General features: G+C 66.6%; 119 protein-coding genes and 4 pseudogenes (1 of these 123 cut by a window edge). 61 read left to right on the top strand and 62 right to left on the bottom strand.

Annotation, left to right across the window (positions count from 1 at the left end; translation table 11 throughout):
* Positions 1-99, bottom strand: partial view of a thioredoxin domain-containing protein gene (locus tag MU521_RS11960; protein ID WP_092692973.1) — the 5' end (the start) only. Its footprint begins 2,043 nt before the window's first position; 99 of the gene's 2,142 nt are visible here — the first part of the coding sequence; the start codon lies at positions 97-99; its stop codon lies beyond the left edge, outside the window.
* Positions 100-201: 102 nt separating this feature from the next.
* Between MU521_RS11960 and purD the strand changes: the two genes are divergently transcribed.
* Entirely contained in the window at positions 202-1,491 is a 1,290-nt protein-coding gene (gene purD, locus MU521_RS11955) for a phosphoribosylamine--glycine ligase (protein ID WP_092692977.1), read from the top strand.
* A gap of 149 nt (positions 1,492-1,640) precedes the next feature.
* Complete coding sequence (locus MU521_RS11950) at positions 1,641-2,216, top strand: acyltransferase (RefSeq protein ID WP_092692980.1); 576 nt, start codon at positions 1,641-1,643, stop codon at positions 2,214-2,216.
* Here MU521_RS11950 and MU521_RS11945 read toward each other — a convergent pair.
* Positions 2,213-2,992, bottom strand: coding sequence for a mechanosensitive ion channel domain-containing protein (locus MU521_RS11945; protein WP_092692983.1), 780 nt, complete (start codon positions 2,990-2,992; stop codon positions 2,213-2,215). The two genes, MU521_RS11950 and MU521_RS11945, sit on opposite strands and share 4 nt — an antisense overlap.
* The gene (dacZ, locus tag MU521_RS11940; RefSeq protein ID WP_092692986.1) at positions 2,992-3,804 is read right to left on the bottom strand and encodes a diadenylate cyclase DacZ; all 813 of its coding nucleotides are present in this window, start codon (positions 3,802-3,804) and stop codon (positions 2,992-2,994) included. The genes MU521_RS11945 and dacZ overlap by 1 nt, the downstream gene beginning before the upstream one ends.
* 151 nt (positions 3,805-3,955) lie before the next feature.
* On the opposite strand from dacZ, the gene MU521_RS11935 reads away from it, so the two are divergent.
* Positions 3,956-4,780 carry an alpha/beta fold hydrolase gene (locus tag MU521_RS11935; protein WP_175452878.1) on the top strand — a complete coding sequence of 275 codons (825 nt, stop codon included), beginning with the start codon at positions 3,956-3,958 and terminating at the stop codon, positions 4,778-4,780.
* A 9-nt stretch (positions 4,781-4,789) separates the two neighbouring features.
* Here MU521_RS11935 and MU521_RS11930 read toward each other — a convergent pair whose 3' ends face one another.
* From MU521_RS11930 to MU521_RS11920, 3 genes are all read right to left on the bottom strand, one after another.
* Positions 4,790-5,590: an SDR family NAD(P)-dependent oxidoreductase gene (locus MU521_RS11930; RefSeq protein WP_092692989.1), complete on the bottom strand. Its 801-nt coding sequence runs from the start codon at positions 5,588-5,590 to the stop codon at positions 4,790-4,792.
* Positions 5,591-5,678: 88 nt separating this feature from the next.
* Positions 5,679-6,983: a cobyrinic acid a,c-diamide synthase gene (locus tag MU521_RS11925; RefSeq protein WP_092692991.1), complete on the bottom strand. Its 1,305-nt coding sequence runs from the start codon at positions 6,981-6,983 to the stop codon at positions 5,679-5,681.
* A complete protein-coding gene (locus MU521_RS11920; RefSeq protein WP_092692994.1) occupies positions 6,980-8,008 on the bottom strand; it encodes a nicotinate-nucleotide--dimethylbenzimidazole phosphoribosyltransferase in 1,029 nt (342 codons plus the stop codon). The genes MU521_RS11925 and MU521_RS11920 overlap by 4 nt, the downstream gene beginning before the upstream one ends.
* A 123-nt stretch (positions 8,009-8,131) precedes the next feature.
* Here MU521_RS11920 and MU521_RS11915 point away from each other — a divergent pair, with 123 nt between their 5' ends.
* From MU521_RS11915 to MU521_RS11890, 6 genes are all read left to right on the top strand, one after another.
* Positions 8,132-8,767: a class I SAM-dependent methyltransferase gene (locus tag MU521_RS11915; RefSeq protein ID WP_092692999.1), complete on the top strand. Its 636-nt coding sequence runs from the start codon at positions 8,132-8,134 to the stop codon at positions 8,765-8,767.
* Positions 8,764-9,240, top strand: a complete 477-nt coding sequence (locus MU521_RS11910) for an Rpp14/Pop5 family protein (protein WP_092693001.1) — start codon at positions 8,764-8,766, stop codon at positions 9,238-9,240. Before MU521_RS11915 ends, MU521_RS11910 begins: the two co-directional genes overlap by 4 nt.
* A 2-nt stretch (positions 9,241-9,242) precedes the next feature.
* Positions 9,243-10,028, top strand: a complete 786-nt coding sequence (gene psmA / locus MU521_RS11905; protein WP_092693003.1) for an archaeal proteasome endopeptidase complex subunit alpha — start codon at positions 9,243-9,245, stop codon at positions 10,026-10,028.
* A 114-nt stretch (positions 10,029-10,142) separates the two neighbouring features.
* Positions 10,143-10,868: a ribosome assembly factor SBDS gene (locus MU521_RS11900; protein ID WP_092693006.1), complete on the top strand. Its 726-nt coding sequence runs from the start codon at positions 10,143-10,145 to the stop codon at positions 10,866-10,868.
* A gap of 126 nt (positions 10,869-10,994) precedes the next feature.
* Positions 10,995-11,927: a S49 family peptidase gene (locus MU521_RS11895; RefSeq protein ID WP_092693008.1), complete on the top strand. Its 933-nt coding sequence runs from the start codon at positions 10,995-10,997 to the stop codon at positions 11,925-11,927.
* Positions 11,920-12,990 (top strand): DUF4350 domain-containing protein, encoded by a 1,071-nt coding sequence (locus tag MU521_RS11890; RefSeq protein WP_092693010.1) that lies wholly within the window; start codon positions 11,920-11,922, stop codon positions 12,988-12,990. Before MU521_RS11895 ends, MU521_RS11890 begins: the two co-directional genes overlap by 8 nt.
* Positions 12,991-12,999: 9 nt before the next feature.
* Here the strand turns inward: MU521_RS11890 and MU521_RS11885 are convergent, their stop codons facing one another.
* Positions 13,000-13,335: an FUN14 domain-containing protein gene (locus MU521_RS11885; protein WP_092693012.1), complete on the bottom strand. Its 336-nt coding sequence runs from the start codon at positions 13,333-13,335 to the stop codon at positions 13,000-13,002.
* 167 nt (positions 13,336-13,502) lie between these two features.
* Here MU521_RS11885 and hflX point away from each other — a divergent pair, with 167 nt between their 5' ends.
* Positions 13,503-14,813: a GTPase HflX gene (hflX, locus tag MU521_RS11880; RefSeq protein WP_092693015.1), complete on the top strand. Its 1,311-nt coding sequence runs from the start codon at positions 13,503-13,505 to the stop codon at positions 14,811-14,813.
* On the opposite strand, the gene MU521_RS11875 is transcribed toward hflX, so the two are convergent.
* From MU521_RS11875 to MU521_RS11850, 6 genes are all read right to left on the bottom strand, one after another.
* Positions 14,810-15,034 carry a hypothetical protein gene (locus tag MU521_RS11875; RefSeq protein ID WP_217630160.1) on the bottom strand — a complete coding sequence of 75 codons (225 nt, stop codon included), beginning with the start codon at positions 15,032-15,034 and terminating at the stop codon, positions 14,810-14,812. The two genes, hflX and MU521_RS11875, sit on opposite strands and share 4 nt — an antisense overlap.
* Positions 15,034-15,852, bottom strand: coding sequence for a M48 family metallopeptidase (locus MU521_RS11870; protein WP_092693021.1), 819 nt, complete (start codon positions 15,850-15,852; stop codon positions 15,034-15,036). The genes MU521_RS11875 and MU521_RS11870 overlap by 1 nt, the downstream gene beginning before the upstream one ends.
* A 114-nt stretch (positions 15,853-15,966) precedes the next feature.
* Complete coding sequence (gene moaC, locus MU521_RS11865; protein WP_092693025.1) at positions 15,967-16,527, bottom strand: cyclic pyranopterin monophosphate synthase MoaC; 561 nt, start codon at positions 16,525-16,527, stop codon at positions 15,967-15,969.
* Complete coding sequence (locus MU521_RS11860; protein WP_092693171.1) at positions 16,520-17,956, bottom strand: NAD(P)H-hydrate dehydratase; 1,437 nt, start codon at positions 17,954-17,956, stop codon at positions 16,520-16,522. Before MU521_RS11860 ends, moaC begins: the two co-directional genes overlap by 8 nt.
* 2 nt (positions 17,957-17,958) lie before the next feature.
* Entirely contained in the window at positions 17,959-18,237 is a 279-nt protein-coding gene (locus MU521_RS11855) for an acylphosphatase (RefSeq protein WP_092693027.1), read from the bottom strand.
* A 36-nt stretch (positions 18,238-18,273) separates the two neighbouring features.
* Positions 18,274-19,182, bottom strand: coding sequence for a DNA-3-methyladenine glycosylase family protein (locus tag MU521_RS11850; RefSeq protein WP_092693029.1), 909 nt, complete (start codon positions 19,180-19,182; stop codon positions 18,274-18,276).
* Between the two features lie 142 nt (positions 19,183-19,324).
* Between MU521_RS11850 and MU521_RS11845 the strand changes: the two genes are divergently transcribed.
* Positions 19,325-19,819: a DUF555 domain-containing protein gene (locus tag MU521_RS11845; protein WP_092693032.1), complete on the top strand. Its 495-nt coding sequence runs from the start codon at positions 19,325-19,327 to the stop codon at positions 19,817-19,819.
* Between the two features lie 110 nt (positions 19,820-19,929).
* On the opposite strand, the gene MU521_RS11840 is transcribed toward MU521_RS11845, so the two are convergent.
* Positions 19,930-20,166 carry a UPF0058 family protein gene (locus tag MU521_RS11840; protein ID WP_092693034.1) on the bottom strand — a complete coding sequence of 79 codons (237 nt, stop codon included), beginning with the start codon at positions 20,164-20,166 and terminating at the stop codon, positions 19,930-19,932.
* A 223-nt stretch (positions 20,167-20,389) separates the two neighbouring features.
* On the opposite strand from MU521_RS11840, the gene MU521_RS11835 reads away from it, so the two are divergent.
* Positions 20,390-20,794: a translation initiation factor IF-2 subunit beta gene (locus tag MU521_RS11835; protein WP_092693037.1), complete on the top strand. Its 405-nt coding sequence runs from the start codon at positions 20,390-20,392 to the stop codon at positions 20,792-20,794.
* On the opposite strand, the gene MU521_RS11830 is transcribed toward MU521_RS11835, so the two are convergent.
* The 7 genes from MU521_RS11830 to MU521_RS11800 form a co-directional block, all read right to left on the bottom strand.
* A complete protein-coding gene (locus tag MU521_RS11830) occupies positions 20,791-20,970 on the bottom strand; it encodes a DUF7836 family putative zinc-binding protein (protein ID WP_092693039.1) in 180 nt (59 codons plus the stop codon). The two genes, MU521_RS11835 and MU521_RS11830, sit on opposite strands and share 4 nt — an antisense overlap.
* 82 nt (positions 20,971-21,052) lie before the next feature.
* Entirely contained in the window at positions 21,053-22,033 is a 981-nt protein-coding gene (locus MU521_RS11825) for a transcription initiation factor IIB (protein WP_092693042.1), read from the bottom strand.
* Positions 22,034-22,275: 242 nt separating this feature from the next.
* The gene (locus MU521_RS11820) at positions 22,276-23,082 is read right to left on the bottom strand and encodes a DUF4397 domain-containing protein (RefSeq protein ID WP_217630162.1); all 807 of its coding nucleotides are present in this window, start codon (positions 23,080-23,082) and stop codon (positions 22,276-22,278) included.
* A gap of 114 nt (positions 23,083-23,196) precedes the next feature.
* Positions 23,197-23,499 carry a DUF8036 family membrane protein gene (locus tag MU521_RS11815; protein ID WP_092693044.1) on the bottom strand — a complete coding sequence of 101 codons (303 nt, stop codon included), beginning with the start codon at positions 23,497-23,499 and terminating at the stop codon, positions 23,197-23,199.
* 54 nt (positions 23,500-23,553) lie between these two features.
* Positions 23,554-23,829, bottom strand: coding sequence for an ArsR/SmtB family transcription factor (locus MU521_RS11810; protein ID WP_092693047.1), 276 nt, complete (start codon positions 23,827-23,829; stop codon positions 23,554-23,556).
* Between the two features lie 96 nt (positions 23,830-23,925).
* On the bottom strand, positions 23,926-24,672 hold the full coding sequence (locus tag MU521_RS11805) for a DUF4397 domain-containing protein (RefSeq protein WP_245681186.1): 747 nt from the start codon (positions 24,670-24,672) through the stop codon (positions 23,926-23,928).
* A gap of 135 nt (positions 24,673-24,807) precedes the next feature.
* Positions 24,808-25,092, bottom strand: coding sequence for a DUF357 domain-containing protein (locus tag MU521_RS11800; RefSeq protein ID WP_092693049.1), 285 nt, complete (start codon positions 25,090-25,092; stop codon positions 24,808-24,810).
* A gap of 130 nt (positions 25,093-25,222) precedes the next feature.
* Here MU521_RS11800 and MU521_RS11795 point away from each other — a divergent pair, with 130 nt between their 5' ends.
* Positions 25,223-26,275 carry an NAD(P)/FAD-dependent oxidoreductase gene (locus MU521_RS11795; protein WP_092693052.1) on the top strand — a complete coding sequence of 351 codons (1,053 nt, stop codon included), beginning with the start codon at positions 25,223-25,225 and terminating at the stop codon, positions 26,273-26,275.
* Positions 26,276-26,297: 22 nt separating this feature from the next.
* Here MU521_RS11795 and MU521_RS11790 read toward each other — a convergent pair whose 3' ends face one another.
* Complete coding sequence (locus MU521_RS11790; protein WP_092693054.1) at positions 26,298-27,311, bottom strand: hypothetical protein; 1,014 nt, start codon at positions 27,309-27,311, stop codon at positions 26,298-26,300.
* An 84-nt stretch (positions 27,312-27,395) separates the two neighbouring features.
* Complete coding sequence (locus MU521_RS11785) at positions 27,396-27,533, bottom strand: hypothetical protein (RefSeq protein WP_175452880.1); 138 nt, start codon at positions 27,531-27,533, stop codon at positions 27,396-27,398.
* Positions 27,534-27,684: 151 nt separating this feature from the next.
* On the opposite strand from MU521_RS11785, the gene MU521_RS11780 reads away from it, so the two are divergent.
* Positions 27,685-27,975 carry a DUF7545 family protein gene (locus MU521_RS11780; protein WP_092693057.1) on the top strand — a complete coding sequence of 97 codons (291 nt, stop codon included), beginning with the start codon at positions 27,685-27,687 and terminating at the stop codon, positions 27,973-27,975.
* Positions 27,976-28,112: 137 nt separating this feature from the next.
* Here MU521_RS11780 and MU521_RS11775 read toward each other — a convergent pair whose 3' ends face one another.
* The 6 genes from MU521_RS11775 to MU521_RS11750 form a co-directional block, all read right to left on the bottom strand.
* Positions 28,113-28,385, bottom strand: coding sequence for a hypothetical protein (locus MU521_RS11775; RefSeq protein ID WP_092693060.1), 273 nt, complete (start codon positions 28,383-28,385; stop codon positions 28,113-28,115).
* Positions 28,382-28,621, bottom strand: a complete 240-nt coding sequence (locus MU521_RS11770) for a hypothetical protein (protein ID WP_092693062.1) — start codon at positions 28,619-28,621, stop codon at positions 28,382-28,384. Before MU521_RS11770 ends, MU521_RS11775 begins: the two co-directional genes overlap by 4 nt.
* A gap of 69 nt (positions 28,622-28,690) precedes the next feature.
* Positions 28,691-28,936 carry a hypothetical protein gene (locus MU521_RS11765; RefSeq protein WP_092693065.1) on the bottom strand — a complete coding sequence of 82 codons (246 nt, stop codon included), beginning with the start codon at positions 28,934-28,936 and terminating at the stop codon, positions 28,691-28,693.
* A gap of 122 nt (positions 28,937-29,058) precedes the next feature.
* Positions 29,059-29,721 carry a 2,5-diamino-6-(ribosylamino)-4(3H)-pyrimidinone 5'-phosphate reductase gene (locus tag MU521_RS11760; RefSeq protein ID WP_092693068.1) on the bottom strand — a complete coding sequence of 221 codons (663 nt, stop codon included), beginning with the start codon at positions 29,719-29,721 and terminating at the stop codon, positions 29,059-29,061.
* 70 nt (positions 29,722-29,791) lie between these two features.
* Complete coding sequence (locus tag MU521_RS11755) at positions 29,792-30,052, bottom strand: DUF7513 family protein (protein ID WP_092693071.1); 261 nt, start codon at positions 30,050-30,052, stop codon at positions 29,792-29,794.
* The gene (locus MU521_RS11750; protein ID WP_092693073.1) at positions 30,049-31,626 is read right to left on the bottom strand and encodes a Na+/H+ antiporter NhaC family protein; all 1,578 of its coding nucleotides are present in this window, start codon (positions 31,624-31,626) and stop codon (positions 30,049-30,051) included. The genes MU521_RS11755 and MU521_RS11750 overlap by 4 nt, the downstream gene beginning before the upstream one ends.
* Positions 31,627-31,752: 126 nt before the next feature.
* Between MU521_RS11750 and MU521_RS11745 the strand changes: the two genes are divergently transcribed.
* The 7 genes and pseudogenes from MU521_RS11745 (at position 31,753) to MU521_RS11715 (ending at position 39,835) form a co-directional block, all read left to right on the top strand.
* Positions 31,753-33,027 carry a Single-stranded DNA binding protein gene (locus MU521_RS11745; protein ID WP_092693076.1) on the top strand — a complete coding sequence of 425 codons (1,275 nt, stop codon included), beginning with the start codon at positions 31,753-31,755 and terminating at the stop codon, positions 33,025-33,027.
* Positions 33,024-34,751: a hypothetical protein gene (locus MU521_RS11740; RefSeq protein WP_092693081.1), complete on the top strand. Its 1,728-nt coding sequence runs from the start codon at positions 33,024-33,026 to the stop codon at positions 34,749-34,751. Before MU521_RS11745 ends, MU521_RS11740 begins: the two co-directional genes overlap by 4 nt.
* Positions 34,751-35,497: a metallophosphoesterase gene (locus MU521_RS11735; RefSeq protein WP_092693085.1), complete on the top strand. Its 747-nt coding sequence runs from the start codon at positions 34,751-34,753 to the stop codon at positions 35,495-35,497. Before MU521_RS11740 ends, MU521_RS11735 begins: the two co-directional genes overlap by 1 nt.
* Before the next feature lie 67 nt (positions 35,498-35,564).
* On the top strand, positions 35,565-38,390 hold the full coding sequence (locus MU521_RS11730) for a DEAD/DEAH box helicase (protein ID WP_092693088.1): 2,826 nt from the start codon (positions 35,565-35,567) through the stop codon (positions 38,388-38,390).
* A 30-nt stretch (positions 38,391-38,420) separates the two neighbouring features.
* A complete protein-coding gene (locus tag MU521_RS11725; RefSeq protein ID WP_092693091.1) occupies positions 38,421-38,918 on the top strand; it encodes a macro domain-containing protein in 498 nt (165 codons plus the stop codon).
* A 69-nt stretch (positions 38,919-38,987) separates the two neighbouring features.
* Positions 38,988-39,573, top strand: a pseudogene (locus MU521_RS21930) (DUF8121 family protein).
* Between the two features lie 25 nt (positions 39,574-39,598).
* Positions 39,599-39,835 (top strand): DUF8145 family protein, encoded by a 237-nt coding sequence (locus tag MU521_RS11715; protein ID WP_092693095.1) that lies wholly within the window; start codon positions 39,599-39,601, stop codon positions 39,833-39,835.
* Here MU521_RS11715 and MU521_RS11710 read toward each other — a convergent pair.
* Genes MU521_RS11710 through MU521_RS11690 form a run of 5 tightly spaced genes read right to left on the bottom strand, consistent with a single transcriptional unit; the run spans position 39,818 to position 45,737 of the window.
* Positions 39,818-40,924: an alpha/beta fold hydrolase gene (locus tag MU521_RS11710; protein WP_092693097.1), complete on the bottom strand. Its 1,107-nt coding sequence runs from the start codon at positions 40,922-40,924 to the stop codon at positions 39,818-39,820. The genes MU521_RS11715 and MU521_RS11710 overlap by 18 nt on opposite strands.
* Positions 40,924-41,898 (bottom strand): aldo/keto reductase, encoded by a 975-nt coding sequence (locus MU521_RS11705; RefSeq protein ID WP_092693099.1) that lies wholly within the window; start codon positions 41,896-41,898, stop codon positions 40,924-40,926. Before MU521_RS11705 ends, MU521_RS11710 begins: the two co-directional genes overlap by 1 nt.
* Before the next feature lie 44 nt (positions 41,899-41,942).
* Positions 41,943-43,001 carry an ABC transporter permease gene (locus tag MU521_RS11700; RefSeq protein WP_245681187.1) on the bottom strand — a complete coding sequence of 353 codons (1,059 nt, stop codon included), beginning with the start codon at positions 42,999-43,001 and terminating at the stop codon, positions 41,943-41,945.
* Positions 42,988-44,865: a PrsW family intramembrane metalloprotease gene (locus MU521_RS11695; RefSeq protein WP_092693101.1), complete on the bottom strand. Its 1,878-nt coding sequence runs from the start codon at positions 44,863-44,865 to the stop codon at positions 42,988-42,990. The genes MU521_RS11700 and MU521_RS11695 overlap by 14 nt, the downstream gene beginning before the upstream one ends.
* Positions 44,862-45,737: an ABC transporter ATP-binding protein gene (locus MU521_RS11690; protein WP_092693103.1), complete on the bottom strand. Its 876-nt coding sequence runs from the start codon at positions 45,735-45,737 to the stop codon at positions 44,862-44,864. Before MU521_RS11690 ends, MU521_RS11695 begins: the two co-directional genes overlap by 4 nt.
* A 93-nt stretch (positions 45,738-45,830) precedes the next feature.
* Between MU521_RS11690 and MU521_RS11685 the strand changes: the two genes are divergently transcribed.
* Positions 45,831-46,253, top strand: a complete 423-nt coding sequence (locus tag MU521_RS11685; protein WP_092693105.1) for an SRPBCC family protein — start codon at positions 45,831-45,833, stop codon at positions 46,251-46,253.
* Between the two features lie 21 nt (positions 46,254-46,274).
* Here MU521_RS11685 and MU521_RS11680 read toward each other — a convergent pair whose 3' ends face one another.
* The 5 genes from MU521_RS11680 to MU521_RS11660 form a co-directional block, all read right to left on the bottom strand.
* Positions 46,275-46,511 (bottom strand): HVO_2901 family zinc finger protein, encoded by a 237-nt coding sequence (locus MU521_RS11680; RefSeq protein WP_092693107.1) that lies wholly within the window; start codon positions 46,509-46,511, stop codon positions 46,275-46,277.
* Between the two features lie 193 nt (positions 46,512-46,704).
* Positions 46,705-48,891 (bottom strand): PAS domain S-box protein, encoded by a 2,187-nt coding sequence (locus MU521_RS11675; protein WP_175452881.1) that lies wholly within the window; start codon positions 48,889-48,891, stop codon positions 46,705-46,707.
* A 118-nt stretch (positions 48,892-49,009) separates the two neighbouring features.
* Positions 49,010-49,879: a succinate--CoA ligase subunit alpha gene (gene sucD / locus MU521_RS11670; RefSeq protein WP_092693111.1), complete on the bottom strand. Its 870-nt coding sequence runs from the start codon at positions 49,877-49,879 to the stop codon at positions 49,010-49,012.
* Positions 49,876-51,021, bottom strand: a complete 1,146-nt coding sequence (gene sucC / locus MU521_RS11665; protein WP_092693113.1) for an ADP-forming succinate--CoA ligase subunit beta — start codon at positions 51,019-51,021, stop codon at positions 49,876-49,878. The genes sucD and sucC overlap by 4 nt, the downstream gene beginning before the upstream one ends.
* A gap of 327 nt (positions 51,022-51,348) precedes the next feature.
* Positions 51,349-52,002, bottom strand: a complete 654-nt coding sequence (locus MU521_RS11660) for a DUF7979 domain-containing protein (protein WP_092693115.1) — start codon at positions 52,000-52,002, stop codon at positions 51,349-51,351.
* A 177-nt stretch (positions 52,003-52,179) separates the two neighbouring features.
* On the opposite strand from MU521_RS11660, the gene MU521_RS11655 reads away from it, so the two are divergent.
* Positions 52,180-53,148 (top strand): transcription initiation factor IIB, encoded by a 969-nt coding sequence (locus MU521_RS11655; protein ID WP_092693117.1) that lies wholly within the window; start codon positions 52,180-52,182, stop codon positions 53,146-53,148.
* 15 nt (positions 53,149-53,163) lie between these two features.
* On the opposite strand, the gene MU521_RS11650 is transcribed toward MU521_RS11655, so the two are convergent.
* Both MU521_RS11650 and MU521_RS11645 read right to left on the bottom strand, forming a co-directional pair.
* Positions 53,164-53,883 carry a bacteriorhodopsin gene (locus MU521_RS11650; protein WP_092693120.1) on the bottom strand — a complete coding sequence of 240 codons (720 nt, stop codon included), beginning with the start codon at positions 53,881-53,883 and terminating at the stop codon, positions 53,164-53,166.
* Between the two features lie 2 nt (positions 53,884-53,885).
* Positions 53,886-56,189 carry a methyl-accepting chemotaxis protein gene (locus MU521_RS11645; RefSeq protein ID WP_092693122.1) on the bottom strand — a complete coding sequence of 768 codons (2,304 nt, stop codon included), beginning with the start codon at positions 56,187-56,189 and terminating at the stop codon, positions 53,886-53,888.
* Between the two features lie 180 nt (positions 56,190-56,369).
* Between MU521_RS11645 and MU521_RS11640 the strand changes: the two genes are divergently transcribed.
* Together MU521_RS11640 and MU521_RS11635 are read left to right on the top strand one after the other, a co-directional pair.
* A complete protein-coding gene (locus MU521_RS11640; RefSeq protein ID WP_092693124.1) occupies positions 56,370-57,911 on the top strand; it encodes a protein kinase domain-containing protein in 1,542 nt (513 codons plus the stop codon).
* Entirely contained in the window at positions 57,908-58,663 is a 756-nt protein-coding gene (locus MU521_RS11635) for a hypothetical protein (RefSeq protein WP_092693126.1), read from the top strand. The genes MU521_RS11640 and MU521_RS11635 overlap by 4 nt, the downstream gene beginning before the upstream one ends.
* 155 nt (positions 58,664-58,818) lie before the next feature.
* Here the strand turns inward: MU521_RS11635 and MU521_RS11630 are convergent, their stop codons facing one another.
* A complete protein-coding gene (locus MU521_RS11630) occupies positions 58,819-59,481 on the bottom strand; it encodes a glycerophosphodiester phosphodiesterase (RefSeq protein ID WP_092693127.1) in 663 nt (220 codons plus the stop codon).
* Between the two features lie 126 nt (positions 59,482-59,607).
* On the opposite strand from MU521_RS11630, the gene MU521_RS11625 reads away from it, so the two are divergent.
* Positions 59,608-60,315: an SDR family NAD(P)-dependent oxidoreductase gene (locus MU521_RS11625; RefSeq protein WP_092693129.1), complete on the top strand. Its 708-nt coding sequence runs from the start codon at positions 59,608-59,610 to the stop codon at positions 60,313-60,315.
* Positions 60,316-60,378: 63 nt separating this feature from the next.
* On the opposite strand, the gene MU521_RS11620 is transcribed toward MU521_RS11625, so the two are convergent.
* Positions 60,379-60,762 carry a helix-turn-helix domain-containing protein gene (locus tag MU521_RS11620; protein ID WP_092693131.1) on the bottom strand — a complete coding sequence of 128 codons (384 nt, stop codon included), beginning with the start codon at positions 60,760-60,762 and terminating at the stop codon, positions 60,379-60,381.
* Positions 60,763-61,180: 418 nt separating this feature from the next.
* Here MU521_RS11620 and MU521_RS11615 point away from each other — a divergent pair, with 418 nt between their 5' ends.
* The 3 genes from MU521_RS11615 to MU521_RS11605 all read left to right on the top strand — a co-directional run bounded on the left by MU521_RS11615 (position 61,181) and on the right by MU521_RS11605 (position 64,434).
* Positions 61,181-61,528, top strand: a complete 348-nt coding sequence (locus tag MU521_RS11615; protein ID WP_217630163.1) for a DUF7509 family protein — start codon at positions 61,181-61,183, stop codon at positions 61,526-61,528.
* A gap of 124 nt (positions 61,529-61,652) precedes the next feature.
* Positions 61,653-62,993, top strand: coding sequence for a sodium-dependent transporter (locus MU521_RS11610; RefSeq protein ID WP_092693133.1), 1,341 nt, complete (start codon positions 61,653-61,655; stop codon positions 62,991-62,993).
* 43 nt (positions 62,994-63,036) lie between these two features.
* Complete coding sequence (locus tag MU521_RS11605; protein WP_092693135.1) at positions 63,037-64,434, top strand: sodium-dependent transporter; 1,398 nt, start codon at positions 63,037-63,039, stop codon at positions 64,432-64,434.
* Here MU521_RS11605 and MU521_RS11600 read toward each other — a convergent pair whose 3' ends face one another.
* Entirely contained in the window at positions 64,435-65,055 is a 621-nt protein-coding gene (locus tag MU521_RS11600) for a uracil-DNA glycosylase family protein (RefSeq protein WP_092693137.1), read from the bottom strand.
* 107 nt (positions 65,056-65,162) lie between these two features.
* Here MU521_RS11600 and acs (MU521_RS11595) point away from each other — a divergent pair, with 107 nt between their 5' ends.
* The 7 genes from acs (MU521_RS11595) to MU521_RS11565 all read left to right on the top strand — a co-directional run bounded on the left by acs (MU521_RS11595) (position 65,163) and on the right by MU521_RS11565 (position 74,315).
* Positions 65,163-67,127, top strand: a complete 1,965-nt coding sequence (acs, locus tag MU521_RS11595) for an acetate--CoA ligase (RefSeq protein WP_092693138.1) — start codon at positions 65,163-65,165, stop codon at positions 67,125-67,127.
* A 124-nt stretch (positions 67,128-67,251) separates the two neighbouring features.
* Positions 67,252-69,075, top strand: a complete 1,824-nt coding sequence (locus MU521_RS11590) for a bacterio-opsin activator domain-containing protein (protein ID WP_092693140.1) — start codon at positions 67,252-67,254, stop codon at positions 69,073-69,075.
* Between the two features lie 243 nt (positions 69,076-69,318).
* Positions 69,319-71,298 (top strand): acetate--CoA ligase, encoded by a 1,980-nt coding sequence (acs, locus tag MU521_RS11585; protein ID WP_092693142.1) that lies wholly within the window; start codon positions 69,319-69,321, stop codon positions 71,296-71,298.
* Between the two features lie 109 nt (positions 71,299-71,407).
* The gene (locus tag MU521_RS11580) at positions 71,408-71,869 is read left to right on the top strand and encodes a DUF4212 domain-containing protein (protein ID WP_092693144.1); all 462 of its coding nucleotides are present in this window, start codon (positions 71,408-71,410) and stop codon (positions 71,867-71,869) included.
* Entirely contained in the window at positions 71,866-73,545 is a 1,680-nt protein-coding gene (locus MU521_RS11575) for a VC_2705 family sodium/solute symporter (RefSeq protein WP_092693145.1), read from the top strand. The genes MU521_RS11580 and MU521_RS11575 overlap by 4 nt, the downstream gene beginning before the upstream one ends.
* 4 nt (positions 73,546-73,549) lie before the next feature.
* Entirely contained in the window at positions 73,550-74,035 is a 486-nt protein-coding gene (locus MU521_RS11570; RefSeq protein WP_092693147.1) for a universal stress protein, read from the top strand.
* A gap of 64 nt (positions 74,036-74,099) precedes the next feature.
* On the top strand, positions 74,100-74,315 hold the full coding sequence (locus tag MU521_RS11565) for a DUF8119 family protein (RefSeq protein ID WP_245681189.1): 216 nt from the start codon (positions 74,100-74,102) through the stop codon (positions 74,313-74,315).
* A 48-nt stretch (positions 74,316-74,363) separates the two neighbouring features.
* Here the strand turns inward: MU521_RS11565 and MU521_RS11560 are convergent.
* Positions 74,364-74,795 (bottom strand): annotated as a pseudogene (locus MU521_RS11560) (universal stress protein); the annotation flags it as partial.
* Between the two features lie 72 nt (positions 74,796-74,867).
* Positions 74,868-75,746, bottom strand: coding sequence for an isocitrate lyase/PEP mutase family protein (locus MU521_RS11555; RefSeq protein ID WP_092693150.1), 879 nt, complete (start codon positions 75,744-75,746; stop codon positions 74,868-74,870).
* A 123-nt stretch (positions 75,747-75,869) separates the two neighbouring features.
* Here MU521_RS11555 and MU521_RS11550 point away from each other — a divergent pair, with 123 nt between their 5' ends.
* A complete protein-coding gene (locus MU521_RS11550) occupies positions 75,870-77,420 on the top strand; it encodes an acyl-CoA carboxylase subunit beta (protein WP_092693152.1) in 1,551 nt (516 codons plus the stop codon).
* On the top strand, positions 77,401-77,727 hold the full coding sequence (locus MU521_RS11545; RefSeq protein WP_092693154.1) for a DUF8022 family protein: 327 nt from the start codon (positions 77,401-77,403) through the stop codon (positions 77,725-77,727). The genes MU521_RS11550 and MU521_RS11545 overlap by 20 nt, the downstream gene beginning before the upstream one ends.
* 1 nt (position 77,728) lies before the next feature.
* On the opposite strand, the gene MU521_RS11540 is transcribed toward MU521_RS11545, so the two are convergent.
* The gene (locus tag MU521_RS11540; RefSeq protein ID WP_092693156.1) at positions 77,729-77,977 is read right to left on the bottom strand and encodes a hypothetical protein; all 249 of its coding nucleotides are present in this window, start codon (positions 77,975-77,977) and stop codon (positions 77,729-77,731) included.
* Positions 77,978-78,052: 75 nt separating this feature from the next.
* Positions 78,053-78,769: a hypothetical protein gene (locus MU521_RS11535; protein ID WP_092693158.1), complete on the bottom strand. Its 717-nt coding sequence runs from the start codon at positions 78,767-78,769 to the stop codon at positions 78,053-78,055.
* Between the two features lie 146 nt (positions 78,770-78,915).
* On the opposite strand from MU521_RS11535, the gene MU521_RS11530 reads away from it, so the two are divergent.
* The 5 genes from MU521_RS11530 to MU521_RS11510 all read left to right on the top strand — a co-directional run bounded on the left by MU521_RS11530 (position 78,916) and on the right by MU521_RS11510 (position 81,958).
* On the top strand, positions 78,916-79,482 hold the full coding sequence (locus MU521_RS11530; protein WP_092693159.1) for a helix-turn-helix transcriptional regulator: 567 nt from the start codon (positions 78,916-78,918) through the stop codon (positions 79,480-79,482).
* Between the two features lie 174 nt (positions 79,483-79,656).
* Positions 79,657-79,995 (top strand): hypothetical protein, encoded by a 339-nt coding sequence (locus tag MU521_RS11525; RefSeq protein WP_139171126.1) that lies wholly within the window; start codon positions 79,657-79,659, stop codon positions 79,993-79,995.
* Positions 79,996-80,015: 20 nt separating this feature from the next.
* Entirely contained in the window at positions 80,016-80,405 is a 390-nt protein-coding gene (gene tnpA / locus MU521_RS11520) for an IS200/IS605 family transposase (RefSeq protein ID WP_250864796.1), read from the top strand.
* Position 80,406: 1 nt separating this feature from the next.
* A complete protein-coding gene (locus MU521_RS11515) occupies positions 80,407-81,561 on the top strand; it encodes a transposase (RefSeq protein ID WP_250864795.1) in 1,155 nt (384 codons plus the stop codon).
* A gap of 10 nt (positions 81,562-81,571) precedes the next feature.
* A complete protein-coding gene (locus MU521_RS11510) occupies positions 81,572-81,958 on the top strand; it encodes a hypothetical protein (RefSeq protein ID WP_092695532.1) in 387 nt (128 codons plus the stop codon).
* 32 nt (positions 81,959-81,990) lie between these two features.
* Here MU521_RS11510 and MU521_RS11505 read toward each other — a convergent pair whose 3' ends face one another.
* A complete protein-coding gene (locus tag MU521_RS11505) occupies positions 81,991-82,467 on the bottom strand; it encodes a cupin domain-containing protein (protein ID WP_092695530.1) in 477 nt (158 codons plus the stop codon).
* A gap of 128 nt (positions 82,468-82,595) precedes the next feature.
* Here MU521_RS11505 and MU521_RS11500 point away from each other — a divergent pair, with 128 nt between their 5' ends.
* On the top strand, positions 82,596-84,449 hold the full coding sequence (locus MU521_RS11500) for an acetyl/propionyl/methylcrotonyl-CoA carboxylase subunit alpha (RefSeq protein WP_092695528.1): 1,854 nt from the start codon (positions 82,596-82,598) through the stop codon (positions 84,447-84,449).
* A gap of 8 nt (positions 84,450-84,457) precedes the next feature.
* Here MU521_RS11500 and MU521_RS11495 read toward each other — a convergent pair whose 3' ends face one another.
* Both MU521_RS11495 and MU521_RS11490 read right to left on the bottom strand, forming a co-directional pair.
* On the bottom strand, positions 84,458-84,901 hold the full coding sequence (locus MU521_RS11495; protein ID WP_092695526.1) for a MaoC/PaaZ C-terminal domain-containing protein: 444 nt from the start codon (positions 84,899-84,901) through the stop codon (positions 84,458-84,460).
* 301 nt (positions 84,902-85,202) lie between these two features.
* Positions 85,203-85,403 carry a hotdog family protein gene (locus tag MU521_RS11490; protein ID WP_092695524.1) on the bottom strand — a complete coding sequence of 67 codons (201 nt, stop codon included), beginning with the start codon at positions 85,401-85,403 and terminating at the stop codon, positions 85,203-85,205.
* Between the two features lie 223 nt (positions 85,404-85,626).
* Between MU521_RS11490 and MU521_RS11485 the strand changes: the two genes are divergently transcribed.
* The gene (locus MU521_RS11485; RefSeq protein WP_092695522.1) at positions 85,627-86,955 is read left to right on the top strand and encodes a methyl-accepting chemotaxis protein; all 1,329 of its coding nucleotides are present in this window, start codon (positions 85,627-85,629) and stop codon (positions 86,953-86,955) included.
* Positions 86,956-86,996: 41 nt separating this feature from the next.
* Positions 86,997-87,929, top strand: a complete 933-nt coding sequence (locus MU521_RS11480) for a biotin--[acetyl-CoA-carboxylase] ligase (protein ID WP_092695520.1) — start codon at positions 86,997-86,999, stop codon at positions 87,927-87,929.
* On the opposite strand, the gene MU521_RS11475 is transcribed toward MU521_RS11480, so the two are convergent.
* The 3 genes from MU521_RS11475 to MU521_RS11465 form a co-directional block, all read right to left on the bottom strand.
* Positions 87,926-88,393 (bottom strand): universal stress protein, encoded by a 468-nt coding sequence (locus MU521_RS11475; protein WP_092695518.1) that lies wholly within the window; start codon positions 88,391-88,393, stop codon positions 87,926-87,928. The two genes, MU521_RS11480 and MU521_RS11475, sit on opposite strands and share 4 nt — an antisense overlap.
* 68 nt (positions 88,394-88,461) lie before the next feature.
* Complete coding sequence (locus MU521_RS11470; protein WP_092695516.1) at positions 88,462-89,499, bottom strand: amidohydrolase family protein; 1,038 nt, start codon at positions 89,497-89,499, stop codon at positions 88,462-88,464.
* Positions 89,496-90,728, bottom strand: coding sequence for an HD domain-containing protein (locus MU521_RS11465; protein ID WP_092695514.1), 1,233 nt, complete (start codon positions 90,726-90,728; stop codon positions 89,496-89,498). Before MU521_RS11465 ends, MU521_RS11470 begins: the two co-directional genes overlap by 4 nt.
* A gap of 88 nt (positions 90,729-90,816) precedes the next feature.
* Here MU521_RS11465 and MU521_RS11460 point away from each other — a divergent pair, with 88 nt between their 5' ends.
* The 9 genes from MU521_RS11460 to asd all read left to right on the top strand — a co-directional run bounded on the left by MU521_RS11460 (position 90,817) and on the right by asd (position 98,577).
* Positions 90,817-91,623: a DUF7537 family lipoprotein gene (locus tag MU521_RS11460; protein ID WP_139171206.1), complete on the top strand. Its 807-nt coding sequence runs from the start codon at positions 90,817-90,819 to the stop codon at positions 91,621-91,623.
* A 117-nt stretch (positions 91,624-91,740) separates the two neighbouring features.
* Entirely contained in the window at positions 91,741-93,393 is a 1,653-nt protein-coding gene (locus MU521_RS11455) for an acetate--CoA ligase (RefSeq protein ID WP_092695510.1), read from the top strand.
* Positions 93,394-93,443: 50 nt separating this feature from the next.
* Entirely contained in the window at positions 93,444-94,436 is a 993-nt protein-coding gene (gene cofD, locus MU521_RS11450) for a 2-phospho-L-lactate transferase (protein ID WP_092695508.1), read from the top strand.
* Complete coding sequence (locus MU521_RS11445; protein WP_245681246.1) at positions 94,433-95,218, top strand: tRNA-dihydrouridine synthase; 786 nt, start codon at positions 94,433-94,435, stop codon at positions 95,216-95,218. Before cofD ends, MU521_RS11445 begins: the two co-directional genes overlap by 4 nt.
* On the top strand, positions 95,215-96,084 hold the full coding sequence (locus tag MU521_RS11440) for a triphosphoribosyl-dephospho-CoA synthase (protein ID WP_092695506.1): 870 nt from the start codon (positions 95,215-95,217) through the stop codon (positions 96,082-96,084). Before MU521_RS11445 ends, MU521_RS11440 begins: the two co-directional genes overlap by 4 nt.
* Positions 96,081-96,563 (top strand): hypothetical protein, encoded by a 483-nt coding sequence (locus MU521_RS11435; protein WP_092695504.1) that lies wholly within the window; start codon positions 96,081-96,083, stop codon positions 96,561-96,563. The genes MU521_RS11440 and MU521_RS11435 overlap by 4 nt, the downstream gene beginning before the upstream one ends.
* On the top strand, positions 96,556-97,149 hold the full coding sequence (locus tag MU521_RS11430) for a DUF447 domain-containing protein (RefSeq protein ID WP_092695502.1): 594 nt from the start codon (positions 96,556-96,558) through the stop codon (positions 97,147-97,149). Before MU521_RS11435 ends, MU521_RS11430 begins: the two co-directional genes overlap by 8 nt.
* A 77-nt stretch (positions 97,150-97,226) precedes the next feature.
* Positions 97,227-97,418 (top strand): 30S ribosomal protein S17e, encoded by a 192-nt coding sequence (locus MU521_RS11425; protein WP_092695500.1) that lies wholly within the window; start codon positions 97,227-97,229, stop codon positions 97,416-97,418.
* A gap of 121 nt (positions 97,419-97,539) precedes the next feature.
* Positions 97,540-98,577, top strand: coding sequence for an aspartate-semialdehyde dehydrogenase (asd, locus tag MU521_RS11420; RefSeq protein ID WP_092695498.1), 1,038 nt, complete (start codon positions 97,540-97,542; stop codon positions 98,575-98,577).
* A 223-nt stretch (positions 98,578-98,800) separates the two neighbouring features.
* Here asd and MU521_RS11415 read toward each other — a convergent pair whose 3' ends face one another.
* Positions 98,801-99,751 carry a ferritin family protein gene (locus MU521_RS11415; RefSeq protein ID WP_092695496.1) on the bottom strand — a complete coding sequence of 317 codons (951 nt, stop codon included), beginning with the start codon at positions 99,749-99,751 and terminating at the stop codon, positions 98,801-98,803.
* A gap of 60 nt (positions 99,752-99,811) precedes the next feature.
* Positions 99,812-100,519 (bottom strand): helix-turn-helix domain-containing protein, encoded by a 708-nt coding sequence (locus MU521_RS11410; protein WP_092695494.1) that lies wholly within the window; start codon positions 100,517-100,519, stop codon positions 99,812-99,814.
* A 102-nt stretch (positions 100,520-100,621) separates the two neighbouring features.
* Here MU521_RS11410 and MU521_RS11405 point away from each other — a divergent pair, with 102 nt between their 5' ends.
* Positions 100,622-100,990 (top strand): VOC family protein, encoded by a 369-nt coding sequence (locus MU521_RS11405; RefSeq protein ID WP_092695492.1) that lies wholly within the window; start codon positions 100,622-100,624, stop codon positions 100,988-100,990.
* 187 nt (positions 100,991-101,177) lie between these two features.
* Here the strand turns inward: MU521_RS11405 and MU521_RS11400 are convergent, their stop codons facing one another.
* Entirely contained in the window at positions 101,178-102,152 is a 975-nt protein-coding gene (locus tag MU521_RS11400; RefSeq protein WP_092695490.1) for a D-2-hydroxyacid dehydrogenase, read from the bottom strand.
* A 209-nt stretch (positions 102,153-102,361) separates the two neighbouring features.
* Between MU521_RS11400 and MU521_RS11395 the strand changes: the two genes are divergently transcribed.
* Both MU521_RS11395 and MU521_RS11390 read left to right on the top strand, forming a co-directional pair.
* Entirely contained in the window at positions 102,362-102,949 is a 588-nt protein-coding gene (locus MU521_RS11395; protein ID WP_092695488.1) for a HalX domain-containing protein, read from the top strand.
* 36 nt (positions 102,950-102,985) lie between these two features.
* Entirely contained in the window at positions 102,986-104,350 is a 1,365-nt protein-coding gene (locus tag MU521_RS11390; protein WP_092695486.1) for an NAD(P)/FAD-dependent oxidoreductase, read from the top strand.
* Between the two features lie 529 nt (positions 104,351-104,879).
* On the opposite strand, the pseudogene MU521_RS11385 reads toward MU521_RS11390, so the two are convergent.
* Positions 104,880-105,386, bottom strand: a pseudogene (locus MU521_RS11385) (MFS transporter); the annotation flags it as partial.
* A 70-nt stretch (positions 105,387-105,456) separates the two neighbouring features.
* On the opposite strand from MU521_RS11385, the gene MU521_RS11380 reads away from it, so the two are divergent.
* The 3 genes from MU521_RS11380 to MU521_RS11370 all read left to right on the top strand — a co-directional run bounded on the left by MU521_RS11380 (position 105,457) and on the right by MU521_RS11370 (position 107,922).
* Positions 105,457-106,272, top strand: coding sequence for a nucleoside phosphorylase (locus MU521_RS11380; protein ID WP_092695484.1), 816 nt, complete (start codon positions 105,457-105,459; stop codon positions 106,270-106,272).
* Between the two features lie 1,109 nt (positions 106,273-107,381).
* Complete coding sequence (locus tag MU521_RS11375; RefSeq protein ID WP_092695482.1) at positions 107,382-107,663, top strand: type II toxin-antitoxin system HicB family antitoxin; 282 nt, start codon at positions 107,382-107,384, stop codon at positions 107,661-107,663.
* Positions 107,664-107,667: 4 nt separating this feature from the next.
* Positions 107,668-107,922, top strand: coding sequence for a type II toxin-antitoxin system HicA family toxin (locus tag MU521_RS11370; protein ID WP_092695480.1), 255 nt, complete (start codon positions 107,668-107,670; stop codon positions 107,920-107,922).
* A gap of 388 nt (positions 107,923-108,310) precedes the next feature.
* Here the strand turns inward: MU521_RS11370 and MU521_RS11365 are convergent, their stop codons facing one another.
* The 4 genes and pseudogenes from MU521_RS11365 to MU521_RS11350 form a co-directional block, all read right to left on the bottom strand.
* The gene (locus MU521_RS11365; RefSeq protein ID WP_139171205.1) at positions 108,311-108,895 is read right to left on the bottom strand and encodes a YdbT family protein; all 585 of its coding nucleotides are present in this window, start codon (positions 108,893-108,895) and stop codon (positions 108,311-108,313) included.
* A 156-nt stretch (positions 108,896-109,051) separates the two neighbouring features.
* Positions 109,052-109,615 (bottom strand): HAMP domain-containing protein, encoded by a 564-nt coding sequence (locus tag MU521_RS11360; protein WP_092695476.1) that lies wholly within the window; start codon positions 109,613-109,615, stop codon positions 109,052-109,054.
* Between the two features lie 49 nt (positions 109,616-109,664).
* The gene (locus tag MU521_RS11355) at positions 109,665-110,372 is read right to left on the bottom strand and encodes a bacteriorhodopsin (protein WP_092695474.1); all 708 of its coding nucleotides are present in this window, start codon (positions 110,370-110,372) and stop codon (positions 109,665-109,667) included.
* A 9-nt stretch (positions 110,373-110,381) separates the two neighbouring features.
* A pseudogene (locus MU521_RS11350) lies at positions 110,382-110,491 on the bottom strand (IS6 family transposase); the annotation flags it as partial.

The raw sequence follows: 110,491 nt of genomic DNA, 5'->3' as shown, positions 1-110,491 counted from the left end.
CCACGGTTGCCAGTTGACGGGGTTGTCGGCGTGCTGGCGGAGATACGGGCTCTCCTCGTCGTCGAGTCGGTTCCGGTCGGCGGGAGCCGCGTCGGTCATGGGACGGGGTAGACGCGCCGGGCACTTGAGGGCGGGGACGCGGGACCGGGGCCCACAGCGGGTATGGTAACGCTTACGTGAGCGTAGTTCGCGGGTTTTCCTATGACAGAGACCGTGCTGCTGGTGGGCGGTGGCGGTCGCGAGCACGCCATCGCTCGTGCGCTCGCCGACTCCGACGCCGACCTGTACGCCTGTGCCGGCAACCGCAACCCGGGGATCGCGGAGATCGCCGTTGGATTCGAGACGCTGGACACGACGACGCCGCCCGCGGTCGTCTCCTACGCCGAGGACGTGGGCGCGGACCTCGCGGTCATCGGCCCGGAAGCGGCGCTGGAAGCCGGCGTCGCCGACGCGCTCGACGACGCGGGTATCTACACGTTCGGCCCGCAGGAGGAGGAAGCCCGCATCGAGACGGACAAGGGCTTCCAGCGCCGCTTCATGGAGAAAGAGGGCGTGCCGGGCTGTCCCGACTTCGAGGAGTTCCGGGACACCGAGGCCGCCTGCGAGTACATCGACGAGTACGACGGCGACCTCGCGATCAAGCCCGCCGGCCTCACCGGCGGCAAGGGCGTCCGCGTCATGGGCGACCAGGTCGACGCCGAGGAGGCCAAGGCGTACATCCGCGATTCGGACTACGACCGGATCGTCCTCGAAGAGCGCCTGATCGGCGAGGAGTTCACGATCCAGGCGTTCGTCGCCAACGGCGAGTTGCGCGTCACGCCAGCCGTGCAGGACCACAAGCGCGCCTACGAGGGCGACGAGGGCCCCAACACCGGCGGCATGGGCAGTTACAGCGACGGCTCGCTGGAACTCCCCTTCATGACCGAAGACGAGTACCACGACGCCGTGGACGTACTCCGGGCCGTCGTCGACGCGCTGGACGGATACAAAGGGGTGCTGTACGGCCAGTTCATGCTCACCGCCGACGGGATCAAAGTCGTCGAGTTCAACGCGCGCTTCGGCGACCCCGAGGCGATGAACACGCTCCCCGTTCTGAACACGGACTTCCTCGACGTGCTGACGGCCGCCCGCGACGGCGAGAAACTCCCGAAACTGGCGTTCCAGCGCCAGGCCACCGTCTGCAAGTACGCCGTCCCCGACGGCTACCCGACCGACCCCGAAGCGGGGGCGAAAGTCCAGATCGACGCGGACTCGGCGGGCGACGCGCTCCTCTTCTACGCCTCCGTCGACGAGCGCGACGACGGGATCTACACGACGACCTCCCGCTCGTTCGCGGTCGTGGGCGTCGCCGACTCGATCACCGAGGCCGAGGAAGTCGCCGAGGACGCGCTCCAGCGGGCCGGCACCGACGGCCTGCGCGTCCGCCACGACATCGGCAAACCCGATCTCGTCCAGCGCCGGATCGACCACATGGCCGAGTTGCGCGACTAGCGACGTCCTGATCGGACAGCGAGAGCAGCCAGTTTTTCGCGTCGTCCAGCGCTCGACCACCGGCCCGACAGTTGTCGCCGACTCCGTCGAAGTGGCTCCCGGCGGACGATGGGCACCATTCATATCCGTCGCTGCCGAACGACTGGAGCGTGACCGACGATCCAGACGACGGGACCGGACCGGCGACCGGTTCGGGGACCGATTCGGGCGAGGGGCGCGCCGCCGACGACGGTTCGGCACGGCCCGAACGACACGCGGCGACGACCGTCCACGCCACGCGGGGGCCGAAGAACTCGCTCCAGCACTGGCTGGAGGCCCGCAGTTTCGTCCGGGTCTGTCTCAACTACGCCGTGATCGTCCTCGCGCGGATCGCGCCGAGTCTGCGGCTCAAAAGCTGGCTGTTGCGCCGCATCGGCGTCACCGTCGGCGAGGGGGTCTCCTGGGGCCTCGAAGCGACACCGGACGTGTTCTGGCCGGAACTGATCACCGTCGAGGACCACGCCATCGTCGGCTACGACGCGACCCTGTTGTGTCACGAGTTCCTCCAGGAGGAGTACCGTACCGGCGAGGTCGTCGTCGGCGAGCGGGCGATGATCGGCGCGGGAGCCATCGTGCTGCCGGGCGTCGAGATCGGTGCCGGCGCGCAGGTCGCGGCGAACTCGCTGGTGACCGAAGACGTGCCGCCCGAGACGACGGTGGCGGGCGTACCGGCCGAAGAGATTTAATCCCGAATCCGGACGATCCCTTCGCGCAGAATCTGCTGATTCGGGATGATGTACTCGGTGCCGTCGTTCTCGACGTGGGTGACGAACAGGTCCACTTCCTGGACGATGCCCGTCCGGTCGCCGACGCGGATCTCGTCGCCGATGCTGTACGGTTCGTTCAGGAGGAGGTACACGCCGGCCGCGCCGGCAGAGAGGAGGTCCCGGAAGGCCAGCCCGCCGAGGAAGATGGCACCGAAGACGTAGGCGGCGAGCAGGATGAGCAGGGCCTGTGTGGAGACGTTGAGCTGGTTCAACGCGATCAGCCCGGCGATGTAGAAGATGCTGTACTTGACCAGTGTGGGGATCAGGCCGGCTTCGGGGAGCTTGACACCCCGGAGGTGTTCGCTGACGAGCAGGGCCGCCTTGTCACCGACGACCAGGCCCGCGATGACGGCGAGGACGGCGATGAACACCTGCGGGAGGAAGGCGGCGAAGAAGGGCAGGACGGCCGCCATCGCCACCACCCCCGCCACGTCGAGCGCGGCGATGGTCGTCCCCAGGTACACCGAGAAGGCGACGAGTTGCGAGAGCAGGCCGACCGTCGAGGTACCCAGTCCACGCGCGCTGCGCTCGAAGGCAGTTCCCTCGACTACCCCTGGCAGGCCGATGGCCCGCAGGGCTCGCCCGACGAACTGGCCCAGGAGGTACCCCGAGACCAGTCCGACGATGAAGATCGCGCTGGCGGCGAGAAAGGGTGAACTCGTCAGGTACCGCAGGACCCCCTCGTGCAGTGACATCAGTACTCCTCCGGATCGAGTTCGAGGATCAGTTCACCGCTTTTGAACGCTCGCACGAGGCCGTCGCTCTCGCTCAGGACGATTGCGACGGCGTTGCTGTCCCGGGTGATCGCCCCGGCCGCCATGTGGCGGGCACCCAGTCCCTTGGGGATGTCGACGCCTTCGGCGGAGGGCTCGAGATAGCGATACGCGGAGACGATCTTCCCGGAGTCGGAGATGACGAACGCGCCGTCCAGCCGGGAGAACTCCTTGAGCATCACGTTCACGATGGGATCACCGACGTGGACGTGGGACTTCTCGAAGGGGTTGTACGAGAGCGGTCGGGACTTGTTCATCACTTTGCCGGCGTCGCCGACGACGAACAGCGCGCCGACGGGTTTGCCCTTCTGGCCTTTCTTGCCGAGTTCGACGGCGACCTCCAGCACGTCACGGATGACGGAGGGTTCGGCCCGGGAGTTGACGAACAGGCCGTAGACGCCCGACGGCGAGAAGTTGTTGGCCTTGACCCGCATCACCGTGTCGATATCCTCGTCGAAGGTCTTGACGGCACAGGCGATCTCGTCCCCGTCGTCGACCAGCTCTTGATCCATCGCGCCCTCGACGCCGAACCGGACGCGACTGGTCACGTCGTTGAACTCCAGCGGGAGCTCGACGAACTCCTCGGCCCCGACCGAGTTCTCCGGTGCGACGACCACGACCAGCGCGTCGTCTACGTTCTCGAACGACTCGTAGAACGAACTGCTCGGAGAAAACAGGAAGACGGCGTCCACGTCGGACACGAGACCCGCAAGTAGCTCACGCAAGTCGCTCATTGCTGTATCGACCCGTCTTACCCGATTAAGTTTTGTGGCCTCGTCGCGCGTGCGTCCTGCGTCCGTCAGACTCGCCGGAGATTCGGCCACCCGACGGGGCCCCCAGTGTTCGGAGACAGCGCTTATACCCCCGGCCTCCGTGGACCGTGGCATGTCAGACCTGCCCGAGGATTCAGGCCCCGCGACACAGCTGTACCGACACCGCACCGAAACTGTCTCCGAAGAACGCGGGTCGGGTCCGGCCGTCGTGTTCGCCCACGGTACCCTGATGGACTGGACGATGTTCGAACCGCAACTCGACGCGCTCTCGGACGACTACCGAACTATCGCCTACAACCTCCGGGCCCGCACCGACCGCTTCCAGGGTCCCTACGACCTGGACGACCTGGCCGAGGACTGTCGCGTCCTCATGGACGCCAAAGGCGTCGACTCCTGTGTCCTCGCGGGGATGTCGATGGGCGGATTCATGGCCCTGCGCTTCGCGCTGGAGTACCCCGACATGCTCGACGGCATCGTCCTGATCGACAGCATGGCGACGCCCCACGACGAGGCCGAACGGGAGCAGTACGGCGACATGGTCGAGACGGCCAAAGCAGAGGGTGACGTGCCCGACCCCATGGCCGAGGCCGTCTCGCACATGCTGTTCGGCCAGACCTCCATCGAGGAACGCACCGAGCTGGTCGAACACTGGAAGGACCGCTGGCTGACCTACCCTGGCGAGGCCGTCCACGACGAGGTGAAATCCTGGCTCCACCGCCCCGGCGTCGAGGACCGACTCGACGAGATCGACGTGCCGGTCCTGATCACCCACGGCGCGGAGGACGTGTCCATCGAACCCGAACGCGCCGAGCCGATGGTCGACCAGCTCCCGGACGCCCGGATGGAGTTGATCCCCGAGGCCGGCCACTCCTCGAACACCGAGAACCCCGAGGCCGCGAACGCCGCGATCCGCGAGTTCCTCGACGACGTGTACTGACGGGGACGCTCAGATCGCGGTCCAGCCGCCGTCGACGACGAACGTCGACCCCGTGCAGTACGACGACGCCTCCGAGGCGAGATAGAGCGCGATCCCTTTGAGTTCCGACGGTTCGGCGAACCGACCGAGCGGCGTCCGCCCCTCGATCTCGTCGTGGAGGTCCTCGACGGCCGGGGACTCGGCGGCCGTCTCGGTCAGGAGTCCGTGGCCGATGCTGGTCCGGACGTACCCCGGACAGACGGCGTTGACCCGGACATCCGGGGCGAGTTCGGCGGCCAGTTGCTTCGTGAGTTGTTTCGCTCCGCCCTTCGAGGCCACGTAGGGACCGATGCCGATGGCGGGTTCGGCGACGAAACTGAGCATCGACGCGGTGACGACGATGCGGCCGTGGCCCTGTTCCTCCATGACCGACCCCGCCTCCCTGGTCGTCAGGAAGACGCCATCGTGGTTCACGCCGTTGATCTCCCGCCAGTCCGAGAGCGAGACGTTCGTGATCTTGTTGCCCAGGCCGGAGATGCCAGCGTTGGCGAAGCACACGTCCAGACCGCCGAGTTCGTCGACGGTTCGCTCGACCATCCGCTCGGCGTCGGCCTCCTCGGTCACGTCGGCCTCGATGGGGAGAATCTCCGCGTCCGTCTCGGCCCGGAGGCGGTCGGCGGTATCGGCCAGCCCAGACGCGTCGATGTCGGCGATGGCCACGTCGGCACCGCCTTCGGCCATCGCCTCGGCGTAGGCCTCGCCGATCCCGCTCGCGCCACCCGTGACGAGCGCCACGTCGCCGTCCACCCGGAACTGATCGAGTACCGTCATCGCTGTCCCTCCGCCTGTCCGCCACGAATACGATAGCTCACGAGTAGCCGTCGCGAATCGGCCCCGCTTAAGCGTACGGATCAGACAGTCAGAGGCGATCCAGAAACCGGTCGAACGCGCCGCTCTCGGCGTGGACGTGGGCGTAGGTGCCCAGCGTCCGGTACTCCGTCAGGCCGTCGCGCCCGCCGTCGATGCCATCGCCCCGTTCCATCTCGAAGGCGAAACGGGCGTCCCGCCCGACCGACGCCTCGCTGTAGTGGAATTCGTGCCCTCGAAGGCATTCACTGGAATCGGCCGTGAGCGTCCGGTCCGTGGCCCGCATCTCGACGTGATCCAGCGCCTGGTATCGGTCGCGCATCTCGATTTCGGCGGGGAGGACGCCCGCCATCGCGCCCGTCTCACCGTCGGCCGTCGTCAGCGACTCCGCGAGGGCCATCAGGCCGCCACACTCCCCGAGGATCGGCAGACCCTCGCTGGCGCGCTCGCCGATGGTCGCGAGCGCCGGCCCGTCGGCCAGCGCGTCGACGTGGAGTTCGGGATACCCGCCGGGGAGGTAGACGCCGTCGCAGTCGGGCAGGTCGTCGCCAGCGGTGGGCGCGAAGGTCACTACCTCCGCCCGGTCGCGCAGTCGTTCGAGCGTCGCCGGGTAGAAGAAACAGAAGGCGGCGTCGTCGGCGACGGCGATTCGGGCGTCGGTTCTGTCGGCGGGAGCGCCACCTTCGGATTCGGGTTCGGGCGGTTCCCGCGCCACGTCGAGCAATGCGTCGACGCGCAGGTGTTCGGCGGCGGCCGCGAGCGCGTCGTCGTCGACGGGCGACTCCTCGCCCATCTCCAGACCGAGGTGGCGGTCCGGAATCTCCAGGTCGGGCGTCGGCGGAATCCGGCCGAAGTACGTGAGTTCGTCGGGGAGCGCGTCGCGGATGCCGTCGGCGTGGCGACCGCCGTGGGCCTGCTGGGCGATCACGCCGGCCACGTCGATGTCGCGGTTCGCGCGGGCGGCGTACTCCCGGAAGCCGAGCGCGGTGGCGGCGACGCTCTCCATGCCGGCCGTGGCGTCGACGACGAGGACGACGGGCAGGTCGAGGGCGTCGGCGACCATCGCGGTGCTGGAGCCGTCGCCGTCGTAGAGTCCCATCACGCCCTCGACGACACAGAGGTCGCCCTCGCCGCGGTGGTAGTTGCGGCGGAGGCCGTCGGTCCCTTCGAGCCACGTGTCGAGCGTGCGGGAGGGGCGGTCCGCGACGACGGCGTGGTGGCTCGGGTCGATGAAGTCCGGGCCGGCCTTGGCGGGCTGGACGGCGTGGCCGGCGTTCGCTGCGGCCCGGAGGAGCGCCAGCGTCGCGACGGTCTTGCCGACGCCCGAACTCGTGCCGCCGAGGACGAGCCCTCTCATGTCTCTGGCTCGGCGGGTTCTCGCCCGTCGAGCAGGCGGTCGTAGACGGTGACGATCCGGTCGCGAACGTCGGCCATCGGGACGCCGGCGGCGTCGGCCAGTGCGAGCGCGCCGCCCATGCCGACGCCCTCCTTGGCCTCGCCGGCGACGTAGGCGTCCATCGCCGGATGATCCCGGGCCGCGAAGCCGGGATCGGTGACGGTCAGGTCGACGTCGAGTTCCCGGGCCACGGGCCGCAGGTCGACGCTCTCGTCGCTGGCGACGAACGAGGTGGTCGCGAGTTTGAGGGTCGTCTCGACGCCGGCGTGACGGGCCAGGGCCGCGGCGGTCAGCAGTTGCGTTCCGCCAGCCAGCGTCACTGCGGTGTCACTCTCGACAAGTCCGACGAGCAGGCCGGTGATCGTCGCCAGGACGGGGTCGCCCATCCGGCGGAGCGCGACGGCGGGGTCGCCTGCCGCGTCCCCGGGGTCGAGCGAACTCGCCTCGAGGCCGTCGCGAACGACCCCCCGCTTGAGATCCAGGGGATTCTGCGGGAGCGACGACGAGACTACGGGCGTCTCACCGAGCGCGCGGAGGACGCCCAGCGCCGTCGTCGTTCCGCCGGGAATGGTCTCGGCCAGGTACACCTCGTCGTCCGGGACCGCACGACCGAACTTCCGGGCCGCCGCGAGGACGCCCGGCGCGGTCGATACCGGGTCCTGCTCTCGAACGTCGTCGCCGGGACGCGCCCCGACGGTCACGGTCGGCGCGCCCGTCGGTTCCGCGAGTCCACCGTCGACGACGGTCACGTCCAGCCCGACCAGTTCCCTGATCGCGCGAGTGACGACCGCCGGGGTCGGACAGCCGGTCGGACTCACCGGGACGACCGGCGCGCGGATCGGTTCGCCGTACGTGAGAATCTCCGCGTCCGCACTCGGCGTGTGGACCAGCAGGTCCGAATCCGCGCCGGCCGCGCTGATTCCATCGATCTCGGCCGTTCGCGTCGTGCCCGCGACGAGCATCAGCCGCACGGCCGACGCACCCATAGTTCCATGCCAGTGTAGTTATCCCAAGTCAGGTTTAATACGTTCGGTCGGTGTATCGGGGTGTCAGGATCGACGTCGGGCCGCCGTCAGCAGACTTTTTGGCGGGCCCATCCTGGCGCGAGTATGAAGAAGAGTCTCGAAGAACACGCCGCTCGCTTCGACGAGAAAGCCGAGGCGTACGACGAGGACGAGACCCCGGAGTACCGGGCCTGTGCCGGTCTCGTCGTCGAAGTCGCCGCGGCCGAAGCCGACGACACCGTGCTGGACCTGGGGACCGGGACCGGCGCAATCGCCCTCCGGATCGCCCCCGACGCGGAACGGGTCATCGGTCGTGACATCAGTGACGGCATGCTCGACCAGGCCCGCGAGAAGGCCACGGAGCGCGGGAACGAGAACGTCTCCTTCGGCACGGGTCGGTTCCGCGAACCGAACGTCGACGAACCGGTCGACGTGGTGACGACGAACTTCGCGATGCACCACCTCAGCGACGCCGAGAAGCGCGAGGCTATCGAGGTGATCGCGGAACTGGATCCCGACCGGTTCGTCCTCGGCGACGTGATGTTCTTCGGCGAACCGGATCCCGACGAACCGTTCTACAGCCCCGAGGTCGACGATCCGGCGACGGTCGGCACGCTGGCCGACGCCCTGACGGACGCCGGGTTCGCGCTGACGCGCGTCGAGCGAGTCCACGAACAGGTCGGCGTGCTGGTCGCGGAACGGGTCCCGGCCGAACGCGCCGTCGTGCCGCAGGACCGATGAAACACCTCCCCAAGCACCTCCGGCCGCGCTGGCGGTACCTGGCGGTCGCCATCGAGGGCTGGCCCGACGCGGACTTCGACCGCGGGGACTTCCAGCGCCACCTCTGGTACGCCGCACAGAACCTGCTGGGGGACGCAGCGAGTGCGGACGTGGACCTGACGGTGGTCCGCTTTTCGTTCGCGGACGGCGACGGCTGGGCGGCCGTCCGAACGCGCCGGGACGAGGTCGACCGGGCACGGGCCGCGGTCGCGGCGGTCGAGTCGGTCGACGGCCAGCCCGTGGGGCTACGAGTGGCGGGTGTGAGCGGGACCGTCCGTGCCTGTGAAGAAAAGTATATACGAAGCGCACCGGAAATCACCACAGAGAGAACGGTCGGCTTCGAGGACGCCGAGCGGACGGCGGTGGTGCGGGACGGCCGCGCCGACGTCCGGCTCGACTCGGCGTTCGCGGGCGCGACCACACTCGATTTGTAACCATGCAGGGACAATCACAACAGCAGGCCTACGACCGGGGAATCACCATCTTCTCCCCGGACGGCCGCCTCTATCAGGTCGAGTACGCACGCGAAGCCGTCAAGCGCGGGACCGCGTCCATCGGCATCCGCGCCGACGACGGCGTCGTCCTCGCGGTGGACAAGCGTATCCGGTCGCCGCTGATGGAACGGTCGAGCGTCGAGAAACTACACAAGGCCGACGATCACATCGGGATCGCCAGTGCCGGCCACGTCGCCGACGCCCGCCAGCTGATCGACTTCGCGCGCCGCAACGCCCAGATCAATCAGTTGCGCTTCGGCGAGCCCATCGGGGTCGAGACGCTGACCAAAGATGTCACCGATCACATCCAGCAGTACACCCAGATCGGCGGCGCACGCCCGTTCGGCGTCGCGCTCATCATCGGCGGGATCGACGCCGACGGCGAGCCGCGCCTGTTCGAGACCGATCCCTCGGGGACGCCCTACGAGTGGAAGGCCCTGGCCGTGGGTGCCGACCGCGGTGACGTTCGGGACTACCTCGAAGAGAACTACGACGAAGGGATCGACCTGGACGAAGCGGTCGGGCTGGCGCTGAAAGCCCTCGGGTCGGTCAACGACGACGCGCTCCGGCCCGAGGCCGTCGGGCTGGCGACCGTCGGCGTCGACGACCGGGAGTTCAGCCAGCTCACCGACGACGAGATCGAGGACTCCCTCGTCGATCTGGACCTGCTGGCCGACGAGAACGCGGTCGACGGCGACGAGACGACCGACGACGCCACCGAGGAGTAGTGCCGTCACGGACCGTCGGCGGTCCGGCCGATCACGATTTCTCCCCGCGGGATGTCGAAAACTCCGGTCGGGAGCCGGGAAACACCTTTTAACCGGGCCACACAACCCCCAGGTATGATTTCGCTCGACGAGGCGGTGACAGCCCGACTGGAGTCCCACGGGGAGCGCTTCGAGGTGTTGATCGATCCGGACGCGGCGCTCGCTATCAAGCGCGGCGAGTTCGACGGCGATCTGGAAGACGTCATCGCCGCGGAAGACGTGTTCGAGGACGCCTCCCGCGGCGACCGGCCGCCGGAAGACGCTCTCGAAGAGGTGTTCGGCACCACCGACACCCTGGAGATCATTCCGCAGGTGGTCGAAGACGGGGAGATCCAGATCACGGCCGAACAGCGCAAGGAAATGCAGGAACAGAAGCACAAACAGCTCGTCCAGCACATCACGCGCAACGCGGTCAACCCGCAGATGGACGACGCCCCCCATCCGCCCGAACGCATCGAGAACGCCCTCGAAGAGGCAGGGTTCAAAGTCGACCCCATGGAGCCCGTCGAGAACCAGGTCGACGAGGCGCTGGACCTCCTGCGCCCGGTGATCCCGATCCGGTTCGACGAGATGACCGTCGCCGTGCAGGTCCCCCCGGACTACGCCGGCTCGGCACAGGCACAGATCCGCCAGTTCGGCGACCTCGAACGCGAGGAGTGGCAGTCCGACGGCTCCTGGGTCGGCGTCATCACATTCCCCGCCGGCATGCAAAACGAGTTCTACGACGTGGTCAACGAACACACGAGCGGGGAAGCCGAGACCCGGATCATCTCCGACGAGGACGACATCCCGACACGCTGACGGACCGCTGACAGCATCTCTGACTTATCAGTTCCGACGAAACGTCGCAGTATCCGGAAACGCTCGGGAACTTGTTGTTAGTTTAGAAAACCTTCTACGTGAGTGTCTCGACGCTGGGCCTGCATCATGTCAGCAGACAATAGGGCGGGCGGGACTGCCACGTGGGTGTACGTGGCGGTCGCGGTCGCCGCCGTCCTGATCGGTCTGTTCCTGGCACCCCAGGCGATGCGCCTCACGCAGGGGGCCGGCCAGGACACACCGGATTCGGTCGCAGTGGTCCCGGTCGAGGGGCCAATCACGAGTTCCACGGCGGATCAGATCAGCGCGAACCTGCGCGAAGTCCGCCGGAACGACTCGATCAAGGCCGTCGTCCTCGACGTGAATAGCCCCGGTGGCACAGTCCCCGCGAGCGAGGCACTCTACCTCGCGGTGAACAGAACGACAGCGGCCGGCATTCCCGTGGTCGCGAGCGTCAACGGCCAGGGTGCTTCGGGCGCGTACTGGGCGATGACGCCCGCCAGCCGCATCTACGTGACGCCCGGTTCCATCGTCGGGAGCGTGGGCGTCATCGGCACCCAGCCCGCCGGTGGCGCGGCCGGGAGTCGGATCATCACCGGCCCGGACAAAGGCGCTGGGGGGACCCAGGCCGAGTTCCGTGATCGCGTCGAGCTGCTCCGGCGGCAGTTCGTCACCACCGTCATGAACGAACGCGGCGACCGCCTCGAACTGAGCCGCGAGGAACTCTCCTACGCGAAGGTCTACGCCGGTGCAGTCGCCGAACGGAACGGCGTCGCCGACGAGATCGGTGGCATCGACGCGGCGATCCAGCGGGCCGCCGAGAACGCCGACCTCGAAAACTACGCCGTCACCCGGATGGACGCGCCGGAACAGCCTGGTCTCGGGCTCATCCTGGGCAGTCAGGAGGCCGGACGCAACGACTCCGGGACCCGGACGGTCGTCGTCGAGCAGTCGCCGTTCGACTACGAGGGGGTCGAGACGCCACGCTATCTCGCCCTCTACGGGATGCCCGAGCAGGGGGAGGTGAGGACCGATGGCTAACCTTCCCAGACTCGTCGGTGTCTTCGCTCTCGTCCTGGCACTCGTGCTGGTCGTCGCAGCAGCTATCCCGCTGCTCGCGTCGCCCGGCGGGGACGCGAACCCGAGACCGCAGAACCCGGCCTCGTTCCAGCCCGCGAACATCGTGCCACAGGATCTCGGGCAGAACGGGTCGGTCAGTATCGACGCCGGCAGTGACGAGAAGGTGGTCCTGATCGACCGGGCACACGACAACGACTTCGAGCGCGAAGAGATCGAACCGATGGTCGACGCGCTGGTCGCGCAGGGCTACGAGGTCCGATTCCACGGCGGTGGCGGGCCGGGCGGCGCACCGCGCTCGGCCGGCCCCGGGTCGAGCAGCCCGCTCAACTCGTCGCTCCGCGACGCGGACGCGTTCGTCGTGATCTCGCCGGACCGTCCGTTCACGGACGCGGCCCAGCGTGGCATCGCGGACTTCGCCGAGCGCGGCGGTCGCGTCGCACTGCTCGGCGAGCCCACGTCGCCGAGTCCAGCTATCACCAGCATCTTCGGTCCCGCGCCGCGGTCGACCGCAACGAGCCAGATGACGCCGCTATCCTCCCGGTTCGGCATGAGTCTGTCGACGGGGTACCTGTACAACATGTACGAGAACGGGAACAACTTCCAGAACGTCTACGCCACGGCGTCCGGTGACGGCCCGCTCACCGCGGGCGTGGACAGAGTGCTGTTCGACCGGGCGACGGAGGTCGCCGTCGGTGGCGACGCCTCAGTGGCAGTGTCGGCTACCGACCGCACCGCACTGTCGACTACCCGCCAGCAGGGCAGGTATCCGGTCGCTGCGGTCAACGACAACGTCGTCCTCATCGGCGACACGTCGTTCCTGACGCCCGCGAACTACCAGTACGCGGACAACGAGGTACTGATCGGTAACCTCGCCGAGTTCCTCGTGTCCGGTGAGAAAGAGCCGAAACCGAAGCCGACGACGGAGCGTCCGGGCGTTCCGCCCAGACCGGGGCAGCCGCGTCCGCCGTCGGGCGGAGCGCTGCCGACGAACGGGTCGACGCCGCCGACGCCGGTAGCGCCCTGAAAATCCGCGTTATCCTTTTTTGAAGCCGACCATGAAGCCGCCGGCGAAGCCCGCAGTCACGGGCAGTGCCGCGAGCAGGCTCACGATCCAGCCGGGAGCCTCGGCCGCCTGATCCGCGCCGTCGCTTGCCGCGCCGGTGATCGCCCCCCAGTTGACCTCGAGGACGCCCTTGGTTTCGAGGAACTTGAACAGCGCCAGTTCGAGCCCGACGATGATTGCGATGATCTTGGCGATTTTTTTGGCGGCGAAGCCGATGACGCCACCGATGACCGCGCCGCCCCCGATCTCGAGGCCGATCTGCTGGGGGTCCAGCCCGGCGACCTGAAGCAACGTTGGGTCTACCATGTCACATCAGCCATCTAAGTACGCCGATATAAGGCTTTTGTGCCCGTCTCCGACCCGCTGACGCCCGTCAGACGCGATTACCGGGAGACGGCCTCTCCTGCGGCGACAGGATGTCTTCGGGGTGGTGGCCCTGTGTTTAAATAGCATCGCGCCGTACGTTCGGACGAGTGACGGCGACACAGACAGAGCGAGCGGTCATCGCCAAGCGCGTGGACTCCGGAACGCCCGACACCAGCGAGATCCGCGAGTTGGCCCGCGCGGCCGGGTACGAGGTCGTCGGTGAGGTGACCCAGACCCGGACGGAAGACCCCGCGATGCACGTCGGGGAAGGGAAAGCCGAGACCATCGCGACGACGGCCGTCCGGGAGGACGCCACAGTCGTCATCTTCGACAACCAGCTCGGTCCCTACCAGACGTACAACCTCGGGAACGAACTCCCCGAGGAGACACGGGCCATCGATCGATTTCGACTTATCCTCGAAATCTTCGGTCAGCGGGCACAGACCCGGAAGGCACAGCTCCAGGTCGAACTCGCGGAGTTGCGCTACGAACTGCCCCGCGCCGAGGCCAAGGCCAGCCTCGCCAAACGCGAGGAACGGCCCGGGTTCATGGGGCTCGGTGAGTACGACGAGAGCCGGGAACGGGACATCAAGGCCCGCATCTCCCGCATCCGGGACGAACTCGAGGACATCGAGCAGACCGAGCAACACCGGCGCGAACAGCGCCGCGAGTCCGGCTTCGACCTCGTCGCGATGGCGGGGTACACCAACGCCGGCAAGTCGACCCTGTTGCGCCGCCTGGCCGAGGACCTCGACATCGACGAGAACGAGGAGTTACATCCCGACCTCGACACGACCGCCGAGAGCGAGGACCGCCTGTTCACGACGCTCGGCACCACCACTCGGAAGGCCGAGATGGACCGCCGAGACGTGCTGGTGACCGACACTGTCGGGTTCATTACCGACCTCCCTCACTGGCTGGTCGAGTCGTTCAAGTCGACGCTCGATGCTGTCTACCGCGCGGATCTGGTGTTGCTCGTCGTGGACGTGAGCGAACCCGTCGAGGAGATCCGGGAGAAACTCGTCACCTGCCACGACACCCTCTCGGAACGCAACCAGGCACCAATCGTCACGATCCTGAACAAGATCGACCGCGTGGACGACGCGGAACTCGAACGCAAGCGGGAGGCGCTGTCGGCGCTGGCTCCGAATCCGGTGGCGATCAGCGCCAAAGAGGGCGCGAACGTCGACGCGCTCAGGGATCGCATCGACCACGAACTCCCGCCGTTCGAGCGCGAACGCCTCGTCATGCCGATGACCGACGAGACCATGAGCGTCGTCTCGTGGATCCACGATCACGCCCACGTCGACACCGTCGACTACGGCGATCAGGTCGTCATCGAGTTCGAGGCCCGGCCGAAGATCGTCGAGCAGTCACGGGCCAAGGCGGGCGACCTCGTGGCCGCCGAGTCCGCCTAGACCAGTGTGTAGGCGAAGTAGCCGCCGCCCACCAGCAGCAGGACGCCCACGCCGCGGACGACCCACTGCCAGGTCTCGGGCGCGCCGGTCTCGCCGTACTTCCCGTGTCGGTCGCCCGTCCAGCCGGCGGTGTACATCCGGACGACGGCCTGGGGAAAGGCCAGGAAGCCGAGTCCGAGGGCGACGCCGAGCACTGCCGCGAGCAACTCGCGTGTGGCCATCAGTAACTGCGGAGGCGTTCGATGCGTTTCTCGGTGTCGGGGTGGGTCGAGAGCAGGCTCATCCCACCGCCGAAGATACAGAGCGCGCTGACCTCCTTGGCCTCGGCGGTCGGTTCACTGCGCTGTGCGCCCGCGGAGATTTTCTCGAGGGCCCGCGCGAGGGGGTCGCCACGACCCAGCGTCTCGGCGGCGGTGCGGTCGGCGACGTACTCGCGGTGCCGGGAGATGGCGAACACGAACACCATGACGAGCAACTGGGCGATGTTGCTCACGATGATGCCAAGGAAGATGTCGACGAGTTCGTTGTCGCCGGTCAGGATCACCGCGAAGTAGGCGGCGAAGCCGATGATCGAGGCGACCCCCTGTCCGAGTTGCATGATGATCGAGTCGCGGTTCTTGAGGTGGGCCAGTTCGTGGGCGACGACCCCTTCCACCTCGTCTTGTTCGAGCAACTGGAGGAGCTCACGCGAGACCGCGACGGTCCCGTTTCCGCGCCGACCCAGCGCGAAGGCGTTGGGGACGCCCATCTCGACCAGGTAGAGTTCCGGCTTTTCGATGCCCATGTGATCGCTGGTGCGTTCGACGAACCGGTGGAGGTCCCGGTACTGGTCTTCCGGGAGTTCCTGTCCCTTGAGCGACCGGAGCGTGAACCACTTGCTAATCTTGTACTGAGCGGCCACGAACAGGACGCTCAGCCCGATCAGTAACGGGATCGGTACCTGAAACATCAGGTAGAAGAACGATATCGCGATGGTGTAGAAGGCGAACAGGATCGAGCCGACGATCGCCATTCGCACTTTGAGTCCGAGGTTGCGCATTGCTATGCTGATTGTTGGTCGTTCGCGAACTTATGTTTCGTGGTCGGCACACAACCAAAAAGTACTCGAAGGTCGGTAACTGGGTCGAGCGGTCGGATCACTGGCCGGTCGACGCTATAGCTCGCGCTTTCGCTTCTCTACCACTCGCACGTCCCTGATCGCCGTGTCGGGATACTGTCCATCTGCGTCCTTCTCGGCGGCCTTCACCATGTCCCAGACGACGTTCAGGCCCGTCGTCACGCCCTCTAAGGCCTCCATCTCACAGCCCGTCTTCCCCGTGGTCTCGACAGCGACGGTCGCGACCACCCGGTCCTCGCGCACGTCGAACTCGCAGTCGACGTTCGTGATCGGGATCTGGTGACACATCGGGATCGTCTCCCAGGTGTGCTTGACCGCCTGGATCGCGCCGATCCGGGCCGTCGCCAGTACGTCGCCTTTCTCGACCTGATCGTTCCTGATCGCCTCGATGGTCGAGGGCTGGAGTCCGATCTCCCCGCGAGCGACCGCCCGACGCGCCGTGTCTGGCTTGCCGCCCACGTCGACCATCTGCACGTCGCCCTCGTCGTCGGTGTGGGTCAGCTCCTCGCTGCCCTCGACGGCGGTCGCGCCGACCTCGTCGAGTGGGTCTTCGGGGCTCCCGTCGGTGTCCGCGCCGTCTTCGGGGCCGTCACTCATCGGTCTCACCCCACAGCGCCGTCGGAAGTGCGTCCACGAGGTCGGGAGCGACGAGGCCGTGGCCGAACTCCTCGACAGCGAGGTCGCCCGCACGTCCGTTGGCGTAGGCGGCGATGGCACCGGCGTGGATCGGCTTCTGGGTGGCCAACAGCGCGCCCGATGCGCCTGCCAGCACGTCGCCCGTCCCGCCGACAGTCATCCCCGGATTGCCCGTCCGGTTGACGCGGGTCCGCCCGCCGTCGCTGATCACGTCGTAGGCACCCTTGACGAGGAGTGTCTGGTCGAGGTCGGCGGCGAAGTCAGCGACCAGTTCCGCGCGCGTCTCCCAGTCGTCGTCCGTCTCGCCGCCCATCGTCCGGAGTTCACCCTGGTGGGGCGTACAGAGCAGGGTGGCGTCGGTGTCGGCGTCGGGGACGACCTGCAGGGCGTCGGCGTCGATCACGGCCCGGCCGTCGAACTCGGCGAGGAACTCCCGCACCGCTTCCAGTGTGCCTGTCGCGTTGCCGAGTCCGGGGCCGATCACCACCACGTCGTTTTCGACGGCCCGGTCCAGCAACTGGTCGACGTGGCCCGGTTCGAGCAGGTCGCCGGTGAACGGCCGGACGATGATGCCCTCGGAGAAACTCTGGACCTCGCGGGCGACCGAGGAGGGACAGGCCACCCGAACCAGGTCGGCTCCGGCCCGGAACGCGGCCTGTGCGGTGAGGGCCGGCGCGCCGGTGTATGGGCCGCCGCCGATCACCAGCACTTCGCCGTGGTCACCCTTGTGGCTCTGTGGGTCCCGGGAGAGGCGAAGCAGGTCGCCGCGTTCGACGAACCGTTCGGCCGCGTCGGGGATGCCGATGTCCGCCACGGTCACGTCGGCGTCCAGCTCGACGAGCCCGGGCTTCTGGTCGTGGAACGTGACGACGTGGTCGGCGTCGACGGCCGCGCCAGCGACCTCGCCGGTGTCGGCGTCGATGCCCGAGGGCACGTCGACGGCGACGACGGTGGCGTCGGTCTCGGCGATGCGCTCGGCCGCGGTCGCCTCGGGTTCGCGGAGCGCGCCCGTGACGCCGGTGCCGAGCATCGCGTCGATCACTACGTCCGGGTCGCCCAGGTCGAGGCCGGTCGAGTCACGGACCTCGCGGGCGTCGACTTCGGCCCGCTGGAGTGCGTCCCAGTTCTCTCGGGCGATGTCGGTCGTGATGGTCTCGGCGCGACCCAGCAGGTTGACGGTCACGTCGTAGGCGTTCAGGAAGCGCGCGGTGACGAACGCGTCGCCGCCGTTGTTCCCGCGGCCGGCGACGATTGCGACCGCGCTCCCGGACTCGGCCACGTCGCGGACGACCCGCGCGACCGCGTTGCCGCTGGACTCCATCAGCTGTTTTCGGGGCACGCCCAACGCTTCGGCGTTCTCGTCGAGGACGGCCTGGTCCTGGACGCCCATCATCACCACTTCACCTCGAACCCGCCCAGCCCTTCGGGTTCTTCGTACTCGACTTCCACGCTGTCGACCCGTGCCCGGGGACTCCCGTCGTGACACCACTCGACCAGCGTCTCTACGTCCTCTTCGGGGCCCTCGAAGACGGCTTCGACGCGGCCGTCGTCCAGGTTGCGGACCCAGCCGTCGAGGCCCTGCTCGCGGGCGGTGTCCCGCGTGTTCGCGCGGTAGTAGACCCCCTGCACTTTCCCGGTGACGTGGACGTGTGCGCGGACGCGTTCGCTCATAGCCCACCCTTCTCTCGCCGCCGAGGAAAACCTTGGTCACTCGCCGCCGTTCCGGAGGTAGTGGAACACGTACGTCTGGGCGTAGCCGGCGTACTCGTCACCGAACGCTTCGCGGATCGCCCGCGAGGTTTCGGCGTAGGACCCACGGTCGCAGTCGGGGTAGTAGTCCTCGATGGTCGTCCTGATCCACGTGTCCAGCGGGACTGCCTCCAGAAAGTCGAGAGAGAACAGCAGGACGCAGTCGGCGACTTTCTCGCCGACGCCGACGAACTGTGTGAGGTACTCGCGGGCCGCCTCGTAAGGGAGGTCCCCCGCCTCGTCGGGGTGGGCCACCCCGTCGGCGACCATCTCCGCACTGCGCTGAACGTAGGGCGCGCGGTAACCCAGGCCTACTTCGCGGAGCTGACCCTCCGTCGCGTCGGCCAGGGCTTCGGGCGTGGGATAGGCGTGGTACGTCTCACCGTCGAACACGACGGGATCGCCGAACTCTCGCCGGAGCGACATCTGCATGTCGTGGATGCGGCGCACTCGCATCTGGGCCGAACAGATGAACGAGATCAGCGCGCCGAAGGGTGGGTCCCGGACCAGTCGCATTCCGCGGTAGGTCTCGAAGGCTTCGCGGAGCAGTCGATCGTCCGGTGTGGCGGTGCGGATGGCGTCGAGGTCGTCGTCGAGTCGGAGCAGGTGTCGGAGGTGGGGCTCGGCGTCGACGTGTGATTCCCACTCCAGCCCGCCGTCGACCTGTCGGACGCGCACGACGGCGGGATCGCTCCGGCCCTCGGGGCGGACCGTCGTCCAGTACCAGGCGTCGCCGCCGTGTGCCCGGTCGTCCTCGTAGGTGGTGCCGTCCTCGCGGCCCCACAGGTACGACTGGCCGCTCTCGACAGTCGACTGGAGATCGACGCCACCGGCGAGGGTCGTCGCGTCGATTCGGCCCCGTTGCATCGTCGGTCGAAACGGATCGGAGCGGCTTGGGGGTTTCGAGATCGAACCTACCGACAGGGCGGCGGTGGCAAGCGTGAGAAGAGACTGAATACCGCGTGAACGGACACCAATCTTCTTACGGTTGGACAGCTAACAGCAAACTATGAACTGCAGAGTTGTCGTAGAGGCCGCAGTTCCGGTCTACGACGTCGAAACACCGGACGAGGCGGTCCGGATCGCCATCTCGAAAACCGGTGAGATGCTCAACCCCGATCTCAATTACGTCGAGATCAACATGGGACAGCGGTCGTGTCCCCACTGCGGCGAGGAGCAAGAGCCCGCCTTCATCGCCGCCGACGAGAGTCTGGTCGCACTCGAACTGGAGATGACAGTTTTCAATGTCGAGCGCGAGGAACACGCCGCCCGGATCGCTCGCAAGGAGATCGGACAGCGCCTGGAGAACATTCCGCTGGACGTTCTCGAGATCGAACCGATCGACGAGGAGGCCGACGAGGACGAAACCGAGGAGACCGAGGCAGAGACGGAGACCGAGACCGAAACCACGGTGGACGAGATCACGTCGGACACGGACATCGGCGAGCGCGAGGGGGAAGACAGCGAAGTGTTGCCGGAGTTCGAGGAGCTCATCGACGAATAGCGCCGTTTTCGCCGGAGAGTACGACATCGGAGCCACATCCGTAGCCACGACTGTCGGGACGGGGCCGCCGCTCCGGAGTCGTGGATATCGCGAGAACGGAGAGAGACGGCTCAGTCGGCAGCGGCTGGAACCTGTTCGGACTTGTCGTCGCCCATCTCCGAGGTGATGCCCCCGGCCAGCGCGAAGACGGCGTCTTTGTGGTCGTCTTTGGACATGTGGATCGAGGTCGGTCGAACGTTGACACGCTCGTACTCGTCGTGTTCGACCTCGTTACCTGTCTTCTCTTCGTAGTGGTTCTGCACCTGTGCAAGCAGGCCGTGAAGATGGATGAGCTCCTGCTTTTTCATAGTCACCCATGCGTTACAACTGAAGGGTTATAGTACTACTCTGAGGCCCGTTAACACACGGCCCTGCCGTAGCGCCGTCCATACATGGGTTTTCAAGTCATTCACAATCGGTCAGGAACCGGTGACGAGTTGTTTACTACCCGACAATCGGTGTATTTTCGGGGTTGGTGGCTGGCGCGCGCTCTGTTGAAAGGTTTTTGGCTCGCGCACGGCATAACCCGATATGGACTACGAGGACCAACTCGACCGGGCGATGGAACAGACTCCCGACATCGAGGGCAGCAGCGACCGGTTCGACGTGCCAGAGCCGGAGGTCCGCCAGGAAGGGAACACGACCGTCTACGAGAACTTCCAGGACACAACATCGCGGCTCGGACGCGAGGACGATCACGTCGTGAAGTTCCTGCAAAACGAACTCGGGACGAGCGGGCACATCGACGAGAGCGGGCGCGCGCGCCTGACGGGCGAGTTTAGGCAGAGTCGCATCCAGGACGCACTCGACGAGTACGTCGACGAGTTCGTCCTCTGTTCGGAGTGTGGACTGCCCGACACGAAACTCGAACGCGAACGCGGGGCGCTGGTACTGCGGTGTGAGGCGTGCGGTGCGATCTCCTCGACGAGCGGCTAACTCAGCGTCTTCAGTGTCTCCAGATCGTGTTCAGTGCGAGTGAACTCCGCGAGCCGCCGGCTCGCGTGACAGTTGGGGCAGTGAAAGGTCCGTTTGTGCGAGGGGAGGTCGTTCGGCGAGGACTCCCACCCTTTCTTGCACTCCGGACAGAGCAACCGGACGTAGGTCTCGGTCATGTGTGCCCTGTTGACACGCGGCAGGGTCAAAAAGGTTGCCGCTGGCTCGCCTGCCGTGACGGTCCAGGAGCGAGACGGGCTTTCAGGCCGCCGTCAGGTCGTGTTCCGCTTCCAGGAGTTCCTTGTATCGGTTGCGGATGGTGACCTCGGAGATGCTCGCGACTTCCGAGACTTCCGACTGGGTGACCTTCTCGTTGGTGAGCAGCGAGGCGGCGTAGACGGCGGCCGCGGCGAGGCCGACGGGGGACTTGCCCGAGAGCAGGCCCGTCTCGCGGGCGCTGTCGAGCAGTTCGCGGGCGCGGCGCTCGGTCTCGTCCGAGAGGTCCAGGTCCGACGCGAAGCGGGGGACGTAGCTCTCGGGGTCGGCGGGCTGGATTTCGAGGTTCAACTCGCGGACGATGTAGCGGTACGTCCGGGTCATCTCCATCTCGCCGACGCGGGAGACCGTGATCATCTCGTCGATGCTCCGGGGCGTGTTCGCCTGTCGGGCCGCGGCGTACAGCGAGGCCGTCGCGACGCCCTCGATGGAGCGGCCCGGCAGGAGGTCCTCGTCCAGCGCGCGGCGGTAGATGACCGACGCCGTTTCGCGGACGTTCTTCGGGAGGCCCAGTGCGGAGGCCATGCGGTCGATCTCACCGAGGGCCTGCTTGAGGTTGCGCTCCTTGGAGTCACGGGTGCGGAACCGTTCGTTCCAAGTGCGGAGCCGCTGCATCTTCTCCCGCTGGCTCGAGGACAGGGAGTTTCCGTAGGCGTCCTTGTCCTGCCAGCCGATGTTGGTCGAGAGCCCCTTGTCGTGCATCATGTTCGTGGTCGGGGCACCGACGCGGGACTTCTCGTCGCGCTCGCTGGCGTCGAACGCGCGCCACTCCGGCCCGCGGTCGATCTCGTCTTCCTCGACGACCAGGCCACAGTCGCCACAGACCGTCTCGCCGTGTTCCGTGTCGGTCACGAGGTTCCCGCCACACTCCGGGCAGGTCGTGGCCGATTCCGTCTCGCTCGTCTCCTCCGCGATCTCCTGCTCTGTACGTTCGTTCGATATCGTCCGGGTTGTGGTGTCGCTCATGGGGGTGTATCTTGGGTTGCCGGCGGCGAAAGCGATAAGAAATTACCGGCGACTTCCTAACCGTTAGTAAGTGTGAAAAACATATAAATGTTTCGCTAATTCGAGGGTCCCGCGGGGTCAGTGTGGGACTCGTTATCGTGGTGCAGTCGGGTGATTTACTCCGGCTTACCGTCGCAGTCCGGTACGACCGACGAGTTCGCCGGGGGCAAGCCAGCGGGGACCGGGGTGAGAGCCTGAGTGCGTTACTGGGTATCCTGTGCGACGACGAGCTGGAGGGCTTCGTCGGTCGGCTCGTCGTCGGGCGACAGGTACCCGGCGGCGAAGACGGTGTAGCCGGTCCCGCCGTTCAGCGAGATGTCCTGATCGAGCACGATCTGGCCGTCGTTGTTCTCGTTTGCCGCCCGGACCTGGATCGTGTAGTCGTTGGCTTCGACGGTCGTCGAGCTGGTCTCGCCGTAGGCCACGTCGTCGAAGATGGCGGCCCCGGTCGCGTTCACCGTCACGTCGACCGCGGGCGCGTCCGGGGCGGCGTGGACCAGCCGGACCCGGGACATGTTCTCGCCGGGACTCTCCCGGTTGTCTTCGAGGACCAGCGGCGAGAACGCTTTCCCGTCCTCGGCCAACTCGCCGGCCGCCGCGATGGTGTAGTCGGCGGCGGCGAGTTCGAGATCCTGCTCGAAGACGGACGTGCTCATGTCGCCCGCGGCGGTGATCTCGACGGTGTGGGTCCCGGGCGCGAGTTCGAGGTAGCCGCTCACGTCGGTGAACGCCACGTCTTCGAGGACGGCCGACCCGTCCACGTACACGTCGACGTTGGGCGCGTCCGGCGAGAGGTGTGCCACCCGGACGTGCGCGTTACCGTCCATCTCACCGTCCGTGTCGCCCTCGGTCATCTCGTCGTCCATCCCATCCGTCGTCTCGGTTTCAGTCATCGCGTCAGTCTCCGTGGGCGTCGCCCCGGAGTCGCCACCCTGGCTACACCCCGCCAGGCCGACCGCGACTGTTCCACCCAGTGCTGCGAGTACGCGTCGCCGTGTTCTGTCTGCCATCGTCAGAGGAGAGCGGAGACTCATAAAAGTGGATTTGCCGGAAACGGACCGCACTCTCACCCAATTTCGTGCAGAAACCGTCGGGAATCGGACGACGGTGGCCGATACGGACAGTCAGTCGAACGCCGACCAGGTGAGAACGAGCAGGGCACCGAGTTCCAGGACCTGGACGAACATCATCGCGCGGCCGGCGATGGGGGCGGCGCTGTTCAGCAGGGTCGCGACCTGCGGGTCGAGGACGTAGTAGTAAAACGCGAGGACGTTCTCAGCGAGCAGGAGGACGGCGAACAGCGAGAGTGCCAGTGCGTGCTTCGAGCGGAACTGCCGATAGTTCCGGCCCCAGATGCCGAGCAAGGCCACGAGCAGGACGACGTTCACCGCTGTCGCAGCGCCCGCCGCCGTCAACCAGACTCCCATCTGTCCCTCCGTTCGTCGTGTCCGCGAATATAGTCTTTCCCAAATTCGGCCATACTAATCGACCTCCGCGATGATCTCTTCGATGGTGTCCCAGTGGTGTCGTGTCCGGTCGGTCAGGAGATAAACCGCGCCGTAGTCGTCTCCGCTCTTCTCGACGACCCCGTTATCAGTCAACACGTCGAGGTGATGGCGAACCGTCTTGTAGTCCAGATCGAGCTCCTCGGCCAACTGATTGGCGTTCCGCGGACGCGCCTCTATCGTCTGGAGGATGCGTGCCCGGTTCGCACCGCCACGCGTCCCAGTCAGCACGTACCATAGGACACCCTCCATTCCCACGGAGAAAGCACCCCCACGCCAGTTAATAATACCGACACGCGCCGAACCTTCGCGAAAGAGTGGACTTGTGGCCGCCTACCAGTCGCGTTTCTATCGACCGAACCGCTCCGACAGCGGGGCCACGTCCTCGGCCAGCACAACGTCGAACGCCTGGTTGTCGGCGTCCTCGGGCGGTTCGAGGAGGCCCACCGCGAAGGCCGTGTAGGTCGCCCCCACGTCCGTGTCGGCCGAGAAGTCGAAGACGCTCTCGTCGCCGCCGGCCGGCCGCACCGACAGGTCGTACTCCAGGGGCAGCAGGTCGAGATACTCGCTCTGCCCGCGGAATTCGAGGTCCTCGACGAGTTCCAGGTCGCCGAAGAAGGCGTCCTTGACCACGTCGACGGCCGGCGCGTCCGGGGAGAGGTGGACCACGCGCACCCGCGGGAGCGGCGGGAAGTCGTCGTCGTTGTCGTCGACCAGCACCGTCGCCTGGATGTCGGCGAGCCGACCGGTCGCAGCGACCGTGTAGTCCGTGTCCGCCTCGACGGTGACTTCGGTGTCGATGACTGCGGACCCAACGCCCGCGTCGGCGGGGGCCACCGCCACGTCGTAACTCCCGGGTTCGAGTTCCAGGTAGTCGCTCACCGTCTTGAACGGAACGTCCTCCAGCACCGGGTTTCCACCGACGAACACGTCGACGGCCGGCGCGTCCGGTGAGGCGTGGATCACCCGCACCTCGGCGGGGTCGTCCTCGTCTTCGTCGTCGCCGAACCGCGCGCTCGCGGTTCCGCTGAGTCCCGCGACTGCCGCCGTTCCTGTACCCATCCACCGTAGCGTCTCGCGTCGAGTCTTTGCCATCTGTATCCCCGGTCGTTGCTCTCTGATATCGAATAATAATCACTTTCTCGGTTCCTGCCCAAATTCTGCACAGTCGTATCCGAAAACTGTTTCCGGGGCGTCTCAGGCGTCGCATATGACGGACGCGGTGAAATGTCAGATAGTGAAGAGGTGCCCCTCGTCGGGCACGTCGAACAGGCCGATGCGCGCGCCGGCGTCGAGCCAAGCGTGGCCGTAGGAGAACGCGGCGAGTGCGTTAACAGGGTCGTCGTCGGCCCGGAAGTGGCGGCCGTCTTCGAGATAGGAGCGGGCCATCTCTTCGCACTCGGCGGCGGCGTCGCCCAGCGGCGAGTCCGGGGGGACAGCCACCTCCGCGGCGTCGAGCGCTTCGGCGAGTAGGTCCTCGTAGCGGTCGGTCTTCTCGGCCAGGTCGGCGGGCATGTGTCACCCATCTGTTCGTCCGGTCCTAAGCGTGTCGACGGGCCTGCGAGCGAGCCGCCTGCTAGGAGGCCGTGTCCGAGCCGTACAGGACAGCGTAGGCTTAATACGCCGCCCCCAACTACTCTCACACATGACTGACGAGGCCGTCGAACACCGGAGGCTCATCATCGCTGGTTCGGGGATCGCGGGCCTGAGCGCCGCGATCTACGCCGCCCGCTCGAACAACGATCCGCTCGTGCTGGAGGGCGACGAGCCGGGCGGCCAGCTCACGCTGACGACCGACGTGGCCAACTACCCCGGCTTCCCCGACGGGATCAGCGGTCCCGATCTGGTGAACAACATGAAAGAGCAGGCCCGGCAGTTCGGGACGGAGATCGACCACGGGATCGTCACCGACGTCGAGGCCGACGGCCGCCCGTTCCGCGTCGAACTCCGTGACGGCACCGTCTACACCTGCGACGGGCTCATCGTCGCCTCGGGTGCGAGCGCCCGCACGCTGGGCATCCCCGGCGAGGACGAGCTGATGGGATTCGGTGTGTCGACCTGTGCGACCTGCGACGGCGCGTTCTTCCGCGGCGAGGACATGCTCGTGATCGGCGGCGGCGACGCCGCGATGGAGGAGGCCAACTTCCTCACGAAGTTCGCCGACACGGTCTACATCGCCCACCGCCGCGAGGAGTTCCGCGCCGAGGACTACTGGATCGACCGCATCGAGGAGAAGGTCGAGGCTGGCGACGTGAAGATCATGAAAAACACCGAGGCCGTCGAGATCCACGGCTCAGAGGAAGATGGTGTGGACCACGTGGATCTGGTCCGTCACCCCGGGGGCCACCCCACGGACAAACTCGACGCCCCTGACACCGAGCAGCTGCAACTCGACGTGGGTGCCGTGTTCCTCGCCATCGGCCACACGCCCAACACCGACTACCTCGAAGGCACGGGCGTCGAGATGGACGACGCGGGCTACCTGGAGACCCAGGGCGGCGACGGCGGCGGCCAGACGAAAACTGCCGTCGAAGGCATCTTCGGGGCCGGCGACGTGGTCGACCACCACTACCAGCAGGCGGCGACGGCCGGCGGGATGGGCGTCAAGGCCGCGCTGGACGCCGACGACTACCTCGAAGACACCGTGACTGCCGAGGCCGCGGAGGGTGAAGAAGTCAGCGCGGAAGCCGACGACTGAATTTTTTCGACGGTTTGCCGTTTCACCTGTCGAGAAGCACGCCGAAGCCGTACCAGCTACCCACACCGACGGCGACGGCGACCCCAATCCGGACGAGATCGGAAATCGGACCCAGGGAGAGCCCGACCGGCCGGTTGACCAGGCCGAACAGCGAGAGCGTCGGCAACAGGTACATCGAGACCGCCACGCCGACCCAGAGCGTGAGTGACTGCCGATCCAGCGACTCACCGCGCCGACGCCGGAGCCAGAAGACCGTCCCCAGCGAGAGCGCGAGCGCGACGGCACCGACGAGTTGCGTCGCGACCAGACCCTTGAGGAACCGCGGCACCGTCACCGAGGCGATGGCGAGCGTGGCGACCGGGCCGGCCCACTGCCCGGACGGCGCGAACGCGAGGAAGAACCGGTCCTCGGGCAGGGCGGGCGGTTCGGTCGTGTTTCCGCCGAGCGTGAGCGTCCGGCCATCGACCGCGCCGTGGTCGCCGACCGCGTCCTCGACGTCGTTTGCCAGCGTCGTCCCGGGCGGGCCGACGATCCGGAGTCGGTTCACGTCGACGACCCAGCCGGTGTGGGGGCCGTCAGGATGGAATTCCTCGACGAGCACGACGCCGCCCGGGGCGTGTTGCGCGACGGTTGGCTCCAGGAACTGGAACCTGATCGTGTCGTTCGCGACGGTGACCGACTGGAGACGGATCTCCTCCGACACGCTGTCGTCGGTGTGGTCGGCCGCGTCGCCGGCGACGGTCCGGGCGAGTCCCTCGTCGCGTGCGAGGACGGACGGATCAGTGAATGACTCGTTTGGACCGGTGGCGTATCGGTCGGGCACCCGTGGGGCGAACTGGCTGGTGACTGTCCAGGTGGCACTGCCGTTGGGGTAGGCCTGGATGGTCGCGTTGCTGTGTGTCACGTCGAGCGCGACGTCGTGGCGATGGGCGGTCCACTCCAGCCCCTCCTGACAGGGGGCACAGACTGACTCCGGCGGCGGGGCCGCGGTGGCGGGGACCACCGCGAGCGCGGTGAGCGCGAGGAGGGGAGCCATCGCGCGGGCAGGGCGAACCAATGGTACGTGCGGCGACACGTCGGCGGCGGTGAAGTAGATTTCGGCGCGATGACTCGGAGTCGTCTACAGGTCGGCGTCCGTGTCGCCGTCGCGGGCGGTTTGCCCTCGGTCCGCCGTCCCGAGAGCGTCGGTCATCTCGACGTAGAGCCAACCCACGGTAATAAGCAGGGTCAACAGGAGCAGGATGCCGGACCCGATCATACGTCGATATTCTCGGCCCGTTGTAAATAGCTCGCTAACAGGGATATTGAGAGCTACGGAGGGATCAGAGCCGTCGGTAGCCCTCCGTGCGGTGACCGGTCTGCCCTGCCGAACCCAACAGATGCTTTAGGCCGGTCTGCCAAGGGGGGCCATGACCGATCAGGACACTGCGACGCTCACTATCGAGACAGAGGACGGAACCAGCGACGAACTCGAAATCCCGACGGGCCTGCTGAACATGCTCCGGGAGGGAGAGGAGACGGATCCCGAAATCGTCGGCGACATCGCCATGATCGGGCTGGCCCAGCGCATCCACGGCGCGATCCACCACGCCCAGGGCGAACCCGGCGAGGACGTGCAGGCCGCCGAGGACGTGACGATGGACCTGTTCGAGGAGCGGTTCGGGCAGACGTTCGCGGACATGACCGGCCACGATCACTGAGCGGCGGCGAAGATTTTCTCCGGACCGACCGTCCGGCGATATCGGTATCCGTGAGTGCTCGGCTCCCACGCCCAACCGCTTCGGGGACTCGCGGACAGTCTCGACCGTGAGATGAAACGGCGCCGTCGGCTGGCCGATCAGGTGTCCGCTGGCGGTGTGTCGAAGTACCCGAGTGCGTCGAGAATCGCCCCGATCAAGAAACTGATTACGGCGACGACCAACACGAGTCCAGTGAGGATGAGTGAGATCGGGTCCGGGAGGGTGAACTGGAAGCCCGCGATGAACACGCAGGTGATGATCCCGACGACGAGAAGGAACGAGCCTGCACTGGGGTCTTCACCGGTGAGAAACTCGATACTGTCGAGAAACACCGAGGATTGTGGCTCGTCGTCGACAGTGTCTGCACTCATTGGGTCGTCCCTCCCCGCTGTTTCTTGGCGGCCTTCTGAACGATCTGGACGAGATGCGAGACCCAGATGCCGGCCGTGAATCCAAACAGTGTCGAGACGATGACGGCTTTGCTGAGTAGCTCCAGCGGCGCGGCCGCTGCGATCAGGCAGAGTGTCCCGAACAGGAACATCATACCGTACTGAATTCTGGTTTCGATGTCGAGTTGCCGGAGTGTCGTGGTCAGGTTGGCGCTCATATTTCGTGAAGTGTCTGAAAACCGGGTGTTCGATGGATTCCGTATGGCTGCCGGGGCACCCCGAGCGAATCAGTCCTCGATCCGACCGAGCATGCCTCCGATATCGTCCAGTTCGAAGTAGATGGCGAGCCAGCGACGGGGTGCCGGCCAAAGCCCGACGAACTGTGTCCCTCGTTTGTCGTCGTGCACGGAGTAGCAGTACAGCGGCCACCCGACGGAGCCAATCGCCGCACGCGCTTCAGTGCCGAGTCCGCTCTCGTCGAGGTCCCGAGCGAATCCGTCAGGGTCGTTTCCTGCACCGAATGTATCACACACTAACACGGTGGGCGACGCGTATAGCTTTTCGCCCGGCTGAGAACGCTGGTGGTTGTGGTGTGGCTGCTGGAGCGGCGTGGCGTCTCTCCTGTGTCGTTTCCGGGCGGAGACGGACTCGACTCTCAGCGCACGTCCCACTCTAGCAGCGCGCCCCCGTCCAGGCGCTCGACCGATCGTAGCTCCAGTTCGGGAAACTCCTCGGTGAAGCCGTCACCGTCGGCCAGCGTGGGGGCGTCCCGACCGCCGATGATCTTCGGGCCGACGAACACCGAGAGCTCGTCGACCAGCTCCGCTTCGACCAGCGAGAAGATGAGTTCGCCGCCACCCTCGACCATCAGTTGCTCGACCCCATCGCCCTCCAGTTTCCCGAGGGCGGTCGTCAGGTTCACCCGGTCCTCGCCGGTCGCGATGACCGTGGCCCCGGCCTCCTCCATCTGCTCGACGAAGTCCGTCGGCGCGGCCTGACTGACCAGCAGGTAGGTGTGGGCCGCGTCGTTCAGCACTGTGGCGTCCGGGGGCGTCCGGACGCGGGAGTCGGCCACGACGCGGGCAGGGTTCTCCGGGTCGCCCCGGTCGCGGCGGGCCTGCTTGCGTTCCTCGCTGTCGAGGGTCAGTGATGGATCGTCGGCCAGCACTGTCCCGACGCCGACCATGATCGCGTCGCTGTCGGCCCGCAACTGGTCGACCCTGTCGAAGTCGTCGGGCCCACTGATCTCGATCTGTGTCCGCTCCCGCGAGGAGAGCTTTCCGTCGGCACTCATCGCGGCGTTGACGACGACGTGCATACCTCCCGTTCCGAGGCGGGAGACAACCCTCTTACGGAACGGCAGGGCGTTCGCGAGCGCTCGCTCCCGCTCAGAACGTCGCGGTCCCCAGCACGTCCAGCAGTTCCGCCTCGCCCCGATGGGTCTCGTCGTCGAAGGCGGTGACCCGGACGCGGACCTGCGCGTCCTCCGGGACATGTTCGTCGAGTTCGAGCCGCGAGTCGCCGATCCTGAGGACGCTGGTGCCACCGTCGGCGTCAGTGACGTAGGCCACGAGTTCCACGCCCGACTCGAAAGTCGGTGTCCGAGACCGGAACCGCCAGCCGGCCAGGAACTTTTCGAGGGAACTCATACGCGACCCACCTCCCCGGCCTCGCGGTCGGAGACGTATTCACGCCCGAAGCCGGTCCAGGCGGCGAACAGGAACGTGGCGACGAGCAACCAGCCGTGGAACACGTAGGGGACGACCGCGACTGGGTTGACCATCATGCTGGGCTCGAACCAGGCGTACTGCCCGGGGAGGCCCTGCATGGCGGCGATGCCGACCAGCACGCCGCCGGCCCACGGGAAGATGTAGCCCAGCGCGGAGGTGTTGGCGTCCAGGATGTTCGCCCGACGGTAGCCGTTGAGGTTGAACCGCCGACCGATGGTCGAGATGTAGGGTGCGATGGCGATCTCGGCGGCGGTGTTGATCGTGATCATCGCGTTGACGGCCGCGGTCCCCAGCACCATCGTGGTCTCGGCGCGGGTGACCGACGTGGCGACCGTCGAGAGCAACCACTCCTGAAGCGCGGCGAACCCGCCGCCCCGGATCATGATGCGTGCGCCGGCGACGATCAACAGGGTGAGGACGATCAGCGGGAAGAAGCCCGCCGCACCGCTGTAGAGACTGCCGGCGACGCCAGGCGACTCGCCCGAGCCCGCGATCTCGACGATGGGAAGCCAGGCGACCGCCTCGGCCACGCCCGAGCGGGCCGGCGCGCGGAAGAGGAGCATGTCGGCCGGTGGGGCCAGATCGAACAGGAGGTTGAACGCGACCGCGACGATGAGGCCCCACGAGATGGCCTCGACGATGTGGCGGCCCCGGACGGCGGTGGCGATCACGACGCCCATCGAGACCAGATGCAGGAGACCGGCGGGGTTGGCGCTCTCGACGAAGATCTCGCGGGCCTGTCCGGCGACCTCGATGCCGGGCATCAGGTTACCGGCGACGACGTAGGCGACGAACGCGATCATCGCCGGGACGATCGCGTACTTGAAGCGGGAGGCGACGACGCCACCGATGTCCGCGTCCTGGGTGACGGCGCTGACGATGGTGGTGTCGCTGACGGGTGCGAGGTTGTCGCCGAACACCGCCCCCGAGAGGATCGCACCGAACACGAGGACGGGGTTCGCACCGAGCAGGACGCCGGCGGGGAAAAAGAGGGTGGTAAAGGCGACGGCGGTCCCGTAGCCGGTCCCGATGCCGGTCGCCAGCAAGGCGGCGAGGATGAAGGTCGCGGCGGGGAACAGCGCGGCCCCCACGTCGAGCGCGGTGGCGGCCCACACGAGGCCGTCGACGAAGCCGCCGGCCTGCAGGGTCGAGGCGAACATGCCGGCCCACAGCCAGGCGACGATGGCCGTCGCGGCGACGCGCTGTGTCATCCCCTCGAAGATCGTGTTGGCGTAGCCCTTCCAGTTCCCGCGGACGAACAGCATGCCAACGATGAGCGAGAGGAGCATCCCGATCACGAGGCCGGTCGTGTCGGAGATACCGAACAGGCCGCTCTGGACGATGGCCCACACGATGAACAGCCCGATGGGGAGGGCACTGACGGCCGTCCCCCCGTAGAACTCGATGGCGGGATCGTCCTGCTGGGCCAGCTCCGCCAGCTCGGCTTCGAACGGTTCCTCACCGGTGTCGCCGTCGTCGTCTCTCCGTGCCATCGGGGGGTCGTTCTCGGACCACCGATACAAGCTTGGCGGTCGTGTCGGTGGCGAGCCGGGCCGGTCGATGCTTCGCTCGTGCCGGGCACGCCACGATTTTTATCCCACCCTCCCGAACGGGCGGGCATGGAGTTAGACGACCATGCCGAGGACCTCGCCTCCGACCTCGGCGTCGACAAAGAGGAGGTCAAATCCGACCTCGAGAACCTGGTGAGCTACAGCGTGCCCGTCGACGAGGCCAAACAGAGTCTCCGCCGGAAGTACGGCGACGGCTCCACGAGCTCGACCGGCGCACCCAGTGCCGTCGACGTGGCCGACGTGTCACCCGACGACTCGAGCGTCACGGTAACGGCTCGCGTCCTCACCGTGGGGAAGCGTCCGATCCACTACCGCGGCGAGGACCACGTCATCTTCGAGGGCGAACTCGCAGACGAGACGGGGAAGATCTCCTACACTGCGTGGGAGGACTTCGACCTCGAAGCCGGCGAAGTCGTCGAGATGGGCAACGCCGGCGTCCGCGAGTGGGAGGGCAACCCCGAACTGAACCTCGGCGAGAGTACGACCCTCTCGCGGGTCGACGAGGATCTCGACGTGGCCTACACCGTCGGCGGCGACGCCGACCTCGCCGACCTCTCGCCCGGTGACCGCGGTGTGAACGTCGAAGTGCAGGTCGTCGAGTGTGAGCGCAAGACCATCGACGGCCGCGACGGCGAGACCGAGATCCTCAGCGGGACGCTCGCCGACGAGAGCGCCCGCCTCCCCTTCACCGACTGGGAACCCCGGCCGGAACTCGAAGCGGGGGCCTCACTCCGCCTCGAAAACGTCTACGTTCGGGAGTTCCGCGGCGTGCCCTCGGTGAACCTCTCGGAGTTCTCGACGGCCGCGCCGATGGACGGCGGCGTGGACGCCCGGGACGACCCCGAACGCCTGCCGATCCGCGAGGCCGTCGAGCGCGGCGGGGCCTACGACGTGGAACTCGTCGGCAACGTCATCTCGATCCGCGACGGGTCGGGGCTCATCGAGCGCTGTCCGGACTGCGGGCGCGTGACTCAGAAGGGCCAGTGCCGGAGTCACGGCGCGGTCGAGGGCGAGGACGACCTGCGGACGAAGGCGATCCTCGACGACGGTACTGGCACGGTGACCGTCGTGCTGGACGACGAACTCACCGCGCAGGTCTACGGCGGCGGCCTCGAAGCCGCGAAGGAACACGCCCGCGACGAGATGGACCAGTCGGTGGTCGCCGAAGAGATCGCCGGGCGCGTCGTCGGCCACGAGTACGCGGTCCGGGGCTCGCTCTCGGTCGACGAGTACGGCGCGAACCTCGACGCGACCGCGTTCGCCAGGAGCGACGACGACCCCGCAGAGCGTGCGCGTGACCTGCTCGCGGAGGTGGAGGGATGAGCGAATCCGAGGACCAGGGCGGTGCGGGCCGCCGCGAGGTCGCCTACCGCATCTTCGCCGCCGAGTACGACGACGCCGACTTCTCGTATTCCGAGAGCGACGAGGAGCGCGCCCCGAACTACGTCGTCACGCCCAGCGGCGCGCGTGTGAACCGCCTGTTCGTCGTCGGCGTCCTCACGGAGGTCGAGCAGGTCAACGAGGACGTACTGCGCGCCCGCATCGTCGACCCGACGGGTGCGTTCGTGGCCTACGCCGGGCAGTACCAGCCCGACGAGATGGCCTTCCTCGACCGCGCGGAACCGCCGACGTTCGTCGCGCTCACCGGGAAGGCCCGCACCTTCCAGCCCGACGACTCCGATACGGTGTACACATCGGTCAGACCCGAGAGCATCAACGAGGTCGACGCCGAGACGCGCGACCGCTGGACCGTCGCGACGGCAGAACGGACGCTGGACCGCATCGCCACGATGGCGGGCGCGCTCTCCCGCGAGGAACGCGGCGACGACCTCAGTGACGCCCTGATCGAAAGCGGCGTCGACGAGGGCCTGGCCGCCGGGACCGCGCTCGCGCTGGACCACTACGGGACGACGCCGACGTATCTCGACGCGCTCCGGGAGACCGCGCTGGACGCCGCCCGCGTGGTCTCCGGTGATGTCGACGAGGTGGACCGTCTGGTGACAGACCCCGGCGACCAGGGCAGCGTCACGGTCGCCGACCTCGACGGCCTGGCGATTGCGGCCGGCACGACCACCGAACCGACCGAGACCGCAGAACCGGACGCCGAGACGGCGACTGCGACGGCCGATTCCGGTGGGGCCGCGTCGACGAGCGACGATGCCGAACCGTCGACTACTGAGGCCGGGACTGCCGACACGACGGGCGCAGCGACCGACGAGTCCGAACCGGAGCCCGTCACCGGCGACGCCGGCACCGAGACGACCGGCGTGGAGACCGACGAGGAACCGGCCGAACCGGTCGAGACGACCGAAGAACCGGCCGTGGAATCCGCCGACTCCGAACCCGTATCGACCGAATCGGCCGAATCCGCCGCCGAGTCGGGCACCGAGCCGACGGACGACGACATCGGCGACTTCGAGCCGAGCGACGGTGTCGGAACCGCAGACGAGGACGAGGATGTGGGTGACTTCGACCCCGGGGAGTTCGACCTCGACGACGAGGAACGCGAGGAGATCGAGGAGGAGTACGGCACCGACTTCTCGACAGGAACCGAAGTGAGCGAACCAGGCGAGGCCGACATCCAGACGCCCGACCCCGAACCGGTCGAGGAGGAACCGCCGGCCGGTGCCGAGGCAGAACCAGCAGAACCGACCGGTGAGGCAGCGCCTGCGACCGAGGCAACCGAACCGGGGGCGACCGCGGAGCCCGCCGACGCCGAGACGGAGGCGGACACGGAGTCCGCGGCGGCGGCCGATACCGAAGAGACGAGTGAGACCGACGAAAGCGACGAGAGTGGGAGCGCGGACGAGGCTGCGGCCGAGGACACCACCGCCGCCGAACCCGCCGAGGATGTGGATCTCGAAGACGCCGTGATGGACGCGATGAACGACCTCGACGACGGCGATGGAGCCGACCGCGAGGCCGTGATCGAGCAGGTCGCCGACCGGACTGGGGCCGACCCCGACGAGGTCGAGGACGCCGTGCAGGACGCGCTGATGGACGGCCGCTGTTACGAGCCCGACGAGGCGACGCTGAAACCCATCTGATGGCGGTCGAACCGGTGCCCGGCGAGCCCGCCGCCGTCGCCGATCTCCCCGACGGGCGGGCGCTCGTGATCGCCGACTACCACGCCGGGCTCGAAGTCGGCCTGCGCTACGACGGCGTCGAACTCCGCAGTCGCGCCGACGAGCGCCGCGGGACCGTCCTCGACCTCCTCGACCGGACCGACGCCGACCGACTGGTCGTCCTCGGTGACTTCGGCCACGCCATCGGCGACCCCGGCGGCGAGGAGCGCGAAGAGATCGAGACCCTGCTCGACGCGCTCTCGGTCCCCGTGACGGTGGTCAAGGGAAACCACGACGGCGACCTCGGCGGTCTGCTGGACGACCGCGATGGCGTCGCCCTCACGCCCGGCCACGGTGTCCGGTTGGGCGACGTGGGATTCGTCCACGGCCACACCTGGCCGTCGCCGGACGTGCTGGCCGCGGACGTGGTCTGCATGGGCCACGAACATCCGATGGTCCGACTGGAGGACGAGGTCGGTGGCGCACGGGCCGAGCGGGCGTGGCTCCGTGGCTCGCTCGCTCCCGACCCGTTCGAGGAGTCTCACGACACAGACCTCGCTATCGACGGTGAACTCGTCGTGTTCCCGTCGGTCAACGACCTGACGGGCGGCACCTGGATCAACGTCGCCGGCCAGGACTTCCTCGCACCGTTTCTGCCGGCGGGACTCGCGGACGGGCAGGCCTACCTGCTCGACGGGACGCGACTCGGTGCGTACCGGCGGGTCTGAAGGGTCCACGCCGTCGCAGATGAACGAAAGCGGTGTGCTTAATCGGCTGAAACCGCTAGCGAGGGCGATGGCAGAATCGGGGTCGGCGGCGGCCTTCGCCGAACTCGGGTCGGCGGTCCGCGCGGCACTCTCCGAACGGGGCTTTTCGACACCGACGGAGCCACAGCGCCGTGCGATCCCGCCGCTCGTCGCCGGTGACCACGGGCTCATCGTCGCGCCGACGGGGACCGGCAAGACCGAGACCGCGATGCTCCCGGTGTTCGACGCGCTGGCGGGCGCCGACAGGTTCGGCATCGGGGCGCTGTACGTGACGCCGCTGCGGGCGCTGAACCGCGACATGCGCGACCGGCTGGCGTGGTGGGGTGAGACACTGGACCTCGACGTGGACGTGCGTCACGGCGACACGACGGACTACCAGCGCCAGAAGCAGGCCGAGAACCCGCCGGACGTGCTGGTGACGACGCCGGAGACCCTGCAGGCGATGCTCACCGGCTCGAAGTTGCGGGTCGCGCTGGAGGACGTGGATCACGTCGTCGTCGACGAGGTCCACGAACTCGCGGCCTCGAAGCGCGGCGCGCAGTTGACGCTTGGACTGGAGCGGTTGCGCGAGGTTTCCGGACCTTTCCAGCGGATCGGACTGTCCGCGACAGTCGGTGACCCCCACGAGGTCGGGAAGTTCCTCACGGGCGACCGGGGCTGTACGGTCGTCGAGGTCGACGTGGGGAGTGAACTCGACATCACGGTCCGGGAACCGCGAGTGACCGACGACGACGAGCGACTGGCCAGCGAGTTGATGACCGACGCGGACGTGGCGAGTCACGTCCGGGTCATCGCGGAGGTCGTCGAAGCCCACGAGTCGACGCTCGTGTTCGTCAACACTCGCCAGACCGCCGAGGCGCTCGGCTCGCGGTTCAAGGAGTTGGGGACGGACATCGAGGTTCACCACGGGTCGCTCTCGAAGGAGGCGCGGATCGAGGTCGAAGACCAGTTCAAGACCGGCGACCTCTCCGGCTTGCTCTGTACCTCCTCGATGGAACTGGGGATCGACGTGGGGAGCATCGACCACGTCGTCCAGTACCGGAGCCCGCGGCAGGTCTCGCGACTTCTCCAGCGGGTGGGGCGGGCGGGCCACAGCCGGGACGAAATCTCCTCGGGGACGGTGATCACGACCAGACCGGACGACACCTTCGAGGCGCTGGCCATCGCCCGGCAGGCCGAGGTCGGCGACGTGGAACCGGCGAACATCCACCACGGCAGTCTCGACACGGTCGCCAACCAGATCGCCGGCCTCGTTATGGACTTCGGGGAAATTTCGGCGATGGAGGCCTACGACATCGTCACGCGCGCCTACCCGTTCCGTGACCTCGATGCGGAGCAGTTCAAGTCGGTCGTCCGCGAACTGGCCGAGAACCGTGTGGTCTGGCTCGAAGAAGGTGAGGACCGCATCGAGAAGCGCCGTGGAACCTGGCAGTACTTCTATCACAACCTCTCGATGATCCCCGACGAGGCGACCTTCGAGGTCAAAGACATGGCCAGCGGCAACCAGGTCGGGACCCTCGACGAGCGGTTCGTCGTCAACTTCGCCCAGCCCGGCGAGATCTTCATCCAGCGCGGGGAGATGTGGCGCATCACGGAGGTCGACGAAGAGGAGGAAGAGGTCCTCGTGACGCCCGTCGAGGACCCCGCCGGCGAGGTCCCCTCCTGGATCGGCCAGGAGATTCCGGTGCCCCACGAGGTCGCCCAGGAGGTCGGCGAGGTCCGCGAAGTCGGGGCCGAGCAACTTGCCGGCGCGGTCGGGACCGACGCCGTGGCCCGCGATCTCACGCGCCGGTATCCGGCGGACGAGTACACCATCGGGGAAGCGCTCGACCAGCTGGCTCGCCACGACGCGCCCATTCCCTCGGGCGACCGCATCCTCGTCGAGTCCCACGGGCGCGAGGTCGTCCTGAACGCCCACTTCGGGCACACGATCAACGAGACCCTCGGGCGCGTCCTCTCGGCCCTGCTGGGCCAGCGCACTGGCTCGTCGGTCGGCATGGAGATCGACCCCTATCGGATCGAACTCGAAGTGCCCGGCGGGGTCACCGTCAACGACGTGCTGGCGACGCTCCGGGAGACCGAGCCCGAACACGTCGCCGGAATCGTCGAACTCTCGCTGAAGAACGCCGACGCACTGAAGTTCAAACTCGCACAGGTCGCGGCGAAGTTCGGCGCGCTCAAGAGCTACCAGCGCGGCTCCAGCGGCGGGTTCGGGAAGCGCCGCCTGCTGGAAGCGCTGGAGGACACGCCGATCTACGACGAGGCCCTGCGGGAGTTGCTCCACGAGGAACTGGCCGTCGAGGGGGCCAGCGACGTGCTGGCGGCCATCCAGGCAGGCGAGATCGAGATCGCGACTGTCGCCGAGCGCACGCCGGTCGGCCTCGGCGGGCGCTCGTCGGGCCAGGAGTTGCTCGCGCCGGAGAACGCCGACGCCAGCGTCATCCAGACCGTCAAAGAGCGCATCCAGAACGACCGCGTCCTGCTCTTCTGTCTGCACTGCCAGGACTGGGAGACCAAGCGGCAGGTCTCCCGGGTGTCCGACCAGCCGAAGTGCCCACAGTGTGGCTCGACCCGCATCGCCGCGCTGAATCCATGGGCCGACGAGGTGGTGTCGGCGGTCAAACAGTCCGAGAAAGACGACGAGGAGGAAAAACAGACACAGCGGGCCTACAAGGCGGCGAACCTCGTTCAGAGTCACGGGAAGCAGGCGGTGATCGCGCTGGCGGCCCGTGGCGTCGGGCCGCACAACGCCGCCCGGATCATCAGCAAACTCCGCGAGGACGAGAACGAGTTCTATAGAGATATTCTGGCCCAGGAGCGCCAGTACGCGCGCACCCAGTCGTTCTGGGATTGATTTTTCGGGCTGGCCCGCCACACGCCACACATGGACTTCGAGGTCGTGCAGGGTGACATCGCGGCACAGGAGGCAGACGCCCTCGTCAACGCGGCCAACACGGGCTTGCAGATGGGGTCGGGCGTCGCGGGCGCGCTCCGGCGGGCGGCCGGCGACGAGTTGAACGACGAGGCCGTCTCGAAGGGCCCGGTCGATCTCGGTGGGGTGGCGACGACCGACGCCTACGACTTGGACGCCGAGTACGTGATCCACGCCGCAGCGATGCCGGCCGACGGGCAGGCGACGGCCGACTCGATCCGGGACGCCACCCGGAACACGCTCGAAGAGGCCGACCTGCTGGACTGTGAGACGCTGGTGATCCCGGCGCTGGGGACCGGCGTCGCCGGGTTCTCGCTCCGACAGGGTGCCGAGATCATCTGTGAGGAGATCGCGGCCTTCGACCCCGAGAATCTGCGTGACGTACGCGTCATCGCCTACAGCGACGAGGACTGCGAGACGATCCGGTCGGTCGCCGAGTCGGTGCGGTGAGGGTGGATCGGTGCCGGCCGACCGCAGCCCGCCACCAGCGTCTCGACGGTGCCGGCGATACGAGGCGGCATGGACAGACGGAGGGCACTCGCCACTGTCGGGAGCGCACTCTCGCTCCCGCTGGCTGGGTGTGTCGTCGGGGGCGAACCGGTCGTGGGGACGACGGCGCTTTCGGGGCTGAGGCGAACCAGCGAGGGCGCGGAGACGCACCTGGCGTTCGCCCGTGCCGGCGAGCCGGTCGCGACGATGAGCTTCCTGGGGCGTGGCTTCGACCGTGAGGACGGGGAGGGACGGTTTCGGCTGTCGGTCTCGCACGACGGCGATCTGCGGGCCGAGCGGCTCCGGTATCGGCTCCGCGTGCCGGCGGGTGAATCTGGAGACGGCTGTGGACCTCTACCTCCAGCGGCCGTCGGGGGATCCGTGGCCGCCGATCACGTTCCGACGGGACGACGGCCCTTCAGGGACGCTGGTCTCGGTCGACGACCTGGGCCGGCAGGGGATCGGGACGGTCACGCTCGACTTCCTGGCCGACACCGCCGCGGAGGTCGAGGGGTTCGACCTCACCGTGGAGGCACTGGCGACGTTCTCCGGGTTCGGCGTGGGGCAGTTCAGCGCGACCGGAGCCTTCGAACACCGGTTCGAGCGCAACGCCTGAGTAGCCGGCGACCCCACTCCGAACGATGGAAGTCCCGGACGACCCGCCCGTCGAGTGTCCCGTCTGTGAGACGGCCTACGACTCGGTGTCGGTCCACGATGAGGGCGTGATGGTCAACCTGCTCGACAACGACCGGTACCGCCGGGTCTGCTTCGAGCCGACGACCCGGAGAGACCGCTCCGTGATGCGATTCTACCACCACACGCACGAACAGACCGACAGTGCGGGCGACGCGACGGCCGACTCAGAGCCCGGCGGCTGACCGGATGGCCGCCGCAACCGCGCGCGGTCGTTCCTCCTCGACGAAGTGACCCACGTCCTCGAAGGCGGTGACATTGCCCGCCAGTTGCGGGAGTTCCTCCTGCCAGCGGCCCAGCACCGAGGGTTTCCCGCAGGGGTCCCAGCGGCCGACGACCGCCCTGACGCCGATGTCGTGACCGCGTGGCCCCCACGTCTTGGCCAGCGAGCGGCGGATGCGCTCGTAGAAGGGGGCGGTGTCCCGCTGGCCCAGCTCCGGCTCGTCGTAGACGTTGCCGTGACCCCAGTAGGGTGTCTGTCGCACGAGCCGCTTGGAACTGCGGACGTTCACCGGGTCGCGGAACTGCTGTCGGAAGACGCGGTGTGCGTCGGGGTCTCGCGCGGGCGAGAGGCCGAGCCGCTGGGCCGCGGCGTAGCGCGCCCACTCGGCGTAGAGCCGCGCCGGGTGCGTCGGCGTGGCGTGAAAGAGGACGTACGCCGCCAGGTCGCCCCAGAGCGCGTCGGGAATCACGTCCGGCGTCCGCGCCCAGGGCAGCCACCGCGCCGGATACGTCGTGTACGTGGGCTCGTCGGCCGGCATCGGGAGTACCGTACTGTTGCAGATCACGAGATTCGAGACCAGATCCGGGTACTGGAGGAAGGCGCCGACGCCGATGGGCCCGCCCCAGTCGTGGACCACGAGCGTCACGTCCTCCAGGTCCAGCGCCGGCACGAGACTGGCGAGGGTCTCGGCGTGGTCCATACAGACCAGTTCGTAGTCGGCGGTGTCCGAGAGGCCGAAGCCAACGTGGTCCATGGCGACGATCCGCACCGTCTCGTCCGTCTCGTTCAGCAGATTCGTGATCACGTGCCGGTAGGTGTAACTACACTCGGGGTTGCCGTGGACGAAGACGACGGTGTGATCCGGGTTGGCGTCGCCGCTCCGGCCCGGTTCGATGCGCCCGTCGCCGTGGACGCTGTCCCGGACGAACAGCCGCTTGCCAGTGTCCCGACCCTCCGGAATCTCGAACCACGAGCCACAGCCGGTGGGGTAGTAGTCGGTCGGTACGCCCTCGACCGGCGTATCCCCGGGCTGATCGTACCAGACCGACATCACTCGTGGCCCGACACCGGTACCGGTTCGTACGGTTCCTCCAGCCACGCCACGTCGCTCTCGGCGAGGTCGATGTCGAGCGCTTCGACGGCCTGTTCGAGGTGTTCGATACTCGTCGTGCCGATGATCGGCGCGTCCACCACGTCCTTGGAAAGCACCCACGCCAGCGCGATCTGGGCCATCGTGGCGTCGTACTCGTCGGCCAGTTCCTGCACCCGGCGGTTGATCTCCGGGCCGCCACCCTCCATGTAGGGATGTTCGTAGAGGTACTCCTCGCTCTCGCCCCGTGCCGTGGCGTCCACGTCCTCGTGGGGCCGCGTGAGATACCCTCGCGCCATCGGACTCCACGGGATGACGCCGATCCCCTCTTTCTCGCAGTAGGGGAGCATCTCGCGCTCTTCTTCCCGGTAGACCAAGTTGTAGTGGTTCTGCATAGTCGCAAAGCGGTCCAGCCCCAGTCGGTCGCTCGTGTGCAGGGCGTCGGCGAACTGGTGGACCCACATGGAACTCCCGCCGACGTAGCGGGTCTTCCCGCGCCTGACGGCGTCGTCGAGCGCGCGCAGGGTTTCTTCGATGGGCGTATCGTAGTCCCAGCGGTGGATCTGGTAGAGGTCCACAGTGTCCATGCCCAGCCGGTCCAGCGAGGCGTCGAGTTCCTGCTCGACGGTCTTCCGGGAGAGGCCGCCAGAGTTGGGATCGTCCTCGTCCATCTGGAAGAAGACCTTGGTGGCGACCACGTTCTCCTCGCGACGGCCCTCCAGCGCGTCGCCGAGGACGCGCTCGGACTCGCCCATCGAGTACATGTTCGCGGTGTCGAAGAAGTTGATCCCGAGATCGATAGCGCGGTCGATGATCTCGTGGGCCGCGTCGTCTTCCAGCACCCACTCGCGCCAGTCCGGATCGCCGAAACTCATACAGCCCAGACAGAGCCGGCTGACCTCCATCCCCGTCGATCCGAGGGTCGTGTACTCCATGGCGGGCGGTCGGGCGGACGCTCTAAAAAACTACCTCGACAGGGTCACAGACTCTCCACGTCCAGCCCTCGGGTGTACCGTCGAGCCAGCCCGTACAGTCCGACGGCCACCGCGACGTACACCACGACCAGCACGTAGGTCGTCGTCGTCGCGCTGTCGACAGCCAGTTTCGCCACCGTCGTCGCGGGGTGTTCGGGCAGGAACACCGCCGACGCGAACAGGCCGAGCACGCCGATGGAGTAGAGCAACTGCGCCGACCGGCGCTCGCCCATCACCAGCCCCAGCGTCACGCCGACCACGACGACGATGCTGGCCATCGCGCCGACGGTGACGAGCAGGAGTGGGACGTTCGAGACGTTGATCCCGTTGAAGGATAGGAGGACGATCCACAGGAGCGCCTGCACGGGCGCGAGCGCGGCCATCGCCGCGGCCTTGCCGTCCACGATGTCCACGAGATCGACCGGCGCGACCCGGAGCAGATCGAGCGTGCCGCGTTCGATCTCCTCGGTGATCGCGTCGACGGCGACGGAGCCGCTGATGAAGGGTGGGAGGAACAACAGGAGGGGCAGGAGGATGGTGTAGGTGAACCCGAAGTAGGGGCTGGCCGAGACTTCCTCGGGGAGCGAAACAGGCGGATTGTTCAGGAACGCCGACCGGATATCACGCTGCTGGCGCTCGAAAGTCTGGAGGACTTCCCGCAACTGCACGACGATCAGCGTCGTCCTGATGCTCCCCTCCGGCGCGGTGGTCTGGACGGAGATGCGGCTATCCGGCTGTCTGGTGGCTATCATCACCGCGTCGACTGCGCCGTTCTGGAACCCCTGGAATGCGGTCGCGTTGCCCCGGTACACCACCGCGTCCGCGCCCTCGGTCTCCTCGATGGCACGGCGGAGGCTCTCGTTGGCCTCGCCGGTGATACCGATGTCGACCTCGCCGGAGGCGGTGGCCCCGGGGTCGTACAGCGAGGTCAGGCCGACGACCAGGAACGACGAGAACGCCGCCACGAACAGCTGGATGAGCAGGGCGAGGACGATGGTCTTCTCCCGGGACAAAGACGCCAGGTCACGTCGCGCGATGGCGACGCGGGGATCAGACGAGGCCACTGATGGTCACCACCGTGTAATTGTAGGCGAAGTGAATGGCCATGGCCACCACGAGCGCCACGGCGTAGGCCCGCTTGTTCCGGCTCGCGCCGACCGCCGAGATGGCGGCGGTGACGACGTGCAAGAGCAGTGGGGCGAGTAGCAATCCGATGAGTAGTGGTACCGACGGAACGCCAGTCCCCGTCGCGAGCGCGGCCTGGCCCTCGACCACCGAGGTGGGGAGTCCGACGAGCTGGGCCAGTAGTGTGAGCTTCTCGCCGACGAAAAAGCCAAGTCCCGAGAACGCGCCGACGACGAGCGCGGGGAGGAGGCCGACCTCGAACCGGTCGTGGGCGTAGCCGGCGTACACGTGCAGGGATTTGGCGAGTTCCTCGACCACGACGACCACCACGAGGATCGTCGGGATCGACAGCGCGTTCGGGATGGCGAACAGCGTCGCCACACCCACGAGTTCCGTGACGAACACGAACGGCAGGAGGATCGCGGTGACCGCGGCGACCGACCACTTGCCGTGGACCCGGGCCGCGAGCGCGTCCAGCGCCTTCAGCGGGATCGACCGCTGGGTGAACATGTCCTCCTCGCGGTAGATGCCCGCGCCGAGGCCGAACAGGACGCCCGCGGTGAGCAGGGGCGGCAACAGCGAGAACGCGAACTCGCCGATGCCGATCGCCTGGCCCTGCAGGTTGCGGACGACGATGGTCAACGGCGAGATGAGCGCGACCGCGCCCACGTCGGTGAAGATCGCGGGCACGAACGCGTAGGTCGTCAGCGACACCGTCACCGTCACCGTCACGAACGTCAGCTCCTTGAACGAGCGGGCGAACATCGCGCCGAGGAAGGTCGCCGCCAGGAACAGCAGGGCGATTGGGACGACGGCCAGCACCGAGATGGCGACCGACACGGGAGCGACCGCCGGGAACTCGAGCGCGGCGGCGATCACCGCGGCGATACCGACGGCCGCAGTCAGGTACGGCAGTGTCTTCCCGCCGATGATGTCGAACCTGGAGACCGGCGCGACCAGCAGGAGTTCCCCGCGCCGGTTCAGCCGTTCGGAGAGCATCGTACTCCCGTAGGCCTGGATGATGAAGTTCAGCGGAAGGACGAAGAGAAACGCCAGCACGAGCGACTGGAAGGGGAACGGTGGCGAGATGTCCGCCGGCGTCCCGGAGGTGTTACCGCCGGCGAGTTGGCCCGCGATCCCGCCGACGCCGCCGGCGCCACCGGCCACGTCGCCGATGTTCTCCCCGCCCCCGCCGCTGGCCGTCCCGTCGTTCCCGCTGCCGTCGGCGGTGCCAGTGTCCCCGCCGGTGCCGTCACCGCCACCACTATCGTCACTGCCGTCACTGCCGTCGCCGCCGTCACCCGTGCCCGCGTCGTCGGGGGTCGGTTCCTGCCTGTCGCTGGTCGAGATGACTTCCCTGACCTGTGTGCGCTCGACGTAGCCCAGCGAGACGACGACCGGGAAGGCGGCGGACTGGTTGCTCTCCTGGCGCATCTGTCGGTTGTTGTACGCTCTGACCGACGAGCGTAACTCCGTCTGTGCCGCCGCGGCTTTCGGCGTGGGTGCCGTCTGGATGGCCAGGCCCTGGATACGGAGGTCGATCTCCTCGCCGATGTCGGCGTTGGGTTCCCGGATGGCGAAGGTCGGGTCGCTCTCGACGACCGGGTAGTAGGGACTCTCCTCGCTGATGCCGACGCGGTAGATGCCGCTGTCGACGGCGACACCGGAGGTTGCCGCGTAGGGCGCGGCGATTCCGACGGTCAACAGCGCCAGCGCGCCGACGACGATGGTCCGGCGGTCGACACCGCCCGCGTTCTTGGTCACCTCCCAGCGGGCGATCCGCAGGAGTTTCCGCGGGTTCACGTCTTGGCCCCCGACTCGGCCAGATCGAGGAACACCTCTTCGAGGCTGGACTCCTCCGTTCGGATGTCGACCACCGACCCGTCGGCGTCCTGAGCGTCGGCGCGAATCCGCTCGACTCCGTCCATCGAGTCGACGACGCTCCGGTAGCGCCCGTTCTCCTTGACACTGCCGGGCACTTCGACGGTGGTGAAGACGTGATACTCCGTCTCGCCGTGTTCGGCCCGGAGGTCTTCGAGGCCCCCCTGTGCGACGACCCGCCCCTCGTTCATGATGGCGATGCGGTCACAGATGCTCTCGACGTGATAGAGGTTGTGGGCGCTGAACACGATGGTCTTGCCCTGGTCGGCCAGGTCGCTCGTGAAGTCGATGACGTAGTTGGTCGTCAGCGGGTCCAGGCCGCTGGCGGGTTCGTCGTAGACCAGCACGTCGGGGTCGTTGATGAGCGAGCGCGCGATGGCGACCTTCCGTTTCATTCCCTTGGACATGTCTCCGAGCTGGCGGTCGCGGTGTTCGAGGTCCAGTTCGTCGAGCGTGTCGTGGATGCGCCGGTCGGCGACGCCGTCGGCCACGTCGTAGAGGTCGGCGAAGAAATGCAGGTACGAGAGGGGTGTCATCTCCTCGTACAGCGGCGACTCCTCGGGGAGAAAGCCGAGCTTTCGGCGCATCTCGGTGGTCCCGGCGTCGTGGCCGGCGACCGACACGTCGCCCGCGGTGGGTTCGAGGAGGCCGGCCAGCATCTTCAGCGTCGTCGTCTTGCCGGCGCCGTTCGGGCCGATGATCCCGTACACTTCACCCGTGTCCACGGAGAACGTGCTGCCCTCGACGGCAGTGAACCCGCCGTACTCCTTGCGCAGGTCCCGGACCTCGATCATTCCTCTGCGCCTAAGCGAGCCGACATTGTATAAGTTGGCACCCGATTATCAGTGCCTGGAAAGCGTTTTGCCCGTGGCGGCCCCCGGTTCGGTATGCTCGGCCGCCAGTTCGCGGACGTGACCGCCGACATCGAGCGGACGCCCGACGGGCGACGGCTCTGTGTGAGCCGGGAGATCGACGCCCCCGCCGACGTCCTGTGGGACTTCCTGACCGACACCGAGCGCTGGCCGGAGTGGGGGCCGTCGGTCCGGGCCGTCGACTGTGACAGCCGCCGGATCGCCGCGGGGACGACGGGCCGGGTCGAGACGGTCGGTGGGCTCTGGGTCCCGTTCGAAATCACGAGTTGCCGCGACCGGCGCTGGACCTGGCGCGTGGCGAAAATCCCGGCCACCGGGCACCGCGTCGAGGGAGACCGCCCCTGTCGGGTGGTGTTCGAGATCCCGGTTTTGGCCGGCGGGTACGCGCCGGTGTGTGCGCGGGCCCTGCAGGACCTGGCGCGGCTAGCCGAGGCGTAAACCGCAGAAGGGAGAGGTGGGTTACTGTTTCGCGACGCGTGCGTTCGCTACCTGGTGGATGTCCTCGCCGATACCCTCGCCGTCGCACTCGTCGGTCGGGCAGCGATAGTGCCACCCGTCCGTCGTCGCCGACCGCTCTGTAAAGCGTTCGCCACAGTTGTCACAGAACAACTGGCCCTCGGAACACGTATCTCGATGGAGGTCGAGTTCGAGTTCCGTGGCGAACGTCCGCTTGCAGTTCCTGCAGGTGTGAGCCATACTAGACACAATTCAAATCAAACCTTATATCTGCACCGGAACGTTCACGCCCCCGGATTAGCGCGGTTGGCCCCGTTACAGTCCACGGACGGCGTGGGGACGGTCCGACCGAAGGCTCGATCGGAGCCGACCTCGGGCTCGACGTGGGGGTTCAACGGGACACTACGGCGCGGTATGGACTGCTTTCCGTCACTCAGTGGTCGGTCCAGTCGATCCCGCCGATCTCGAACCGGGCCCCGCCGAGCGACCCGTCGGTCGCCCGGAGCGTCCAGTCGTGGGCTTCGGCGATGTCTTCGACGATCACCAGTCCGAGGCCGGTTCCCTCGTCGGAGGTGGAGTAGCCCGAGTTGAACACGTTGTCGCGCTCCGAATCGGGAATCCCCGGTCCGTCGTCCTCGACGTAGAAACCCGACGCCGCGTGGCCGCCGTCGGCGACGCTTTCGGCGTCACTGATCGGGCCGACCGAGACGGTAACCGTCTCACCGCCGTGTTCGACCGCGTTCCGGAAGAGGTTCTCCAGCAGCGACGCCAGTCTGGCGTCGTCGGCCGGGAGCGTCCCGAGGTCGCCTTCGAGGTGCAGCGACGCCTCGTGGGTCTCGACGTTCTTCCAGGCGCGCCGCACCGCCGACTCCAGGTCGATGGGTTCGGTCTCGCCGACGGTCTGGCCGTCCCGGGCCAGGGTCAGGAGGTCGTCGATCATCCGCTCCATCCGGAGCGCCGACCGCTCGATTGCGTCCAGGTGTTCCTCGCCCGGCCGGTCGCGTGCGAGGTCGACCCGGCCGAGGATGACGTTCAGCGGGTTCCGCAGGTCGTGAGAGACGACGCTGGCGAACCGGTCGAGACGTTCGTTCTGCCGGCGCAACTGCTGCTCGCGGGCCTTCCGCTGGGAGATGTCACGGACCACACCCGCGGTGCCGCGGAACTCCCCGTCGGACATGAGCAAGGCGACGTGGTCCTCACAGCGGATGTGCCGGCCGTCCTTGTCGATGGCTTCCATCTCGAAGGTCGCCCGGGTCCGTTCGTCGCTCTCCAGCAGTTCGCCGATGAGGTCCCGGGCCGTCTCCACGTCCTGCTGGCGCATCACCTTCCCGACGAACTCCCCGAGCAGTTCCGCCTCCTGATAGCCCGTCACCGACAGCAATGCGTCGTTGACGAACGTGATCTCGCCCTGTTCGTCGAGGGTGTAGACGGCGTCGCCGACGGCCTCGACGATGGTCTGGTACTGGATCAGTTCCTCCTCGCGGGCCAGACGCTCGCTGATGTCGCGGGCGACGCCCGCGATGGCTTCGATGCCGCCGTCCTCGTCGGTCAGCGGCGCACCCCGGAACTCGAAGGGGAGTCGCTGGCCGTCCTTGGTGCGGACTTCGGCCTCGATTGCCGCGCTCCCGGTCGCGACGGCGTCCCGAACCTTCCGGACGGCCTCGTCGTAGTACTCCTCGGGGAGCAGGTCGAACGCACGCATCTCGTCGAGTTCTGCGTCGGTGTAGCCGGTCACCGAATTGAGCTGGTCGTTCCAGCGTACCAGCTCCCCCTCCAGCGAGAACACGAAGATTACGTCCTCGAGCGTGTCGAAGATGGTCTCCATGAACTCCTTGGTGTCGGCGAGTTCCCGCTCCTGTCGACGGCGCTCGGTCACGTCCCGGACAGACCCCAGAACCGCCGCCTCGCCGTCGTAGGTCGTCGTCTGGACGGAAAACTCCAGGTGGCGGGTCTCGCCGTCCTTGCGAATGACTTTGGCCTCGTAGGTGTTGGGGGCCTCCTCGTCGGGGTTGCGACGGCGCGCGCCGACTTCTTTCACCCACTCACGGTCGTCGGGGTGGACCAGGTCCCAGATCTCCATCTCGTACAGTTCGTCGGAGTCGTAGCCGGTAATCTCGCTGATCCGCTCGTTGACGAACAGGAAGCTGTCGTCGTGGTAGATGTAGATGCCGTCGTGACTGCGCTCGACCAGCGTCCGGTAGCGCTGTTCGCTCTCGCGCAGGGCCTGCTCGCTCTCGTAGGCGTCGACGCCGTCCTCGATGGCGGTTGCCAGTGCGGCCGCGGGGTCGTCACCGTCGCGCCTGACGTAGTCCGTTACGCCCGCACTGATGGCCTCGCTGGCGACCCGGTCGTCGGATTGGTCGGTGAGCAGGACCACCGGGACCTGTGAGTACTCGGCCCGGATCTCTTCGATCAACGTCACGCCGTCGGTGTCGGGTAGCCGATAGGTCGTCACGAGACAGTCGGCTTCGGACACGCGCGAGAGGGCCTCGTCACCGGTCGCGACGGTCTCGACGGTGGCGGCTCCCGACGCAGAAACGAGGGACGCAGACCGGTTCAACAACCGGTCGGTGGTCCCGACGCCGACGACCGAGAGCGACTTCCCAGACGAGGCTGTCATTGTGCTTGGATTGCTAACGCAATTGTTTAATCTATCCCGTAAAACTACCGGAACCATCCTCGAACGGCCGGGAACGCCGCCAGCCTGGTGATCCGGAGGTCGGGGTGTCGGGACCGGATTAGAGGATGTCCTCGACGTGGTCGGCGACTTCCTCGGGCGTGTTTCCGACGGGCGTCCCCGCGTTCTCCAGGGCGTCGATCTTCGACTGTGCGGTCCCGGTCCCACTGCCGGAGACGATCGCGCCGGCGTGGCCCATCCGCTTGCCCGGCGGCGCGGTCCGGCCGGCGATGAAGCCGACGACCGGCGTGTCCATGTTCGCACCGATGTACCGGGCGGCTTCCTCCTCGTCTTCGCCGCCGATCTCACCGCACATGACGACCGCGTGGGTGTCGGGGTCGGCCTCGAACAGTTCGAGGGCGTCGATGAAGTCCGTCCCGATGATCGGGTCGCCGCCGATGCCGATGGCGGTGGTCTGGCCGAGGCCGCGCTTGGTCAGGTTGTCGACGACCTGGTAGGTCAGGGTGCCCGACCGCGAGACCAGGCCGACGTTACCCGACGAGAAGATGTTGCCCGGCAGGATGCCGAGTTTGGCGACGCCGGGCGTGATGACGCCGGGGCAATTCGGGCCGACGAGGTGGGTGTCGGTCTCCTGCAGTTTGCGGTAGACCTTGCTCATGTCCTGAGTCGGGATGCCCTCGGTGATGGCGACCACCAGATCGACGGGGGCGTCCAGCGCCTCGAAACAGGCGTCGGCCGCGAACGCGGGCGGCACGAACACGACGGCCGCGTTGGCGTCCTCCTCGCGGGCCGCGCGGTGGACGGTGTCGTAGACGGGCACGCCGGCGACCTCCTGGCCGCCCTTGCCCGGCACCGCACCGGCGACGACGTTCGTGCCGTACTCGAGCATCTGTTCGGTGTGGAACTTGCCTTCCCCGCCCGTGATGCCCTGCACCACGACGCGGGTGTCTTCGTCGACTAGTACACTCATTGTGAGTCCTCCTCCGCGTATTCGACCGCACGCTGGACGGCGTCTTCCAGCGTCTTCTCGACGGTCACGAGATCAGTGTTCAGAATCTCCATGCCCTCTTCGGCCTTGGTCCCGGCGAGTCGGACGACGACCCGCTTGGGAATCTCGTCGAAAGCGTCAAGAGCCTCGTTGATCCCCTGGGCTACCTCGTCACCGCGGGTGATGCCGCCGAAGATGTTGAACACGACGGCGTCGACGTTCTCGTCGGAGAACACCATGTCCAGGGCGTTCGTGACGCGTTCGGCCTTCGCGCCGCCGCCGATGTCGAGGAAGTTGGCTGGTTCGCCGCCGTAGTGATCGACGAGGTCCAGCGTCGTCATCACGAGGCCCGCGCCGTTGCCGATGATGCCGACGTTGCCGTCCAGTCGGACGTAGTCGAAGCCGTAGTCGTTGGCCTTGGCTTCGAGGTCGTCCTCGGCGGCCTCCTCCTGCATCTCGGCCAGTTCGGGCTGACGGAACAGGGCGTCGCCGTCGATGTTCATGACCGCGTCGGCGGCGATGACCTCGTCGTCGGCGGTGACCATCAGGGGGTTGATCTCCGCGTCGGAGCCGTCCTTGGCCGCCCAGAGGTCGTACAGCGTCGTCAGGACGCCGGCCACGTCGTTGGCCACTTTACGGTCGACACCGGCGTCGTAGACGGCCTTGCGGGCCTGGTAGGGTTGCATGCCGAAGGCCGGGTCGACGTGTTCGCGGGCGATGGCGTCGGGGTCCTCGGCCGCGACTTCCTCGATGTCGACGCCGCCCCGCGTCGAAACCATGGCGACGGGCTTGCCCTCGCCGCGGTCCATCGTCACGCCGACGTACAACTCGTTGGTGAAGTCGACGGCCTCCTCGACCAGCACGCGGTCGACGTGGTAGCCCTTGAGGTCCATCCCGAGGATGTCCTCGGCGGCCTCGCGGGCCTCCTCGGCGTCGTCGACGAGCTTGATGCCGCCGGCTTTGCCGCGTCCGCCGACCTGTACCTGTGCCTTGATCGCGACCGGGTAGCCGATGGCCTCGGCCGCGTCGACCGCCGCGTCGACGGTCTCGGCGAGTTCCGCGTCGGGGGTGGGGATGCCCGCCTCCGCGAAGACCCGTTTTGCCTGGTACTCGTGGAGCTTCATTACGACCGTCAACCCCGCCCGCGACCCGCTTAAATCCACCCGGTCTATCCCCAGTATTCCCACGATCCGACATGTCTCACCTGCCGATCCGTCGAACCCTCCCCGTATTATCCGAAGTTATGTCCAAATTCAACTCTGATAATTTGAACCCAAAATTAAATACGAATAAACTCGTTCACTCTCGTGTTGGCACGTAACAGTGCCACACCCCCACTTCCCCACCCCCGTTTCCCACCCTCTTTCCCCCGTTCGGTCGCCTCTCCCTGACCGAACGGCCTTCTCGCTGAAGTCCCGAGTGATTGGAGTAGCTGGTCAGACGGCTCGGTGTCAGAACTCCCCGGCCAGCCGTCGCTCGCGCATCGTGCGGTAGAAGAGGTAGCCGAGACTGACGATGGCGGCCAATAGAGTCAGTAGAATGACGACCCAGCTGCCGAGGACGCTGAACCCGCCGAGCAGTTCGGTGTACCGGTAGTCGAAGTTGAACAGGAGCAGCAGGGTCCCCGCGCCGGCCATCGCGCCCCCGATATCTATCGGCTGGGGTCGCCAGAGATAGAGTGTGCCCATGAGCGCGAGGACGAACCCGAGCCCGAGCAGTCCCTGCGAGCGATTCGACTCGGTGTTGAAGTTCGGTCGGCCGAGCGTCCAGACGTAGAACTGTTCGTCACCGTGTTCGATCCGATAGATCTCGCCTTCGACCCGTACCGCCTGATCGGTCTGGACGAACGTGAACTCCCGTGGGCGGTTCTCGTTCCCGCGGAAGGTGATCCGCCCGGACTCGGCGTTCCGTGCCCGGTCGACGACAGTCTGCGCACGGTCGGACAGGTTCTCGTAAGTGTAGTTGGCCGCCGGCGTCCCGTCGAACGAGTCCAGCACCCGCACCTCGTTGACCTCGTCCGGGTTCGGGTAGAGATACAGCGGGTTCGCCAGCAACAGGACGGCGATCACCAGCAACCCCACCCCGAGTACCCGATGGTCCTCCATTCGTCCGGACACATTTCTGTCCCTCACCGTAAGCTTTTCGTGAGGTAAATCACCCGCCAGTGGCCTCGTACCCCCGATATCGTCGCTCGGGGAGCCACCGGCCTGCTTCGGGTTCCGTTCCACCGGCTGACATACCGAAGGGTTTTTATATGCTCCTGCTTGTTCTATATAAGAACGATGGTTCGTCCGAGTCGCCAGCGGGAGCGTGAGCAGGACCGAGCGACCGAAGAAGAGACTGGGGACGACGAGGAGATGCAGAGTTGTCCCGAGTGCGAGTCAGCAAACCTGGTATCGAGCGCTGACGGGGGTGAAATCGTCTGTGAGGACTGCGGGCTGGTGATCGAAGAGGAGAACATCGACCGCGGCCCCGAGTGGCGCGCGTTCAATCACAGCGAGCGACAGAGCAAGTCCCGCGTGGGCGCGCCGACGACACAGACCATGCACGACAAGGGGCTGACCACGCAGATCGACTGGAAGGACAAAGACGCCTACGGCCAGTCGCTGTCCTCCGAGAAGCGGAGCCAGATGCACCGCCTGCGAAAGTGGCAGGAACGCATCCGGACCAAAGACGCCGGCGAGCGCAACCTCCAGTTCGCGCTCTCGGAGATCGACCGCATGGCCTCCGCGCTCGGCGTACCCCGGTCGGTCCGGGAGGTCGCCTCGGTCATCTACCGTCGGGCACTCAACGAGGACCTGATCCGTGGCCGTTCCATCGAGGGCGTCGCCACGTCCTGTCTGTACGCCGCCTGTCGCCAGGAGGGTATCCCGCGCTCGCTGGAGGAAGTCTCGGACGTGTCCCGCGTCGACCAGAAGGAGATCGGCCGGACCTACCGCTACGTCGCACAGGAACTGTCCCTGAAGATGGAGCCGGTCGACCCCAAACAGTACGTCCCGCGCTTCGCCTCGGACCTGAACCTGAGCGAGGAGGTCCAGTCCAAGGCCAACGAGATCATCGACGAGACCGCGGAGAAGGGCCTGCTCTCGGGCAAGTCTCCGACCGGCTACGCCGCCGCGGCCATCTACGCCGCCTCCCTGCTCTGTAACGAGAAGAAGACCCAGCGCGAGGTCGCCGACGTGGCTCAGGTCACCGAGGTCACCATCCGGAACCGCTACCAGGAACAGATCGAAGCCATCGGCGTCCGCTAGGACGCTCCGTTCTCCTCAATCCGTCGTCGACGGCTCTCCAGCGACCGCATCGGCGTCCTCGCTCGTGATCAGCGACGCGACCGCGCGGCCGTTGAGCGCGATCAGCCCGAATCCGATCTTCGCCACCACGTCGATGTAGGTGATGACGAGCGCCTGGGTTTCGAGGTCCATGAAGTTGAGTCCGCTCTGGGCGAGGATCCAGATTACCGGATAGATCAGCCACAGGACCGCGATGAAGTTCAACAGCGTCCGGTGGACGCCGGCCAGGTCCTCGTCCCCTGCCCGAGCCACGTCGGTGATCGGCCCGTACAGCAGGTAGAGGACGCGGACGAACGCGAGGCCACCGGCCGCGAACAGGATCCACTTCAGCGGCCCCACGACGTACGAACCGGCCAGGCCGAGGACGATGGTCAGGGCCTGCACGATGCTGACCTCCCAGAGGTACCGGCCTGTGACGCCGACGAGCAAGGCCAGGTAGGCCACGTGCATCGGCGTAGTCAACAGCCAGTCGATATACCGAATCGCGTAGATCGTGTGCCCGTCCATCGCCTGGAGCGTCCCGATCTCGGCGCTCAGCAGTGCGTAGGCAACTGCGGCCGTCACCCCGACGCCGATCAACAGCCAGTCCTCGCGAGCGCGCTCGCCGGGCGCACGCCACATCGCGTAGCCCATCGCGAGCGTCCCGCCGATCATTCCGAGCGTCCCGAGCGTGAACCAGGTTGTGATGTCCGTCATGGTCAGTCGTCAGTCGTCGCGGGGTTGCTGGACGGCCCCGCAGCCGCGTTGAGCGCTTCCGCCTCGAACCGGTCGAGGAGGTTCGACAGCTCCTGCGCGCGTGCCTGGAGTGCCTCTGCGTTGTTCGTCACTTCGTCGATGGAGTCGGTCTGTTCGTCGGCCGCCTCGGCCACCGTGTTGGCCTCAGAGGAGGTCTGCTGGCTGATCGCCGTCAGGTGATCGATGGTGCCCATCACCTCCTGGGCGGTCCGGGCCTGTTCGGCCGTCGCGTCGTCGATCTCCTGGATGCCCGTGTCGAGTTCCTCGGTGTACTCGACGATGGTCTCCAGCGCGTCGACGGCGTCTTCGACCGTCGCGACGCCGTCGGTGATCCGCTCCTGGGTCTGCTCCATCGTCTCGACGGTGTCGCCGGCCTGGCTCTGGACGCGTTCGATCCGCTGTTCGATGTCGTTGGCGGCCTCCTTGGTCTCCTCCGCGAGGTTCTTCACCTCGTCGGCGACCACGGCGAAGCCCTCGCCGGCCTCGCCGGCCCGCGCGGCCTCGATGGAGGCGTTCAGCGCGAGCATGTTCGTCTGCTCGACGATGTTCGTGATGACGCTCACGATGTCGCCGATCTCGGAGAGCTCCTCGTCGAGTGCGTTCATCTCCTCGACCGTCCGGTCGGTTTCCTCCTCGATGGCGCTCATGCCCTGGATAGCTTCCTGGGCGGCTTCCCGGCCGGTCTCGCCGACCTCGGCGGCTTTCTGCGAGGTGTCGGCGACTTCCTGGGCCGACGAGGCGACCTCTTCGGCCGTGGCCGAGAGGTTCTCCATCTCGCCGGCGGCGTCCTGGAGCGACTCGGACTGCTCGCTCGCGCCGTCGTAGATCTCGCGGATCGACTCCCGGACCTGCTGGCTGGCCTCCTCGACGGTCGTCGCGCTCTCGTCGACCTCCCGACTGGACTGGAGGACGTTCTCCGCGAACGCCTGCGTGTTGGCGACGGTCGCTTCGAGGTCGGTGATCGCCTCGTTGATCGCCGTCCCGATCTCGGCCATCGCCTCGTTCTCGGCGTCGGTGTCGGCCCGCGCGGTCAGGTCGCCCTCCGCGACCGCCCCGAGGACGGCCCCGTACTCCTCGGCTTTCCGCTGGAGTTGACTGTTCAGCGCCTGTGCTTCCTCGCGCTCGCGTTCGGCCTCCTCGCGAGCTTCTTCGGCCTCCTGTTTGGCCGTCTCGGCCTCCTCTTTGGCCTCCTCGGTCTCGCGGATCTTCGAGCGCAGTGACTCGCGCATCCGGTCGAACGAGTCGTAGAGCGTCCCGATCTCGTCGTCACGGACGGTATTCAGGTCTACGTCGAGGTCTCCCTCGGCCATCGCCTCGGCCCGCCCGGCCAGTCGGCGCAGCGAGATGGCCGTTCCGCTCCCGATGGTCACGCCGACGAGTCCGAGGTTGATGACGGCGAGCAGGATCAGCCCGATCAGGTCGGAGCTGATCTGATCCCCGAGTGCGTAGGCCTGTTCGGCCGGACTGTGGATCATCACGGTCCAGTCCTGGGTGGACATCCCGGCCATGCCCATCACGATGGTCTCGCCGTGCATCTCCCGCTCCATGAACTGCATCTCGCCACTCCCGCCCTCGTGTTCGGTCATGATCATCGAGGTGTTCGGGTGGGCGACGTACCGACCCTGTTCGTTGACGACCACGGTCGTGGAGTTGCCCTGTGCCGACGAGAGCGCCTCCGCTCGACTCGTCAGATCCGTCATGTAGACGAGCGCTTTGTCCTCGGTCCCTGGAACCGGGGTGACGACCGCCAGGATCGGATGGTCGGCGATGGGGACACGGAACGGCTCGGAGACGTACACGTCCGAGGGGTCGTCGAAGGTCGGCGGGTCGTCCGCGAACGGCGCGCCCTGCTCTGCGGGGCTAACGCCGACGAACTGCTGGTCCGAACTCGCCTCGAAGGTCATGCTCGACGTGTTCAGGTAGTGGACCGCGACCACGTCTTGTGGAACCCGGTCGTTCGCGACCCGTGACTCGAGCGCGCCGTTGATCGCCGCCTGATCGCCGGACTGGAACACCGACAGTTCGGCGGTCGTCCGCACGTCGCCTTTCACCGCGCTCATCCACGTGTCGAGTTGCTGTGCGCGCGTCTCGGCGCCGGTCACGAGCTGGTCTTGGACGTCCTCCCGGAGCGTCGCCTGTGCCTGGGCGTTGATGATGCCACCCGACACCACGACGACGAGGATGGCGAGCGCCAGTGCGAACCCGAGCCGTCTCGTGTATCGCTTGCTGACGAACGCCGGGAGAAGTGAATCCCGATCCGTTGCCATTACCGATACAAATACTGTTCGGCTACTAAGCCTTCCTCCGCGGTTCTCAGACCTGATAACTCCTCTGGCCGCTCGCCGGGGATTCGGACCCCACTGACGAGCCGAGAGAGCCCTCGTCGTCGGAGATCGGCAAAACAGTCATGTTGTATGGTACCAAAGCTACAACAGGTCACGAATTCAATGGCAGAGCCAGAGGCGGACGCGTCGTCGGAGATCCGTGCCGCCGTTCGGGCGGTACTCGACGATCCCGCTGGGGGTCGATCTCGGGTCCCGACGTTGCTGGCCGCGCTGGACGATGACGACCGGGAGTCGCGACTCTCGGCCGCGTGGGCGCTGACGCTCGTGGCGACCGCGAATCCGGACCTCGTCGAGGCCATCACCAGACGGCTCGCGGATCGGGTGGCCGCGGATACCCTCCAACTCGAGACGCGACACGCGCTGGGCTATCTCGGCGGGCGCTACCCCGAGCGCGTCGACGCCGTTCTCGAAGACCTGGCCGAGAAAGCCGAGGAACGCGACCGTCGGCGTCGCTATCTGGAGCTCTCGCAGGGGTTCGCCCGCAGTGACTACGTCGGGCAGTCCGAACGGAACCGCGACGTGGGCCGCACACAGACGCCTGCCGAAGCCGGATCGCCCGGCCCCCAGCGCGTCTACCGCCAGGAGGGAGAGGCCGTCGGCGGCCCACCAGAGGACAGCCGCGGTGACGACACCCGTGACCGGCTGGACGACGACTCGGACGAGTCCGCGGCCGACGAGGCGGATACCGACAGAACAGAGGGTAACGACGGGACAGCGGACGGGCCGGACGACGGGGCTGCCGACGGCAGCTCTCCCTCACCGGCCGCCCGACGACGGGAACAGGAGGCCGAACTGGCGGCGGTGGCCGACGCCATCGGCGTCGACCGGATCGCCGCGAACAGCCGGTTCGACGACTTGCAGGTCGTCTCGCGTGGGATAGAGGGTCGCTTCGCGACCGTCTACCGGACCCGGGTGACCGTCGACGGGTCCGAGGAAGGTGTCGCACTCGGTGTGTTCGATCCGCCCGAGGGCGGGGACGGGTTCGAGGCTAGCGTGGCCAGCCAACTCGAGAACTGGGCGGCCGTCTCCGATCACGACGGTGTGGCGTCCCTCTACGACTGGGGAACCGACCCCTCGCTGTGGATGGCGACTGCGTTCACCGCCGAATCGCTGTACGACCGGCTCGACCTCTCCTTCGACGAGGCGGTCTGGAACGGCCACAAAGTCGCAGAGACAGTCGCCGCGATCCACCAGCGCGGTGTCGTTCACGCCGGCATCGGCCCGTACAACGTGGTCTACGCGGGCACGACCATCGCGGACCGCCAGCGGCCGCTCGTGTCGAACGTCGGACTGCTGACCGCGATGCGGATGTACGTCGATCCCGCCTCGCTACTCGATCCCCGCTTTGCCGCCCCCGAGTACTTCGACCGCGGCTACGGCGACGTGGACCACGCCACCGACATCTACCAGCTCGGGGCCGTCGTCTACTACCTGGTCACCGGCCGGCCGCCGTTCCAGGGCACGTACGGCGAAGTCCGGACCGGCGTCCTCGAATCGACGCCGCCGCTGCCCTCCGAAATCAACCCCGAGATTCCGGCCTGGCTGGACGACGTACTGCGGACGGCGATGGCCAAACAGAAGCTCACGCGCTACGAGACGGCGACCCGGGTCGCCCGCGAACTCGAACGGAGGACGGCGGAGTGACCGTCCCGCTCCAGACCTCGGTGTTCGCCGAGGACGCCGGCCTCGCGTTCGTCTTCTTCATCGCGTTCTCACTGATGCTCGTACTCGGCGTTCGGTTCGGACTCTACGCGTACCTCAACGGCGAGCGCACCGAGATCGAGGCCCAGTCGACGCTGTGGGACTACCTGTCGCTGGTCGGGCTGACTGCCGCGCTGTACGGCGCGCTCGGAGTCCTCGAGGCCGCGACGGCCGTCACCACCCCCGCGGCGGTCGTGACCACCCCGTACCGCGACGGCGTGATGCTCGCGTTCCTGCTCACGCTCGCGCTGACGATGCGGGAGATCAACACCAACGAGGCCCTCGCCAACGCCGACCGCACCGCCGACGCCCCGCCCGCAACTCGGCGATCCGTCGAAGTCGTTTTTGGGTTGCTGGTGACCACGAGCCTGTTCTGGTCGGGACTGTTCGGCCCGACGGACGTGGTGACCGCTGTCGAGGGCACCGCCGCACTGGCCGTCGCCGGCTACGGGTTGACCTACGGGCGGCGACAACTGACCCGGTCCGCGGTCCGGGGCACCCTGCTGGACTCGCTCTTGCGTCACCTGCTCCCCGTCGTCGCGTTCGCCCTGCTCGTGCTGGTCGTCGACCTCACCCTGCTGGTCGGACTCACCGTCGGCGTCGTCCGGCACATCCAGGTCGTGTTCGTCATCATGACCGCGACGACGCTGATGACCGCGACGATCAAACTCCGGCAGAACGTGGCGGGCCTCTGAGAGTTTGTTCGACCGCGACCGACGATGGATTTATTTTGATGAAGCTTCGAAGAAGAATCACTGGCACAGATTTCTGTGCCACCCCCACCATCCCCCACCCCTTCCTTCCTTTCCACGCCGGTAGCTTCGGTCGTCGCGCTCACGGTTGCCGCGGCTCAGTCACCGCAGACGGCGGGACGGTCCACGATGACACCGTCGACGCCGACTTGAGAGAGTGCCTCGGCGTCGTGGCGCGACGGGACCGTCCAGGCGTTGACGTCGAGTCCCGCCTCGTGGGCGCGCTCGACGAACTCGTCCACACAGAGTTGCCAATGGGGGTGGATCGCCTCACAGTCCAGGTCGCGAGCCACGTTGAGCATCCCCTGTTCGTCGCCTTCGGCGGCGAGGAAGGCCAGTCTGTCCGCGCCCGCGTCGCCGGCTTCCGCCAGTACCTCGGCCGAGAACGCAGAAACGAGAACGTCGGTCCCGGCGTCGTCGGCCGCGTCCAGCGCGTCGGCCGCGATGTCGGGTACTTTGAGGTCGAAGACCAGTTCCACGCCCTGGGGTGTCGCGTCGAGGAGCGACGCGAGTGTCGGGACGCCCTCGCCGGAATCGAGCACGTCGAGGGCGGCCAGTTCCTCGGCGGACAGCTCGTCGACCCGGCCGGTCCCGTCGGTCACGCGCTCGACGGTCTCGTCGTGGATCACGACGAGTTCGCCCGAGCCACACCGGCGCACGTCGACCTCGACCACGTCCGTGTGTTCCGCCGCCGACCGGACAGCCGTGATCGTGTTCTCCGGATATGTCTCGGCGAATCCCCTGTGGGCAATACAGCGCACGCCCCCCGTTGGGAGCGGCACGGAGAAAGGGTTTTCCTTCTTTCAGGAATCTCCTCGTCGCGCCCTGAACCGGCAGGCCCGTCGGCCACTCGTGGTTTTTTGTCGCTCGGAACGGTACAACGTGGCATGCCAGTCGACTTCGACTTCAGCGGTGAGACCGCGCTGGTGACGGGCGCGGGGGGTGCGCTGGGCAGTGCCGTAATCGAGGCCTTCCACGAGGCCGGGGCGGACGTCTGCGGTGCCGACATCGTCGGCCCGGACAGCGACGACTTCCTGGCCGATCCCGACCCGGTCTGTCACCATCAGGCCGACTTCAGCGCCGAGGACCAGGTCGTCGAGACCATCGAGACGGTCGCCGAGGAGAACGACGGCCTCGACCACCTCTGTAACGTCGCGGGCACCTGGCGCGGCGGGACACCGATCGAGGAGACCGACGTCGACGACTTCGACTTCCTGTTCGACGTGAACCTGAAGACGATGTTTCTGGCGTCGAAACACGCACTCCCCCACCTTCAGGACAGCGAGGGGGCCATCGTGTCGGTCTCCTCGCGGTCCTCACTTGAGGGCGGTGAGGGCGACGGCATCTATCGCGCCAGCAAGGCCGGTGTACGCCTGCTGACCGAGACCATCGCCGAAGAGAATCGCGGGACTGTCCGGGCCAACGCGGTGATGCCCAGCGTCATCGACACGCCGATGAACCGGGAGATGATGCCCGACGCCGACCACGACGAGTGGGTCGATCCGGCCGACATCGCCCAGACGGTCCTGGCGCTCTGTTCGGAGGCCACCAGCGTCACGAGCGGCGCGGCGGTCCCGGTGTACGGGGAGGCCTGACTTCCTGACGCGGCGCTCCTGCGGAGGGTGGAAGTGAGGCCGAGTGAGGCCTAAGTTCAGGCGCTATCGCTCGTCCGCCCGCTCGCGCAGCGTCTCGAACAGCGGTTCGATCAGTCGGTCGCCAAGCGCCGAGAGTTCGTAGAATCGGGAGCCGTCCCGGGTCCGTTTCCGCCCGAGCGCCGTCTCTTCGAGCGTGTCGAGGTGGTGGTAGAGGTCACGCTGTTTCCGCCCGGTCAGATCGGCCAGTTCGCCGGATCTGAGCCCGTCCTCCCCGGCCAGCAGGTAGAGGATGGGGAACCGGACCTCGCCGGCGACCGCCTCCAGCCGGCCGAGTTCGCGGTCGAAGTCCAGCACGTCCCCGAGCAGTTCCGTCTCCACGCGTTCGCGGGCCAGCGACCGCTGGCCGTCCGCCTGTGTTTCCCGGGTCCGTTCGCTCGTATCCGTCACTCGCCGGCCGACCGAATCAAGCCAATTCGTTTAAACAATCGGGTCGGTCGTCGGCGACCGGGCCCACGGGGCTTCATTTCGGTGGCCCTTCCGGGTGAGAACGTGACCGGACTCACGAAACACGACGGGCGGTCGGTGGAGCCGATCATCCGTGAGTCTGTCCCGGGGGAAGCCGACGGGACGAAACTTCTCTTCGTCGTGGGACCGTACCGGTTGCTCGATTCGGGCTATCTCTACGAGGATCGGACGTTCTCGGACCTGCCGCCGGACCCACTGGCATCCCACGACCGCGGCGCGACGACGTGGACCCCGACGACATCGAGGCCACACTCCGGGACCTCTGTGCGGAACTCTCCGACGTGGCGATCCCCACGGTGCGGGAGGTCGAGGACGAGGTGGCCGCGGGCCGGCCATCCCGGTGGTCGACCAGTCTGTCGCGTTCGTGGCCGCGAGCGACGCCAGTGCGTTCGTCTTCACGAAGGCCAGTCTGACGACGGGGGTCGGAGCGGAGGCCGGCGCGGTCCCGGAGTCCTCCGGCCTCCGTGCCGACGATCCGTCGCGGCCGCCCGAACTGTGTCGGATCTTCGCCGAGGCAAAGCGAGCGGAGCGCGACGGGCGAACCTACCTCGAACCGCGGTTCGCGTCGGCGTCCATCGACGAGATGGACGAGGCCGACGACTTGCCGATCTCCCACTTCGCCGACCGCGAGCAACTCATCGAGAAACTGACCAGGTTCGTCGAGGGAGACGTGTTCGAACTCGCGTGACGCTCACGTGATTGTTTTCATACACGTACAGAACGCACCGCAAGCGGGCGCTACGTTCATCACCTACCACATTCGTCAATGGATATTTCAGGGCTGATCGAATAGCTCTCCGCGGAGCGAAATCATGGCAAAACGAGAGACCTGGGCGACACGGGTTGGCTTTCTGGTAGCGGCGATCGGTAGCGCCGTCGGACTGGGAAACCTCTGGCAGTTCCCGTTCAAGACCGCCGGCAACGGTGGCGCGGCCTTCGTCGCGTTCTACCTCATCGCCGTGCTGTTGATCGGGTTCCCGGCGATGCTGGCGGAGTTCGTGATGGGGCGGCGAACACATCGCAACGCGGTCGACGCGTTCTCCGAAATCGGGCACCGACAGTGGCGGATTCTCGGTGCGTTCGCGGTCGTCACCGGGTTCTGGATCCTCTCGTACTACAACGTCGTCGGCGGGTGGGTCCTCCGCTACATCGTCGGCAGCGCACAGGGCGCGTACTTCGGCGCACCGGCCGAGTACTTCGGTGCCGTCTCGGCCGGGCCCGAAGCCATCGCCGCACAGTTCGTCTTCCTCGCCATCGTCGTCGGAATCGTCGCGCTGGGTATCGAGGACGGCATCGAGAAGGCCACGAAAGTGATGGTGCCCAGCATCGCGGTCCTGCTCGTGTTCCTGGCCGTCTGGGCGTTCACCCTCGACGGCGCTGGCGCAGGCTACGCGTACTTCCTGACGCCGAGTCTGGACGCGATGGTCGAGAATGCCGGGACGGCCATTCCCTTCGCGGTCGGGCAGGCCTTCTTCACCCTCTCGCTGGGGATGGCGATCATGATCACCTACTCGTCGTACCTCGGCGACGACGACAATCTGCTCGTCGACGGCGGCACCGTCGTCGTGTTCAACACGCTCATCGGTATCCTCGCGGGACTGGTCGTCTTCCCGATCCTGTTCGCCAACAACATCGATCCCGGACTCGGTGGCGGCGCGTCGGCGCTGTTCATCGCGGTGGCCTCCGGGTTCGGCTCGCTCCCGCTGGGCAATCTGATCGGCGTCGTCTTTTTCGGCGTCGTCGCGCTGGCGGCGCTGTCCTCGGCGATCAGCCTGATGGAGGTCACCGTCGCCTGGGCCAACGACAACTTCGACGTGCCGCGGCCCCAGCTGGCCATCGGGATCGGCGTCGGGCTGTTCGTCCTCGGCCTCCCCTCGGCGTGGGACGTGGCCCTGCTCACGTGGTTCGACAACATCGCGTACAGTCTGCTCTTGCCCCTGTCGGTCCTGATGCTGGTGCTGTTCGTCGGCTGGATACTGGCGGGTGATGCCGTGGCGGAACTCCGGCAGGGCGCGGGTGAACTCGGGACCTTCGGCCCCATCTGGATGTGGGCGCTTCGGCTCACCGTCCCGGCGCTGGTGTTCGCGACGCTGGCGCTGGGCATCCAGACGCTGTTCCTCGGCGAGAGCCCCGCGTTCTTCGCACCGTTCTGACCGTCTCGACACGTTTTTCGCCGTCCGGTTACAGGCGCGACTGATGACGAGAGCATCGTGGCGGACGCGCATCGGCTTCATCCTCGCCGCCGTGGGCAGTGCCGTCGGTATCGGGAACGTCTGGCGGTTCCCCTGGCTGACCGCCGAGAACGGTGGCGCGGCCTTCCTGCTGTTGTATCTCCTCTTCGTCGTGCTGGTCGGCGTCCCCGGCCTGCTCGGCGAGTTCGTGATCGGCCGCCGGGCCCGGAGCGACCCCATCGGCGCGTTCGCGAAACTGGGCGGGCGAAACTGGCGGCCGATGGGCGGCATCGCCCTGCTGGCGTCGGTCGTCGTCCTCTCGTTCTATTCGGTGGTCGGCGGCTGGGTCCTCCGGTACCTGCTGGGCAGTGCGACGGGCGCGTACTTCGACGCGCCCCAGCAGTTCTTCGCGGCCATCGACTACGGCCTCGGCGCGGTCGGGTTCCATATCGTCTTCCTGCTGTTGACCGCGGCCGTCGTCTACGCCGGCGTCGACCGCGGCATCGAACTGGCGACCACGGTCATGGTCCCGGGTATCATCGTCCTGCTGGTCGGACTCGCCGCCTGGGCGGGTTCACTCCCGAACGCGGCCGGCGGGTACAGTTTCTACCTCTCGGTGGACTGGGGCTACCTGCAGGCGAACTTCGTCGACGTGGCCGCGGCCGCCGCCGGACAGGCCCTGTTCACCCTCTCGGTCGGCGCTGGCGTCATGCTGACCTACGCCTCCTACCTCGACGAGGATCGGTCGCTGGCGGCCGACGGGACGATCATCGCCGGGCTCAACACCCTCGTCGGGTTGCTGGCCGGGCTGGTGATCTTTCCCGTTCTGTTCTCGCTGGGTGTCCCGCCGGGACAGGGCGGCCCCGGCGCGCTGTTCATCAGCCTCGCCGGTGCCTTCGCGGACCTGCCCTACAGCCGGGTGATCGGGGTGACGTTCTTCGGCGTCGTCACGCTTGCGGCACTGTCCTCGGCCATCTCGCTGTTTGAGGTCCCGGTCGCGTACCTCGTCGACGAGTGGGGCGTGTCGCGCCCGTGGGCGACTGCCGGAGTCGGGACTCTGTTCCTCGCCACCGGGAGCATCGCCGCGCTCTCGCAGAGCCTGTTCACCCTGCTCGCCGACACCGTGGCGAACCTGGCGTTGACCGTCGGCCTGCTCGGGGTCCTCCTGTTCGACGGCTGGGTCCTCGGCCGGGTCGCACTGGCGGAGTACGAGTCCGGTGCCGGGCGACTGGCACGCGCGCTCGGTCGACCGTGGCTCTACGCCATCGCCGTCGTACTCCCCGTGTTCCTCGCGTTCACCGGGCTGTCGAGCGTCACCACCACGCTGGGCGTGTCGGTTCCTGCCGTCGGGCTCCTGGTCGGAGCCGTGCTTGCCGTCGGTGTCGCTATCGCCGCCCTTCGGCGGCCAGAGTCCGTGTTCTGATCACCGGACGAAGTAGGAGTCGCCGCCGGGAAGGAACCGGCCGAGATCGGCCTCGCGGCGGTAATCGCTCCCCCGAACCTCCCGGAGCCGCGCCACCAACCGCTCGGCGTCGTCGCCGGACCAGGTGGCCGGCTCCGCGACGGGGACGACGAGAAACCCACCGCCGCGCAGTTCCGTCGCGTGGAGGCCGTCGAGGTCGTCGGGCGCGGGCCGAGCCGTGTAGGTCTCCAGAACGTGGGCGATAGCGCGCTCGCCGACCGGGAGGAGGACGTGGGCGGTGATCGCCCGGAGTTCCGCGTCGAACTGTGGCTCGGCGCTGGCGTAGTCCCCGTCGGCCGGGTCGCCGTCGGCACAGGGGTACAGATACGAGAGGTAGGTGTCCGCGACTTCGGGTGGCGTCCCGGTCGCCGCGAGCAGGTCGGCGGCCGCGAGCGCGCGCTGGAGACGGTCGGCGGCGGGGCAGTCGGTGAACGGGACGCCGGCGTCGGCCCCGCCGTGGAGGCCGGGGTGGTCGCCGACGACGTGGAAGTGCGCGTTGGCGTCGCCGTAGCCGGGGACCGGTCGCTCGCAGGGGTAGGTCATCCCGAACGGGTTCGACAGGCGGTCCGTGACGTTCTCCACACGGGTTCGCTGGACCGCCAGGGAGATAAGGAATCGCCTGGCGGCGGCTCACTAATGGCCACGAGTGCCAACGTTTATTCGCGCTAGACCGTAGTTTCGACCGACAGATGCCCTCCGAAGATTCGGTAGAGCGGTCGGCACGTGCGGCCGTCGGGGAGGCCGTCGACCCCCCGCCGTCGTTCGTCGAGCAGGCAAACGTCTCCGATCCGGGCGTCTACGAGGCGTTCGCGGAGGACTGGCCCGACTGCTGGGACCGGGCCGCGGATTTGCTCTCCTGGACCGAACCCTACGACGCGGTACTCGGCGGCGCGGGCCCGCCCTTCCGCTGGTTCGACGGCGGGCGACTCAACGCCTCCTACAACTGCCTCGACCGCCACGTCGAGAACGGGCGGAAGAACCAGGTCGCGCTGACCTGGGAGGGACGACTCGGCGAGTCCAGGACCTACTCTTATCTGGAACTCTACCGCGAGGTCAACGAGTTCGCGGCCGCGCTCCGTGATATCGGCGTCGAGGAGGACGACGTGGTGACGCTGTATCTGCCGATGATCCCGGAACTGCCGGTGGCGATGCTGGCGTGTGCCCGGATCGGCGCACCGCACTCGGTCGTGTTCGCCGGCTTCTCGGCGGACGCGCTGGCCGAACGGATGGACGACGCCGACTCGGCGTACCTCGTCACCTGTGACGGCTACTATCGCCGGGGTGCTCCGGTCCACCAGAAGAGCAAGGCCGACAACGCCGCCATCGGCCTCGATCAGGACGTGACGACGGTCGTCGTGGACCGCCTGGGCGACGGGACGCCGCTGGCCGAGGGCGAACACGACTACGAACAGCTGGTGGCCACCCACCGCGGCGAGACCGTCGAGCCCGTGGCCCGGGACGCCACCGACCAGCTCTTTCTGATCTACACTTCCGGCACGACCGGCGAACCGACGGGCGTGCGCCACACGACCGGCGGCTACCTCGCCCACGTCGCCTGGACCGCCCACGCGGTGCTGGACATCAAGCCCGAGGACACCTACTGGTGTTCGGCCGACATCGGCTGGATCACGGGCCACAGCTACACCGTCTACGGCCCGCTCGCGCTGGGAACGACGACGATGCTCTACGAAGGCACACCCGACCATCCCGAGAAAGACCGGGTGTGGGAACTGATCGAGCGCAACGCCGTCGACGTGTTCTACACCGCCCCGACCGCGATTCGCGCGTTCATGAAGTGGGGCGAGAAACACCCCGACCGGCACGATCTGTCCAGTCTCCGACTCCTGGGGACCGTCGGCGAACCGATCAACCCCCGCGCGTGGAACTGGTACCGCGACCACATCGGGAACGGCGAGTGTCCGGTGGTCGACACCTGGTGGCAGACCGAGACCGGCGGCGTGATGATCTCCACACTGCCAGGGGTCGACCGGATGAAACCCGGCGCGGCGGGCCGACCACTCCCGGGAATCGGCGCGGACGTGGTCGACGGGGAGGGCGAACCGGTCGACCCCGGGGAGTCGGGCTACCTCGTCGTCACCGACCCCTGGCCGGGGATGCCGCTGTCGATGGTCCACGACGAGGACTGGTTCGCGGCCCGGGAGCCGACCCGGCCGAGTCTCGACGACTACGACTGGGCCTACTTCACCGAGGACGGCGCGACCGTCGACGAGGACGGGTACGTGACGCTTCTGGGCCGGGTCGACGACGTGCTCAACGTCTCGGGCCATCGCTTCGCGACGATGGAGATCGAGAGCGCCGTCGCCGACGTGACCGGCGTCGCCGAGGCCGCAGTCGTCGCCGGCCCCCACGAACTGAAAGGTGAGGCGGTCTACGCCTACGTCAGTCCGGCGGAAGGTGCGAGCGAAGCCGCGCTCCGCGAGCAGGTCCACGAGGCCGTGGAGTCGGCCATCAGCCCCATCGCCGTCCCCGACGTGGTCGTGTTCACGCCCGACCTGCCAAAGACCCGCTCGGGCAAGGTGATGCGACGCCTGCTCGAATCGGTCGCCCACGACGAGGATCTCGGCGACACCAGCGCGCTCCGCAACCCGGAGGTCGTCGGCGAACTCGAATCGGCGCTGGACGACGAGGAGTAACGTTTCGGGAATGTAGATATAGCCGAAACGAATTCGGTTTCGATTCGGAAGTTTTCGACTCGATCCGATCGATAGCGCTGCTGGCGCAAGATTGATGCTTCGCGTTTCCGAATACTGACGAAACATGTGTGCCGCGGAGACCGACACTGGGATGACGGTGACGCCGTCGGCGTACCGTCGGCTCCGGCGGGCCACGGAGACGTTCCGCGCGGAACTGGTCGTCAGGCTGGCCGGCGAGGTCGGTCTGCGACCTGCGGAAATCGCCCGCTTGCGGCCCGGAGACGTGGGGACGTACGACCGCGACGGCACCGACCACCACTTCCTCGCGGTGCCCGACGAGGACGACGGGATAGACCGGCGGGCGTACCTCCCACCGGACGTGGAGCACGACCTCCGACAGTTCGTTCGCGCGAACGATATCGAAGACGAGGAGCGGCTGGTACCGGTGTCACCCCGACGGGTGCAGATGCTCGTCGCGGAGACGGGCGAGCGAGCGGCCGACCGGACCGGCGACGAGCGGTTCCGATCCGTCTCCTCGCGGACGCTGCGCCAGTTTTTCGCCCGCCGACTGCTCGCCGAGGAGGGCGTCGACCCCCACGTCGTCGCGACGGTCGGTGGGTGGGGGAGTATCGAGCGCCTCGAACGGTTCCTACCGGACCTGGATCGGGGCGACGTGGCGGCGGCGTTCGAGCGGACCTCGTTGGTCGAGGGTGCCGACGGGACGGACGTCGGCGACGGGACGGCCGTCGGCACCCGGTTCGACGCCGCCTTCGAGCGGATTCGGGCCGCCGCCGACGCGCTGTCGACGGCGTCGACGCGAGATGGGATCGAACACCGGGCGTGCGAACACCTCGTGGACGGCGACCCCTACGTGGTCGCGTGGATCGGGCAACAGCGTGGGGATTCGATCAGTGTCACGACGGCAGCCGGGGCTGGCGGGGCCGAACTCGACGGCATCTCGCCCGACGACGGGGCTGTCGGGGAGGCGCTGGCGGCGGACGACGTGCGGACGACCGAGGACGTGCGGTCGGACTCGGCCTTCGCCGCCTGGCGCGACCACGCCGATGCGGGCGGGTACCGTGCGGCGGCGGTCGTTCCGGTGGGCAACGGCGAGTCCGTCGATACTGTCCTCGGGGTCGGGACGGCGGCACCAGTGACCGACCGCGAGCGGGCGTTGCTGTCGTACCTGGGGCGGCGACTCGGACAGGCGATCACCGTCGTCGAACAGCGGCGACTCCTGCTGGCCGACACCGTCGTCGAACTCACCTTCGAAAGCGGCGATCCGGACTCGTTTTTCGCCGGGCTGTCAGGCGAACACGACTGCACCGTGACGCTGGACGGCGTCGTCCCGGGTGAGGCGGGCGCGCTGGTCTACTTCGTGACGCTGTCGGGCGCTGGTGCCGAGCAGGTCCTCTCGTGGGCGACCGACCGCGCCGCCGTCGACGACGCGCGACTGGTGCGTGACTACGGGGACGAGTCGCTGCTGGAACTGATCGTCTCCGGGTCCGAAGTGGCGACGGCGCTGGTCGAACACGGCGCGACGGTCGGCGAGATGGAAGCGACGAGCGGGACCGAACGCGTCGTCGGGCAGGTCTCGGCCGAAACCGACGTACGGCGACTGGTTACGGCGGTGACCGACGCCTTCCCGGACACGGACCTGTTGACCAAACGCGAGCGCGACCGCCCGGCCGAGACGCCGACCGCTTTCCGCGCGTCGTTGCGCGATTCCCTGACGGAGAAACAGTCTTCGGTGTTGCAGGCCGCCTTCCACGCCGGCTACTTCGAGTGGCCCCGCGGCAGTACCGCCGAGGAACTGGCTGACGCCATCGGGATCACCTCCCCCACACTCCACAATCACCTGCGTCGCGCCCAGCAGAAGCTCCTGACCGCCTTCTTCACCGACGACCAGCGACCCGGCGATCCCGAATCGCCCTGGGCCGAGGACTGATCGACGCCGAGTATAGCCGTGTCGCTAACTGTTTAGTGATCGGTTGGAGGTGTCGAAAACACTGCAAAGAGAGTCTGAAACGTCAGAAACACGAAAACGGTGTGGTGGTTCATCACGCTCCGTGACCGCGACCCTCGTTCGTTCGTCTCTTCAGTCGACAGTTCGACAGTCGAGCGTCCGTCACGGGTTAGCATAATTAGAGCCGTTTCTTTAGGGTGATGTCGTGAATGATGATGATGGACCATGTCCGAGGAATCCGAGGGTGAACTCGAAGCCCGGTTACCGGAGGGAGAGAGTTTCGAGCCGCCCGAGTCGTTCGTCGAACAGGCGAACGTCACCGACGAATCCATTTACGAGGAGTTCGCGGAGAACTGGCCCGACTGCTGGGAGCGGGCCGCAGATATGCTGGACTGGGAGGAACCGTACGATCAGGTACTCGACGACGGCGACGCGCCGTTCTACGAGTGGTTCGTAGACGGGAAGCTCAACGCGTCGTACAACTGTCTCGACCGCCACGTCGAGGCGGGCCGCGGCGACGAGGTCGCCATCGAGTGGGTCGGGGAACCGACCGACGAGACGCGCACGTACACCTACGACGAGCTGCTGGACGAGGTTCAGGAGTTCGCTGCCGCGCTCCGCGACCTCGGCGTCGAGGAAGACGACGTGGTGACGATGTACATGCCGATGATCCCGGAACTGCCGGTGGCGATGCTGGCGTGTGCCCGGATCGGCGCACCGCACTCGGTCGTGTTCGCCGGCTTCTCGGCGGACGCGCTCGCCACCCGGATGAACTCCGCCGACTCGGAGTATCTCGTCACCTGCGACGGCTACTACCGCCGGGGTGATCCGCTCGACCACAAGGACAAGGCCGACGAGGGACTCGGCGGCGTCGATCACGGCGTCGAGACGGTCGTCGTCGACCGACTGGGCGACGAACTCGAGCACGACCTCGACGACGATCAGCACGACTACGACGACCTGATCGGAGACCACGCGGGCGCGGAAGTCGAGCCGGTAACCCGCGACGCCGAGGACATGCTGTTCCTGATGTACACGTCGGGCACCACGGGCAAGCCGAAGGGTGTGAAACACACGACCGGCGGCTACCTGTCCTACGTCTCGTGGACTTCCCACGCGGTGCTGGACATCAAGCCCGAGGACACCTACTGGTGCTCGGCCGACATCGGCTGGATCACGGGTCACAGCTACATCGTTTACGGCCCCCTCGCGCTGGGGACCTCGACGGTGATGTACGAAGGAACGCCGGACTACCCGGACAAAGACCGGCTCTGGGAGATCGTCGACGACTACGACGTGACCCAGCTCTACACCGCACCCACCGCCATCCGGGCGTTCATGAAGTGGGGCAAGGAGTACCCCGACCAGCACGATCTGTCGAGCCTGCGTCTGCTCGGTACCGTCGGGGAACCGATCAACCCCCGCGCGTGGAAGTGGTACTACAAACACATCGGCGACGAGTCCTGCCCGGTCGTCGACACCTGGTGGCAGACCGAGACGGGCGGCATGATGATCACGACGCTCCCGGGGGTCGGCGAGATGAAACCCGGGTCGGCCGGGCCCCCGCTGCCCGGAATCAGCGCGAACGTCGTCGACATGAACGGCGACGAGGTCGAGCCCGGCGAGGCCGGCTACCTCACCGTCGACAAGCCCTGGCCAGGCATGCTGCGGACGCTGTACCAGAACGACGAGCGGTTCATCGAGGAGTACTGGCAGGAGTACTCCGACGAGGACGCAGACGAGTGGGTCTACTTCCCCGAGGACGGCGCGAAGATCGACGACGACGGCTACATCACGGTGCTGGGCCGCGTCGACGACGTGATCAACGTTTCGGGCCACCGGCTCGGGACGATGGAAGTCGAGAGCGCCATCGTCGGCGTCGAGGGCGTCGCCGAGGCCGCGGTCGTCGGCGGCGATCACGACCTCAAGGGCGAGGCGGTCTACGCCTACGTCATCACCGAGGACGGCTACGAGGGTGACGACGACCTCCGCGAGCGGATAATCGAGGGCGTCGAGGACGCCATCGGCCCCATCGCTCGCCCCGAGGAAGTCATCTTCTCGCCCGAACTCCCGAAGACCCGGTCGGGCAAGATCATGCGTCGCCTGCTCGAAGATATCGCCAACGGCGACGAACTGGGTAACACCAGCACGCTGCGCAACCCAGACATCGTCGACGACATCGCCGGCAAGGTCGGCGAGGACTGAGGACTCCGATCCAACCACCCTCACGTACGCGACACCACGACACCACGATTCACCCCACCTGCCTTCGCACAGACACGAACCACTGACGACACCATCACACGACCGAAATATGACAGACAAAGACACGCACGATTCGACGGACGGTGCGGCGACCGGGGACGAGCCACCGGTAGCCGAAACGGACGGCGGCACGGTGACCCAGGCCGCGGAGGATCATCGGCAGACCGACTACCTCGACAGGGAGGTAAACCTGCTCAAGCCCAGCACCCCGTTCATGCGGGACCACCTGAAGTTGGTCTGGGCCAGTTTCATCGTCTGGGTCCTCACGACTTGGGCGCCGGTCACGGCGACCTTCCTGGCGACGGAGACCATGACCTCGCTGACCATCCTGGGCTTCCCGGCCCACTACTTCATGGTCGCCTTCTTCACGCCGACGGCCTCGCTGCTCCTGGCGCTGGTCTACTCCTGGCGGCGTGACAAACTCGACGAGAAGTACGGCATCGACACCGAGACGGCGACGGGCACCAGCGCGCCCGACGCCGCGGCCACTGACGGAGGTGTCGACGAATGATACCCCTCCAGGCAGAGGCGCTCAACATCTCGTTCAAGCCCCTCGGCGCGGCCATCGTCTTCCTGATGATGGCGTCGTTCCTGGTCATCGGCTACCTGTTCAAGGTCGCCGACACGGAGGGCATGTGGGTCGCCGGCCGTGGCATCGGCAACATCGAGAACGGCATGGCAATCGGTGCTAACTGGATGTCGGCCGCGTCGTATCTCGGTCTCGCCGGGCTGGTCGCCCTCGCGGGCTTTTACGGCCTGGCGTTCATCATCGGCTGGACGACCGGCTACTTCGTCCTGCTGATCTTCCTGGCCGCGCAGATGCGCCGGTTCGGGAAGTACACCGCACCCGACTTCGTCGGGGACCGGTTCAACTCACCGACCGCACGCGCGCTGGCGGCGTTCACGACGCTGCTGATCGCGTACGTCTACTCCGTCGGCCAGGCCCGCGGGATGGGGCTGGTCGGCCAGTACGTCTTCGGTCTCGACATCATCCCGATGATCGTCGTGATGATGGCGATCACGGTCGGTTACTTGGCGATCTCCGGGATGATGGGCGCGACCAAGAACATGGCCGTCCAGTACGTCATCCTCATCCTCGCGTTCCTCGTCGGCGTCTTCGCCGTCGGCTGGAGTTCGCGAGGCATGGTCCTGCCTCAGATCCAGTACGGGGCCATGATCGACGAACTCGCACGGCAGTTCTCCGAACCGTTCACCGAGGGCGGGAGCAGTTACTACCTCTGGATCGCGACCGCGTTCTCGCTGATCTTCGGCACGTGTGGCCTCCCACACGTCCTGGTGCGGTTCTACACCGTCGAGAGCGAGCGGACCGCCCGCTGGTCGACCGTCTGGGGCCTGTTTTTCATCATGCTCCTGTACTGGTCGGCCCCCGCGATGGCCGCGCTCGGCGTCGACCTGTTCGCCGCGGTCAACAACATCACTCCGGACGCAGTCTACAGCGGCTCCGCCGCGATGTCCGGTGCGGAAGGTGACGTGATCGTCGTGCTGGCGGCCCAGTTCGCCGCCCTGCCGCAGTGGCTCGTCGGCTTCGTCGCGGCCGGTGCGATGGCCGCGGCCATCGCGACGACCGCCGGGCTGTTCATCACGGCTTCGTCGGCCGTCGCACACGACATCTACAGCGAACTCGTCAACCCCGACGCGACCCAGCGCCAGCAGGTTCTCATCGGGCGAGCGACCATCGTCGCCATCGGTGCGCTGGTGACCGTCACCGCGTTCAACCCACCGGCGCTCATCGGCGAACTGGTCGCCTACGCGTTCTCGCTGGCCGGCATCGTGCTGTTCCCGATGTTCTTCCTCGGTCTGTGGTGGGAGAACACCAACCGCCAGGGCGCACTGGCCGGCATGAGCATCGGCCTGTTCATCTGGATCACCTCGATCATCAACAGCGTCCTGCCGAAGTACGTCGGCTTCCTGGCCGAGGCCGCTGGCGGCTCGACGAACGCCATCGTGCCGGTCTACGCACAATTCGTCCCGCCGATTGGCGCGGCGCTGGTCGGCACGCCGGTCGTCTTCGTCGTCACCATCGTCGTCTCGCTGGCGACCGAAGAACCACCGGAAAAGACGAAGAAGATGGTTCGACAGTGTCACAGCCCGGAACCGATGGGCCAGCAACAGACCGCGGAAGACGTCGTGAGCACCGACGGGGGCCAGACCCCCGCGGACGACTAGAGCAATGTACGACAACATCCTCGTCCCGACCGACGGCAGCGAAACGTCACGGCGTGCGGTCGACCAGGCGGTCGACATCGCCGCGAAGTACGACGCGACCGTTCACGTCCTGTACGTCGTGGACGTGGACGCCACCAGCTACTCGCTGGGCAGCGAACAGGTCGACCGGATCCGGCAGGGCCACCTCGACGACATGCCCGAAGTGAAGGCGGAGGCCGACGAAGCGACGGGCTACGTCGCCGACGCCGCCGAAGAACACGGGCTGGCCGTCGAGGAACACATCAGCGTCGGCGAACCCGCTCGGGCCATCCGGCAGTTCGTCGCGGACAACGACATCGACCTCGTCGTCATGGGGTCACACGGCCGATCCGGACTCTCCCGGGTCATCCTCGGGAGCGTCACCGAAAAGGTCCTGCGCCGGACTCGACTGCCCGTCCTCGTCGTGGACGCCCACGGCGAGGCGGAAACCGAAGCGGCGGAAGAGGAATAGCACTCCCGTCCCAATTCACGAGCATGAGTCCACACGACACGCGACCGACGCGAGGTGACCGGCGATGAGCATCGTCGACCGGATCAGCGACCACGTCCGCGAGCACCGCTCCGGGATGGTGACCGACCTCGTGTTCGCGCTCGTGTGGGTGACGGTCGTCGAAGTGTTCTTCAACTTCGTCGACGGCCCGCAGTGGGCTTACTACATGTTCATGCTCGCCGGTATCGTGGCCTACTTCGGCTTCTTCTGGTCGCTGAAGATGGCGCGCGCACAACAGTAGGGCGGTTCGAAGGCCGCTGGCGTCGTCTTCGGCCCGGGGCACAGCCAGCACGGGAACGTTCGCCTTTCTGACGAGCGCGTCCGTGACGCTCCCGACGCGCTCGCGTTCGACGATCCGTTTGCCGGTCGAGCCCATCGTCACCGGATCGGCGTCGACTTCGTCGACGTCCCGGAGTATCTCTTCGTCCGGCGCGCCGACCCGGATGGCTGTCTCCGTGTCGAGTCCGGCCGCACTGATCTCCTCCGTCAGCTCCGCGACCGCTCGCTCGCCCTCGTCTTCGAGTTGTTCGCTGATCTCACCCATCGCCAGCCCGGGTGCGGCGTTGGCGACGTTCTCGTCGACCACGTAGAGGACGTGCACGGTCGCGTCGTGGCGCGTCGCGGCGTCGATTGCGTGTTCGACCGCCCCGGCGGCGACCTCGCTTCCGTCCGTCGGCAGGAGTACGGTCTCGTACGTACACGAAAAAATACGCGACCACATGACTCAATCCAAGAACACTGTTCCGGAACACTGGGAACGGGTTCGGTCTCCGGGCCGAATCTGTCCGCAGTGTCACTCCTCCGGCGTGTACTGGCGCTCTAGCGCCCGGTAGCCGTCGGCGTCGACCACGTCCTCGAAGGCCTCGAAGGAGACGCCGTCGACGGAGTCGGTCGTCCCCGTCTCGGCCAGGGTTTCGTAGGCGTCCTGCATCGCCTCGGTGGCCGCGAACAGCGCCGACAGCGGATAGACGGCGATGTCGAACCCGATCTCGTCCAGCTCGCCCGCCGAGAGTTCCGGTGTCTTCCCGCCGTCGACCACGTTGGCGAACGTCGGTGCGTCGATTTCGCCGGCGATGCGCTCCAGTTCCGCCCGCGATTCCGGTGCTTCGACGAACACCACGTCCGCGCCGGCCTCGGCGTAGGCACGGCCCCGCTCGATGGCGTCGGCCAGTCCGTGGACCGCGCGAGCGTCAGTGCGGCCGACGATCACCAGCTCCTCGTCGCGTTCCGCGCGCAGGTCGGCGGCGGCCCGAATCCGCTGGACCCCCTCGGCGGCCGGCACGACACGTTTCTCGTCCATGTGGCCACAGCGTTTGGGGCACTCCTGGTCCTCGAGGATGACTCCCGCGACGCCGGCGTCGAGACACTCTCCGACCGTCCGCCGGACGTTCACCGCCGATCCGTAGCCAGTGTCCGCGTCCGCCACGAGCGGCACGTCGACGCTGCCGGCGATCCGGTCGATCCGCTCGACGTTCTCGGCCATCGACATCATCCCGAGGTCGGGGAGCCCGAGCGTCGAGGCGGCGATGCCGAACCCGGAGGTGAAGACGGCCTCGAAGCCGGCCCGTTCGGCCAGTCGGGCCGAGAGTGCGTCGTGAACGCCCGGCAGGGCGACGATCCCGTCGCCGTCTATCAGGTCCCGGATCCGCTCGGCCGGGGGTCGTGCTGTCATACTCGGACGGGGGTGTGTCGTCGCCTAATCGTTGGCGGTCCCGAACCGTGCCGAGGTCGGAAAACATTTTTCGCACCCCTTCGTGTTCACACGCAGTATGGACGTACGGGGACGTGATACGCGATGACGATAGAGGACCGCGTCGAGGAACTCCGCGAGCGCAAGCGCGAGGCCGAACTCGGCGGCGGCGAGGAGCGCATCGAGGCTCAACACGAACGTGGGAAGATGACCGCCCGCGAGCGCATCGAGTACTTCCTCGATGACGGCACGTTCAACGAGATCGACACCCTCCGGGAACACCGCTCGACGAACTTCGACATGGACGAGCGGGAGATGCCCGGGGACGGCGTCGTCACCGGCTACGGCGAGGTCGACGGCCGGAAGCTCTTCGTTTTCGCCCACGACTTCACCGTCATGGGCGGCTCGCTGGGCGAAGCGTTCGCCCAGAAGGTCTGCAAGATCATGGACAAGGCCATCGAGACCGGCTGTCCGATCATCGGTCTCAACGACTCGGCCGGCGCGCGCATCCAGGAGGGCATCGACTCGCTGGCAGGCTACGCCGATATCTTCCACCGTAACCAGCTCGCCTCCGGCGTCGTCCCGCAGATCTCGGCGATCATGGGCCCCTGCGCTGGCGGGGCGGTCTACTCCCCGGCCATCACGGACTTCATCATGATGGTCCAGGACACCAGTCACATGTTCATCACCGGCCCGGACGTGATCGAGACGGTCACGGGCGAGGAGGTCGGGTTCGAGGAACTCGGCGGCGCACAGACCCACGCCACGGAATCGGGCGTCTCGCACTTCACGGCCCAGGCCGAGGAGGAGGCGCTGGACGACATCGCCTACCTGCTCTCCTTCCTCCCGCAGAACAACGTCGAGGACCCGCCCCGCGTGGAGCCGTGGGACGACCCCGAACGTGAACCCGACGACCTGATGGACATCGTGCCCAACCAGCCCCAGAAGCCCTACGACATGCGAAACGTCGTCGATAGCATCGTCGACGAGGGGTCCTTCTTCGAGGTCGCCGAGCAGTTCGCGCGCAACCTCACCATCGGCTTCGCCCGGATGGACGGCCACTCGGTCGGCATCGTCGGGAACAACCCCCACGTCAACGCGGGGACGCTGGACATCGACGCCTCGGTCAAGGGCGCACGCTTCGTCCGCTTCTGTGACGCCTTCAACATCCCCATCCTCACGTTCGTGGACGTGCCAGGGTTCATGCCCGGCACGGATCAGGAACACGACGGGATCATCAAACACGGCGCGAAGCTGCTCTACGCCTACTCCGAGGCGACGGTGCCGCTGCTGACGGTGATCACACGGAAGGCCTACGGCGGTGCCTACGACGTGATGGCCTCGAAGCACGTCGAGGCGGACATGAACTACGCCTGGCCGACGGCCGAGATCGCCGTGATGGGGCCCAAGGGCGCGGTGAACGTCCTCTACGACGACGAACTGGCGAGTGCGGAGGACGTGGAGGCCCGCCGGCAGGAACTTATCGACGAGTACCGCGACGCCTTCGCCAACCCGTACACGGCCGCCGAGCGCGGCTTCGTCGACGACGTGCTGGAACCGAAAGAGACGCGCGCCCGACTCATCACCGACCTGGAGATGATCCGGGGGAAACGCAAGAACACGCCCGACCGCAAACATGGCAACATCCCGCTCTGAGATGGCCGACGAGAACGCACCGGCCGAGGTCGGCGAGGAAGCGCTACTCGCCGCCGTCGAAGCGGCGCTGGCGGACGACGCGAACGCCGACGAAGCGGCCGCCGTCGCCGCCGCCATCGGCGCGCACATGCGCGACCAGGAACTCGCCGCAGCGGCCGCGGCCGACGGCGACGACGGCCCCAACTGGGCCGACGGCAAGTGGGAGTTCGCCAGCAAAGTGGCGCGCAAACGGCAGCGCTCGGTGCGCGTGCCGACCGACGCGCCCGAAGACCCGTGGACGGCCGCGGGTCGCACGGATCGGATGTGAGTCAGGCCTGTGCGTGCCAGTAATCGACCGTCCGGAACAGGACGTACGCGACGGCGTTGAGCAGGCCAGCGAGCGCGAACACGCCGCCCAGCACCCAGAAGACACGGCCGAAGACGCCGACCTCGGTCAACCCGAACGCGAAAAAGAGAGAGATGATCCCCCAGACCAGCAATATCGCGGCGATACGAGCACCTTCTTCGACGTAGGTCGATACCGACTGCGCCGGTGGGATGGGTGGTGAATCGGACACGACAGCCGGTTCGTCGGTCGTCAGTATAAGCTCTCTGAAAGGTCAAACAGAGATTGTAGACACCGTCACGCGGGTCTATGACCCGTCGACGGTAATCGTCGTCCCGTTCAGCTCGCGGCTCTCGCCCGTCGACTCCGGCTCGCGTCGAATCGCGTCCCAGTCCGTGATGTCCGTCACGGTCCCGCTCGTCAGGTTCACGTCGGCCGTGTACTTCAGATCCGCCGGATGGGTCATGTCGGGCCGGCGGACCCGGACGACCGCCCGCCCCTCGACGTAGGTGGGGTCACGGACGATGGTGACGGACCCATCGCCGCTGTTCCCTGTCGATTCGACGGTGAACTCGCCGCTGCCGTCGCCGGAATCGGCGCTGTCGAGCGATATCTGGTCGACAGCGGTGGCGTTCAGCTTCTGAATGGGATCGACTGACAGTTCGTATGCCGGCATCGCGTCGAGTTTCTGCCGGAGCGTCTCGTTGGCCAGTGCGACCGACCGGGCTCGCTCCCGTTCCGCGACCGTCAGTGGTCGCTCCTCCCGGGTCCGTACCGTGAACTGGCCGTCGCCGGTCTCCTCGATCGTCACTGCTCGCACGTCGGACACGTTTTCGACGAGCGTCGTCGATTCGCCGTCGGCCGAGAGCGTGACGTTACCGTCGGCCACGACGAATTCGGCCGGCGACCCCATCTGTGAGAGCGGTTCGGTCAGGCCGAACGCGGTGCCGGCTCCGGCCAGTCCGAGGCCGAGGACGGCGAGAGCACCGAGCGCGAACAGACGCGAGCGAACGGTCGCGTGCATCGGTGTAATCTTCGGTGAAAGACTACATCAAGACCGGGGTGAAACCCCTCCGAAACTGGTTCGAAACGCGTTTCAAGCCTGTTTCAGGCCTGCTACCGGCTGTATGGATCGGTAGGAATAAAGTGTCGCTGGCGGAACGACTACGCATGGATCTGCGGCCCCTCCAGCGGACGCACCTGTTCGCGGCGGTGGTCTTCGTCGCCGCCGTCCTCGTGCTGGCCGTCCAGCTGATCACGCCGTCGCCGGTGATGGTCTCCGTCGGCGAGACCGGAGCGGAGACGACCACGGTCGGGCAGTACTTCACCTACAGCGAAGTGGCAGTCGTCGCGGTCGCGGCCGTCGTCTGTGGCGCTAGCGGCACGTACCTCCTCGTCGGTGCCCGGACGGACCCGGACCCGCCACGCTCGCCGGTCGAGGACGCACGGCCGCAACCCATCGCCAACGGCGGCGTCGAGCCCGACCCGCCACGGGGAGGCGACGGTGGGGCGACACCCGAGGAACGGTGGCAGGAGACGCTCGGTGGGCTCGCGAACAACCAGGCGACGATCTACGAGTTGCTGATCGAGGCCGACGGGGAACTGCCCCAGCGGACACTCGTCGAGGAGACGGACCTCTCGAAGGCGACGGTCAGCCGCACCCTCGACAAACTCGAACACCGCGGGCTCGTGGAGCGAACGCGGGATGGACTGGGGAACACGGTGCGTCTCACGTAGCGTCGCGAATCACCTGAAACGGCCGTATAACGGCTTCCGAACGCTTTCCGCGGCACTTCCCAATAAACGACTATGAAGTCTTTCAGCCAACGTGTGACCGAGGCGAGCCGGGGCGACGGGCGGTCCCCGCTGACGCGGCTCCCGACGCCTGCCCCGGCTCGCCGGCATACAACAATGCGACGCAACCTATTCACGCTCGTGGCCGTGACACTGCTCGCCGTCGGGGCGAGCGGTGTCGTGGCTGCGACGCTGGACGCGCCGAGCGCCGACACGCAGTCGGCCGATGCACTGCCAGCCAACCACACCGTCGACGTGATCAATCCCGGCGACGTGAGCGACGACGCCGTCGACCGAGCCGTCGAGACGGCCTGGGCCGACGACGAGGTCCGGAGTTACAGCGGTAGCGAGGCGAAAGCCCACCCGTTCACGGGTGGGATGAAGCCGACAACTGGGAATCTTTCCACGCTCGTAGGCACGGTTGGGGTTGGATGCCTGCGTAACATCTTCAGGTGAGTGGTTTCTATATACTGACGATGCCTCGTGGGTTCGACAGGGAACGTACCAACATCCACAAACTCCAGTACCACTTCATCTGGTGTCCGAAGTACCGCAAATCGGTGCTTGAGGGCGAAGTACGTGACTGTCTCGAAGAACTCATCGAGGAGAAAGCCAACGAACTCGGGTTAGAGATACTGAAGTTGGCGATTCGCCCCGACCACGTACACCTGTTCATCACGGGCGACCCGACGCTCGCCCCGAACAAAATCATACAACAGGTCAAAGGCTACTCCTCGCGCCACCTCCGCGACGAGTTCGACTTCGGCCTCCCATCGCTGTGGACGCGCTCGTACTTCGTCTCAAGTGCGGGCGACGTATCCAGCGAAGTCATCGAAGAGTACATCGACGCCCAAGCAGGTGAGTAGTATGCAACGGACCGTCTCAACCACGGTGCGGGTCAAACTCCACTCGTTGACCAACAGGAAAGCCGACCTGCTCGCCCGTGAGTACGAGGCGTTCCAGACCGAGGTACACGGTGGAGACGCCACCCTCTACTCCGCGACCGACCAGCAGGCATCGAAAGTCCAGCGACAGAAAGACCCGAACCCCGACACCGAACAGCCTGTCGTCCTCCGCAACGACGTGTTCGACGTGTCCTACGACGAGGACACCGTTCTCTCGTCGTGGTGGGTCAAAATCCCTGTCTACGACCCCGAGCGTGGACGGGGCAACTCCATCTGGTGTCCCGCCCACGTTCCGCATAAGGACAAACAACTCGTCCGAACGGGCGACATTCGGGACAGCGAACTGGTGCGCCGTGACGGTGACTGGTACGTCCATCTCGTCGTCAAACGGTCTGTGACCGTCCAAGACGAGTACGACGACGTATTGGCTATCGACATGGGCGCACGGTGGGTCGCTACCTGCGCGTTCCTCTCTGACCGCAAAACCACCTTCTACGGCGAGAAAGTGCGCCGTATCCGCGAACACTACAAGCAACTGCGGAAGTCCATTGGGAAAGCGAAACCCCGACAGGGACAGCAGGTGGTCGAGCGTATCGGTGACGCGGAAGCGCGGAAGGTGGACGACCGCCTCCACAAGATTGCTCGGCAAATCGTGGAGGACGCCGAAGAACGGAACGCACTCATCGCCGTGGGCGACCTCGGCGGGATTCGCAAGGACAACGACAAGGGACAGTACGTCAACGACAAGACCCACAAGATGCCGTTCGCTCGCCTGCTCAACTACATCGAGTACAAAGCCCACGACGCAGGCATCGACGTACAGTTGGTCAAAGAATACGACACGTCGAAAACGTGCAACCGGTGTGCCTGCGAGGGCGTCCGAGAGACGCAGGGGCGCTTTGAGTGTCCTGAGTGTGGGCTGGACGACAACGCCGACAAGAACGGTGCGCTGAACATCGGCAAACGAGCCTTGGGCAAGTTCTCGAAACCGCTGTCCGAGGCGGGGGCTGTACTGGCACAGCCCGAAACGCAGGTCATCGTCCAACGCGACGACGAACCTGCGAACCTCTCCGTTTCCGTGGGTTCAACCCCCAGTGGGGGAACCCCACGGCTTTAGCCGTGGGAGGATGTCAGACGACGGGACGATCAACGTTGACGTCGCCCCTGCCGACGCGCCCGACGACACGCGCGTGGTCGCCACCGTCGACCCCGAGACGGGGACCGTCACCACCGTGGAGGAACCGGTCCGACTCAACGCCTCGAACGCGGTCTCGATCGACCTCGGAGAGAACGGCACCGTCTCCGCGGACGGTGACGAGTACGACGTGAACGACAGCGAGGCGAGCACGGACCGTAACCGCACCTACACGGCCGATCAGTCCGTCCGGATCGAGTTGGACGAGGACTCGCTCGAACGCGGCGCGGACGGGACCTTCTCCGTCGAGGTCGAAAACGCGATGTCCGACGCGGAGGTCTTCCGGATCGACACTGGGAACGCGACGGCCGACGAGTAAGTCGCCCCCCGACCTGTCACCCCTCCATTTTTTCAGACGCGCATCGTCTCGTCGCACTCGGGACAGCGCAGGCCGCCCTGGTCGCTGGCCGCGATGTCGACACCCATCGCGTCCACGTCCTCACAGTTCGGGCAGGGGACCGGTACACGGAGCTGGTCCCAGTCGTGGCGCTTGCCGGGCGCGCCGATGGCCAGCACCACGGCCTGCTCGTCGCTCTTGTTCTCGCCGTGGTGGTAGTCGCCGGGTGCGAAGCGAACGACTTCGCCGGCAGCGACGTCTTGTGACCCGTCTTCGGTGTCGAAGGTCACGGTGCCCTCAAGCACGTAGAAGATCTCCTCCTGATCGAGGTGGGTGTGGTAGCCGCCGTCCGGGGCCTCGCCGGGGGCCAGCGTGTAGTGGTTCATCGCCACGTCGGTCGTTCCGAGCGCGTCGGCCAGTGCCCGCGCGCCCTCGGTGGCGTCCAGCGGGTGCGGGACGGTGTCGAGGTCGTCGACTGTCACGTGTTTCATCGTAGAGGAGCGGTGGACAGTCACCATGTTAAACGTGCGCAAACTCCGAGTGGTACCACGACGCGAGGATAGCGGCGGGACTGCCGTGGTCGCATACCTTTAAGGCCCAACTCGCGGTACAGGGCGACATGTTCGATACGGTGCTCGTCGCGAACCGGGGAGAGATCGCCGTCCGGGTGATGCGCGCCTGTGAGGAACTAGGTATAGACACGGTCGCCGTCTACAGCGAGGCGGACAAACACTCGGGGCACGTCCGGTACGCGGACGAGGCGTACAACGTCGGGCCGGCCCGCGCGGCCGACTCCTACCTCGATCACGACGCGATCATCGAGGCCGCACAGAAGGCCGACGCCGACGCGATCCACCCTGGGTACGGCTTCCTCGCGGAGAACGCCGAGTTCGCCCGCAAGGTCGAAGCCACCGAGGGCGTCACCTGGGTCGGCCCCACCGGCGACGCGATGGAGCGCCTGGGCGAGAAGACCAAGGCTCGCAACGTGATGAGCGACGCCGACGTGCCAATCATTCCGGGTACCGACCCCATCGAGGAACCCGAGGCGGTCCGCGAGTTCGCCGAGGAACACGGCTACCCCATCGCGATCAAGGCAGAGGGTGGCGGTGGCGGCCGCGGGATGAAGATCGTCCGCGAGGAGAGCGAGATCGAGGAGCAACTGGAGAGCGCCAAACGCGAGGGCGAGGCCTACTTCGACAACGATTCGGTCTTCCTGGAGCGCTATCTCGAAGATCCGCGTCACATCGAGGTGCAGATCATCGCCGACCACCACGGTAACGTCCGACACCTGGGCGAACGCGACTGTTCGCTCCAGCGCCGCCACCAGAAGGTCATCGAGGAGGGCCCGAGTCCCGCCCTCGACGACGAACTGCGGGAGGAGATCGGCGAGGCCGCCCGCCGGGGCGTCGACGCCGCCGACTACTACAACGCCGGCACCGTCGAGTTCCTCGTCGAGGAGGACCCGGATCGGGACCCCGACGAGGTGCTGGGCGCGGACGCGAACTTCTACTTCCTGGAGGTGAACACGCGGATCCAGGTCGAACACACCGTCACCGAGGAGATCACGGGCATCGACATCGTGAAGTGCCAGCTCCGGGTCGCGGCCGACGAGGAGATCGGCTTCGCACAGGACGACGTGGAGATCGACGGCCACGCGATGGAGTTCCGGATCAACGCCGAGAACGCCGCGGAGGACTTCGCGCCCGCGACCGGCGGCGAACTGGAGACCTACGACCCGCCGGGTGGTATCGGCGTCCGGATGGACGACGCGCTCCGGCAGGGTGACGACCTCGTGACCGACTACGACTCGATGATCGCGAAGCTGATCGTCTACGCGTCGGACCGCGAGGAGTGTATCACTCGCTCACAGCGAGCACTGGGCGAGTACGACATCGAGGGTATCCCCACTATCATCCCGTTCCACCGGCTGATGCTCACCGACGACGCGTTCGTCGACGGCAAACACCACACGAAGTACCTCGACGAGGAACTCGACCCGGAGCGCATCGACGAGGCCCAGGAGAAGTGGGGCACCGACGACACCGGAAGCAGCGACGAGGACGAAGAGGTCGTCGAACGCGAGTTCACCGTCGAAGTCAACGGCAAGCGGTTCAGCGTCAACCTCGAAGAGCGCGGCGCACCGCCGATTCCGACCAGCGCGGGCAACGGCGGCGGTGGCGGGAATCAGCCCCAGCGCCCCTCCGGCGGGTCGGGTGGCGGTGGCGGCGGTGGCGGCGGTGGCCAGGCCGCGGCGGCGGAGGGGCAACAGGTCACCGCCGAGATGCAGGGCACCATCCTGGAGGTCGACGTCGCCGAGGGCGACGAGGTGGCCTCCGGCGACGTGATCTGTGTGCTGGAAGCGATGAAGATGGAAAACGACATCGTCGCGCCCGCGGGCGGCACCGTCGAACAGGTCGCCATCGCCGAGGGCGAGAGCGTCGACATGGGCGACCTGCTGGTCGTGATCGACTGAGGAGCGGATCAGCTCTCGCCACGACGGCGTACGACCAGATCGGTCACCATCGTCATCGCGGGGTCGCCGTCGACGTGGGCCGCGAGTTCGTAGTCGGCGTACCCGTGCGCCTCGGTGTGGTCGGGGGTCGTCTTCGCCAGCAGTTCGCCCCGGACGAGGAGCGTGTCACCCGGTCGCACCGGCTCGTGGAACTCGACGCGCTGGATGTAGCGTGCGCCCAGGTTCGCCACCTCGGACAGCCACTCGTCGACCCAGTGTCGCATGGCCACCCCGATGGTGTGAAGGCCGCTGGCGATGAGGCCGCCGTGGACGGACTCGGCTGCGGCGTCCGGATCGACGTGGAACCGCTGTGGGTCCCACTTCTCGGCGAAGGCCAGAATCTCCGCTTCGCTCAGTGTCGCCTCGCCGAACGTGCCAGTCTCTCCGACTGTGAGGTCCTCGAAGTACCGCATACCCGCCGTTCGGAGCCAGTGGGCAAAAGTCCCGCGCGTGGTCGTCGGCCGCGCGGTACCCCCACACCTCTCGGGTCCCGACCACCTGTTCGCTGATCATCGAGATGACTTCCTCGCCGTCCACGTTGACGGAGAGTTCGCACTCGACGCACCCGTGAGTCGGGCTGTGCTCGTCGGGTTCCCTGTCCAGTACCTCCACTTCGAATTCGAGTTCCTCGCCGGGGCGGATGGCCCGTTCCCACGTGAGACTCCTGATCTCGCGGGCACCCACGTTCTTCACGTCGTCGAGGTCCTGTTCGACTCACTCCCGGATAGCGACGGCGACGGTGTGAGGGCCGCTGGCGATGCTGCCGCCGTGGACCGACTCCTTGGCGGCCTCGGGGTCGGTGTGGTAATCCTGCGAGTCCCACTCGCTGGCGAAGTCGATGATCGCCTCCTGGCTCAGCGTCTCGGTGCCCAGCGTCTTCGATTCGCCGACGTCGATGTCCTCGAAGTATCGCATATCTTCGCTGTTTGAGATGAGAACAAAAACCCGCGCGTAGCGGCGAACTTGCGGCCCGGGACGGGACGGGACGGGACGGGACGGGACGGGACGAGGGCCGCTGTCGGTGCGGGCCGAACAGCCGACACGAGCGACCTGCTGGCCGGGACCGACCGAATCGGTTATCACTATCGATAGCCGTGGGGTGGTACTTATTTGCTCCATCAGTAACGAGTCGAACGGTATGGCAACTGGCGCAGATTCCTCCCGGCTGGAACCGGAACAGGGTCCGGATCGGGACGCGGACGACGAGTTCTGGCGACACGCCTTCGAGTCGATGATCGCGGAGCTCGCCGACCCGGTGTTCGTGGTCGACGACACCGGGACGATCACCCACTGGAACGACTCGCTGGTCGACCTGATGGGTATTCCGCCGGAGGACGCCCTCGGGCGGAACGCCTACGACGTGTTCGGGACGGAGGGCGAGAGCGAGACTCTGGCCGAAGAAGTCGTCCGGACCGGAGAAGCGGTCAAGGAAGACCAGGTACGCTCGGCGGAGGGGGCAGACGGGGAGATGAGCGCCTCGCGCGTTCAGGCGGTCCCGATCACGACACCGGACGGGGACGTCGTGGGTGCGGTCGAGTTCCTCAACGAGGTGACCGCACTCGTCGAACAGCGCCAGGCAGTCGAGGACCTCCACGACGAGATTTCGACCGCTGTCGGGGAGTCGGTCACGGAACTCCGGGACTCGTCCCGCGAGGTCGCCGAGAAGTCCGAAGACATCAGCGACCTCACCGACGGGCAGGCCGAGAACCTCTCGGAGGTCCAGAGTGAGGTCTCGGACTTCAGTGCGACCGTTGAGGAGATCGCCTCCAGCGCCGATCAGGTGACCGACAGGAGCGCCGAGGCCCGCGAGCGCGCCGAGGAGTCGGTCGAGACGGCCCGCGCGACCGTCGGCCGAGTCGACACGCTCGCCGAGTCCGCGGACGAAGTGGCCGACAACGCGCAGGCGCTCAGCGACCGCGTCGACGAGATCGACGAGATCGTCGACGTGATCGACGACATCGCCGAGCAGACGAACATCCTGGCGCTGAACGCCAACATCGAGGCTGCCCGCGCGGGCGGCGAAGGCAGCAGTGGGTTCGCGGTCGTCGCCGACGAGATCAAAGACCTCGCCAACGAGTCCCAGGAGCGAGCCGCGGAGATCGAGGCGCTCATCGGGGAGGTCCAGGAGATGGCGACCGACACCGCCGACAACGTCGCGGACGCCAACGCGGAGATACAGTCCACGGCCGAGGACATCGAGCAGGTGATCGAGAACCTGGAGGCGATCCACGACTCCATCGTGGACACCGATCAGGGGATCACCGAGATCGCGAACGCGACGGACGACCAGGCCGCGAGCGCCGAGGAGATCGCCAGCATGGTCGACGACGTGGCGACCCGGGCCGACGAGGTGGCGGACGCCGTCGAGGGCATCGCGGCTGCCAACCGCGAACAGAACGACACGATCGAGTCGCTGAACGAATCGGTCGTCCGCGTCGACGAGCAGATGCGAGCCGTCACCGAGTGAGCGGCGAGCCGATTTTATAGCCGGCGGGCGAACGCGACCGCATGCAGGACACGCGCCACGCCGTTCTCGACGCCATCGCCGACGGGCCTATGCCAGGGCCGGCCATCGCCGACCGACTCGACGTGTCACGCGCCGCGGTCTGGAAACACATCGAGGCGCTCCGGGAGGCGGGCTTCGCCATCGAGGGCGGCGACGACGGCTACGAACTCGTCTCGACGCCAGAGTTCGGGGGCGAAGCCGTCGAGTTCGGGCTCGACGCACCCTTCGAGGTGGAGTACCACGATTCGATTTCGAGTACCAACGACCGGGCCCGAGAACTCGCCGCCGAGGGTCGCGAGGACGTGGTCGTGCTGGCCGACGAGCAGACGGGGGGTCGCGGCCGCCTCGACCGCGAGTGGACGGCTCCCTCGGGCGGCATCTGGCTCTCGATCATCCTGCGCCCGACGGTGCCGCCGGCCAGCGCGCCCGCGTTCACGCTGGCGGCCGCGGTGGCGACCACCCGCGCAGCGCGTGAGGCCGGCGTCGACGCCGCGATCAAGTGGCCAAACGACGTGCTGGTGACCCACGGCGACACCGACCGCAAACTCACCGGCATCCTCACCGAGATGGAAGGTGAGGCGGATCGGGTCTCCTGGGTCGTCGTCGGCATCGGGATCAATGCCAACGTCGAGGCCGCCGACCTCGTGGCGGGAGCCACCAGCCTCCGTGAGGAGACCGGCGACGTGAACCGACGGGTGTTCACCCAGCGCGTGCTGGAGGAGTTCCACGAGTTACGGTCCGATCCGGACGCGGTGGTGCCGGCCTGGCGGGAACTGGCCGACACGCTGGGGCGGCGGGTCAGGGTCGACACGTCCGGCGGCGAAGTCGTCGGCGAGGCCGTGGATATCGAGTTTCCCGGGACGCTCGTGATCGAGACCGACGACGGCCCTGTTCGCGTGAGCGCCGGTGACTGCGAACACCTCCGACCGGTCTAGGCTTTCACCTCCGGTTCGTGGTCGCCGACGGCCGGTTCCTCGACACGGACCGTCATCACCGGGACGGAAGACCGCCGGACCACCCGTTCGGCGACGCTCCCCAGGAGCAGGCGGTCGATCCCGCCCCGCCCGTGTGTGCCCATCACGATCAGGTCGCAGTCGTCGTCGACGGCGTGTTCCACGATGGTACTGCTCGGTTTGCCCTCGACGACGATCCGTTCGACCGGAGCGCGGTCGTCGACGGTCCGCTCGACCTCGTTCAGTGCGGCCGTCCCCTCCTCGTACAGCAACTCCGAGATACCCTCCCAGCTGGTCTCCATGGGGAGACTGGAGAAACTCGCCGCGTCGACGACGTACAGCGCGTGGATCAGCGCGTCGTCTCTCTCGGCAAGCGCCGCCGCGTGATCGACCACTGGCTCCATCTCGGCCGATCCGTCCGTCGGCAGGAGGATGCGGTTGTACATTGTTATCTAGTACCAAACTTCGACGGCCGCCGGCTTAACAGTAACTGGGAACTGCCGGGGGTCCCCCGTCAGTCCGCGGTCTGGAGGACGACCTCGGACACGTCGGCGAGGCCGGCTCGGTGGACGACGGCGCGGACGGGGTTCTGGTAGCCGGTGAGGTTGTCCGAGTCGCCGTCGAGAACGAACAGGCGAGCGTCCCAGTCTTCCGCGATGACGCCGCAGTTCAGACCCGCGATGTCGGCCCCGTGGTGGGTCGCCATCTTGAGGACGTAGCGGGCCGATACGTCGGAGAGTTTCGCGGCGAACTCCATCTCCCGGAACATCGAGGGGCTGTTGAGCATCACGTTGTCCGTCCCGAGCGCGACGGTCGTGTGGTCTGCCAGTTCGGCGATGTCGGGCGTCCCGACGCCGGTCACGAGGTTCGAGCGCGGGCAGGCGACGACGGGCACCTCGCGGTCGGCGACGCGATCCAGATGGATCGGTTCGGTGTGGACCATGTGGACCAGAAAGTCCGGATCGAGGTCGAGCGCGCCGTTGATGTCGTCCGGGTCGCGTTCGCCGGCGTGGATGCCGAACAGTTTCCCCGCCTCACGTGTGGCGGTCCGCTCGCGGCCGAACTCGCCGTCGCGCGCGCCACTGGCTCCGAACCCGTCTGCGGCTTCCATCGCTTCGACCTCCTCGCGGCCGAGCGTGACTGACTCGATGTCCAGGCCCTCGACGGCTTCGGCCATCGCGCGGACGCCCCCGACGCCGCCCTCGCGGAACTCGATGCAGGCGGCCGTGCCGCCCGATTGCATGAAGGATAGTGAGCGCTCCATCGCCGCGACGGTCTCTTCGTGGCTGGCCTCCCGGAGGAGCCGATGTTTCAGGCCGTCGGGCGGCGCGACGAGTTCGTCCAGGTTCAGTCTCTCGCCCGCGTCTTTGGCGATGGAGTCGCCGGTGTGCGTGTGGGCGTTGACGAACGCCGGGACGACGATGTCGTCGGTGTCGACGGGTTCTCGCTCGACGGCGACGATCCGGCCGTCTTCGACCACGACCCGGCCGTCGATGGCCTCGAAGTCCTTTCCGCGAAGGATGCGGCCTTCGATCACGCGGCGGTCGCTCATTCTCCTGCCTCCTGGAAGTCGTCGAGCGTGGTGTGGACGCCGGGGCGGGCGTCGCTGATCAGCGACCCGTCGATGTCGAGGCCGAGGACGCGGCTGGCGGCGTGACCCACCCGCTCGGTCACACCCTCGGGCGCGTACACGCCGAGTCGCCACTGGTCCCGCTGGACCGCCCGGAGTGCACCGACGAGCGTCGACTGGTCGCCCAGCGGCCGGACCTCCCCGTTGACGATCACCCGACTCGTCGACTCCTTGATCTCGGGCCGGCCGGGCACGTCGAGGATCACGTCGGCCGGGTCGACCTCCGCCTCGGCGGCGATCTCGCGTTCGGCCTCGACGATTCCGTCGTGACCGCGCTCCAGCAGTTCCTCGGGCACGTCGCCCATCTCCGCCCAGACGGCGCGTTTCAGGAGGTCGCGCTCGGTCAGCCGGCGGGCAGTCTCGTCGGTCACCTCGCACTGGCGTAGACTGACCAGCAGGTCGTGGTCGTCCATCCGTCGCATCGCCTCGGCGGTAGTGTCGGTTTCCGTCAACAGGCGCTCGGCACCCCGTCGAAGCATCGATTTGGAGATGCGGGCGGTGTGGTGGCTGTATACGGTGGGCGTCATCAGCGCCCGGGCGACCAGCAGGCTCTCGGCGGTCTGGACGTTCCCCGCCGCGAGGACGAGTTCCCCGTCGACGAAGGAGAGTTCCCGGACCAGGCGCTCGTGGTCGATGGTGCCGTAGGGGACGCCGGTGTGGTGGGCGTCACGGACGAGGTAGTCCATCCGGTCCACGTCGAGTTCGCCCGAGACGAGCTGGCCGAGCTTGCCGTCGCCGGCAACGAGGTCGGCCACCGCGTCGGGGTTGAGGCCGTGCTCTGCGAGGACCTGCGCGACCGCACCCGACTCCAGTAGTTCGTGTACGTCGTCGTGCCACTTCCCGGTGTGGCGGTGGACGACCGACTCGACGTTGTGGCTGAAGGGGGCGTGACCTACGTCGTGGAGGAGGGCGGCGGCGCGCACGCGTTCGGCCTGCTGTCCCTCGACGTTGAGGTGGGCCAGCGCCTCGTCCGCGAGATGGTAGACGCCGAGACTGTGCTCGAAGCGGGTGTGGTTCGCGGAGGGGTAGACCAGCGTGACGGTGCCGAGTTGGCGGACGTGCCGGAGCCGCTGGACCGGCGGCGTGTCGAGCAGGTCCTTCGCGACCCCGCGCACCTCGATGTGGTCGTGGACGCTGTCCTTGATATCCATTGTGCCGGACTTTGCCCCGCCGGCACCTTACTTCACACGCCGCCGGTACTCGGACATCGAAGTCGCCCCTTTCAAGACGGGTGGTGGCGTGGGGACGGATGTGAACCGGTACGCCATCGCCCTGGTGTCGGTGTTCGCCGTGGTCGCCCTCGCGGGCTGTGGGACGCCCGGCGGGACGGGCACGCCGACACAGTCGCCCGCGAACCAATCGGACACGACCGTCGACGGACCGTACGACCTCCCGCTGAACGGGACGGCCATCCGGGAGCGCCACCGCGGCGTGCTGACGGACGCGGGCTCGTTCAGCTTCCGACAGGACACCGTCGTCCGCGCGGCGGCGTCGGGTGCCTTGCTCCAGTACACGAACGTCTCGGCACAGGTCGACCGGTCGAGCGGTGTCTACCGGCTCCTGGAAAACGGAACGACGACGCCCCCTACCGCGGTGTACGTCGACGAGAACGGCACCGCCTATCTCCGGGAACGGAGCGCGGGGCAGATCGCCTACGACCGCCAGTCAGGGGCTGGCGGGAACACTGACGCCTACCTCTATCCGGAAATAAACCGGTACATCCGCGGACTGAACTTCAGTTACGAGGGCACCGAGACGACAAACGGTGCGACCGTCCACGTCTACGCGGCCAACGGGACCGACCGGCTCGACCCCGACGAACACGGCCTGACATTCCTCGATCCCGCCTCGCTGTCGGCGCTCTCAGCCGAACTCCGCGTCGCGGCGGACGGCTCGTTGCGGTCGTTCCGCTACGACGTGACGAGCGGGCCCCGTCAGAACGGCCGCCTCCGGTACGTCGTCGACATCGAGTATGCCGGTGTCGGGTCGACCACGGTGAGAGAACCCTCGTGGCTCGGCGAAGCCAAAAACGTCACCAGCGAGTAACGTCACCGATCCACCGGTCCCGGTATCGATCCCCTCCCCACGCGAACCACGGAATTCCCGAATTTCGCCGGTCTCCGGAGGTCGACTTTTATATCTGACGCGCTACGATCCCGAGTCATGGTCTATCACATCACGCCCGACTTCGACTCCTACGAACAGGCTCGGGACGCCTTCGAGTGGGACCTCCCGGACGGGTACAATCTCGCACACGACCTCGTTCGGAAACACGAAGATCGGGAACGCCCGGCCCTGTACCAGGCCTACCCGGACGACCGACGCGAGACCTACACCTTTCGGGACCTCGACGAGCGCTCCAACCGGGTCGCGAACGCGCTCCGTGACCGGGGCGTCGAGCGCGGCGACCGCGTCGCCGTCGCCGTCCCCCAGAAGCCGTCGAATCCGGTGACACACCTCGCCTGCTGGAAACTCGGGGCCGTCTCCCTGCCCCTCTCGGTACTCTTCGGTCCAGACGCACTCCGGACGCGCCTCGACGACAGCGGGGCGTCCGTCGTCGTCGCCGACGCGTCGGTACTCGACGATGTGGTGGCGGTCCGGGAGGACTGCCCCGATCTGGAACACGTCGTGGCGGTCGACGGTGAGGATCATCCGTCCGGCGTCGAAGCCTTCGCCGCCGTCGAGCGCAGCGGCGACGAGGCCTTCGAGATCGTCGACAGCGACGCGGAGACGCCCGCGATAATCATCTACACCAGCGGCTCGACCGGGCCGCCAAAGGGTGTCCTCCACACCCATGGCGTCTGGGCGGGCCACTGCTCGGCCTTCTACATGTACTTCGAGACCGACGTGTTCGACGCCACCTACTGGACGCCCGCCGACTGGGCCTGGATCGGCGCGCTCGGCGACGTGCTCTTTCCGGCCTGGCACTACGGTCAGCCGGTCGTCGGCTACCCGATGGGATCGTTCGACGCCGGGACCGCCTTCGAGTTGCTCGCGGAGTTCGGGGTGACCGCCGCCTTCCTCCCGCCGACGGCGATTCGGATGCTGATGAGCGTCGACGACCCGGCCGAACAGTACGACCTCGCACTGAAGACAATCTCGTCGGGCGGCGAGCCGCTGACGCCGGAGATTCTCGACTGGGCCCGCGAGCAACTCGACGGCGTCGTCGTCAACGAACTCTACGGGCAGACGGAGGCGAACCTGCTGGTATCCAACTGCCGGGAGTGGTTCCCGGCACAGGCCGGCAGTATGGGCAAACCGGTCGTCGGCCACGACGTAGCGGTGATCGACCAGGAGACGGGGGCGCGCCTCGACGACGGCGAAGTCGGCGAGATCGCCGTCGCGTATGGCGACGACCCGGTGATATTCCGGGAGTACTGGAACCGACCCGAGAAGACCGAGGCCGCAACGGTTGAGGGTCCCGACGGCACCGTCTGGCACTGCACCGGCGACCTGGGCTACCGCGACGATGACGGCTACTTCTGGTTCAAATCCCGCACCGACGACGTGATAATCACGTCGGGCTACCGGGTCGGACCGGGTGAGGTCGAGAGCGCGATCCTCGAACACCCGCGCGTCGAGCAGGTGGGCGTCGTCGGCGTTCCCGACGACACCCGCGGAGAGATCATCAAGGCCTGGATCCAGCCCGTCGACGGCGATGCCGGGGACGACACCCTGCGCGAGGAGATCCGCGACCTCGTGCGGAACCGGCTGGCCGAGTACGAGTACCCCCGTGAAATCGCGTTTGTCGACGACCTGCCGACCACGACGACTGGCAAGATCCAGCGCCGGAAGCTCCGCGAGCGCGACGCCTGACCGGTTGCCCCTGGCGAAAGGATTTACCGCGACGCTTCCCGACCACCGGTATGGTCACGTTTCTCTCCGGAGGCACGGGCACGCCGAAACTCCTCCGGGGCGCGGACGCCGTCTTCCCGCCGGCCGAGACCACCGTCGTCTGTAACACCGGCGACGACGTGGAACTCGGGGGCCACCTGATCTGTCCCGACGTGGACACCGTCCTCTTTCTCGGCGGCGACGAACTCGACCTCGATACCTGGTGGGGCATCGCCGACGACTCGACGGTGACGGACGACGAACTCCACCGCCTCGCCGCGGCCGCCGGACTGGACGACGGACCACGCTACCTCCCCGACGAGCGCCAGACGGCGGGCCGAGAGATCGCCCGCTGGCGTCGCTTCTCCGGCGTCGCGGAGTTCATGCTGATCGGCGACCGTGACCGCGCCGTCCACGTCACGCGGACGAGCCTGCTGGACGAGGGCCGATCACTTACCGCTGTCACGCGAACGCTCGCCGACGCCTTCGAGACGCCCTGGGACGTGCTCCCGATGAGCGACGACCCGGTGGCGAGCATCGTCCACACCCCCGCCGGGCCGATGCACTTCCAGGAGTTCTGGGTGGGCCGAGAGGGCGAGCCGACCGTCGAGTCCGTCGAGTTCCGCGGCGGTGCGGACGCGACCGCGACCGACGCCGTACTGACCGCGCTCGACGAACCGGTCGTCGTCGGTCCGTCGAACCCGATCACGAGTATCGGCCCGATGGTTTCCGTCGACGGCATCGCGGACGCACTCCGGGAGACACCCGTCGTCGCCGTCTCCCCTTTCGTGGAGGACCGGGTCTTCTCCGGCCCGGCCGCGAAACTGCTGGCCGCCGAGGGGTACGAGCCCTCGACGGCCGGTGTCGCCGAGGCCTACGACTTTGCGGACGCGTTCGTCCTCGACGGCGAGGACGGGACCGACCTCGACCGGCCTGTCGTCCGGACCGATACGCGACTGGACACCGAGGTCGACGCCCGGCGCGTCGCCGAGGCCTGCCAGGAGGCGCTGGAGGTGGTGGCGTGACGGGCGACGCCCCGACCGAGCCACTCGAACCGCTGGCCTTCCGTCCGCGGGTCGTGCTTGCCAGCCTCAGCGGCGAGGCCGACGCCGCCTGGGCGCGTGCCGCAAGCGAGTACGCCGGCGCGGCCGTCCTCGGCGGAATCGCGCTGGACGAACCCACCCGCGAGGCGGCCCGCGAACTCGTCGCCCGGGACCGCACGGAGTTTCTGCCCGCCGATCCCGTCGCGTTCGTCGACGAACAGTTGGCCACGCTGGCCGATGCCCCGCTCCGGGCTGGGTTCAACGTCAGAACCACCGCACTCGACCCGCTCCGAGAAGTCGCCGCCGTCTGTCGGGACCGGGACGCCTTCGTCGAGATCAACGCCCACTGCCGACAGGACGAGATGTGCGCGGCGGGAGCGGGCGAGATTCTTCTTCGGGAGTCGGACCGACTCCGTGAACAGGTCGAGACCGCGGCCGAGACTGGCGCGACAGTGAGCGTCAAGGTCCGGACGGAGGTGCCGGGAGTCGATCTCCCGGCGCTGGCCGAGCGTCTCGAAACCGCGGGAGCCGACGCCGTCCACGTCGACGCCATGGACTCGGAGGCCGTCGTCGGCGACGTGGCCGCGGCGACCGACCTCTTCGTGATCGCCAACAACGAGGTTCGGGACGAAGCGAGTGTCCGGGAGTACCTGGCGTACGGCGCGGACGCGGTGAGCGTGGGTCGCCCGAGCGACGAGCCGGCGGTTCTCGAACGGGTTCGGGACGCCGCGACGGCGTGGTTCGCCGAGGGGGTCGAGTCGTGAGCCCCACCGATTCGGCCGTCGAACCGCCGCCGGGGCGCACTGTCGTCCAGAATGCACAACTCGCCCTCCTGCTGGAGGTGACGGGGACGCCCAAACCCGGCAACGTCGACCGCGCCCACGACTACGACGACCTGCGGTTCGAACACTTCATGGCCGGCGGCGTCGGCGCACGGCGGGGTCTGGAACTGGCCGCCGACGGCGAGCGCCTGGGTCGGGCCTTCGAGCGTGCGGTCGCGGGCATGAGCCAGCAACGGGCGGGCAACACGCAGTTCGGTGCCCTGCTGGTCCTCGTGCCGATGGTGCGTGCCGCCGCGGATGGCGACCTCTCGGGGAGCCACGCCGGCGACCTGGCCGAAGCGACGACCGTCGCCGACGCCGCGGACTTCTACCGGGCCTTCGAGCACGTGGACGTGGCCGTCGACGACCCGCCGGAGGGCATGGACGCGCTGGACGTGCGCCGCGGTGCCGACGCCGTTCCCGCCGTCGAACAGCAGAGCGTGACCCTCTACGACGTGATGGTCGATTCCGCCGAGGTCGACGGCATCGCCCGCGAGTGGAGCGGTGAGTTCGCGCGTTCGTTCGACGCGGCCGAGCGGCTGCTCGACCGCGACGGACCGGTCCCAGACCGGACGGCACGGATCTTCCTGGAACTGCTGGCCGAGGAACCCGACACGTTCGTCGCGACCCAGCACGACCGCGAGACGGCGGAGCGGGCGACCGAGCGAGCGGCCACCGCGCTGGCCGGCGACGCGGACCCGTGGGCGCTGGCCAACGAGTTCGTCGCCGCGGAGGTCAACCCAGGGACGACCGCCGATCTGACCGCCGCCGCGCTGTTCGTCGCGCTCGAACGGGGGCTAGAGATATGAGCGACGACGAGGAGTGGCCCGATCCGCCCGGAACGCCGGGCGAGTCCACCGACGCCGAGGGCGGCCGCCTCCCGATCCGCGCCGAGAGCGGGGCGCTGGCCATCGGCGCGGGCGTGACGGTGGCGGTCCTCGGGTACGCGGCCATCGCACTGCTGACGGGGATCGAACGGTCGGCGACGCTCTCGACCGTGTTGCGTCCGGGCGCGCTCGGCCTCTATCCCGGGGCGATGGTCGCCGGCTGGATCGACGGCGGGTCACTGCGCCGGAGCGCCGACACCGGCTTCAGGGCCGTCTTCGTCGGGACGACGCTGGCCCAGGGCGCGCTCTTTCTGCAGGCCGACGCGCCCGCGACCTTCCTCCTGCTGGGACTCATGGGCATCGCCGTCACGTACGCCGTGCCGGCGACGCTGTTCGGAGCCCTCGGCGGCGCGCTCCGCCGCTGGTACGGACGCGATCCGGAGGCTGATCTCGATGTCTGAGGGCTGGCCCGTCGAACTCCGGGGCGTCACCGAGTCCGTCGTCACGACGCTGGGGCCGAACGACCGCTGGAACGTCGCCGCGCTCGGCCTGCACGCACCCGAGAGTGACGACGGGGACGACAGCCCGGTCACCGCACGCACCTGGGGCCGAACCCGCACCTGGCGGAACTTCCGGGAGCGCGGCGAGGGAGTCGTCCAGTTCACGACCGACTCCCTCGATTTCGCCGAGGCCGCGATGACCGTCCGCGAGGAGTCCGACCCCGTACTACCGAGCGCTGACGCCTGGGCACGCGTCACCGTCGACCGGATCGACGCGGGCGCGGACGGCGACACGCAGTGGGTCGAGTGGGCGCTCGATCCCGAGGAGACCGCCGTCGAGCGCGAGACCGTCCCGACGACGAACCGGGGGTACTACGCCGTGGTCGAGGCGACCGTGGCGGCATCTCGGCTGGACGTACCGGCCTACGACCGCGCGGAGCTGGAATCCCGGCTCGACTACTTCGCCGATGTCGTCGAACGCTGTGGCGGCGAACGCGAGCGCGCGGCGATGGACGTGGTTCGGGACAACTGCTCGTGGGACGGGTAAGCGCGCGGTCGCTGGCACGCTGGCACGGGTCGCCTTTCGAACCCTTTTTGAGAGTTGGGCCAGCACGTACGACTAACATGGCAATCAAACCGGCCTACGTCAAGAAGACGGGGACGATCCTGATGGAGCGATACCCCGAGGCCTTCGGACACGACTTCGAGCACAACAAGGAACTGGTCACGGAGCTCACCAACATCGAGTCCAAGGGCGTCCGCAACCGCATCGCGGGCTACATCACCAGCAAGGAAGGCGCCGAAGTCCCCGCGTAATCTCGATTTCTCCTTCGATTTGCCCGCCCGCCAGTCTCGACGTCGTCGGTCCCGACAGTGCTCCGTCGGCGACGGCTTTCCAAACCGTTTTGAGGAGCCCCGGCCGTAGCTGTGGGTACCAATGACAGTACGTGTAGGCGTTCTCGGCGCGACCGGTGCCGTCGGACAGCGACTCATCCAGCAGATCGACCCCCACCCGGACTTCGAACTGGCGGCCCTGACTGCCTCCAGCGCGAGCGCGGGCAAGTCCTACCGCGAGGCAGCCAAGTGGCGCGTCGACAGCCCCATTCCGGCGGACGTGGCCGACACGACCGTCGTGTCGACCGACCCCGACGAGGTCCCCGACGACGTGGACCTCCTGTTCTCCTCGCTCCCCTCCAGTGTCGGCGAGGACGTCGAACCCGCGTTCGTCGAGGCGGGCTACGTCATGTCCTCGAACTCCTCGAACTTCCGGACCGACGAGGACATCCCGCTCACGATCCCCGAGGTCAACGCCGACCACCTCGGCCTCATCGAGGTCCAGCGCGACGAACGCGGCTGGGACGGTGCCCTCGTCAAGAACCCCAACTGCTCGACGATCACGATGGTCCCGCCGCTGGCCGCCCTCGACGAGGCCTTCGGCCTGACCGACGTGCGCGTCTCGACCCTGCAGGCCGTCTCCGGCGCGGGCTACTCCGGCGTCACCTCCATGGAGATCATCGACAACGCCATCCCGCACATCGGCGGCGAGGAGAAGAAGATGGAGACCGAGAGCCGGAAACTGCTCGGCGAGTTCGACGGTGCCGAGGTCCACTGGAACGACGCCGAGGTCGCCGCCTCCTGCAACCGCATCCCCACCCTGGACGGCCACCTCGAGAACGTCTGGGTCGACACCGCCGCGGACGTGACCGTCGACGAAGCCGCCGAGGCCCTGCGCGAGTACCCCAGCATCGACCTGCCGTCCTCGCCAGAGCAGCTCATCGAAGTCTTCGAGGACCCCGACCGCCCCCAGCCCCGTCTCGACCGCAACCAGAGCAACGGCATGGGTATCGCCGTCGGTGGCATTCAGGAGACCGCAGACGGCCTCCAGTTCAACTGTCTCGCCCACAACACCATCCGCGGCGCGGCCGGTGCCAGCGTCCTCAACGGCGAACTGCTGCTGGAAGAAGGCTACCTCTAGCCACTTTTTACTTCGTCGGGTGCCGCGCTGTGCGCGGCACCACTCCTCGTAAAAACTTGGGGACAAACTGCCGCGAGCGCGCCGACGGCGCGCTCGCGGTTGTTGTGCTGGTGACACCGCACCACAAAACGCCACCGCTACCGCCACCGCAAACCCGCTCCGCTACCGCCGCCGACCGCGGACCGCACTGCGACCGCCGACCGCAAACCGCCCAGCCCCGCGCTCAGTCCGCCGCAGCCTCGCCGTCGCCCTCGATCTTCACGAGGTCGTCGACCGGCGGAATCTCCGCGTCCTGCTCGGTGAGAATCTCGACCCGGCGGCTGAGTTTGTCCCGCGAGTACTCGATGACGGGAATCGGATTCGTCGCCTCACCCTGGGAAGAGTGGCGCACGACCCCAGCCACCAGCGGCATCAGGTCCTGGAGCGTGTTCTGGACGACTTCGGCGTCGACGCCCTCCTCGTGGATCAGCGTCCGAACCTCCTGCATCCCGAAGCCGACGTGACGGCCCTCGTCGCTCCGGATGCGCGTGATGCCCTCGACCAGTCCCTCCATGTGGGGGAACTCCCGGACCGCCACCTCGTCGGACCCCTGATCCGAGAAGGCCGACTGGATGCCGTAGTAGCCGGTCTGGGCCAGCACGCTCTCGACGACGAGGTGGTAGTGGCAGTACGCTTTCGCGCGGGTTTCGGGCGTGTCTTCCTCCAGCAATCGCTCCATCGCCGCCTCGTTTCGGTCGAACAGTTCCACGTAGTCGTCGTTGAAGAATCGCTGGTCGGTCGGTCTCGTCACGTCGAAGCCCAGTTCCTCCTCGACGGGATTGATAACCTCGCGCCAGTAGCGGTCGAAAAACTGGGTGTGTTTGGCCTCCTCGTAGATCTGGCTGGAGACGAACATCTGCTTGTTGATGTCCTCCAGGACCATCCCCAGCGGCATCAGGTCCTCCGTGACGGCCTCCTCGCCCGCGCCGAACAGCGCGAGCGTCGTCCGGAGTCCCTCGAACTCCGCCTCGGTCGGTTCGTCCTCGATGAACTTGCGGCGGTCGGCTTCGATGTCCTCCTGCGGAATGTCGCCGTAGGGGTCCCAGTGTCGGTAGACGGCGTTCTTGAAGTACCCCTGGGCGAACGAGTCCGGATCGAGTCGCATGTCGCGGCTGGTGTCCTCGACCTGTGTCATGGTGTCTCAACTCATACTCCGGACCCGGTAAAGTGTCCTTCGCCCCAACCAGCAGGTGTTTTAAGACCTCCCCAGCGGCCGCATCGACTCCCGCGCGGTCGTGTCGTAGCCCGCGGGGACGATCTCGGTCACGAACTGGCTCTCGATGGCCTGGAGGTGTTCCGCGACGGTCCCGGCCGAGCAGTCGAGGTCGGCGGCGATCTCCTCGCAGGTCACCTCGCGGGGGATCTCGTAGTAGCCCTTCTCGACGGCCTTCCGGACGACCTCCCGCTTGCGTTCGGTGAGGCCCGAAAACAGCGTCTTGCTCTCGGGGTCGTAGGTCCCGATTCGGAGCAGGTCGACCGACACACCATCCGGAATCACGTCGATCATCTCCCGGAGAGCCGCCTCCTCTGCGATCAGTGTGAGCTTGAGACTCGACTGTGCGGGCTCGACGAACTCCAGCGGATACTCCGGCAGGACGGCGAACTCATCCAGCAACGTCAACAGCGAATCCACCAGTTCCGTCGGATGGAAGTGACAGCGGAGCAGCTTCCCGTCGTCCGTGTCGGTCAGCTGGTAGTCGATCATGTCGTCTTCGGTCTCGGCGAGCGCGTCCAGAATGTTGCTCGTCGGCCCGTTCAACTCGTTGAGCAGTACGACTGTTCCGTCGGCTAGGAGCGTGATGTTTCGGATCGCGACCATCGTCACGTCGTGGTCGCGGAATGCAGTTTCCTTCGGATGGAACCACCCCCGGTCCGGCGTCAGCACGAACGTCCCATACCTCATGTTCTATTAGGCGAAATCCTACGTGATAATGGTTCGCATTGACAGTCGCTCCCGACGGGATTCACCCCTTTTAAGCCGCCATCACGGGAAGGATCGCACGCAATGGACATCCTGCACACCTGCATGAACGTCTCGGACGCGGACGAACTGGCCGACTGGTACGTCGAGCACCTCGACTTCGAGCGGTCCTGGGAGTTCACGAGTGATGACGGAACGACGCGGAACGTCTACGTCGCCGACGGCAACGGCGTCGAACTCCAGCTGTCCGACACCGAGGGCGAGGACGAGTTCGACTTCGGCGACGGCTGGGACCACTTCGCCGTCGCGGTCGACGACGTGGACGCCGCCTTCGATGAGATCGACCACCACGGCGTCGTCCAGGAACCGAGCGATCAGCCCGCCGCGGGCGCGCGCACCGCTTTCGTCGAGGACCCCGACGGCCACGTCGTGGAGCTGATCGAACCGCTCTAAATTTGTACTTCGTCGGGTCCCTCGCTACGCTCGGTATCTCTCCTCGCAAGAATTTGGTATAAAAACCATCCGGACGCTCGCTACGTTCGCGTCCGGTGTCCTCGTGAGTGACCGCAGGGAACGAACGAGGGTTCGTCAGAGCTTTGCGCTGACGGTGAACCGCGGCGCGGAGCGCCGCGTATGCTACTCAGGAAGGATCGACGCGGTTTTCCAGTTCCGCCAGTTCGCCGGCGACGACGCGCTCGGCGTTCCCGGCCACGATGTCGGCCAGTCGCTCGTGGTAAGCCGGCGTGCGCCCGGCGCTGTGTGGCGTGATCTGGACGTTCCCGAAGTTCCAGAGTGGGTGGTCCTCGGGGAGCGGTTCGGGGTCGGTCACGTCCACCGCTGCGCCGCGGATACCGCCACTCCGGAGCATCGCGACCAGCGCGTCGGTGTCGACGACGCCGCCGCGAGCGACGTTGACCAGCACCGCGTCGGTCGGGAGCGTGTGGAGTTCGGCGTCCCCGATCAGGCCCTCGGTCTCGTCGGTCAAGGGACAGGCGAGGACGACGTACTCCGAGCGGGCGAGCGCGTCGTGCAGGTCGTCGTAGCCGACGATTTCGTCACAGGGGCCGCCCGTCTCGGGTGCGTGACGGACGCCGACGGTCTCGACGCCGAACGGGGCGAGTCGCTCCGCGATCCCGGTCCCGATAGCGCCCAGGCCGACGACGGTGACGGTACTGCCAGCCAGTTCACCGGGGTCGGTGACGCGCCACTCCCGGCGCTCCTGTCGTCGCCAGGCGTCGTGGAGCCCGCGTGCGAACGTCAGAACGAACCCGAGGGCCTGTTCGGCGACGTTTGGCACGTGGACGCCGCCTGCGGTCGTCACCGCGACGTCGTTGGCGGCGAGTTCGTCGAGGGGCAGGTGATCGTACCCGGCGTACGCACAGGCGAACAGTTCGAGGTCGGGGGCATCGACCAGCAGGTCGGGATCGACGGTCGGCCCGACCAGCACCGTCGCGTTCCTCACCTGCTCCTGGGGCGGGGTCGGTGTCGTCGCTTCCCTGACCGTCCACTCCGGGAGGCGCTCACGGATCGCGGTCGCGAGGTCTGCCGGTGCCAGCCCGTTGAACTTCTCCCCGAGGATTAGCAGGTCTCGGCTCGGTTCGTCCGGTCGCGTCATGGTCGGGGTGGCGGTACCGGCGGGCAAAAGTCTGGGGGCTGCTGCACCGATGCGCGTTCCACGGTCGCCGGAAATCGGTCTGCATCACCGGCCCAATCTTTCGAGAACCCGAACTGGTCGATATCCTGTAGTATTCGAAGTCGATGAACTGAACGAAACGGAACGAACGGTCGTCGTATTTGATTGGACTCCCCTGTGGTATCGGGTGTATGGACACGTGGAATAACCGCGTCGTACTCGTCGCCGTGGGAGACGAGTCGCGGCGGCAAACCTATCGGGAGTGGCTCGGTGAGGAGTACGACGTCTGGACTGCCGCGGGGAGGCTCGACGTCTACGAGAAGGTCGGTACCGCCGTCGACGTCGTCCTCGCGGACGAGGGACTCCTCGACCGTGACGGCCTCAGTGCAGGCACGTTCCGGGACGCGACCGGCGGGTGTCGGGTGGTCTTGCTCGACGGCGGCGACCCGGGACTGGACCCCGATCTGACGATGCCCGATCCCGACCCCGAGCGGCTCGCGAGCACGACAGAGCGCCTGTTGGTCGAGACCGCCTGTGAACGCTTGCTCGCGGAATCGGCGACGCTGGCCGAACGGAAAGCCCGGCTGGAGCGGGAACTCGACGCGCCCTCCCGAGACGCCGTCGAGGAGTATCGCGTGGCTCGCGAGCGGTTTCAGGAACTCAGCCGGCGGCTCGACGATCTCGTCCAGCGGGCCGACTTCGACTGGTCGGCGCTGTTCGACAGCCGCGTGGCCGGCGACGGGGCCGGCGAGTTGACGGCCAGTCGCGCCGTCGAATGAACGGTATTTAACTCCCTTCAGCGCAGGCTACCGGGTATGCAACAGGTGGACGTGGCGATCGTCGGCGGCGGCCCAGCCGGGTCGTCGGCTGCGTACGAGGCCGCGGTGCAGGGTGCCGAGACGGTCGTCGTCGAGAAGGGGGTTCCACGTGCGGATCGCGAGGGATTGGGGCCCGATTCGACGGACGCCGCGGGAATGCTCGACTACTGGGTCGACATCATGGACTTCCGACCCGAGGAGATCCCCGACGACATCATCCTCAGCGACCTCGACGGTGCCTCGTTCATCGGCCCCAACGAGTCGGTCACGATCCGAGACACGGGCATCGACGCGACCTATCCCGAGTTCGGGTTCGCCTTCCACCGCGCCCGGTTCGACGACTGGCTCCGCGAGCGCGCCGAGTCGGCCGGCGCGACCTACCGGATCGGCACCTCCGTCTCGGACGTGACCACCGACATGACTGGCGGACACACCCACGAGGTCGACCTCGCCGAGGGCGAGAACGTCGAGGCGCGCTACCTGATCCTCGCGGACGGGCCCCAGCGGACCGTCACGACCGACGCCGTCGACCAATTCCTCCCCCACGATCACAGCGTCCGCGACTACCTCGATTCGAACATCGCCAACCACATCGCCTACCAGGAACACCGCGAGGTCCCGGAGGAACTGTTCGACGAGGGCCTGCTGAAGTTCTGGTGGGGCGTCATGCCCGGTCACACGGCCTATCCGTGGGTCTTCCCGAACGACGACAACGTCGCTCGTATCGGGTTGACGATGCCCATCGGGATGGACCTCGCGGATGTCGACAGTCCACAGGACTACGCCCTGCTTGACCCCGACGACGAGCAGATCCCGCCGGGCCGGGTGTACGTCCGCCGGCTGATCGAACGCGAGTACCCCGAGTACGACATCGAGGAGGACTTTCCCCTCGTCGAAGACCGGGGAAAACGAAAAGGCACGGAGGCCTACCCGATCTCTTCGACCCGGCCCATCGAGTCCCCGACCGAGGCCGGCGTCGCCGTCGTCGGCGGCGCGATGGGCGCGACCTCCGCGTTCCACGAGGGCGGTGACCACGTGGCCGTCCGAACCGGGAAGATTGCCGGCCAGCTCGCCGGCCAGGGCCGCCTCGACCGCTACAACCGGGAGTGGAAACGCGCCATCGGCGAGGAGGTCCGCCGGAACGTCTCGCTCGCGGACATGGTTCGGGGCTGGGAGCCCGGCGACTGGGACGACACCTTCCGGCTCGTGGACAACATGATGAACCGCGGCGAGTACTCGCCGACACAGGCCCTCGGGTCGGGTCTGAGCGGCATTCGGCTGGTCGCGGAGTACAAACTCCGGAAGCTCAGCCTCAGCTCCGGCCGCTACGTCCAGTTGCGCCAGGACGACTACCTGTTCTAGCGCGACAGCCTCTTACCGGGCGGTCGTCTATCGCCGCCTGCGTGCCTCTAGTCCCCGCCCGAGCACACCCGTCAGGGCGCGATGACCGCGCGGAGAACCCGGGCACGCGACAGTCGACTGGCGGCCACAAGTCGCCACGATTGGAGACGTAATCTCCCGCGCTCGCGGCTGACGCCGCTCGCGTGTTCGGGGACTCTGACGAGTCCCCCACTCGGCGGTTGACACCGCCTCACAGTTCCGAGTCTCTGTCGAGACTCCCACCCGGCACGAGGGTTTCCCGACTGACAGGGCACACCGCCCCGAATGATGTCGGTCGTTAGTGTTCCGGGTGTACATTTCTAAAAGTTATAGATATTATTCTCAGATAATCTGTAACGACCGCCTTCCCTGGTGTGGCGTGTGCAAAGTTGAGCACGTTGCGATTGCTGAATACAGGGCGCATATTCAGCAGATGGGAGTCTCCCCTGTCTGTAGTGAGGCGACGAGTGTATCGGAAACAGTTGTGACCGTCGAAAAGAGGAACGCTAAACTAGTCTCGCGGAACTGTCTCGACTGGTTTCTCCGTGGCGGGTGCAGGCGGTTCGTGCGTGCCCAAGTCCGGGTGCGTCTCCTCCATCCAGATGTACACAACCGCACCGGATACGAACATCAGGCCGGCCGTCATGTAGAACGCGGCTTCGGCGTTCACGAACTTCATGGAGAGCCCGATCAGGATCGCGCCGACGGCGTAGCCGGAGTCCCGCCACATCCGGTAGACGCCCATGCCTGCGGACCGCCAAGTCGGATGTGCTGCGTCGCTCGGAACCGTCATCAGGTGCGGATACAGTAACGCCATTCCGATGCCGGAGACGGCGGCCAGCACCGCCCAGGAGAGGTATCCCTTGACGAGCACCATTCCGAGGACTCCCGCACCTGCGAGGAACATGCCCAAGACGACGGGTGGTCGACGACCGATCCGATCGGCGAGGCCCCCGGTCGCGATCTGGAGGAAGTACATCGCGCTGTGGACGCCGACGACGACGCCGACTGCCGCGATCTCGGCGGTCGTCGGGACTCCGAACCAGTGACCACAATGTCCATGCCCGTGTTCCGTCAATACGGTCCACATGACTGACTCGCCCGAGTCGGATTCCTCGCCGCTTCTCGAAGCGAAGGAATTCGACGAATCGTCGGTCTTTACGCCTGAGGCGTTGCTGGAGAATGCCCGCCGACAGAAGGACCTCCCGGAACGCTCGGTTCCGGATATCTGTGTCCTCGATCCGGACGGTGATATCGTGCGCCATCTGACGGCCGCTGGAGCGGCACGGAAAGACGACGCTTGGCCCGGCTACCACACGGATCTCTACCGGTTCAAACGAAACGGTGTGGAGTTCGGTATCGTCGGCTGTGCGGTGGGGGCATCGTTCGCCGTTCTCGTCGCGGAGCAACTGTTCGCCGCCGGCTGCCGATTTCTCGTCAGCGTGACCTCGTCGGGACAGATCGTGCCGAAGGACGATCCGCCCTACTTCGTTCTCATCGAACGGGCGCTCCGCGACGAAGGGACGAGTCATCACTACGATACACCGAGTCGGTATGCAACTCTCCGGGACGAACTCCTGGCTCCGGTTGAAGCGGCGTGCGAGAGTGTGTCTCGGCCCGTTTATACCGGGGCAACGTGGACGACGGACGCTCCGTTCCGGGAGACAGAGACTGCGATTCAACGTGCTGAGTCTGAAGACATCTTGGCAGTCGAAATGGAAGCAGCTGCACTGTATACGTTCGCGGCGGTTCGAGAGCAGCCTGTCGTCTGCTTCGCGCACGTGACCAACCAGATGGGACAGACAGAGGAGGATTTCGAGAAAGGGGAGGCGGATGGAACTCGCGACGCCCTCGAGGTTATCGATGCGGCCGCTACAGCCTGGCAGTCTTGGTTTGAACAGTAAATCATCGACCTGCGAGTTGGTTGCTGAGACGAGAGCCAAGTATCTGGAGTGATTCGCGCTGTCTATAACCTCTGTATCCAGCAAGCCAATCATATCATATACTAATAATATCCAACGGATCGGGCTTGCCATATGCCGGTTCCACTTCCACCGGGCCTACTGGTAGATTCTCGCCCGATAGTGTTCCGGGTGTACATTTCTAATGGTTATAAAAATTATTCTCAAATAATTCGTGGCGACCGCTATCCCAGGTGTGGCGTGTCCAAAGTTCATCACGTTGGATGCTGAATACAGGGCGCGAATGGATCATTCCATCTATTGTCCCACAAAATATTTCCAATAATCAAAACGAGAGCCAGTATGAACCGTCGAGCCCTCGTATTTGTCTCTATTCTTCTGTTGAGCGGTTGTTCTGGGGTGACGACAAACCCCATGACACCAGAGAATACGGCTACCGATACACTAACAAGGCCCACAGAAACCAGATCACCACCGTCGGTCTCAGCTGTGAACTACAGTATAGAACCACGAAATCTCGGGTGGCCGTTTCCACCATACAATAAACGGCCAGAGGCTGGTCCCGGTTATATAGTCGGAGAATGTTCAACGCCTCAATTCGACGGAATGGTTGATGCTTACGTCTGGAATCCAACCCCTGAAAATCGAACGCTCACGGTTTTTCTGTCGTACGGCCAAACTGAGACGATATTTCACGAAACGATCCGCCTCTCACCGTACGAAACTCGTGGATTTAGATTTGAACAGTCGGGTCAATACCTGCTCACAGTCGAGTATATGAATCAATCCGAGAGAAAACCAATCACGATAGAACCGTCTGACTGTAACGACAAAGCGCACGGGATCTGGATAGACCGATCCGGTATTATCGACGACCGTACCCTCAACTGCTCTGTTTTGTAGGTCGAGCGGTGACTGATGGATGTCTCAGGTATGAGAAATCTTTCGTCTGTATCCATCACGGCAGCATATTCATCTCGAATCACCGAACGTCCGTTTACACCTTCGATCAGCTGTGGTTCACCCACGAGTTGTCCGGGTCAGCTCCTGGACACGCCAGATTTATTCGACCACCAGACTTCTTCCTATGTATGAGCACCGACACCGACGACGCCGGCGACGACGAGCCGGGGCCGATCAACATCTCGCTATCGCTGGGCGAGAGCGGCGACGTGTGGGTCGCTCGCGACGAGGACACCGGTGTTACCTCGCAGGGTCAGACTCGACGGGCTGCACTCGAAAACCTCGACGAGGCCGTCGCCGGCTATCACGGTGCCGGAGAGTCACCGAGTGACGACGACCTCCGAGAGATGGGGATCGACCCCGATCAGAACACCGCTGGATCGCTGGACGAGTCGGATATCTTCGAGTAACCGAATGGCTCGGGGACCGTTTTCCGGCAGGGAGGTCGTGAAGGTGATGGTCAACAGTGGAATCTACGAATGGGACCGGACGAACGGCGACCACGCAATTCTCCGCTGGGAACCCCCCGACGACCACGATTCGGATGCCCGGACTGTCCCGGTGCCGCTGCACGAAGAGGTCGATACGGGGACCTTGCGGAGCATCGCAGAGCAAGCTGGCGCGAAGGATTTCGACGAATTCTGTGCGTGGATCGACCGAAATAGCTAGTCTGTGGCAGTCTTCCCGGGGTTCGCTCTACTATCGCACAGAGGCGAAGCTACTAGTAGATTCTTGCCCGGTAGTGTTTCGGGTGTACATTTTAGATATTATTCACAGTTGATTTAAAATGGCCGCGTTCCCTGGTGTGGTTTGTTCTACGTTCATCACGGTGGGATTGCTGAATACAGGGCGCGTATCTCGCACGAGACTTTGGGAGTCAAGTCGGTGTCTCCAGCGAGGCACTCCGTGTTCGACATCGAATATCAAACGATTTACTCTAATCGAATATATACCGCAGAGTTTCTATACCTGATATTTGTCCGATTTCTGTCCCACGTGAAAATATCGGACTCGGCGGAAGAGAGGGGGTCTGCCGAAGTCCGATTACTCGGACGAATCAATCCGGAGAAGCCGTCTCGACAACAATGTAGTCGCCGCTTTCGTCGACGTATCCAACGGTCTCGGCACAGTCCGGACAGCTTGCCTCCTGACGCTGCTCGGGTAACCCCTCCGGAACCGCTGTCTCGCCACCACACTCTGGACAGGTCATCACTTCACCCGGGGCGGCAATCACGGTACTATCGTCGCTGCCCCCGTCGGTGGAGCCTTGCTCAGCCTTTTCCGGTGTCGACCGAGCCTGGTCGGACTGGGACTCGGCATCCTCGGACGGGGCCGTGGACGTGGTGTTCGGTTTTGCACCATCTGACCGGGCGCGTTCGGTGGTGATGTTCGGGGAGCTTCGACGTATCGCTGTTGCGACACGATTAACCTCCCGAACCGACGGCGAGAGGTCCGTGGCTTCGTACTCCGTATTTGATGTTTCGATCTCGATACCAGGTGCGACGTCGTTCGTTATCGATACACTTTGGACCTCTTCGTATGGGACTTCGATTGTCCGCTCGTCAATCTGTCCGGTCCTGATCTCCATCACGATGCGATTCTCTTGCACCGCAAAGGACAGTCCGACTGCGTCGAGGGACACTGCTCCCGTCGACACGACTCGGTTCGGTTCGGCGGCGTATGGAATGGTGTCAGACATTACTGAGGGTTCGGTAGCAGCCGTTCGCTACGAGGGGACGCTGCACGGTACCGGGATTGTGCCGTCCCCAGACCGGTCGGTCGCCATGTCGTCTCTCGGTCACTGGCGGTCCTGCAGTTTTTCCATCATTTTGTTGAAACTTTCCGCAATAGCTGCGAGGTTCGGGTCGTCGACGTTCTCGTCTAGTCGCTGAGAGAGGTCACCACTCGCCACGGCATCCATCTGTGCGGACCACTCACCTGCAGCGTTTTCGAGCTCCCGCTCCCGTTCGACAGCCTCATCGATGACCTCTGTCCGTCCCTCGGTCCCGTCACGGAAGGCCGCCAGCGCTCGGTATATTTCGCCGAACTCGTCGTCCCGGTTCGTCTCAAGACGCGTGTCGAAGTCACCCTCTTCGAGTTGCCGGGCTCTGGCGGCGACAATCTGTAGTGCCGACATTGCTTCACGACCCACGGAAGCAGCAAGGAAGAGCACCCCAATCAAAAGGACAATGACTATTGTTACGATACCCGATAGAAGGTCGGCCTGTAACGACCCATCTAGCCTCGGTGCCAGATTTGTGTACACGTTGAGCGCTGCCACGACAATTGCACCAACGACTAAAATCGCCCCAATTCCGAATTTCGTCGTGTACCGCGTCCGCGAACGGGATGCCTCTGGCATCTCTATATCCGCTAAGGTTTTCCGAATTATATAATGCTTGATTCGGGGCTCAGTCGTCAGCGGTGCTACCAACGCTGGTGGCGTCTCGGGAGATGAACCGGTTCAGTTCGTACTGTCGTAGCAATATGATAGACATAAGCCCGACCTTCGCGGTCAGGTCCAAGACGACAACGGTAAAGTCGAGATCCCCAGCTTGCAACACACCGGCGCCGAGCGGACCGAGCAGGTAGACGACGGGGTATACCGCCCACACCGTTACAGTCAGATCGCGGGTGCTAATGAAAAGGCTGTGAGCAGTCCGTGAAGCGCCGACCGACGCCTGCCCGAACGTTCGAATGAACAGGTAGACTAGACCGACGAACAAGAGCAGCGATACCCCGAATGCGACCCACTGTAGCGGTCCAGAGAGAATAGTAAACACGTATCCGAGAGCGATCATCAGGACGTTCGTCCCGACGGCAACAGCCCGAGTCGAAGAGTCGGCATCTGCGAGCAGACCGAGGTAGTACGTGATTATCGGCGTCGAGATCATCCAGTCCGCGAACCGCAGCAACTCGACATCGATGACGCTTGGAAGCATCCCTAGGGTGGCGGCGGTCATCCCGATGTACGCTGTTCCTGCGACGGTCGCGTGTACCGGTGGGAGGTAATAGAACGGCGAACTAAGCGTCCCCCGTCGTATTGCGAACCAAATGAAAAGCACGACCGAGAGAAAGAATATGCTGGCGCCAATACCAAACCAGACGGTTGAGCCGATCGGTAGTGTTCAGATTAGCTGATTCCATGCGAAGGCGAACGATTGGAGCCAGTCGTCGGCTGTTTCTCGCTCGGCGTTGCTGAAACAATTTGAGAACGAAGAGGTACGGCGTTTTACCT

It is taken from the genome of Halorientalis regularis (assembly GCF_023698535.1).
Taxonomy (GTDB): domain Archaea; phylum Halobacteriota; class Halobacteria; order Halobacteriales; family Haloarculaceae; genus Halorientalis; species Halorientalis regularis.
Note: the sequence above shows the minus strand (reverse complement) of the source record. Positions and strands in the feature narration are given on the sequence as shown.

Excerpts from the sequence above, each read along its gene's own strand:
- MU521_RS11895 (WP_092693008.1), top strand. The coding sequence starts at position 10,995 with ATGTCAGCAGACAATAGGGCGGGCGGGACTGCCACGTGGGTGTACGTG.
- MU521_RS11675 (WP_175452881.1), bottom strand. The coding sequence starts at position 48,891 with ATGACAGCCTCGTCTGGGAAGTCGCTCTCGGTCGTCGGCGTCGGGACC.
- MU521_RS11830 (WP_092693039.1), bottom strand. The coding sequence starts at position 20,970 with ATGACCGAGACCTACGTCCGGTTGCTCTGTCCGGAGTGCAAGAAAGGG.
- MU521_RS11795 (WP_092693052.1), top strand. The coding sequence starts at position 25,223 with ATGACTGACGAGGCCGTCGAACACCGGAGGCTCATCATCGCTGGTTCG.
- MU521_RS11425 (WP_092695500.1), top strand. The coding sequence starts at position 97,227 with ATGGCAATCAAACCGGCCTACGTCAAGAAGACGGGGACGATCCTGATG.
- MU521_RS11505 (WP_092695530.1), bottom strand. The coding sequence starts at position 82,467 with ATGAAACACGTGACAGTCGACGACCTCGACACCGTCCCGCACCCGCTG.
- MU521_RS11900 (WP_092693006.1), top strand. The coding sequence starts at position 10,143 with ATGATTTCGCTCGACGAGGCGGTGACAGCCCGACTGGAGTCCCACGGG.
- MU521_RS11500 (WP_092695528.1), top strand. The coding sequence starts at position 82,596 with ATGTTCGATACGGTGCTCGTCGCGAACCGGGGAGAGATCGCCGTCCGG.
- MU521_RS11845 (WP_092693032.1), top strand. The coding sequence starts at position 19,325 with ATGAACTGCAGAGTTGTCGTAGAGGCCGCAGTTCCGGTCTACGACGTC.
- MU521_RS11470 (WP_092695516.1), bottom strand. The coding sequence starts at position 89,499 with ATGAGCGACCGCCGCGTGATCGAAGGCCGCATCCTTCGCGGAAAGGAC.
- MU521_RS11390 (WP_092695486.1), top strand. The coding sequence starts at position 102,986 with ATGCAACAGGTGGACGTGGCGATCGTCGGCGGCGGCCCAGCCGGGTCG.
- MU521_RS11790 (WP_092693054.1), bottom strand. The coding sequence starts at position 27,311 with ATGGCTCCCCTCCTCGCGCTCACCGCGCTCGCGGTGGTCCCCGCCACC.
- MU521_RS11870 (WP_092693021.1), bottom strand. The coding sequence starts at position 15,852 with ATGCGCAACCTCGGACTCAAAGTGCGAATGGCGATCGTCGGCTCGATC.
- MU521_RS11490 (WP_092695524.1), bottom strand. The coding sequence starts at position 85,403 with ATGCGATACTTCGAGGACATCGACGTCGGCGAATCGAAGACGCTGGGC.
- MU521_RS11660 (WP_092693115.1), bottom strand. The coding sequence starts at position 52,002 with ATGGAGGACCATCGGGTACTCGGGGTGGGGTTGCTGGTGATCGCCGTC.
- MU521_RS11690 (WP_092693103.1), bottom strand. The coding sequence starts at position 45,737 with ATGATCGAGGTCCGGGACCTGCGCAAGGAGTACGGCGGGTTCACTGCC.
- MU521_RS11555 (WP_092693150.1), bottom strand. The coding sequence starts at position 75,746 with ATGACAGCACGACCCCCGGCCGAGCGGATCCGGGACCTGATAGACGGC.
- MU521_RS11430 (WP_092695502.1), top strand. The coding sequence starts at position 96,556 with ATGTCTGAGGGCTGGCCCGTCGAACTCCGGGGCGTCACCGAGTCCGTC.
- MU521_RS11570 (WP_092693147.1), top strand. The coding sequence starts at position 73,550 with ATGTACGACAACATCCTCGTCCCGACCGACGGCAGCGAAACGTCACGG.
- MU521_RS11545 (WP_092693154.1), top strand. The coding sequence starts at position 77,401 with ATGGCAACATCCCGCTCTGAGATGGCCGACGAGAACGCACCGGCCGAG.
- MU521_RS11480 (WP_092695520.1), top strand. The coding sequence starts at position 86,997 with ATGCAGGACACGCGCCACGCCGTTCTCGACGCCATCGCCGACGGGCCT.
- MU521_RS11705 (WP_092693099.1), bottom strand. The coding sequence starts at position 41,898 with ATGGAGTACACGACCCTCGGATCGACGGGGATGGAGGTCAGCCGGCTC.
- MU521_RS11380 (WP_092695484.1), top strand. The coding sequence starts at position 105,457 with ATGACTGACTCGCCCGAGTCGGATTCCTCGCCGCTTCTCGAAGCGAAG.
- purD (WP_092692977.1), top strand. The coding sequence starts at position 202 with ATGACAGAGACCGTGCTGCTGGTGGGCGGTGGCGGTCGCGAGCACGCC.
- MU521_RS11805 (WP_245681186.1), bottom strand. The coding sequence starts at position 24,672 with ATGGCAAAGACTCGACGCGAGACGCTACGGTGGATGGGTACAGGAACG.
- MU521_RS11770 (WP_092693062.1), bottom strand. The coding sequence starts at position 28,621 with ATGAGCGCCAACCTGACCACGACACTCCGGCAACTCGACATCGAAACC.
- MU521_RS11740 (WP_092693081.1), top strand. The coding sequence starts at position 33,024 with ATGAGCGAATCCGAGGACCAGGGCGGTGCGGGCCGCCGCGAGGTCGCC.
- MU521_RS11395 (WP_092695488.1), top strand. The coding sequence starts at position 102,362 with ATGGACACGTGGAATAACCGCGTCGTACTCGTCGCCGTGGGAGACGAG.
- MU521_RS11685 (WP_092693105.1), top strand. The coding sequence starts at position 45,831 with ATGCTCGGCCGCCAGTTCGCGGACGTGACCGCCGACATCGAGCGGACG.
- MU521_RS11400 (WP_092695490.1), bottom strand. The coding sequence starts at position 102,152 with ATGACGCGACCGGACGAACCGAGCCGAGACCTGCTAATCCTCGGGGAG.
- MU521_RS11745 (WP_092693076.1), top strand. The coding sequence starts at position 31,753 with ATGGAGTTAGACGACCATGCCGAGGACCTCGCCTCCGACCTCGGCGTC.
- MU521_RS11655 (WP_092693117.1), top strand. The coding sequence starts at position 52,180 with ATGGTTCGTCCGAGTCGCCAGCGGGAGCGTGAGCAGGACCGAGCGACC.
- MU521_RS11920 (WP_092692994.1), bottom strand. The coding sequence starts at position 8,008 with ATGGGTGCGTCGGCCGTGCGGCTGATGCTCGTCGCGGGCACGACGCGA.
- MU521_RS11510 (WP_092695532.1), top strand. The coding sequence starts at position 81,572 with ATGTCAGACGACGGGACGATCAACGTTGACGTCGCCCCTGCCGACGCG.
- MU521_RS11930 (WP_092692989.1), bottom strand. The coding sequence starts at position 5,590 with ATGACGGTACTCGATCAGTTCCGGGTGGACGGCGACGTGGCGCTCGTC.
- MU521_RS11925 (WP_092692991.1), bottom strand. The coding sequence starts at position 6,983 with ATGAGAGGGCTCGTCCTCGGCGGCACGAGTTCGGGCGTCGGCAAGACC.
- MU521_RS11725 (WP_092693091.1), top strand. The coding sequence starts at position 38,421 with ATGGACTTCGAGGTCGTGCAGGGTGACATCGCGGCACAGGAGGCAGAC.
- MU521_RS11810 (WP_092693047.1), bottom strand. The coding sequence starts at position 23,829 with ATGGAGGGTGTCCTATGGTACGTGCTGACTGGGACGCGTGGCGGTGCG.
- MU521_RS11860 (WP_092693171.1), bottom strand. The coding sequence starts at position 17,956 with ATGGGCGTCCAGGACCAGGCCGTCCTCGACGAGAACGCCGAAGCGTTG.
- MU521_RS11910 (WP_092693001.1), top strand. The coding sequence starts at position 8,764 with ATGAAACACCTCCCCAAGCACCTCCGGCCGCGCTGGCGGTACCTGGCG.
- MU521_RS11550 (WP_092693152.1), top strand. The coding sequence starts at position 75,870 with ATGACGATAGAGGACCGCGTCGAGGAACTCCGCGAGCGCAAGCGCGAG.
- MU521_RS11840 (WP_092693034.1), bottom strand. The coding sequence starts at position 20,166 with ATGAAAAAGCAGGAGCTCATCCATCTTCACGGCCTGCTTGCACAGGTG.
- sucD (WP_092693111.1), bottom strand. The coding sequence starts at position 49,879 with ATGAGTGTACTAGTCGACGAAGACACCCGCGTCGTGGTGCAGGGCATC.
- MU521_RS11735 (WP_092693085.1), top strand. The coding sequence starts at position 34,751 with ATGGCGGTCGAACCGGTGCCCGGCGAGCCCGCCGCCGTCGCCGATCTC.
- MU521_RS11435 (WP_092695504.1), top strand. The coding sequence starts at position 96,081 with ATGAGCGACGACGAGGAGTGGCCCGATCCGCCCGGAACGCCGGGCGAG.
- MU521_RS11590 (WP_092693140.1), top strand. The coding sequence starts at position 67,252 with ATGTGTGCCGCGGAGACCGACACTGGGATGACGGTGACGCCGTCGGCG.
- MU521_RS11525 (WP_139171126.1), top strand. The coding sequence starts at position 79,657 with ATGCGACGCAACCTATTCACGCTCGTGGCCGTGACACTGCTCGCCGTC.
- MU521_RS11760 (WP_092693068.1), bottom strand. The coding sequence starts at position 29,721 with ATGCACGTCGTCGTCAACGCCGCGATGAGTGCCGACGGAAAGCTCTCC.
- MU521_RS11915 (WP_092692999.1), top strand. The coding sequence starts at position 8,132 with ATGAAGAAGAGTCTCGAAGAACACGCCGCTCGCTTCGACGAGAAAGCC.
- MU521_RS11820 (WP_217630162.1), bottom strand. The coding sequence starts at position 23,082 with ATGGCAGACAGAACACGGCGACGCGTACTCGCAGCACTGGGTGGAACA.
- MU521_RS11360 (WP_092695476.1), bottom strand. The coding sequence starts at position 109,615 with ATGCCAGAGGCATCCCGTTCGCGGACGCGGTACACGACGAAATTCGGA.
- MU521_RS11485 (WP_092695522.1), top strand. The coding sequence starts at position 85,627 with ATGGCAACTGGCGCAGATTCCTCCCGGCTGGAACCGGAACAGGGTCCG.
- MU521_RS11730 (WP_092693088.1), top strand. The coding sequence starts at position 35,565 with ATGGCAGAATCGGGGTCGGCGGCGGCCTTCGCCGAACTCGGGTCGGCG.
- MU521_RS11935 (WP_175452878.1), top strand. The coding sequence starts at position 3,956 with ATGTCAGACCTGCCCGAGGATTCAGGCCCCGCGACACAGCTGTACCGA.
- MU521_RS11530 (WP_092693159.1), top strand. The coding sequence starts at position 78,916 with ATGGATCTGCGGCCCCTCCAGCGGACGCACCTGTTCGCGGCGGTGGTC.
- MU521_RS11825 (WP_092693042.1), bottom strand. The coding sequence starts at position 22,033 with ATGAGCGACACCACAACCCGGACGATATCGAACGAACGTACAGAGCAG.
- MU521_RS11465 (WP_092695514.1), bottom strand. The coding sequence starts at position 90,728 with ATGGATATCAAGGACAGCGTCCACGACCACATCGAGGTGCGCGGGGTC.
- MU521_RS11495 (WP_092695526.1), bottom strand. The coding sequence starts at position 84,901 with ATGCGGTACTTCGAGGACCTCACAGTCGGAGAGACTGGCACGTTCGGC.
- MU521_RS11755 (WP_092693071.1), bottom strand. The coding sequence starts at position 30,052 with ATGAGTTCCCTCGAAAAGTTCCTGGCCGGCTGGCGGTTCCGGTCTCGG.
- MU521_RS11575 (WP_092693145.1), top strand. The coding sequence starts at position 71,866 with ATGATACCCCTCCAGGCAGAGGCGCTCAACATCTCGTTCAAGCCCCTC.
- MU521_RS11875 (WP_217630160.1), bottom strand. The coding sequence starts at position 15,034 with ATGGCCACACGCGAGTTGCTCGCGGCAGTGCTCGGCGTCGCCCTCGGA.
- MU521_RS11415 (WP_092695496.1), bottom strand. The coding sequence starts at position 99,751 with ATGACACAGGTCGAGGACACCAGCCGCGACATGCGACTCGATCCGGAC.
- MU521_RS11515 (WP_250864795.1), top strand. The coding sequence starts at position 80,407 with ATGCAACGGACCGTCTCAACCACGGTGCGGGTCAAACTCCACTCGTTG.
- MU521_RS11405 (WP_092695492.1), top strand. The coding sequence starts at position 100,622 with ATGGACATCCTGCACACCTGCATGAACGTCTCGGACGCGGACGAACTG.
- MU521_RS11370 (WP_092695480.1), top strand. The coding sequence starts at position 107,668 with ATGGCTCGGGGACCGTTTTCCGGCAGGGAGGTCGTGAAGGTGATGGTC.
- MU521_RS11775 (WP_092693060.1), bottom strand. The coding sequence starts at position 28,385 with ATGAGTGCAGACACTGTCGACGACGAGCCACAATCCTCGGTGTTTCTC.
- MU521_RS11645 (WP_092693122.1), bottom strand. The coding sequence starts at position 56,189 with ATGGCAACGGATCGGGATTCACTTCTCCCGGCGTTCGTCAGCAAGCGA.
- MU521_RS11815 (WP_092693044.1), bottom strand. The coding sequence starts at position 23,499 with ATGGGAGTCTGGTTGACGGCGGCGGGCGCTGCGACAGCGGTGAACGTC.
- acs (WP_092693138.1), top strand. The coding sequence starts at position 65,163 with ATGCCCTCCGAAGATTCGGTAGAGCGGTCGGCACGTGCGGCCGTCGGG.
- MU521_RS11750 (WP_092693073.1), bottom strand. The coding sequence starts at position 31,626 with ATGGCACGGAGAGACGACGACGGCGACACCGGTGAGGAACCGTTCGAA.
- MU521_RS11580 (WP_092693144.1), top strand. The coding sequence starts at position 71,408 with ATGACAGACAAAGACACGCACGATTCGACGGACGGTGCGGCGACCGGG.
- MU521_RS11780 (WP_092693057.1), top strand. The coding sequence starts at position 27,685 with ATGACCGATCAGGACACTGCGACGCTCACTATCGAGACAGAGGACGGA.
- MU521_RS11785 (WP_175452880.1), bottom strand. The coding sequence starts at position 27,533 with ATGATCGGGTCCGGCATCCTGCTCCTGTTGACCCTGCTTATTACCGTG.
- MU521_RS11680 (WP_092693107.1), bottom strand. The coding sequence starts at position 46,511 with ATGGCTCACACCTGCAGGAACTGCAAGCGGACGTTCGCCACGGAACTC.
- moaC (WP_092693025.1), bottom strand. The coding sequence starts at position 16,527 with ATGAGTGACGGCCCCGAAGACGGCGCGGACACCGACGGGAGCCCCGAA.
- acs (WP_092693142.1), top strand. The coding sequence starts at position 69,319 with ATGTCCGAGGAATCCGAGGGTGAACTCGAAGCCCGGTTACCGGAGGGA.
- MU521_RS11650 (WP_092693120.1), bottom strand. The coding sequence starts at position 53,883 with ATGACGGACATCACAACCTGGTTCACGCTCGGGACGCTCGGAATGATC.
- MU521_RS11715 (WP_092693095.1), top strand. The coding sequence starts at position 39,599 with ATGGAAGTCCCGGACGACCCGCCCGTCGAGTGTCCCGTCTGTGAGACG.
- MU521_RS11475 (WP_092695518.1), bottom strand. The coding sequence starts at position 88,393 with ATGTACAACCGCATCCTCCTGCCGACGGACGGATCGGCCGAGATGGAG.
- MU521_RS11850 (WP_092693029.1), bottom strand. The coding sequence starts at position 19,182 with ATGCAACGGGGCCGAATCGACGCGACGACCCTCGCCGGTGGCGTCGAT.
- MU521_RS11710 (WP_092693097.1), bottom strand. The coding sequence starts at position 40,924 with ATGTCGGTCTGGTACGATCAGCCCGGGGATACGCCGGTCGAGGGCGTA.
- MU521_RS11410 (WP_092695494.1), bottom strand. The coding sequence starts at position 100,519 with ATGAGGTATGGGACGTTCGTGCTGACGCCGGACCGGGGGTGGTTCCAT.
- psmA (WP_092693003.1), top strand. The coding sequence starts at position 9,243 with ATGCAGGGACAATCACAACAGCAGGCCTACGACCGGGGAATCACCATC.
- MU521_RS11890 (WP_092693010.1), top strand. The coding sequence starts at position 11,920 with ATGGCTAACCTTCCCAGACTCGTCGGTGTCTTCGCTCTCGTCCTGGCA.
- MU521_RS11610 (WP_092693133.1), top strand. The coding sequence starts at position 61,653 with ATGGCAAAACGAGAGACCTGGGCGACACGGGTTGGCTTTCTGGTAGCG.
- asd (WP_092695498.1), top strand. The coding sequence starts at position 97,540 with ATGACAGTACGTGTAGGCGTTCTCGGCGCGACCGGTGCCGTCGGACAG.
- MU521_RS11455 (WP_092695510.1), top strand. The coding sequence starts at position 91,741 with ATGGTCTATCACATCACGCCCGACTTCGACTCCTACGAACAGGCTCGG.
- MU521_RS11855 (WP_092693027.1), bottom strand. The coding sequence starts at position 18,237 with ATGAGCGAACGCGTCCGCGCACACGTCCACGTCACCGGGAAAGTGCAG.
- MU521_RS11835 (WP_092693037.1), top strand. The coding sequence starts at position 20,390 with ATGGACTACGAGGACCAACTCGACCGGGCGATGGAACAGACTCCCGAC.
- MU521_RS11375 (WP_092695482.1), top strand. The coding sequence starts at position 107,382 with ATGAGCACCGACACCGACGACGCCGGCGACGACGAGCCGGGGCCGATC.
- MU521_RS11885 (WP_092693012.1), bottom strand. The coding sequence starts at position 13,335 with ATGGTAGACCCAACGTTGCTTCAGGTCGCCGGGCTGGACCCCCAGCAG.
- MU521_RS11565 (WP_245681189.1), top strand. The coding sequence starts at position 74,100 with ATGAGCATCGTCGACCGGATCAGCGACCACGTCCGCGAGCACCGCTCC.
- tnpA (WP_250864796.1), top strand. The coding sequence starts at position 80,016 with ATGCCTCGTGGGTTCGACAGGGAACGTACCAACATCCACAAACTCCAG.
- cofD (WP_092695508.1), top strand. The coding sequence starts at position 93,444 with ATGGTCACGTTTCTCTCCGGAGGCACGGGCACGCCGAAACTCCTCCGG.
- MU521_RS11945 (WP_092692983.1), bottom strand. The coding sequence starts at position 2,992 with ATGTCACTGCACGAGGGGGTCCTGCGGTACCTGACGAGTTCACCCTTT.
- MU521_RS11640 (WP_092693124.1), top strand. The coding sequence starts at position 56,370 with ATGGCAGAGCCAGAGGCGGACGCGTCGTCGGAGATCCGTGCCGCCGTT.
- sucC (WP_092693113.1), bottom strand. The coding sequence starts at position 51,021 with ATGAAGCTCCACGAGTACCAGGCAAAACGGGTCTTCGCGGAGGCGGGC.
- MU521_RS11800 (WP_092693049.1), bottom strand. The coding sequence starts at position 25,092 with ATGCCCGCCGACCTGGCCGAGAAGACCGACCGCTACGAGGACCTACTC.
- MU521_RS11625 (WP_092693129.1), top strand. The coding sequence starts at position 59,608 with ATGCCAGTCGACTTCGACTTCAGCGGTGAGACCGCGCTGGTGACGGGC.
- MU521_RS11535 (WP_092693158.1), bottom strand. The coding sequence starts at position 78,769 with ATGCACGCGACCGTTCGCTCGCGTCTGTTCGCGCTCGGTGCTCTCGCC.
- dacZ (WP_092692986.1), bottom strand. The coding sequence starts at position 3,804 with ATGAGCGACTTGCGTGAGCTACTTGCGGGTCTCGTGTCCGACGTGGAC.
- MU521_RS11605 (WP_092693135.1), top strand. The coding sequence starts at position 63,037 with ATGACGAGAGCATCGTGGCGGACGCGCATCGGCTTCATCCTCGCCGCC.